The organism is Hoeflea sp. AS60 (assembly GCF_038900115.1).
Classification (GTDB): Bacteria; Pseudomonadota; Alphaproteobacteria; order Rhizobiales; family Rhizobiaceae; genus Hoeflea.
Map to the genome: position 1 here is coordinate 1,815,784 of NZ_JBBMQP010000001.1, position 111,921 is coordinate 1,927,704.

Here is a 111,921-nt window from a genome sequence, read left to right on the forward strand (position 1 = left end):
GGCACTGGCCAAGATGGTGGGCGACACCCTTGTGTCTCTGATTCAGCGCGACGGTCGCGATCGGTTGATGGAGGCTTTGGCTGAATCGCGCTCGTTGGGGCAGCCCAGAACTCTCAACGTATCGTCTTCATCCGATAGTGCGGCCATCGAATTGCGGATCAGCCCGTATCGGGAAAATGGCAGGATCAATTATCTTGTGTCCATTGCAAGTCAGGTTGAGGAAGACCACCCAATGCGCGGACTCACCGCCGATAAGTGGGGCTGGACCGAAGCGGTGCCTGAGGCACAAATCGTCATTGACGCCAAGGGCGCCATATTCTCGGCCAATGGCCGCTTTCTTGATATGATCCACCTGCTCAGCCGCAACCTGGCCGTTGGCCGCAACGTCAACAACTGGCTCGGCGCATCAAGCGTCGATATGCAGGTTTTGTCCAACCGGTTGCGTGACGAGGGCGAGGTGCGTCAGTTTCTCACCGTGGTACGTGATGATCTCGGGTCCAGCCGGCCGGTTCGGTTATCGGCGACACGGATCGATACAGGCGGCGACCCACTCTATTCGGTTATCGTGACGGAGCAGGGCTCGCGGGAAATGCCTTCAAGCCCCAAGGTCAGCGGTATGCATGGACCGACGTCGGATTTTTCCGAATTGATCGGGCGGGTTCCGCTCAAGGAGCTCATTCGCGAATCCGCCGACGTCATCGAGAAGCTCTGCATAGAAGCAGCTCTCACCCAGACCGAGAATAATCGCGCGGCAGCCGCCGATCTTCTTGGCCTTTCCCGGCAAAGCCTCTACCTCAAGCTCAAGCGCTATGGCCTCGAGGATTACACCGGCCGCATCTGAGCCTTTCTTTGAGCTCGGAACAGGCCGTGTAAAAAAACATTTACACTGTCAATTTTAATTGACTGTTTGTTTTGCCGGTCATAAACTTTTGTCATGACCGTAGCAGACACAGCTCCAACTCGCCCGAGGGTGCCGACACCGGCATCCGTTCTGGCTTTGCTTAAACCGGTAACCTGGTTTCCGCCAATGTGGGCCTTTGCCTGCGGCGCGATTTCAGCTGGACAGATCACAACTGACCGCTGGTTTGCAGTGGGGCTGGGCGTTATGCTGGCTGGACCGCTTTTGTGCGGCACCAGCCAGGCGGTCAATGACTGGTTTGACCGCCATGTCGATGCCATCAACGAGCCGGACCGGGTGATCCCGTCGGGCCGGATGCCTGGTCGCTGGGGCCTTGGCGTTGCCATTTTCAATTCCGTCCTTTCGATGATCGTGGCGAGCTTTCTGGGCATGACGGTGTTCATTGCCGCAGCCATTGGCCTGGCGCTCGCCTGGGCCTATTCGGCGCCGCCTTTTCGTCTCAAGCGCAATGGATGGTGGGGCAATTCGGCCTGCGGTTTTTCCTATGAAACGCTGCCATGGATCACCGCAGCCGCCGCCGCACTCGGAACCGTGCCGAGCGGAGAGATCTTTGCAGTCGCGCTCCTTTATGGAGCCGGCGCGCTGGGCATCATGACGCTCAATGATTTCAAATCGATGGAAGGCGACACCCAAATGGGTCTCGCTTCGCTGCCGGTGCAAATGGGCGCTCGCAAAGCGGCCCTGTTTGCTGGCTTGGCAATGATCGTCCCGCAGATGGTGGTGATCGTGCTGCTGACCTTATGGGAACACCCATGGGCTGCCGGTGCGATTGCGGCGCTGACGCTGGCGCAGGGCATTGCGCTGCCGCGGCTGGTTGCCGATCCGAAGGGTAAGGCAATCTGGTATTCGGCGCTCGGCGTCGGACTTTACGTGACAGGGATGATGATCACCGCCTTTGCGATCCGTCCATAGGGCCTGAAGGTGAGGGGAGACAGCGCATGAGAGGATCATGGGAGAATACTGCGCCCGGTCTTGGCTGGCTCGCCATCCTGAGGCTCGGCCTGGTTCAGGCTGCACTTGGCTCCATTGTCGTTCTCACCACCTCGACGCTCAATCGCGTGATGGTGGTTGAACTGGCACTTGCCGCCACGATCCCCGGCTTGCTCGTCGGCCTTCACTACGGCGTTCAGATTTCGCGCCCGCTCTGGGGCCATGGATCGGACCGCGGCGGAAGCCGCACGCGCTGGATTGTTGGTGGCGTTCTGTTGCTGGCCCTTTCGGGAACCGCGGCTTCGGCTACGACCTTGCTGTTTTCCTCAAATTTCTGGCTCGCAATTTCGCTGGCGGTTCTCAGTTTCCTGGGCATCGGCATCGGCATCGGCGCCGCGGGCACATCGCTGCTGGCGCTGCTCGCCAGTCGCACCGCTGTGCATCGCAAACCCACCGCCGCCACCATCGTCTGGATGATGATGATAGCAGGCATCGTGGTCACCGCGATCGTCTCCGGCGCCTGGCTTGATCCGTTCTCATTCTCGCGGCTGATCATGGTCACTGCGATTGCCGGAGCCATCGCTTTCCTGATGACGTGCCTTGCCATCTGGAACGTCGAGAAGTCCACTATTCCGGTGGAAGGTCCGCCCACGCCACAGCGGCTCGGCTTCCGCGAAAGCCTGACGGCCACATGGGCTGACCGCGATGCAAGGCTGTTCACTGTCTTCGTTTTTATCTCGATGCTCGCTTACTCCACCCAGGATCTCATTCTCGAACCGTTTGGCGGGTTGTTGTTCGGGCTGACCCCGGGCGAGACCACGCAGATATCGGGCCTTCAACACAGCGGCATCCTTCTCGGGATGGCACTCGTCGGCGTTCTAGGATCAATGTTTGCCAAGAAGAAGCCTATGATCATCAAGGGTTTCATCTTTTTTGGCTGCATCGGTTCGGCGATTGCACTGTGCGGCCTGTCGCTGTCGGCAATGCTGTCGCCGCTCTGGCCGCTCAAGGCCAACATCTTTCTGCTTGGCTTTGCCAATGGCGTTTTTGCAGTGGCTGCCATTGGCGCGATGATGATGTTGGCCTCAGGCGGTGATGGCGCGTCCGAAGGCATCCGCATGGGCGTCTGGGGGGCAGCACAGGCCGTCTCCTTTGGCCTTGGTGGGTTCCTGGGCACAGTGGCCATCGACATCACCCGTGCGCTCACCGGTGACACGCCTCTCTCGTTTGCAGTGGTTTTTGGCCTGGAAGCAGGATTGTTCCTGTTGGCTGCGGCGATTGCGCTTCTCATCAAGACGCCCGGTCAGTCGCGGGCTGCGGACATGCCGTCCGCCTACGCAATTCCAGCGGAGTAAGGTTCATGCAGAGACAAACCTATGATGTCATCGTGATTGGCGGCGGTCCCGCCGGCGCCCGTGCTGCCGAACGGCTGGCTGCAAGCGGGCGCAAGACCCTGCTGGTCGACAAGGAAGGCCGCACCAAGCCCTGCGGCGGGGCAATCCCGTCCAACGCCATGGCTCAATTCGCAGTCGCGCCCGAGCAGATCAAGGCGCGCGTGCGCGGCGCCCGCATGACCGGGCCGAGCGGATTGCAGGTCGGCATGGAAATCGGCGAGATCGGCTATGTCGGCATGGTCGACCGCGACCAGTTCGACCCGTATCTGCGCGCCCGAGCGCGCGAGGCCGGTGCTGATTACCGCGCCGCAAGTTTTTCCTCGCTTGAACACCGGGCCGACGGCCTGGTCGATGTCAAGCTGGGCAAATCGAAGGATGCTGAAGCCGAAACCCTGTCTGCCCGGGTCGTCATAGGAGCGGACGGCGCCAATTCGGCTGTGCGCCGGGCGATTTTCGGACCCAAAAAGCGACCGCCCTATGTCTTCGCCTACCACGAGATCGTCCGCTCGCCGTCCGCCGGTGAAAACAGTGCCTTCGATCCGGCGCAATGTGAAGTGATTTATGATGGCGAGATTTCGCCAGATTTCTATGGCTGGGTGTTCCCTCACGGTGAGTACACCTCGGTCGGCTGCGGCTCCGCGATCAAGGGCTTTGATCTGAAGGCAGCAACACGCGAATTGCGCGAACGTTTCGGCCTGGGTGACGCAGAAACCATCCGCGAGGAGGGCGCGCCATTGCCGCTCAAGCCGATGCGGCGTTGGGACGACGGCAAGAACGTGGTGCTTATCGGCGATGCCGCGGGCGTTGTCGCACCATCCTCTGGCGAAGGCATCTGGTATGCGATGCACTCCGGCGATCTCGGCGCTGAAGCTGCAATGAAAGTGCTAGATACCGGGAGCGCCAGACACCTGGCAAGCGCACGAAAGCGGTTCCAGCGCGCCCACGGCCGGGTGTTTATGGTGCTCGGCTTCATGCAGTGGTTCTGGTATTCGAGCGACAAGCGGCGCGAGAAATTTGTCACCCTGTGCAAGGACGCGGATGTCCAGCGGCTGACCTGGGAGAGCTATCTCAACAAGAAGCTGGTTAAAAAGGATCCGCTGGGCCATGTCCGCGTGTTCCTCAAGGACATGCGCCAGTTGCTACGTCCGGCAGCACACTGATGTTGCCCGACTGGCTCCTTGAATTTGTCGGCGACGGCCGGATCGCGCTGCTGGCGCTTGGCGTCATTGCGCTTGAAGCGGTCATCATCGCGCTGTTCCTGCGCCGCCGCGCCCGGCTCGGGCAATTGGTGCTGACCATGGCATCAGGGGCCGGGCTTCTGGGTGCGCTCCATGCGGCGTTGAGCGGTGCGCAACCCGGCATGATTGCCCTCTGGCTGGTGGCCGCCCTTGTGGCCCATGCCGCCGATATGCTGACGCGGTTGTTCGGCAGATCCTGATACGTCTTAATCGGGCACCGGTCTTACGGTCTGCGCACCGAGTTGCCACCTGCGATGATGCGATTGATCAGCGCCGCCACGGCTGCGTGCGTGACGAGGTCGGTCTCTGTGCCTTCGGCGTTTTCATGCGAGGTCGCAGCGTCCTTGAGAACGCCCATGATCTCACTTTCCGGCAAGACCTGAGCATCGTTCAGCGCAAGCAGCAAGGCCTCGCAAATCGAGAGCGCGGCGATTCCTGAGTGGGTGTCATGATCTGACATGCCTTAGCGGCCTTCCATGGTAAATACGCCTGCAAATCGGGTTTGGGCGGTGCATTCCGCAGACTTTCAAAATATTTGCTGCATTGTGCTGATCGAAATCAGTCATCGGTCGGGTTTCCATGTTAGGAATTCTGCTGGCTCCGGAGAATGGTACGCATTTGGAAAACACACCACTGGCCCGCAAGCTGGGCGCATTCGTTGCGTTGTCGGGTACGGAACTCGCCGTTCTGGAGACTCTGCACAAGCGACGTCGTACTTTTGTCGCCGGGCGTGATCTCTTCCATCAGGGGCAGTCGGGGCAGGCCGCCTATGTCCTCGCTTCCGGCTGGGCTGTTTCCTACAAGATCCTGCAGGACGGACAACGTCAGATTGTCGACTTCCAGATCCCCGGCGATTTTCTCGGCCTGCGGAGCGTATTGCTTCACATGTCCGATCACAGCATAGAGCCGATCACCGACATCGAAGTTACTGAAGTGCTTGCGACGGACCTTCTGGACGTGTTTGCCCGAACCCCGCGCCTCGCCACGGCGGTTCTGTGGGCCGCATCCCGCGACGAAGCGATGGTGGTCGAACATCTGGTCAATATCGGGCGCCGCAATGCCGCCGAACGCACTGCACATTTCCTTCTGGAGCTCGGCGCCAGACTTTCCCTGGTGGGCATGGGGAGCAAGGCGGGCTTCGCCTGTCCTTTAACGCAGTATCTCCTGGGCGACGCACTTGGACTAAGTTCGGTCCACGTCAATCGGGTACTGCGAAAGTTGCGCGAAAAGGAAATGGTCACGTTCCGCAATGGCTTCGTCGCGTTCGATTCCCATAACCGCTTGACCGAATTTGCCGAGTTCGATCCGACCTATCTCGATCAGGTCGGACCGCTTCTCATGTAGGGCAATCCAAGGATCAATCGCGAGGTCAGATGCGCCCGAGCACCATCAGTATGACGATGATGATCAGCACTGTACCCAGTACGCCAACACCGGCATGACCGAAGCCGTAGCCATAGCCGCCGAAGCGTCCGCTGAATCCGCCCAGCAGAAATATGATGAGCAGTATGACGAGGATTGTACCGAGTGACATGTCGTTTCTCCGGGTGACGGACCCCACCGGTTCTCGGGGCGGTCCAGATGATAAGATCTGCGATAGGTGGCTGGCTCCAGCCACGAAGGTTCATTCATTTTTCGCATATTGGAATGCCGCTGGAGTTGATCTCTCCGGCAACCCCGCTTTAGCGTTCCTGCAACTCTACTGCCTGCTCCAGCCGCGAGAGGTGCTCAGACGGCTATCAACATCTGGCTCACACATTTGTTCCGGAAGGATGCCCGGAATTTTTGAGCTTGCTGCAAATCTGGAACCCGGGAATTCCTTTCTTCTGTGGCTGATCCGTATCGAAGTCAGTTTTCTGCAGAACCGCGCCGTCAGCGGCTTTTGGCTACCCCGGCGAAACACGCGTTCCGGCGCGGCCCTCGAGGATGGCGCGGGCATCTCTTAGCTGGCCGATGCCTGCGAGTTTGCCGCAGCTCCTGACGAAGTCGGACGCGGCACCTACTTTGGGGCCCATGGAACCAGGCGGCAGATCGAGCTTGTCCAATGCATCTGCGGTTGTTGCGCCTATCGCATGCTGCTCGTCGCTGCCAAAATCCTGAAAGACGTTTGCAACATCGGTCAGCAAAAGCAGCGCATCCGCTTCAAGCTCAGACGCCAGCAGGGCGGCTGTTCGATCCTTGTCGATCACAGCCTCCACGCCCTCCATCCCGCCGTCTGAATTTCGCATGACCGGAATGCCACCGCCGCCGGCGCATATCACAGAGTGGCCCGCCTCAAGCAGCACCTTGATCGCATCCAGCCCGATAATCCTGAGCGGCAGGGGGGAGGCAACCACACGGCGCAGGCCACCGGACGCCTCGGTGACAAGCGCCCAGCGATGATCCCGCTTTGCCTGCGCGGCTTCGCTCTCGGAATAGACAGGACCGATCGGCTTGCTCGGCGCCTTGAACGCAGGATCGGCTGGATCGACCTCGACCCGGCTGAGAAGCGTGGCGCAATGCGAGCCCTCCGGCAGTGCATTCATAAGTTCCTGTTCGATCAGGTAGCCGATCATGCCTTCGGTCTCAGCACCCAGCACATCCAGCGGCCAGGGTTTGGACGGATTATAGGACGCGCCTTGTAATGCCAGCAATCCGACCTGCGGGCCGTTGCCATGGGCAATGACGATCTGGTGATCTCGCGCCAGATCAGCCAGTGCCACCGCCGCTATCCGCACATTCGCAATCTGCGAGGAGGCAGTCATGGGTTCGTTACGACGCAGCAGGGCGTTACCGCCCAGGGCGACTACCACGCGCATCTTATGACCCCATCGTGGCCACGAGAACGGCCTTGATCGTATGCATCCGGTTCTCTGCCTGATCGAAGACCACAGAGGCGCCGGATTCGAAGACCTCTTCTGTGACTTCCATGCAGTCGATACCAAATTTCTTGAAAGTGGCTTCGCCGACTTCGGTATCGCGATTGTGGAATGCCGGCAGGCAATGCAGGAACTTGGCATAAGGGTTCCCGGTTTTCTCCATGACTTCTGTTGTGACCTGATAGGGTGACAGAAGCGCGATCCGATCTTTCCAGACATCGTCCGCCTCTCCCATGGAGACCCAGACATCGGTATAGACGAAGTCGGCCCCTTCGAGGCCTTCGGCGTGCTTCTCGGTCAGCGTGATGCGGGCGCCGCTGGTTTCTGCGATGGTCCTGCATTGTGTGACGAGGTCCTGATCGGGCCAGCAGCTTTGCGGACCGCACAGACGAACGTCCATGCCGATCAGCGCAGCGCCGACCATCAGTGATGAGCCCATGTTGTTGCCGGCGTCACCCATGAAGCAGAAGGCGATATTCGACAGATGCTTGTGGGTGAACTCACGCATGGTCATCAGGTCGGCGAGGATCTGCGTGGGATGGAAATCGTCGGTGAGTCCGTTGAAGACCGGCACACCAGAGTACTGAGCCAGCACCTCGGCGTCCTTCTGGCCAAAGCCGCGATACTCAATGCCGTCATAGAACCGGCCAAGGACGCGCGCCGTGTCCTTCATCGATTCCTTGTGGCCGATATGGCTGCCCGATGGCCCGAGATAGGTGACATGCGCGCCCTGATCGTGAGCTGCCACTTCAAACCCGCTGCGGGTCCGGGTGCTGTCCTTCTCGAAGATCAGGGCAATGTTCTTGCCCTTGAGCCGCGGTACCTCGAAGCCGCCTTGCTTGGCCATTTTGAGGGTTGCTGCCAGCTGCAGCAGATGCCGAATTTCATCGGGTGAAAAATCGAGCAGTTTGAGGAAGCTGCGTCCGTGCAGGTTCTGTGGCATGTTGATTTCCTTAGGTTGCGTCGCGGATCAGCGGGCAGGTCATGCAATGGGAGCCGCCGCGTCCGCGACCGAGTTCAGAGCCGGGAATGGTGATGACCTCGACACCCGCCTTGCGCAGCAGGGTGTTGGAATAGACGTTTCGTTCGTAACCGACGACGACGCCGGGTTCGAGACACAGAAGGTTGTTGGCGTCATCCCATTGCTCGCGCGCGCTCTCGTAGGCGCCGCCGCCGGTGGGGACAGTTCGCAGCGCCTTGATGCCAAGCGCCTTTGCCACAACTTCGAGGAACGGCTTCGTCTCTGCCTCTGCGACGACATCCGCGCCGTCACCGGGACGCAGGCTGTAGCAGCGGATGGCATCGGTGACCTCGGCAAAGACCGTGACCAGATCGCGATCGCAGAAGGTGAAGACCGTATCGAGATGCATGGCGCTGCGCGAACGGGGAAACTGGCATGCGATGACCAGAGTGGCCCCGCCGCCGGCAAACAGATTGCGCGCGATCTGGCTGACCGCTTGCGGCGTGGTGCGTTCGCCCATGCCGATCAGGACAACGCCATTGCCGATCGGCATGACGTCGCCACCCTCAACGGTCGCGGGGCCATGGTCCTGCATTGGATCGCCCCACCAGATGGGAAAGCCGGCATCCTTGAAATCGGGGTGAAAGCGATAGATCGCGGCAACGTTGAGGGTCTCGAGCCGTCGTGCGGGCCAGTGCATCGGGTTGACGGTCACGCCGCCATAGATCCAGCAGGTGGTATCGCGGGTGAAGATATGATTGGGCAGGGGGGGCAGGATAAAATCGGCTGGCTCCAGCATCGGGGCCAACACGCCATTGGCCGGGATTGGAAGTTCGGCACGGCTCATGCCACCGATGAGGATGGTGGACAGCAGCGCCGCGTCGATCTCCATCAGATGCGCCAGCAGATCATCCGCCAGACCGACGCCCACGGTGTTGTCGCTGATCCGAGCTTCCAGTAGCCATCGCCGAGCCTCCGGGTCTGCAAGCGCCTCGGTCAGCAAGTCCTGCATGACCACAACCTCGACACCGCGATTGCGCATCACATCGACGAAGGTCATGTGCTCGATGCGTGCCTGCTTGACCCAGATGACATCATCAAACAGCAGCTCAGCGCAGTTGGCCGGCGTCAGGCGTGCCATGGCGGCACCGGGCGTGTGGACCATCACTCGACGCAGTTTGCCTGCTTCGGAATGAACGCCATAGGTCAGGGGAGGGGTAGCAGTCATGTCGGTGATCCTGTCAGAAAGACGCCAATGCTCAGCGCGCCCATGATGATGATTGTGAGACCCAGCAAGACGGGCCAGACGAAGTGCAGCCAGCGCTCATAGGGAACGCGGGCGATGGCGAGACCGCCCATGACGACTGCGGATGTCGGGGTGACGAGGTTGACGACGCCCTCGGCCGACTGGAACGCGGTGACGACGAGGCTTCGTGCGACCCCGGCAAAATCGGCAACGGGGGCCAGGATCGGCATCGACAGCACGGCAAGGCCTGATGTGGAGGGGACGAAGAACGACAGCACGACCTGGATCCAGTACATCACGTTGATGAACACGATCTCGTTCAGGCCGGTGACCATTCCCTCTGCCCAGTGCAGGATGGTGTCCGTGATATGGCCTGCGTCCATGATCACGACGATGCCGCGGGCAAGGCCAATGATCAGCGCCACGCCCAGAAGATCGCGCGCACCACCGACGAAAGCCTCGACCAGGCCCTTCTCGCCCAGCCGACCGATCAGGCCGATGCCGATGCCGGCGAACAGGAACAGCCCGCTCATTTCGGCCATCCACCAGCCGCCGAGCGAGACGCCCCAGATCATCACCGCAAAGGTGGTCCCAAACAGCAGCAGAACGATCTTGTGCAGTCCGGTAAACTCTGTGGCGGAAGCTTCGGCCGCGCTGCGGAAGTGCGCCTCGTTTTCCGCCTTGAGGTCAAAGATCAGCGAGTGTGACGGATCAGCCTTGACCCGCGCGGCATAGCGCATGACGTAGGCCACGGTTGCTGCGAAGGTCAGGGCCAGAATGACCACACGAAGCATCAGCCCGTCCGTAAACGGCACGCCGGCAGCGTTGGATGCGATGACGGTCGAAAAGGCGTTTACGGTCGAGCCGAGCACGCCAACGCCAGCGCCAAGCAGGATCACCGCAACCGCCGTCAGGGCGTCATAGCCCGCTGCAATCATCACCGGTGTCAGCAGGACATAGAAGGCCAGTGTCTCTTCCGCCATGCCCTCGGTCGTCCCGCCCAGGGCGAACAGTCCCATGAGGATAGGGATCATCCACTTTTCCTGCCCCTTCAGTTTCGTCATGGCGCGCTTGATACCCGCGTCGATCGCGCCGGTTGACGTGACCACGCCAATGAAGCCGCCGATCATCAGCACGAACAGTGCGACATCAATTGCGTTGGCGGTGTAGCTGCCGGGATCGTAGAACCCGGCGATGGGGGCGAGGATGACGTCGAAGAAGCCCTGCGGATTGGCAGCCATCGGTGCGTAGGTTCCGGCGATCGGGATATCCTTGCCGAGCACCGCGGACGCCACGCGCTCATACTGGCCGGCGGGAATGATCCAGGTCATCGCCGCCACGATCACGATCAGCGCCAGAAGGATCGTGTAGGCCGAGGGAAAGCTGAACCGGGATACTGGTTGCGGATTTGTGGTGTCGGGAGAGGGCATGCTTGAGTCCTTTGCCAGCCAAGCCATGAAGTGCTCGGGCCGTAGCTTTCACCCTAGGAGCGGATCAGGACTGGTGGGCTGATTGAGGTTAGGGAAACAGCAAATATGCGGACGCAGATGCCGTTGCTGTTCGCGAATGGCGTCCCTGTCACAAAAGCATAATGCGCGCGTCATCTGGCTGTAACCCGTTCAGGGCATTGGGTGTTTCTCACAAAGGAGAACCCGATGAAAACACGATTTCTGCCCCTTGCCATCCTCGCCCTGGCCGCCCCTGCTGCAGCCCAGGAGACCTTTCCCGCCACGCTCGCCGGCCACGCCTATCTGCCGGCGCTGAGCCTGGTCGCGCCACCTGCCGATGCACCCCGCGATGCCTGGATCAGCGGCAAGTTTACCGGCCCAGCCCGCAATGGCGTGCCGATGTCTGTCGAGGGCGACACCGGCGGCATGCACGGCAAGCGCCTGACCGGAATCAGCCTGCCTTTCATCGGCCAGCCACTGCAGGGCTTTTCCGGCTTTGCAATGAACAAGGCCGATGACGGCTCTGTCTATGTGCTGACCGACAACGGTTTTGGCTCCAAGGCCAACAGCCCAGACACCATGCTGTTCTTCAGCCGCATGATGGCGGATTTCGAGACCGGCAAGGTGGACATGAAGGAAACCGTGTTCTTGCATGACCCTGATTTCAAGGTGCCGTTCCGCATCTCATGGGACGGTACCGACAGCCGGTACCTGACGGGCTCTGACTTTGACCTCGAAAGCATCCAGCGTATCGATGATTCTATCTGGATCGGCGACGAGTTCGGGCCATACCTGATTGAAGCCGGGCTCGATGGCCGGGTGAAAAACGTCTATCCCACAATGATGGACGGCAAGCAGCTCAAGGGTGCCGACACGCCTGGCATCTCGGCCACTTCCGTGATCGGCAAGGACTGGAACGTTCCGCGTTCGGGTGGCTATGAAGGCATGGCGCTGCAGCCCGAGACAGGCCTGCTGTGGGCAATGCTGGAAAAGCCTCTTCTGGCTGAAGACGGCAAGAACGAAGGCGATTTCCTGCGCGTTCTGGCCTTCGATCCGGCCAAGCGCGAGTGGACTGGTGACAGCTTCAAGTTCAAGCTGGCCGAAGGCGCAACGGCAATCGGCGATTTCAACTTCATCGATACCACCCGTGCGCTGGTTATCGAGCGTGACAATGGCGAAGGTGAGCCGAGCCTGAAGTGTGCGGGCGATGCGAAGCCGGATTGCTTCCCCAACCCGGCAATGGTCAAGCACATTGTACTGATCGACACTGCAAGCATTGATGCGGACGGTTATGTTCGCCGGATCGGACAGATCGATCTGATGAACATTGCCGATCCCGACGCTGTTGCGCGTATCACCACCGATGGCGGCGAGGCCGGGCGGTTCAGCCTGCCCTTCTTCACAATCGAGGACGTGATGAAAGTCGACGACACGCACATCATGGTTGCAATCGACAACAACCTGCCGTTCTCGTCGGGTCGCAAGCTCGATGCTGCGGCGGACAATGAAGTGGTGTTGCTGAGCGTTCCGGAATTGCTTTCTGCGAAGTGATGCATCGAACTGTCCGGGGGGATAACACCCCCCGGACCCATCCAGCCCTTCAATCAGCTCAGGTCCTTATTATCGCTCGTCACGCGCTGCGGCAGCGCCGGTGCCAAGCTCGATGATCTCGGCCGTGATCGCCTCCTGCCGCACCCGGCGCAGCGTGGCCTGAAACGTTTCAAGTTCGCGCGCGATCTGGCTGCCCGCGGCCGACATGGCTTCAAGCCGGGCGTCATTTTCGGCCGCAAATGCGTGAAGCGCGGTCCTGCAGACAAGCGCATGAAAATAGTCCGCGCCAAGACTGTCGATCAGCGCGCCGACAGGAAGCTGCATCAGCGGATTTTCAAACGCGGGCGCCGGGAGATTGGACATATCGATCGGGAACAGGGTCTGCCGCCTGACCGTCGGTCGTCCAGACTTCTGTTCCGTGAAGATGACGTCGAGACGGTCAATATTGCCTGCACCCACCAAATTGTAGATCGCCGTCGTGATCCTGTCTGCGAGCTTCGGGATTCCAGGTGTGTGCGATGGCATGGCAGCGCTCCACACCGGCACGATCCCGCGGACAGCGGCAAGAGCAAGACCGCGTGTCCCTACGAGAAACAGGGTTTTGGCATCGGGCTCCACGTCAATGCTGTCGAGCACCCGCTCGCTGAAGGCGCCGGCGAACCCCTGTTCCGCACAGAACACCAGAAGCCCTGTCTTGGCTTGTGTTGCCTTCCCCGCGCTTGAACGGGGCGCTCTGGAAGGGGCCGCCTCGGGTCCAAGCGCGCTCGACATCACAGCCGCAATGGTCGCCGCGTAGCTGTCGACGGCCTCGAGCTGGGTTCTGGCGGTATGGGCGCGCGCGGCAGCGATACCTTTCATGGCGTTCACCACCGCCCCCAGCTGACCGACACTCTCGATCCGGGCACTGATGTCGGCCAACCGCTCGGTCATGACGCGGGTGTTTCTGCGGGGGGCTCCGCCACGTCGTCACCAGTCGTGCTCACGTCCGCATTGCTGCTTGAAAGTGATTGTGCAAGCCGGGTGATCGCGGTCATAACCACCTTGCGTGTCTCCGCTTCCATTTCGCCGCTTGCTGTTATCGTGCTAAGCACCTCGGCCGCGTCCCTCTCGAGGGCCGCCGGAAGGCCTGCGCGGAAAGCTGCCACCGCATCCAGCGGCAAGGGGTCGAGCAGTCCCGACTGCACCGCCAGCATCAGCCCGACTTCGTCGGCCAGGCGGAACGGCGCGTGTTGCGGCTGGCGAAGGATGGCCCGGATCCGCTCCCCCCGTTTGAGCTGGTCGCGGACCCGGCCTTCAGGCATGCCGCCGAAGCGGGTGAAAACCTCGAGCTCCAGAAACTGCGCATAGTCGAGCCGCAGCGTGCCCGCCGCCGTGCGCAAGCTTGGCGCCTGGGTCTTGCCGCCCACACGACTGACGCTCAGCCCCACATCCACCGCCGGCTTCTGGCCCTGGTGGAAAAGGGCAGCGTCGAGCACGATCTGTCCATCCGTGATCGAGATCAGGTTGGTCGGGATATAGGCAGACAGGTTGCCGGAATCCGTTTCGGCAATCGGCAGCGCGGTCAGCGAGCCGCCGCCGCGATCCTTCGACAGCTTCGCCGCGCGTTCGAGCAGACGAGCGTGGATGTAGAAGACATCGCCCGGATAGGCTTCACGCCCTGGCGATTGCCGGGTCAGAAGCGCGATTTCGCGGTGGGTGGCTGCATGTTTGGACAGATCATCGATCACGATCAGGGCGTGCTGGCCCTTGTCGCGGAAATACTCCGCCATCGTCATGCCGGCATAGGGCGCGATCCATTGAAGACCGGGCGCCGAGGCAGAGCTTGCCACCAGAACGATGCAGCGCTCGAAGTTTCCCTGCGCCTGCAGCGCGTCGATGGCGCGGCGCACGCTGGAGGTCTTCTGCCCCACAGCGACATAGATGCAGATCATGTCGGTGTCGCGTTGCGCAATCAGGGCGTCGATGGCGAGCGTCGTCTTGCCGGTGGAGTGGTCGCCGACGATCAGTTCGCGCTGACCCCTGCCAAGTGCAAACAGCGTGTCCATGGCTACGATCCCGGTCTGCACCGGCTCTGTGACCAGATCGCGCTCGATGATCGATGGCGCCGGGCGTTCGATCGGCAACCGGCTTGCTGCCTGGATCGGGCCCTTTCCGTCGAGCGGGCGACCGAGCGGATCGACGATCCGCCCCAGCAGCGCTTCGCCAACTGGAACATTGACCACTTCGCCGGTGCCGAAAACCGCGTCTCCGGCTTCGACATCGGTCGCTGCATCCAGAAGCACGCAGCCGATCTGATCGGAATCCAGAACCCTGGCGAAGCCGACCTGGCCACCCTGAAAGTGCATCACTTCGTCCAGCCGCACATCGCGCAATCCCGAAATCATGGCGATTCCGTCGCCGATCTCCTCGACCTGGCCTCTGTGTTCGACCCGCGGGCCAAGCGCCGCGCTGCGCAGGGCTGCTTGCGCGGCGACGAGCCAGTCCGTCTTGTCAGAGGGCCGCATCCGTCATCTCCTTCAGGATCGCGTCAAGGTCTGCCCGCCAGCTGTTGCGCAGCACGAAATGGGCGCTTCTGAGTTCCAGCCCGGCAATCAGGTCGGGATCGGTGACAAATTTCAGCTTCGGGGAACCTCCGAGCCCTGCAATCACAGCCTTCTTGATCTCCGCCTTCTCTGCGACCGTCGGGGATGTGGCGGAGGCAATCTCGATCTGGGCTTTGGCGGCAACCAGCGCTGCGCGCTCCGCGTCCGTCATGCCTGATATTGCCTTCACCAGGAGCTCAAGCTGAGCAGCCTGAACCGTGGGACTGTTCAACTGACCGAGGATCTTGGCGGCGATCTCCACTGAAAGCGTTGAGGCCTGCGCCGCGTTGTCTTTTTTCGCAGCCGCAGCGTCTCGGTCGATCGAGGTTTGCGCCGCCGCCAGCAATTTGTCGGCCTTGACCTGCGCGTCGGCAAGGGCAGCCTTTGCGGCGGCCTCCGCCTTTTTCGTGGCCTCCGCCAGCAATGCTGTGCGCTCAGCCGCTATGCCTTCTCGGGTCTTGCTGACATCGGCCAGAGCCGCATCGGCCTTGATTTGCGCGGCCTTTGCCTCGTCGATCGTGGCCTGTGTCGTTTCCTGACGCCGCGCAATGGCAGCTGCGACCGGACGCCAGAACAGCCTTGAGAGGAGCCAGACAAGGATCAGGACATTGATCGCCTGCAGGCCGAGCGTCCACCAGTTGATGGTCATTCGATCAAGCCAGCAGCGGGTTGGCGAAGAGCAGCAGAAGCGCGATCACCAGACAGTAGATAGCCGTCGTCTCGATCATCGCGAGACCCACGAAAAGCGTCCGCGAGATCGTGTTTGCAGCCTCGGGTTGACGCGCGATCGCGTCCATTGCTGCGGCAACTGCGCGGCCTTCGGCGAGGGCCGGGCCGATCGCGCCGAAAGACACGGCGAAGGCGGCGCAGAAAATGCTGGCCAGGGGAGCGTAATCCATCATGAAACCTTTTGTGTTGGGGAGGCCGCTGGAGCGGCGTCTGTCGGTTTGGGCTGGCCGTCCTCGACAGAAGAAGTGATGAACACCATCGCGAGAACGGCAAAGATGTAGGCCTGCACAAGCCCGGTCAGCAGATCCAGCGCCATCAGCGGGATGGGGACGAGAAGCCCCGCCAGCGAGGCGACGATACCGATGACGAAGACGCCGCTCATCACATTGCCGAACAGGCGGACGAACATGGAGAACACACGAGTGACGCTTTCCAGCATGTTGAGCGGGATCATCACCGCATTGGGCGCTGCGAAGGATTTCAGATATCCCCCCACGCCGCCGCCGCGGATTCCGAACCAGATCACCGAGAGAAAGACGAGCACAGCAAGCGCCGCATCGGTTTCGAGCTGCGCTGTCGGCGGATCAACCCCCGGCACAAGCGACGACCAGTTCGCCACCAGGATGAACAGGAACAGTGTGCCAATGAAACTGCGGTAGGGACTTGGTGCTGCACCGGTGGTTTCGCGGATCTGGGTATCGAGTGTAGCGACGATGAGTTCCATCGCCGCCTGCCTCTTGCTTGGCGTCTTGTCGAGCCGGCGGGTCGAAAGATAGGCTCCAAGAACCAGCACAACCATGATCACCCAGGTCGTAATGATTGCCTGCGTGATCGGAGCCGGTCCGATCTGGAACACCACGACGGAATCGAGCGGGGAGTTCATGAGGCGGCCCTCCGGATATGGCGCAGTATCAGGGCCTTGGCTGCAAGAACGCCCGCAAGCGTCGCCAGCAGCGCGATCCCACCTGCCAGAACGGCAAGGTACAAGCCGCCGCAAAGCAGAGCCAGACGGCCAAGTGTCAGGGCCAGAGCAAGATGAGGATGGCCTTGATTGACCACCAGATTGGTCGTTTCCCGCAATGCGCGGAAATAGAGGTAGCCAAGCACAAGCCCACCCAGAAAGTAGATCGGCAGGATCACAGGCAGCGGAAGCAAAGAGAGATCGATCATGGCGCGTTCATCCAGTTCCATGCGGTCCAGCCGCCAAGGCACAAACCGAGCACCATGAACGGCGCTGTCCAGAAAATGCCGGAGCCAAGATAGCCATCGAGCCAGCGGCCAAAGAACAGGCCCGCAAGGGTCGGCGTCACGAAGATCCAGCCGAGCACACCGATCTGCGCAAGGCGCCGGCCTACCGACATATCCCCCTCGCGCAGCCATTTATCGCGCCGGTCACGGCGCAGGCGCGTTTCGGCGATCAGCGGATCTTCTTCGGGTCCGTTTGAAGTTTCGGGTTTCACTGAAACTCTCCCGCATTCACGCCCGGCCCAAGCCGGCTGATCATGCGCCGGATGGCGTTCAATTGCAGGCGAACTGTTTCGACATGTTCCATTCGCTCTTTATCTGCGTCCGAATGAAACCGGGCGAGCACCTCGGAATCCAGCGTGGCGAGGTCATCGCCCGCCACCGCTTCGCGTGTGGCTATGGCGATCAAAGTGGTGGGGGCAGACTTTCCGCCCACGGTCATCACACCGCCGCGCACTGCGCAGAAGCGTTCCGTTTCATCCTTGCGCCAACTGACGATGGAGATCGCGAGCGCCGTCAGGAACGCAGCATGACCGGACAGGATGCCGAAACTGCCGCTCGCATCCTCGGCGCGCAAGCTATCGATGTCCTCATCGACCACTACCGACAGAGGTGTAACAATCTTCAGTCTCATGCCGCGGGCCCCGCGTCCGAGGTCTCCGATGCTTTTGCGTCGGCTTCTTTCTTGCGCGCATCTTCCAGCGTTCCGACCATGTAGAGCGAACTTTCAGACCAATCGTCGGCCTCGCCATCCAGAATGGCGCGGCACCCGGCCAGCGTATCCGCAAGCACGACGCTGGCACCCGGAGTGCCGGTAAAGGCCTCAGTCACCATGAAAGGCTGGGTCAGGAACCGCTGCAGCCGCCGTGCGCGTTTGACGATCAGCCGGTCCGAAGCGCCCAGCTCTTCGACCCCGAGCAAGGAGATGATGTCGGTCAGCTCCCGGAACCGCGCCAGCGCCTGACGCACAGCCTCGGCGGTCTCGTAATGCGCTTCGCCCACGATCAGCGGATCGAGCAGCATCGAAGACGAAGCCAGAGGGTCGATCGCCGGATAGAAACCTTCCGCTGCCTGGGCGCGCGACAGCACGATGACACAGTCCATGTGGCTGGAAATCGTTGTTACGGCCGGATCGGTGAAATCGTCTGCGGGAACGTAAACAGCCTGAATGGCGGTTACCGCGGAGCCTGCCACCGAGGCGATTCTCTCCTGCAGCCTGGCCACCTCGGTTGCCAGTGTCGGCTGGTATCCAACGCGCGAGGGCAGGCGGCCCAGAAGGCTCGACACCTCCGCGCCGGCCTGGACAAAGCGGAAGACGTTGTCCATCAGCAAGAGCACGTTCTTGTGTTTCTGGTCACGGAAATATTCAGACACCGTCAAGGCTGTCAGCGCGGCACGCCAGCGCGCGCCAGGCGGCTCGTTCATCTGGCCGTAGACGAGCACGGTCCGCTCCAGCACGCCGGAGCTTTGCATCTCGGTCAGGAGTTCGTGGCCCTCGCGCGATCGCTCGCCAATGCCTGCAAAAACGGATATGCCTTCATACTTCTCGACCATGGCGCGGATCAGTTCCATCACCAGAACGGTTTTGCCGACACCTGCGCCCCCGAACATCGCGGCCTTGCCGCCCTGCGCCATCGGCGTCAGCAGGTCGATCACCTTGATTCCGGTCTCATATACCTCGGTTGCGCCAGTCTGGGATTTCAGCAGCGGCGGCAGCGCGTGAATTGACCGGCGTGGCGTATCCTTTGCCAGCTCAGGTCCATTGTCCTGCGGATTGCCCACGACATCGAGAAGTCGACCGAGGACCGCCGTGCCAACAGGCACTTCGACCGGTCCGCCAGTGGCATGAACCGAAACGCCGCGCGCGAGCCCGGCAGTAGACTGAAACGCGACCGCGCGTACTGTGTGCAGATCGAGATGGCTGTGAACTTCGAGAATGAGAGGCGTCGGCCGGTCCCATTCCACGACCAGGGCAGAATTGATCGATGGCAGATCTTCTTCAGCGAAGACGACATCTACGACAGCGCCTCTCACGGCATCGACGATGCCGTCGGTCGGGTTGGCGGTCTTCCGAGAAGCGGTGTGCTCTCCCATGCGTTTTGGATCTTTCCGTCGAGGTGTTGGGCCTTGAACAGCAAGTCTAAAAGCTCGCATGGAGCACTGCATTGATATGTATCAGTGTTGCACCGCAGCGTCGGCGAATTGGTCACATCGCGAAGGCCTGCACGGCAATCGCCCCGGCATAGACGGTCAGTACGCCGGCGCTTTCAAAACCAATTCCTCCCGGTCCGGTTCGTTGACGCACGATAAGCCCGAGCAGCAGGATGGAGGTGAGCACAAGACCTGTGGCCAGCCAGAAGAAATCATTCGGTGTTAGCGCATGATAGAGCGAGCCATCGCGGTAGCTTAGATCGGACAGGGTCAGGAACAACGTGTCAAACGTGTTGCCGCCAATGATCCCGCCGACAGCCAATTGCAATGCACCACGGCGAACCGCGGCAAACGTCGTGACCAATTCCGGCAAGGAGGTCGCCACCGCCGTCATCAGTGCGCCGACCAGCGACGCCGAAAGGCTGTAGCGGTCGGTCAGTTCGCTCGCCACCTGCGCAATCGTCCAGCCTGCGCCCCCCATCACCAGCATCAGCCCGCCAAACCAGGCGAACAGGGGCAGATTGCCGCCTGTGTCCTTCTGGTCTTCGTCGGGCTGGTCATCTTCGGTCGCCGTAGTCCCCACAGGCGTCCACATCGGCTGCTCGCGGACGCGTTTGGAAGCGATGACACCGGTGATGTAGACAATCACCAAAATATAGGAGGCGGGATGGCTGCCGAATATAGTCACGTCCGGACCGGCATAGGCAAGAATCGGAATGGCCAGAAGCAGGATCAACAACGCGCCTTGAAACACGTTGGCGAGTTCTGCAGCTGCATGTTCGAGATTGGCGCGGCGGTGCAACAGATCGGCCAGCGCAAGAAAGGCAGTCTGCGCTGCGATGCCGCCCACACCATTTGAGAATGCAAGCGAAGCCCGACCGTCGAGCGCCGCCGTGACCGACACAACCGTGCCCGACAGAGAAGTTGCTGCGCCCAAAAGCACGCCGCCGATCAGCGCTTCGCCCAGACCAGTGCGATCGGCTATCCGGTCGGCGAGCCCGGTCATACGCACGCCGCAGAGAAGGATAACTCCGCTTGCGGCGGCGAAGATGGCCAAGAGAATGGCAAGAGAAAAGTCGCTGAACATCATGAGGGAACGGGCTCCTGTTCCTTCACCAATGCATCGGGCCGCTATTTGTTCAGATGAAAGCGATCGTTCCAGGAATTCTCTGTCGCCGAATTTATGTTGGAAATCAGTTCAGAGTAAACCCTATCTGTCTGGCTCGATTAATGCGCATTGCTATGGAGCTTTCGGCCTTTGGATTTAGCGTCAGATGGTGCCCCATCTTCATTCTGTTGGGCCGGTATTTCCTCGTGCACCTGGGCCCAGGCCAGGAAGGTGAAGATGAGCGTTCCGCCGACGATGTTGCCGGCCAGAACCGGCAGGAAGAATCCGGTCAAGGCCGCGACGATGCCAAGCTGCCCGGTGATCAGCATCCAGGCCATCTCGACAGAGCCCGCGACGATATGGGTGAAGCCGCAGACGCCGATCAGCCAGGTGAACAGCGTGATCAACCAGAAATTGGGCCCTACGGCCTGCGGCAGCATCCACACCAGAGCGGCAATGAGAATGCCTGCGGGGATGGCGCGGGCGAAACCTTCGGCGGCCGGTATCGCCATGTTGTGGCGCGAAATCTCGTCGAAAGCAGGAAGCAGCGCGTCGGGAAGAACCATGCCATAGGCAATTGTCGCCGCGGCGATGAAACAGCCAACGACATTCGCCACAAGTACAATCGCCCAGAGCCGGCTGGCTTGGCAAACGAACTGCGCGACGGTTTGGCCACCACCGGCAACACCGTCATGATCGTATTTTCGGTGAAAAGCTGCATCCGGCCCAGGATGACTAGCAGAAATCCGAAGCTGTAGCCGAAGTTCTCAAGAAGTGGCCTCCAATCCGTATCCGGAAGGTGGGTGCGCAGCATCGCCTTGCCGACAATTGAAAAGCTGATGAGGATACCTGCTGCGATGCCGGACCAGAACAGCGACCGGAACGGTCTGCCCAGTTTCCTCTTCACCGTCGCGCCTGATCACCTCGTGGATCAGCTTTGGGGAGAGTTTTGAGGCCTTGCCGACAGACTTTTCCTTGGCTTCCTCGACCATCTCGGAAACTTCGCCCGTCTCGTCCTTGTAACCTTTTTTGGTCTTGGGTGCTGATTTACTGTGGGATTTTGTGTCAGCTACGATGACTGGCTCCATCCGGCTTGAACATTGCGTTGGGCGAGATTTTTCACGTCCAGCTGCTCGCGCAGGATCGCCACGTTGCGCAGATTGGCTTTGAAGCCGACGTCGAAAATATCACCGATAATGGGTATGGCGCCGATGACATAGTCGAGGCCGGTATTTCCCGCCATGCGGGCGAGATGCCATTTGCTGACACCCATCTTGTGACCGCGCCAGATCATCCAGGCTGAAGGCGCCGCCATCAGCGTGTCTCCGATACCCGGAATCAGGCCGACAATCGTGTCCAGCCCGAAGCGGATCGAGGTGCCGGGCAGCACGAACCTGCTGTCGAGCGTTCGGGCCAACCGGTCAAGGCGAACAAGTTCCTGCTCGATCACAATAATGTCTTGTTCGAATGTCGGTGTGGTATCGGTCATGGCAGATCAATGGTTTTGCGCGCTTTTGGTTCCCTTCGTCACGAAGTGCCGTGGCTGCAAAAACAACGCTGGAAAAACCAGATACGTTCTTCGTGTGCCAGTCACTTGAAAAGCAAAACGAATTGGTGATCATCCAGAAGCACCAGGCTCTGATTTGAGCTGATGGTTTTTTGCCGGGCGCTTTATCTGGAATGATGCGCTGTGCCGCTGTCGATAGGCTCGTGCTCAGCCTAGGGGCGTTTGCCCGTGCGCCGCGGAAGTCGGCGGTCGTCGCGATTTTCAGCCGCGTCTTTCCCCAGGCCCAGGCCTGATCCTGTGCTCGTCTCGCCAGTCGAACCGCCAAGATCGAAGCCCGGTCGATCAACCGCGACGCGTTTTGCTGAACTGTCCGAATTTTTGTCTGCCGGTGTTTCCTGATCAAGCTTGGTTTCGGGATTGCTCTCCGGGGCATGCGTCTTGGATGATTCCTTGACCATGATTTTTGCTTTCTTGGTTTGCTCACACGCAAATCTGGCGGCGGGCGAATTCCTACTGGCGGCCAGTTCGTATCGTGTCGCCACCTTTGGTGTCATCGAGTTTGCCGAGGGTCGACTCAAGCGCATGATGCAGCTTCTTGGCAGCGCCCGAATAGGCGGCATCAATCGTGGCGGCATGGTCGCTGGCCACTTCCGGTTGACGACGCCTCCAGGCGCGCTTCGATAAGACAACGCTAGTCGAAACTGCCCGATTTGTTGCGTTCTCGTCGCTGAGGTGAACTTCAATGCGGGTAATATGCTGGCTGAAGCGGTCCAGCCGGGTGTGGATTTCAGCCGAAACCCGCGCTGACAGGCCTTCTCCACCATAGATGTTCTCGTCAGTGTTGATCTGAATTTGCATAACTGGCTTCCTTATCCGTACCGCCGCCCGGAACCTGTTTGTCAGGCCTGCCGGTCGAACTGCATCGTCGGGTCATCGTCAATGACGGCCACTCATTTCGTAGGTAACTGAACATAGTCCCACGGGATCCCAGGCGCACTGATGTCGATCAGGAGCTGCTTGCCCGCGGGTGACGCATTTTCCGGATCGGGGAAGCCGCTACAGAGCCGAAAAAACCGGGCTGAATATCACAGGAAATAAATGTAGCTGGCCGGCACGGTGGATCATGATGCCTCTTTAGTGATCGGCATCATGCATGGCGTTGAACCGGTAGGGCGCATACCCCTCGTCAGGCGAATGGGCGCGGTGGAACGCCTCCAGTGCTGGCATCATGGCCGCCGCCATCCGGTCGGCCTTCTGATCGGCCTCGGTCATGGGCGCGGACAGGATGTCGGCAATTTCAGCCAGCACGGCATCGCGGTCGATGGTGGTAACGCGGCCGTTGTCGACGACCCGGCGTCCGCCGACATAGACCTGGCGGATGGCTGATTTGCTGCCGCGATGAAGCACCGCATCGGCAATCGGCGTGCGCGGATCGATCACCGGGCGACCGATTTCTGACTTGCTCATCAGGACGATATCAGCCTGGCGGCCGGGTTCCAGCCTGCCGGTGATCTTGCCGAAGCCGACCGATCTCGCACCGTGCTCGGTTGCCATGGTCAGGATCCGGGATGCCTCGAGCCGGTTGTTCCACATGCCTGTTTCACGGTGCAGCGCCCAGACCAGCTTCATCTCGATCGTCATGTCACGGTCATCGCAGATGTTGGACTGGTCGATGCCAAGCGCCACGGGGATGTTGCGTCGCTGCATTTCGTTGACCGGGGCGATGCCACTGCCCAGTCGCAGGCCGGAGCTTGCGTTGTGGCAGACCATGCAGCCGCAATCGGACAATCGGTCAAGATCATCGCGTGTCATCCAGTTGCCGTGCCCGATGGTGAGTTCCGGCCCAAGGCATCCCAAGCGCTCCAGATGCTCGACAGCGGAGCACTCAAATCGCGATTGGGCGTAGCGCGCCTGGCGCTCGGTCTCCAGCAGATGCATGTGGATGCTGGCGCCGTGGGAGCGTGCCGTTTCGAAAATCATCTGCAGGCTGTCGTCGCTGCACCAGTGAAGATTGGCCGGGGCGAGGTTCATACGCACCATGTCCGGGCTTCGATCGGACCAAGTGCGATGTTGTCGGCTGAAGAAATCCATATAGGCACTGGTCGGCGTTTGTGCTGCCTGTATGGAGGGCGCCAGCCATTCACGGACCTCTTCCGGCAAGGTTTCAAGCACCTTGGCGTCGTCCTCATAGGACAAGATGTTCTGATCGCGGATCATGAAACAGTAGCCGCAACGCATGCCGATCTCGCCATAGGCGGAGATGATTTCGTCAGTGGTGCGATCCCAGTTTTCGACCGTACCTGACAAACCGGAAGTGATGTGCTGGACGGTGGTGGTGCCGCTTTCGAGCATCTCGATTGCCGAATACAGAGTATCCAGCCGGAGGCTCACCTGCCTCATCTTGCGGAACTGCGGTAGCCATAGCTCCAGCGGTGCAAACGGAACCCCCATCATCAAAGGGGTCAGTCCGAAGTGATGGTGTGAATTGGCAAAGCCCGGCATGGCGACCATGTCCCTGCCGCCTCTGACCTCGGCATGCGGATTGTCCCGGACCAGATCCGCAAGCTCGCCAACCGCGCCGATGATCCCGTCCCGGACCAATATAGCACCGTCGTCAATCACTTGCATGGCGCCCGATGCGTCGGGACCGGTCAGTACATGGCCGGCTGCGAGTATGAACGTCGGAGAAGGCGTATCTGCAAAACCCATTTGGACCTCTGCACAGTAAACTGGTTTGCCGCTGCTCGCTAAAACCGCGCCGGTGCCCGCTCCTCCCACGAACTCCGGCGCGACCTCATCAGGGCAAGCTTATGTGATCGATCCGATCACGCCCTCGATGAGATAGTCAGTCCCCCATAGCGAGCCATCATAAAGCCCAAGCGTACCTTCTACGACGAGGTTGCCCTTGTTGTCCTTGAGCGGACCGACAAAGATCGGTGCGCCCTTCTTGAGCTCTTCGATAGCGCCGAGGGCAGCCGACTTGCCGGCTTCGCTGCAGCCTGCGCCAAAAGGCGAGGACGCAACCATGTCGCGGTCATAGCCGCCTTCATTCACATTCGGGATTGCTTCGCCCTTGGTGATCAATCCGGCGTATTCCTTGTAGACCGTGCCCCATTTCAGCTCGGCGCCAGTGATGAAGCCGTTCGGCGCAAGCGGAGACTGATCAGCGTTGTGACCGCAGGTTTTCACGCCGCGGCCTTCGGAGGCCTCGACAATCACCTTCGGGCTGTCGACGTGGCAGGCAATGACATCGCAGCCAACATCAATGAGCGCGTTGGTGGCTTCCGCCTCACGCACAGGAAGTGACCATTCGCCGGTGATGATCAAGCGGACTTCGGCATCCGGATTGACCTTCTTCACCCCGAGAGTGAACGCGTTGATGTTGCGCAGAACAAGGGCGATGGGCTTTGCGGCGATGAAGCCGATCTTGTTCGACGTGGTCGACAGGCCCGCTGCAATTCCGTTTACGTAATGAGCCTGATCGAGGTAGCAGAAATAGCCGCCAAGGTTCATCGGGTGCTTGTCAGCGCTCCACAGTCCGGTGGGGTGACGGAACTGAACATCTGGATACTTGCCTGCCATATCGATCATGAAGGGGTCGAAATAGCCGAACGAGGTCGGGAACAGCAGGTTGACGCCGTCGAGGTTGATCATCGATTCCATCGACTTCTCGACAGCAATCGTTTCTGGCACGTTTTCTTCCTCGACGACTGTGATGCCCGGCAATTCACGAAGTGCCTGTGCGCCCACGGCATGGGCCTGGTTCCATCCGAAATCGTCTTTCGGGCCGACATATATCATGCCGATGGTGGTGTTCTCTGCGCGGGCCGGCATCAGGCCGCCACCCAGAACCATCGCGCCGGCGGCAACAGACGTTCCCAGGAAGCGACGGCGGTCAATCATGTATGAAGTCATCTCTCGTCTCCGTGTTAGGTTATTTGGCTACGCCTTCAGGCGCTTTCCTCCGGTCTGCAATTGCTCAACGGTATGTCTTGTTATGGTTGTTCCCCTGCCGGGTTTTCCGGTTCTGCGGAGTCGTCGAGGTTCTTATTCTGGGTCTCCCAATCTGCCACCGACATGGTCGGAAGCGTGAACTGGTCGCGGATTGTCGAATAGTCGTGGCCACCCAGGCGGCCAACGGCATCCATTCGTTTCTGGTCGACATGCTTGTTGAGTGGGTTGACGCAATCCTGGCGGATGAAAACGCCCATGACTTCGCCAAGAATGATTTCGCGCGACTTGCCGATCTCTAGGGTGATGTATCGTTTGCACTCGAGCGCTGCAGGGGCCTCAAGGATGCGCGGGCAACTCACATGCACGCCTGGAACCGGTGTCAGGCCGGCGATATCGAGTTCGTCCACGTCGGAGGAAAACGGCACCGCGCAGATGTTCATGGCGTCGATCATCGCCTGATCGACAATGTTGACCGTGAACTGCTCGGTCATGCGGATGTTGTGCCCGGTGTCCTTGAACGACATGTCGGCCTTGTTCTCTACGCCGATGGCGACAATGGCCGGATCGCCGGACAGCGCGTTGAAAAAGCTGAAAGGTGCGGCGTTGACGACCCCGTTTTCATCGACCGTCGTGACGAGCGCGATCGGGCGGGGGATCACCGTGCCGATGATCAGCTTGTACTTGTCGCGCCCGCTGAGACCAGAGAAATCGAAATGGGTATGGGTGACCGGCGGTTCGATGCTCATCGGCTTTCCTTGACCACTTGCAGCTTTGGCCGACCGCGGCCCTTTGCCGGTTTAGGCTCTGGTCTGTTGCCGCCTTCGACATAGGGCGAGAGCATGTCGGCAAGCGTTCTGGGGGAAGTTTCAGATGAGGTGATCAAGGCGCGTGCTTCAACTTCACTCAAATGGTGATGCATCAGCTCCCACGCCTTGGCCGCGTCTCCTTCGGCAATGGCGTCAATGATTTCACGATGCTCATGGACGCCGCAGTCGGCTGAATGGGGCCGGCCAAAGACGGCCAGGATCACCGAACAGCGCGAGACGACATCGGAGACGAAGCGCGACAGCAAAGGGTTGCCGGTCATGTCGGCCAAAAGCGTGTGGAACTCTCCCGCAAGGCGAATGGATGCTGGCGCGCTGCCCGCCTTCGCGGCTTCGATCTCCTTGGCAAGGTGCGCCTCAAGCGTGGCTTCATGCTCCGGGCTCCACCGCTTGATGACCAGGCTCACGACCTCCCGCTCAAGCGCCTGACGGACTTCGAAGGCAGCCACGGCGTCATCGAGACTGGGAATGGAAACGGTCGCAGGCCGCTTGCCGCCGATTTCAATCAGGCCTTCCGCATTCAGCCGGCTGAACACCTGCCGCACCAGAGTTCTGCTCATCGAGAACAGCTGTCCGACCTCGTCCTCTGGTAGCTTGTCGCCCGGACGCAGCGCCTGTTCGATTATGGCGCTTTTCAGCGCCATGTAGGCATGGTCAATTCTGCTCGGCTTGTTGGTCATGCGGCACTCACGATCATCGTTCTATTGTATACCATGCGTCACAATTCTTGTATCGATCAAATGTCCAAATATTAAGCAAGTGATGCCTAATTTTGAGGCGGATCGAACAACAAAAATGCTCTCTTGCTTTATGATGCCTCGTTAATTGGGGCTGCAGTATGCATTTCGGCTTGAAAAGAGTGGTAGCAAGAAAACAAAATCGTGTATACATGATTTTCTTATGGTGCATACGAAGGGGTGACTTGATGACCGGAAAAACACTCAAGCTTTGGCTCAATCACCAGCAGCGAGCGCTCCTCGAACGGGCGGTGGAGGATGGCGCTGCCCCGTCGCTTGAAGCTCTGGTCAGGCGCGCCATTGCCGAGAGCAAGCCTTTGCCCGCCGGTCAGCCGGAGGTGAAATGATGTCAGAGCGTCAGCCAAAATTTGAATGGATCATGCAGCCCGGAACCGGCAAGGCGCTTGAAGTTCGAAAGGGCCAGATCCTCAGGATCGAACAGGTGCTCGGCGCTCAGTGTGTCGATTTCAACTGCTTCAACCTGCACGACTACAGGGAATTCATGCATTGCGGACGCACCCGCACGGTTCACGGTTTCAACCCAAGCAAGGGGACATACCTTTGGTCGGCGCCGCCGCGTGAACGGGCGATGATGTATATCGCCGAGGACACCTATGGCCGCAATGACGTGCTGTTTCCCCGCTGCAGCGCCTATCTCTATGAAAGCGCCTACGGCTATCACACGCACACAAATTGCCACGATATCCAGTCCGAAGCACAGCGCGAATACGGGCTGACCCCTGATGATGTGCACGACAGTTTCAATATGTTCATGTGCACGGAAGTGACCCTTGAAGGCAGCGCCACCATCACACGGCAGCAGTCACAGAAGGGGGATCATATCGATCTGATTGCGCTGATGGATGTGCTGGCCGTCCCCAATGTCTGCGGTGCGGATGTGATGCGAACCAGCAATTTCGGGCTGAAGCCGATCAAGCTGCAGATCTTTGATGCAACCGACGAGGAGATGGCTGCGGTCCCGGAAACCCCGACGCTCAGGAGTCAGCGGACGCCGAAGGATTTTGTGAATTCGCAGATCAAGGCGACGCGCGAACTCGTGCCCGATGCAGCCTATGTGCCGCAATTCGTCAACACGCCATTGGCCGAAACAGCAATCGAGATCGCCCTCGATGCGGATGAGGTCGCCAAGTTCGAGGCGCTTGCGCGCCGGACCATCTATGGTGATGACGACGATTCCGCGCTGCGCGATATCGTCTTTTCCTGGTGGGAAAACCGCTATCTCAACTCCGCAAGCGGTGCACCACGGATTTCAAAGACGGAAAAGCAATAGGATCGTCGATACCCGTCAGCTATCCGACTGACGATGCAACAGCGGCGCAGGCCGGGAGAAACTCTTGCGGCCATTTTTCCAGCCGCACAGCGCCGGCGCGATTTCCCTGACTGCCGATACCGGGTCGGTCGCGTCCAGCACCACGATATCAGCCGGTCCGCCGAGCTTGAGACCATAGGGCGTTTGCAAAATGCGCGCGGGTGCGTCGCTGACCATCGAAAAGACCGTGCTCAATTCATCGTCGCGGGAGAGCTGCAGCACATTGGCATAGAGATTGGCCATGCGGGACAGCGAGGCGTCGCCATAGGGCGTGAACGGGTTGAGCACATTGTTGGTGGCGATAGCCGTGGTCACGCCGGCCTGGGCAAACAGATGAGCAGGCGCCACGCCACGGGGCACAGTGTGATCATGCTCGCGCCCCATCAGGAACAGGTCGGTTGAGGGCAGCGTCACAAGCGCAATTCCGGCCCCGTGCAGATCGCTGATGAGGTGTTGAAGCTGGTCGCGCGGCATGGCCGAAAGCTTGGTCATATGGCCGACCGCAACCCGGCCCTGATAACCGCGCGCCAAAGTCTCTGAGATCACTGCGGGTAGATTGGAAGCTGTCGGATCGAGATCGAAGTCGAGATGGAAATCGACATCGACGCCGTGCTTTTCGGCCATGTCGAAAATCAGACTGACATGCTGAACCGGATCAGGATCGGTATAAGGGCAGCCGCCGACCAGATCGGCGCCATCCGATAGCGCACGGTCCAGAAGATCGAGCGTTTCAGGTTCCTGCGTCAGCCCGTCCTGAGCGAAAGCGCAGATCTGGATATCGACTGCGAAGGCATACTCGGCCTTGATCCGGCGGATGGCCTCAAAAGACCGCATGCCCGCACGCGGATCGACCTCGACAAACGTCCGCATGCGTGTAGTTCCGTGAAGGATCGCCTTCTCTATCACGGAGGCTGCGCGGGCATAGACGTCATCCTCGGTAAAGCCCGACTTCGCGGCAGCGGTTTCGCGCACGGCCTCCTTCAGCGTGCCTTCGCAAATGCTGCAGCGGTCAAGAATGCAGGCCTTGTCGAGATGCACATGGCTATCGACAAAGCCTGCGAACGCTACCTTGCCGCCGAGATCCTCTTCCGAGACAGCCTCACAGACAATCTTCGGCCCAAGTGCCGTCACGATCCCGCCGGTAACCGCGATATCGATGAGATCGTCAAAGCCATGCACCCTTGCATTGCGCAGAACAAGATCGACTTTCATGGCAGGCCTTTCAAATCCGGTCCCGGGGCATTCGTCCCTGCCTATCTGGCATGGTGGTTGCTTGGTTTCAATCTGGTGCGCGTGAGTGCGCAAGAAACAGGCAGCATGGATAGGCAACGGATGAAAATCTGGATCAAGAACCCGCTGGCGATCCTGGCGGAGAATGCAGGTGGCGGCATTGTCATATCCGGTAGCCGGATCGTTGAGTTGGTGCCGGCGGGCAGGGCGCCTGTCACCGATGTTGATGAGATCTTCGACGCCTCCCGGCATGCTATCATCCCCGGCTTGATCAACACGCATCACCATTTCTTCCAGACCCTGTGCCGCGCCCATCCGGCAGCGCGCGACAAGGAGCTGTTTCCCTGGCTGCAGGCCCTCTATCCGATTTGGAGCAGGCTTGACCGCGACATGTTCCGTGTCGGCGCCCGGCTCTCGTTCGCCGAACTGCTGCTTTCGGGCTGCACCACGGCGATGGACCACAATTACATGGCGTACGAGGGGTTGGAGGATGCCACCGACATCGAGGTGCAGGAAGCGCAGGCGCTCGGTATCCGCGCCACAGTGACGCGCGGATCGCTCTCACTTTCGAAAAAGGATGGCGCCATCCCGGATGATCATATCGTGCAGGATGACGATACAATTCTGGCCGACAGCGAGCGGGTGCTCAAGCGCTATCACGACACCTCGGATGGCGCGATGATCCAGATAGCACTTGCCCCATGCGCGCCCTTCAACGTCTCAAGAAATGTCATGCGCGAAAGCGCTGTGCTCGCTGAGACCTATGATTGCCGGCTGCACACCCATCTGGCCGAGACCGAAGATGAAGAGGCATTCTGCATCGAGACATTTGGCTACAGGCCGATCGACTGGCTCGAGGACTGCAACTGGCTGCAGCCCCGGGTGTGGTTGGCGCACGGCATCCATTTCACCTGCGAGGATTGCGAAAAGCTCGGCAAGCACGGTGTCGGCGTCTGCCATTGCCCGACATCGAACGCGGTGCTGGCCTCAGGCTTTTGCAAGACACTTGATCTTGAAGCCGCTGGCAGCCCGGTAGGGCTCGGCGTTGATGGCTCGGCATCCAATGACAGCTCCAACCTGATGGAGGAAGTGCGGCACGCGCTGATGGTCAACCGGCTGGGTTACAAGTCGGCAGACCGGATTACCCACCGCGACGCCTTGCGCTGGGCGACAACGGGCTCGGCGCGCTGCCTGGGGCGCAGTGATATCGGCGAAATCGCTGTTGGCAAACAGGCCGATTTGGCCATGTTCACGCTCGACGAGATGCGATTTTCGGGCAACCATGATCCAATCGCAGCCCTGGTCCATTGCGGCGCCAATCGCGCCGATCGGGTGATGGTCGCGGGCGAATGGCGAGTCATGGACGGGCACATTATGGGGCTTGATGTCGCCAAGCTGATTACAGACCATTCCGCCGCCGCCAAGCGGTTCAGTTGAGGAAAACCCATGCCAGAGCAAGACATTCCGGTAATAGACATCAAAAGCCTCTACGGCTCCGATAAGGCTGCAATTGAAAACACCGCCGCGCTGATCGGCGAGGCCTGCCGCGGGATCGGCTTCTTCTACATCAAGGGCCACGCGCTTTCGCTTGTGGATATCGACGCATTATTCTCGACCTCGCACGATTTCTTTGCATTGCCCGAGATGGTCAAGAAGCAGGTGGAGATTTCGCCCAAAACCGGCAATCGCGGTTATGTGCCGATGCGCGGCGAAGCGCTCGATCCGTCCAAGCCCGCTGATCTGAAAGAGGCCTATAATATCGGTCTCGAGCTTGCCGTTGATGATCCGGAGCTGATGGCCGGCGCGAGGTTTCGCGCCCTTAACCTGTGGCCGGAGCATCCGGGTTTCCGCCAGGCGATGCTCACCTATTTCGACACGGCGCTCGACATCGGCCGCAGGCTGCACGTCGCATTCGCCACTGATCTCGGTTTGAAAGCGGATCACTTTGAAGACAAGCTCGACCGGCCGCTCGCCACGCTTCGGTTGCTGCACTATCCGCCGCAGCCTGATGCGGTGGAAGACGGGCAGATGGGGGCGGGCGCGCATACCGACTATGGCTGCGTCACCTTGCTGCTGACTGATGAAGTCGGCGGGCTGGAAGTGCGCACACGATCGGGCGACTGGGTCAAGGCGCCCTATATCCCGGGCGCCTTTGTCTGCAACATCGGCGATTGCCTGATGCGATGGACCAACGACACCTATATGTCCACCCCGCACCGGGTGGTCAGTCCGGCAGGGCGCGAGCGCTATTCGATCGCCTTTTTCCTCGACCCCAATCCGGAAGCGATCATCGAATGCCTGCCAACCTGCAGCGGGCCGGAAAACCCGGCACGTTATGCGCCCATTCGCGGCGATGATTACCTCGAGAGCCGATTGAACCCGACCTACAAGGCCAGCGGGCTGTCTTGATCTGGCAGTTTAGAGGGTGCCCGGGGCAACACGGAAAAATGTCCGCGGCTCGATTGTATGCAATAGGCTCAAGAATGCCTAATAAATGTGCTATATTAAGAAATTGTACATTATTTCGTCTGCGCTTGCTCTGATTCAGGCATCGGCGACCTTCTCTGATTTATGTGTGTTGGATTATCTTATTGAAATAAAAACATAAATTGAGGTCACTCAAACTGGCACACGTTTTGCAAAACTGTTTTCAGCCGGTTGCCTTCCAAAATCCGGCGACAACAGGGATTCGCAAGCCAGCAAAGGATCTGGACATGGCTCACAAAGAAATTTCACGGCGTTCGATTTTGAAGACAGGTGCCGCCGGTATCGCGGCGATGGCGCTGCCGATGCCATTCATCAACAGTGCGTCAGCGGCTGAGAGCGTCGTTCTAGGTGCGGTTTACGTCGGCCCGCGCGACGATTTCGGCTGGAACCAGGCCCATGCTGTCGCCATGGAAATCCTCAAGAAGGTCGAGAACGTCACCGTCATAGAGGAAGAAAACGTTCCCGAGACCGACGCTGTGTCGAAGTCAATGGAATCGATGATCAACCTGGATGGCGCGAACCTCATACTCGGAACGTCATTTGGCTATTTCGACCCGTTCATGATCGATCTCGCGGCCAAGTATCCCGACGTTCAGTTTCGTCACGCCGCACCGCTGTGGAACAAGGACAAGCACCCGGCCAACCTGGGCAGCTATTTCTGCTACCTCAACCAGGCGCATTATGTGAACGGCGTCGCAGCCGGCCTGAGCACCACATCCAACAAGATCGGATTTGTCGCAGCAAAGCCGATCCCGACCGTGCTGTCCAACATCAACTCGGTTCTGCTCGGCGCGCGTTCGGTCAATCCGAAAGCAGAAGTTCAGGTGATTTTCACCGGCGACTGGTCGTTGCCGGTGCGCGAGGCTGAAGCCGCAAATGCGCTGGTTGATGCAGGTTGCGACGTGCTGACCTGCCATGTCGACGGCCCGAAAGTGGTGATCGAAACCGCTGAAGGCCGCGGCGTCAAAAGCTGTGGTCACAATGCCTCGCAGGCACCGCTTGCGCCCAAGGGCTTTATCACCGGCGCGGAATACAAATGGGAAACCATCTACAACATGTATGCCGACATGCTGGGCAAGGGCGAAGCCCTGCCGAACGTGGTGGTCGGCGGCTACCACAACGATATGGTCAAGAACACCGCTTATGGCGCTGGCGCGACGCCGGAAGCCATCGCGGCCGCAGATGCGGCTATCGCCGGTCTCAAGGAAGGCAAGCCAATCTATGTCGGTCCGCTCAAGGACAACCAGGGCAACGTTGTTCTCGACAAGACCTTCGACAATTACGATCCGGTGCTTGATGGCATGAGCTTCCTGCTCGAAGGCGTTATCGGTTCGACCACCTGATCCTCCCACCGGGCTGCGCGGCATTGTTCGCGCAGCCCGATTTGTTTGCCTCTTGAGAGTGATCGTGATCAGGCATGGCACAAGCAGAAACGACTTTCGTCAAACCGTCGACCTTTGATACGGCGCGGCTCCGTGCCTCTCTCGAGGCTGTTGCAATACCGCTGGGGGCTCTGATTGCCTCCGCAATCATCTTTTCGCTGTTTCTGCTGGTTCTGGGCAAAAGTCCGGCCCAGTTTTTTGAACTTGTCTGGCGCGGCGGCTTCGGAACCTCGTTTTCGTTCCAGAATTCCTTGCAGCGCGCGGCGCCACTTATCCTGACCGGGCTTGCATTTGCGATTCCCGCGCGCATCGGGCTGGTGATGATTGGTGCAGAAGGTGCGCTGGTGATGGGCGGCTTTGCCTCTGCGGCATTGGCAATACCGCTGGTCTCGGCCCAGGCACCGGTTTACCTGACGATGGCGCTGATGATGCTGATTGCCATGCTTGCGGGCGGCGCCTGGAACGCGATCGCGGGCTGGCTCAAGCACAGCCGTGGTGTCAATGAAACCATCTCGACGCTGCTGCTTACCTATATCGCCATTGCGATCATGAACTTCTTCGTCGAGGGCGCCTTGCGCGACCCTGCGTCGCAGAACAAGCCCTCCACCATGCCGATCGGCAAGGATTACATGGTCGGCAATATTCCCGGCACCGATGTCCACTGGGGCCTGGTCTTTGGCCTGGTGCTGGCCGTGGCATTGCAAGTCCTCATGTCCCGGACAACGTTCGGGTTTGCCGCCCGCGTTACCGGCGGCAATCCACGCGCAGCGCTCGCCCAAGGGCTACCGGTTGGTGGTCTCATTCTCGCATGCTCGGCAATTGCCGGCGCCTGCGCAGGTCTGGCCGGCTATTTCGAAGTTGCCGCCATTCACGGTCAGGCGAATGCATCGCTGGTCGCGGGCTACGGCTTCACCGGAATTCTGGTGGCTTTTCTGGCGCGGCACAATCCTCTGATGATTGTACCGGTGGCGGTCATGTTTGGAGCCATCGAGGCCTCCGGCGGCCTCATTCAGCGCCGGATGGATATGCCAGATGCGACAGCACTGGTGCTGCAAGGCATCATCTTTGTGGTGCTGCTTGCCAGCGACAGCCTTTACGGAAGGTTTGCGATCTTCCAGCCCAAACTCAGCACGGAGCGGACATGACGGCCGAAGCGCTTACCACGATCCTGATTGCCATGTTGGGTGGAGCCATCCGGGTCTCGACGCCGTTCATTTTCGTAGCCCTCGGCGAAACGCTCACCGAGAAATCGGGGCGCATCAATCTTGGGCTGGAGGGCAATCTGGTGCTGGGCGCCATGGTTGCCTATGCCATCTCGTTCCACACCGGCTCGCCGTGGCTCGGTGTTCTTGCTGCCGGGTTTTCTGGTGTGTTCCTCGGACTGATGCATGGCATCATCTGCAGCCTCAAGAAGGTCAATGACATCGCTGTCGGCATTGCCATGATGTCGTTCGGCATCGGTGTCGCGTTCTTCTTCGGCAAGCCCTACATCCAGCCCTCCGCACCTCGGCTCGAGAGCCTGCCGCTTGGCGGCTGGGCGTCCAATTCCGCACTTCAGCAGGCGCTTGAAATCAACCCTCTGTTCATTGTCGGTATCATCATCGCCTTCGTCATGTGGTGGGGACTTGCCAACACGCGTGTGGGCCTGGTCGTTCGCATGACCGGCGATTCCGAACCTGCGGCCCGCGCCATGGGCATCAATCCAATCAAGGTGCGGATCCTGGCGACCGCTGCAGGCGGCTTTCTTGCAGGCATTGGCGGCGCATTCCTCTCGCTGTCCTATCCGGGAAGCTGGAACGAGGGGCTGTCCTCGGGGCAGGGCCTGATGGCCGTGGCCCTCGTTATCTTCGCCCGCTGGAACCCGCTGCGCTGCATAATTGCAGCCCTTCTATTTGGCGCGGCCGGCGCACTTGGTCCGGCGCTTCAATCGGTAGGTATCAGTCAGGGCTACTACTTCTTCAATGCCGCGCCTTATATCCTGACGCTTTTCATCATGGTTGCTGCCAGCGGACGCAACTCTGCCCGGGCTGCTCCGGGCGAACTTTCAATCGCGAAATAGGAGACGAAATCATGAGCGCACTCGGTGGTTTGAACAAGACTCCAAACGGCGTTGTCATCGGCGTCGTGCAACTGCAACTGCCTTTGGTGAAAACCCGGCACGACCTGGCCCGCCAGACCGAGAAGATTGTCGCGATGGTCGGCAAGGCGCGGCGCAACATGGCGACCATGGATCTCGTGGTGTTTCCCGAATACGCGATGCACGGCCTGTCGATGGACACCAATCCAGAGATCATGGTGTCTATGGATGGCCCCGAAGTCGCCGCCTTCAAGAAGGCCTGCGTCGACAATTCGATCTGGGGCTGCTTTTCGATCATGGAATACAATTCCGGCGGCAACCCCTACAACACCGGGATCGTGATCGATGATCAGGGCGAGGTGAAGCTCTATTATCGCAAGCTGCACCCATGGGTGCCGGTCGAGCCGTGGGAGCCGGGAGATCTGGGCATCCCGGTGATTGATGGTCCCAAGGGCTGCAAGCTGGCGCTGATCATCTGTCATGACGGCATGTTCCCGGAGATGGCGCGCGAGTGCGCCTACAAGGGCGCGGAAATCATGCTCAGGACCGCTGGCTACACTGCGCCGATTCGTGACAGCTGGCGCTTTACCAACCTCTCCAACTCGTTCAGCAACCTTATGGTGACGGCCAATGTCTGCATGTGCGGCTCGGACGGCACGTTTGATTCCATGGGCGAAGGCATGATCGTCAATTTCGACGGCGCAGTGCTGGCGCACGGCACATCCGGCCGGGTCGACGAGATCATCACCGCCGAGGTGCGCCCCGATCTGGTGCGTGAGGCGCGCAAGCACTGGTCGGTCGAAAACAACATCTATCAGCTCGGCCATCGCGGCTACACCGCGGTGCTCGGCGGCGCGCAGGACTGCCCCTACACGTTCATGAAAGACATGGTGGCGGGCACTTACCGTCTGCCATGGGAAGATGAAGTCGTTCACACTGACGGCACCTCGTGCGGATTTGAACGCCCGACCCGGCGCTACGGCGAAACCAAGCTCGGTGAGGCGGCCGAATGAACTCCATGTCGCCTTCAGTCGCAGTTGAAGGTCCTGTGAAGGCCGATCCCTATGCCTGGCCCTACGACGGTAACCTGAGTGCAGCCAATACCGCGCTGATCATCATCGACATGCAAACCGATTTCTGTGGTCCTGGCGGCTATGTCGACAAGATGGGTTATGACCTTTCGCTCACCCGCGCGCCGATCGACCCGATCAAGTCGCTGCTCGACATGGCGCGTTCCAAGGGCATGCTGGTCATTCACACACGCGAAGGCCACAGACCCGATCTGTCGGACCTGCCGGCCAACAAACGCTGGCGCTCGCAGCGCATCGGCGCGGGCATTGGCGATCCGGGGCCGTGCGGGCGCATTCTGGTGCGCGGCGAACCGGGCTGGGACATCATCGAGGAACTGGCGCCGCTTGCCGGCGAACCGATCATCGACAAGCCCGGCAAGGGCTCGTTCTGTGCAACGGATCTTGAAATGCTGCTGCATGTCAAAGGCATCCGCAACATCATTCTGACCGGCATCACCACCGATGTCTGCGTTCACACCACCATGCGCGAAGCAAACGATCGGGGCTTTGAATGCCTGATGGTCGAGGATGGCTGTGGTGCGACGAAACTGGAAAATCACTTGGCCGCCATCGACATGATCAAGATGCAGGGTGGTGTGTTTGGCGCCGTTGCCAAAAGCAGTACGGTGCTTGAAGCCCTGGAGCAGATACCATGACCGCGCTCGCTCATCCGGACGATCTTTCGGCCCACCCGGTCGCCGCCAGCAAAGCCGGCGCTTTTTCGCTCGAAACCGTCTCTATGACCAAGGTCTTTGGCTCTCTGGTTGCGCTGGATGATGTGTCTATCAAGGTGGGCGCGGGCGAATTCCACGCGCTGCTGGGTGAAAACGGCGCGGGCAAGTCGACGCTGGTCAAATGCATCATGGGTTTCTACCAGCCCACCAGCGGTCAATTGCTGGTCGATAATCGAGAAGTGCAGATCAAGGCGCCGGCCGACGCGCAAACTGCCGGCATTGGCATGGTCTACCAGCATTTCACGCTTGTTCCCTGCCTGACAGCTGCGGAGAACATGGTGATCTCGCGCGCTGACGCGCCTGCCGTGATAAACTGGGCCAGGGAAAAGGAAGAGCTGGAAGCCTTCATGGAGCGGATGCCGTTCCGGGTTGCGCTCAACACGGTTGCGGCTGACCTGTCTGCAGGAGAGAAACAGAAACTCGAGATCCTCAAGCAGCTTTACCTCAATCAGCGCTTCCTGATCCTCGATGAGCCAACATCGGTTCTCACTCCGGGCGAAGCTGACGAGATATTGGGCCTGTTGCACGACATGGCGCGGGCGGGGGACATCACCGTTCTGATGATCACCCACAAGTTTCGTGAAGTGAACGCGTTTGCCGACCGGGTGACCGTGCTCAGGCGCGGCAAGCTGGCAGGAAGTGGCTCGGTTCAGGACCTGACCACTGACGAGATGTCGAAGATGATGATTGGCGAAGCGCAGATGCGCGAAAAGGCGCCGCGGCTTGCCAAGGTCGAACCCAAGAGCACGCTGGAGATTGCGGGTCTGATCGTCGATAACAATGAGGGCATGCGGGCGGTCGATACCGTAAATCTCAAAATCAAGGGCGGCGAGATTGTCGGCATCGCCGGTGTTTCCGGAAACGGGCAGTCTGAGCTGGTCGAGGCTCTTGCTGGTCAGCGTAAATTGACCGATGGCGCCATTATCATCAATGGCCAGCGGTTTGATGCGACTCGCAAGAATTTTGCCGATTTGAAGGTGTTCGGCCTGCCGGAAGAGCCTTTGAAAAACGCTGCCGTCAAACGCATGAGCGTGTCGGAAAACATCGCCTTCCGCAGCTTTGACAAGCCGCCTATGGCGAGCGTTGGCTGGTGGCTGAAGCCCGCCGCGATGCGCGAAACTGCCGTGAAGCTGATTGAACAATACCACGTCAAGACGCCGTCAGCGGAGACGCCAATTGAAAATCTGTCGGGTGGCAATGTGCAGAGAACCATACTTGCACGCGAGTTGTCGGGTGACGTCAATGTGCTGATTGTCGCCAATCCCTGTTTTGGGCTGGATTTCGCCTCCGTCGCCGAGATCCGGGCGCAGCTGATCGATCAGCGCAACAAGGGTGCGGCGATCCTGCTGGTGTCGGAAGACCTGGACGAGATCCTCGAACTTGCCGACCGGGTGGCGGTGATGTCGGGCGGACAGATCACCTATCAGGCGCCCATCGATGAGACCGACCGCAACACGATCGGCAAATACATGGCGGGGCACTGAGGCGATGCTGAGCGTAAAGGCGGAGCCATATGACTACCAGCTGCCGGAAGCTGCAACGGCTGTTGTGGTCATCGACATGCAGCGCGATTTCATCGAGCCCGGCGGCTTTGGCGATGCGCTTGGCAATGACGTCTCCCGGCTTGAGGCAATCATCCCGATAGTGGCCAGTCTGATTGCGCTGTTTCGCGATCGCGGCCTGACGGTGATCCATACACGCGAGGCGCATCTTCCTGACATGTCGGATTGTCCGCCGAGCAAGGTAGCGCGCGGCAACGCTTCAGTGCGGATCGGCGAAGAAGGTCCGATGGGTCGGCTCCTGGTGCGTGGCGAGCCGGGCAACCAGATTGTCGAAGCACTGGCACCGACCGAAGGTGAGTGGGTGATCGACAAGCCGGGCAAGGGGATGTTCTGGAACACCGGTGTGCACGAACGGCTGCAGGAGGCAGGCATCACGCACCTGGTCTTTGCCGGGGTGACCACGGAAGTCTGCGTGCAGACCTCGATGCGCGAAGCCAATGATCGCGGCTATGAATGCCTGTTGATCACAGACGCAACGGAAAGCTATTTCGAACACTTCAAGACCGGCGCCATAGATATGATCACCGCGCAAGGTGGCATTGTCGGCTGGGCGACGCCGCTCAGCGCGCTCGCTGCGGCATTCGAGGCAAAGGAGGTTCCTGCATGAGCGAGAACGAATTCGACGCGGAAGCGATTGCGGAAAGCATGCTCCCCTATCTCGGACTGCCTGATGAGCCGTCCTACCGGTCCGGCATCGTCTTCCACCTTTCGTCTGCTCGCGGCATAGCAGCCGGGCTTCTGGCCTTTCGGATGGAAGACGAGGCGGAACCCGCTCCGGTGTTCAAGCCATGACCGACTGGACAATCGCAACAGCAGCCCAGATCGCCCAGGCGGTGCGCGGCGGATCGGTTTCAGCAAGCACAGTGGTCGACGGCTGCCTCGGCAAGATCGACGCGCACGACAAGGCGATAGGCGCGTTCACCTTCGTTGCCCATGAGCGGGCACGGGCGAGGGCAGCCGAGATTGATGCGCAGATCAAGCGCGGCGAAGATGTGGGGCCGCTTGCGGGCGTGCCGTTTGCGGTCAAGAACCTCTTCGATGTCAAAGGCATTGCCACCCTGGCGGGCTCGAAAATCAACCGCGATATGTCGCCGGCATCCAGGGATGCGGTCCTGATCGAGCGGCTCGAGGCAAACGGCGCCATTCTGGTGGGCGCGCTTAATATGGGCGAATACGCCTATGATTTCACCGGCGAAAACTACCACGATGGCCCATCGCGCAATCCTCATGCGCGCGAGCACATGACCGGCGGGTCCTCGGGCGGATCGGGTGCCGCAGCTGCAGCCGGATTTGTGCCGTTGACGCTTGGGTCGGACACCAACGGCTCGATCCGGGTGCCCTCGTCGCTGTGCGGGTTGTTTGGCTTGAAGCCGACCTATGGCCGGCTTTCGCGCAGCCGCACGTTTCCGTTTGTCGCAAGCCTTGATCACCTCGGGCCATTGGCCCGTTCGGTCAGCGATCTCGCTCTGTCCTACAATGCGATGACCGGCGCTGATCCATCCGACCCGGTTTGCATCGACCGCATCGATCCTCCGGTGGACCTGAACACCGGGATCGATGGCTTGCGGATCGCCAAGGCCGGCGGCTATTTCGAAGAAGGCGGCCACGCAGAGGCCTTTAATGCCGTTGCCAGGATCTGTTCGGCATTGCAGGTCAGCGAAACCCGGGTGATCGAGAATGCCGGACTGGCGCGCGCCAGCGCCTATCTGATCACCATGGCCGAGGGGTCCTCGCTGCATCTTGACCGGCTGAAGACCCGGCACGCCGACTTTGACCCGGATGTGCGCGATCGGCTGCTGGCCGGAGCGATGATCCCTGGCGCCTGGGTCACCAAGGCGCAGAAATTCCGCAGCCTGTTTCGCGCGCAAATGCTGGCACTGTTCGAAGAGATCGATGTGCTGATCGCGCCAGCGACCCCGTGCGTGGCGCCGCTGATCGGCCAGAAGACCTTCGTTCTGGACGGCAAGGAACTCCCGGTCAGGCCCAATCTCGGGGTCTTCACCCAGCCTATATCGTTCATCGGTCTGCCGGTGGTGTCGGTGCCGGTGTGGCTTGAGGGGAGTAAACTGCCAATCGGTGTTCAGATCATCACAGCACCCTGGCGCGAAGACATTGCTCTGCGGGTTGCCGCATGGCTCGAAGAAAATGGCCATGCCAAGGCCCCCGCAGCCAATCTGGAAGAGAAAGCAGCATGAACAAGCAAGGCAAATGGTCAGGTCGCGACGAGAACAAGGACGCCGTGCGTGGCGAGGTCTGGGATCTTCTCGACAACGGCGGCCATGCAATGGGTCCGACCTGGAGCCACATCCCGAACTTTATCGGTGCCGATCAGGCCGCATGGCATCTGGCGCAGACCGATGAATGGAAGCGCGCCAAAACCGTCAAGTGCAATCCGGATCCACCGCAAATTCCGCTGCGGCTGCGCGCGCTTTACGAGGGCAAGATGCTCTATGCGCCCGTACCGTATCTCACACGGGAATTTCCCTACCTCAGGATTGATCCGAAAAAGCTGATCGAAGAGGGCGTCTCGTTCGAACTCGCCGCCACCTCCGAAGGCTACATGATGCATGGTGAGCGGATCGGCTTTGAAGAGGTTGAACCGCTCGATTTCTGCATCGTCGGCTCGGTGGCCGTGAGCCGCGAAGGCGGACGCACCGGCAAGGGTGCGGGCTTTGCCGATCTTGAAACCGGGATCTTCCGCGAACTCGGCACTATTGGCCCGACAACACCAATGGCGACCACGATCCATTCCTCACAGCTGGTGCCTGGCAGCAAGGTGTTCATGATGGCCCATGACTCTCCGCTTGATTTTGTCGCCACCGAGCAGGAGCTGATCGTGACCGGCAACACCACGCCGCGGCCCAAGGGCGTGGCCTGGGATTTCGTGCAGGAAGACCAGTTCGAGACCATCCCCTTCCTGCGCGATCTGCGCGACCGGATGACAGCCCGATGATCATCAATGACGTAGCTGTGCATGAAGAGCTGACTGCGGCCTTTGCCCGCTATGAGCAGGCGTTGGTTAGCAATGACGTGGCGGTGCTGGATGAGCTGTTCTGGCAAAGCGAGCACACGATCCGCTATGGCGGCGGCGAAAACCTCTACGGCGCTGCCGAGATCCTGGCGTTCAGAAATGCACGGCCATCGGCCGGTCTTGAACGCAGCTTGTCACGCACCGTCATCACCACCTATGGATCCGATTATGGAACGGCCTCGACGCTGTTTTCGCGCGACTCCGCCCCGGGCAAGACCGGTCGCCAGATGCAGACCTGGGTGAGGATGGAGGATGGCTGGCGGGTTGTGGCGGCGCATGTGAGTGTTGTAGACACCACCGCCTGACAAGATCTGCGTCCACGGGGAATTCCGCGCAATGTCGACCAGTGCCGAGACGATACGACATGAGCTTGCGCGGCAGATCGTGAGCGGCGATCTTGAGCCTGGCACCGCGCTCGACGAAACGAGGCTTGCCGCCGAATTCAACGTCTCCCGGACCCCGGTGCGGGAGGCCTTGCGCAAGCTCGGTGTCACCGGGCTTGTGGTGCAATCTTCGCACAGGCGCACCATCGTGGCGAAGCCGGACGACCGCGAACTCGCCAACATCTTCTTCGTCATGGCGCAGCTTGAGACCATGTGCGCCGGGCAGAGCGCACTCAACATGAGTGTGCGGCAGCGCCACGACCTGCAATGCATGCATGAAGAGATGGCGAAGCTTGTCAGGCTTGGCAGCGGCGAGGACTACAAGCTTGCCAATGAAGCGTTCCATTCGGCGATCTATGAGGGAACCGACAATTCCTATTTGGCCGACCTGACCACCAACACCAGGCTCAGGCTGCAGCCGTTCAGGCGGGCGCAATTTGAAACCCCGGGCCGGTTGGCCGCCTCGCATGCGGAGCATTCGGCTGTGGTGGAAGCTATCCTGCGGGCCGACCGAAGCGCTGCGGAACAGTCCATGCAGGCTCATATCGGCTATGTCGAAGGCGCCTGGAAGCGCTTCTCAAGCCGGGTTCACGAGCGGCTGGCGATATAGCTCCGCCAGGATCCGAAGCTCGAGATATCGGTTGCCTGTTCAATGGCGATGCCTTCGGCGATGAAACCGTTGACCTGAAGTCCGTCCTCAAGCCGAACCGTGCCGATGCCAAGCGGCGCTGGCACGCCATCGACGAAGCTGCCGAAACCTGCCGCATCCAGGGCCCAGATCTCCACTTCGATCGACACGCCGTCTCCGGGAGCACCACGCACTAGGCCCGGTTTGGGCGGGATGGTGCCGGACAGCGCGTAAAGTGAATAATCGGGCGCGGTGCGGGTCGCGGCGACAAGCCTTGCCCTGCGGCTGGTCAGTTCATGGTTCAGCGGCATGCCGCTCAAATGCGCGCCGACGACACAGATCAGCATTTCACCGGGACGGGCTGCAACGTTGGCTGGCTCGCTTTCTCCGTTTTCCAGCCTCTGGGCTATGCCTGCAAGGAAGGCGTCACATCCGGCGGGCCCGATCAGCGTGAGCGACGAGGGCAGGCCATCGGCTCGCTCGCTCACGGGAACCGAGATCGCCGCCATGTCGAGCAGATTGACGAAATTGGTGTAGGTGCCGAGATTGGAGTTGAGCTGCACAGGATCGGCCACCACTTGGGCAACGCTATAAAACGCCGGGATCGTCGGCACGGCAAAACAGTCAAACCGTTCGATCACCGGGGTTATCTGCCGCTTCATCTGCGCAAGCTTGTAGATCGCATCGAAGGTATCAACTGCCGAGAATTTCGATGCGCCGCTGATGATCTTGTAGGTCACCGGATGGAGAGCTTTCGGATTGCTCTCGATCAGCGCGCGCACAGCATGGTAGCGTTCGGCCACCCAGGGTCCTTCGTAAAGCAGCCGCGCAACGGCATGGAACGGTTCGAAATCAATCTCTTCGATCTGGCCGCCAAGCGAAGCCAGCGTCTCAAGATCGGCTTCATAGGCGCTCTCGGCAGCCTTATCCCCGAAGAACATCCTCTGGCTCGGCAACGGAACGCCGACCGTGAACGATGCGCCTGCGGGGGCGATACCGGCCATCGGAAGCGTGCGCGAAATGAAATCCGCGGGGTCGTAGGCCTGCGCGACGGACGTTGCCAGCGCGGCATCGGCAGTGCGGGCGGCGAAAATCGAGATGGTGTCCAGAGTGCGGCAGGCGGGCATCATGCCGGTTGCCGACAACATGCCGAGGCTGGGTTTGAGGCCAACGATTCCGTTCAGTCCGGCGGGAATGCGACCGGAGCCTGCGGTGTCGGTGCCAAGCGAAAAGGCGGCAATGCCTGCGCCGACTGCAACCGCTGAACCCGAACTCGATCCGCCAGGAATGAGATCCGCCCTGATGCTGTTGCGCGGAACGCCAAATGGCGAGCGCACGCCGACCAGGCCGGTGGCGAACTGATCAAGATTGGTCTTGCCAATGCAGATGGCGCCTGCCTCTTGCAATCGCGCCACCGCGAAGGCCGAAACCTCCGGCTCATAGGCCGCCTCTTCGCAGGCCGAAGTAGTTGGAAGGCCGGCCACATCGATATTGTCCTTGACTGCGAAAGGCAGGCCATACAGCGGTTTGCCCTCTGGGCCTTCGGCTTCAAGCCTCTTCGCGTCAGCCAGGCAGTCGGCTTCGCTTCTGAGGAAAATGAACATGGCCGGGTCATCGTATTCCCGGTGCATGCGGAAGGCATGGCCTATTGCCTCGGAGGGCGACATTGAGCGCCAGAAATCAAAGTCTTTCGCGGTTTTCTGACTGTACATGCTCTGTCTGCCCTTTGCGATAAATTCCCCAACGCATCATGACGACAAAAGCCGAAATGCGCCATTGCGAACAAGCAAGACACGCGCCAGATGGCCGGGTTCCGACGCGAATTTGTTGCGTGTTGCGCCGGCCGAGCCAGAGAGTGGCGAAACGCCAGTTTGGTGCGCCAGAACAACTTCAGCGATTGATGAAATGCTGTCCGGGACGGGACCTATGACGAACGGGTTTTACCGGAAAATTGGTCATTCGGAGGCTTGCACGTGAGCCGGGAATTCTAGCTGCAAGCGTGATTGCACTATAATTAGGCGAATTCCTGTGCCTTCACCGAAGTGGCACCAGCCTAAGGTCTCAAGGCGTCCGCAAGTGAAAGCGGTGCGTTGTTCGGGCTGCTCAGGTTGAGCCCGGAATGCAGATCCACGATATGGCTGCGCATGATTTCCTCTGCGGCTGCCGCATCCCGCCTTTCAAAGGCTTTCATCAAGGCATGGTGAGAATGGCTTTCGCAGGTCGTGTCTGCCCTATGCCAGTAAAGCGCGATGATCAGGGAGGATCTCGAAATCAGCGAGTGGATGAAGCCGGTAAAGACATCATGGCCGGCAATATCGGCAATCTTCAGGTGAAACCCGCCTGAAAGCGAAAGCGCCTTGCCCTTGTCACCAACATGCATGGCGGCATGTTCCTCTTCAGTGTGCATGCGCAAGGTTTCCAGCGCCTCATCGGTCATCCTCTTGGCGGCCATGGTCGCAACCCTTGGCTCAATAAGGCCGCGCGCCTCGAAAACCTCATGCGCTTCTCTCGGGCTGGGGCTGGCAATGAACGCGCCGCGGTTCTTCTCGATCGTTACAAGCTGCGAATGGGCGAGCGCCTGCAGTGCCGAGCGCACGATGGTGCGGCTGACGCCAAAGATCTCGCCAACTTCATCTTCTGACAGTTTTGTGCCCGGCGCGATCTTGTGTTCGAAAATAGCACGCTGAAGTCCGGCAACGACCAGATCCGATCGGCTTGCCAACCCTGTTGTGTTGGGCGGCGCATCCTGCGAAGGGCGGAGCACTTTGTTCACTGTTGCATGCCTGAGAACCGATAGTTTCTGTTACGCTGTCTTAGAATTTGCCGCCCAATATTGCAATGACGGATTGTATACGATTTTTGTGCAGATCGTATAAAATACTGACTGCAATTTAGGCAGGGTTCGAAACCAAAATCTAGCTCCAAAAAATACGCCTTAAGAATCAATATTTTAAGAAAGGCGTGATTCTGGCACGGCTCTTGCTGACCTTATGCGGTAGGCAAGGAGCCAGACCATGATGGACAAATCCGCAGCAGAGCTGATCTCAGTCACCAAGTCTTACGGGCAATCAATTGCCGTTGACAGCATCTCGCTCAAAATTCCCGGCAATTCCTACACCTGCCTTCTGGGGCCGTCAGGGTGTGGAAAGTCCTCAACGCTGCGGATGATCGCCGGACATGAAAGTGTATCCAAGGGCGATATTCTCCTGGGTGACAAGAACATCACCGATTTGCCTCCGGCCGAGCGCGGCACCGCGATGATGTTTCAGAACTACGCGCTCTTCCCGCATCTCAGCGTTGCCGACAATGTGGCCTTCAGCCTTAAAATGAAGGGCGTCGAGAAACAGGCGCGCCTGTCCGAGGCGATGAAACTGCTCGAACTCGTGGACATGGCGAATTTTGCCTCGCGACTGCCGGCACAACTCTCGGGCGGCCAGCAGCAGCGTGTCGCACTTGCCCGCGCCCTGATTACCAATCCCTCGATCCTGTTGCTCGATGAGCCATTGTCGGCACTTGATCCATTCCTGCGTCTGCGCATGCGCTCGGAGCTCAAGCGGTTGCAGCGGGAGCTGGGGATTTCGTTCATTCACGTCACTCATTCTCAGGATGAGGCGTTGTCGCTGGCCGATCAGATCATCGTCATGAACAAGGGCCGGATCGAACAGATCGGTAGCGCCCAAGATGTCTTCAATCAGCCGCAGACACAATTTGTCGCCAAGTTCATGGGCGGACACAATGTCATGCACGACGGCCAGGCAAATGTCGCCATTCGTTCCGACAAGATCAAGATTGCCAGATCAATGCCGGAAGGCAGCGCCGGCGTTCAGGCTGTTGTACGCGAAATTGAATATCTCGGAACCAGCTTCTCCGTTGCACTGAATTCCGCCGGAGAAGCGGCAGATCCAAACCCGATCAGCGTCACTGTTCCCGACGCGCTCTTTTCTCAAGAACCTTTGGAGATTGGCCAGACGGTCTTTCTCGACTGGAAGCCGGGCGACGCGCACCGTCTGGCGAGCTGACCCAAACCCAAAATCACGAGCATGCCAACCATCACGAAGGAGAATGCACATGACTGAAACACCGAAAACCAGCTCCGTCAGCCGCCGGTCGCTGCTCAAGGGTTCCGCCGCAGTTGCGGGCGTTGCCATCGGCTCTGGCGTCGTCACCGGGTTCCCGACCATCTGGGCGCAGAACATCAAGGACGTGACCCTTCGTCAGTTCGGCACCGGCGTGTCCAACCTCAACGATGTTGCTATCAAGGTGAAGGAAGACCTGGGCTTCACGCTTGAAATGACTGCTCTCGATTCCGACAGCGTTACCCAGCGTGCCGCCACCCAGCCAAAGAGCTTCGACATTGCCGATATCGAATACTGGATCTGCAAAAAGATCTGGCCCACAGGCAATTTGCAGGCGATGGACACATCCAAGATCAAGAACTTCGACAAGATTTCGCCGATCTTCACCACCGGCAAGCTCACCCCTGAGAGCACAGTCGCACAGGGAACAGCGCCAAGCACGGTTGGCTTTGTTGATGGCCAGGGCTCAACGAGCTTCGCCAATGACGTCACCGGTTGGATGACACTGATCCCGACCATCTACAATGCCGACACGCTGGGCATTCGCCCCGATCTCATCGGCCGCCCGATCGACACCTGGGCAGAGCTCTTGAACCCTGAATTCAAGGGCAAGGCCTCCATCCTCGACATCTCGTCGATCGGCATCATGGATATGGCGATGGTGTGTGAGGCGATGGGCGAGATCAAGTATGCCGACAAGGGCAACATGACCAGGGAAGAGATCGACAAGACAATTGGCATCTTCACCGAGGCAAAGAAGAACGGCCAGTTCCGCGCTTTCTGGAAATCGTTTGACGAGAGCGTCAATCTGATGGCCTCCGGAGAGGTTGTCATCCAGTCGATGTGGTCGCCGGCGATCACGGCTGTGAAGTCCAAGGGCATCGAGTGCATCTACCAGCCGCTCAAGGAAGGCTACCGCTCATGGGGCGGTGGCATCGGTCTCTCGGCCAACCTCTCGGGTCTCGAACTCGAAGCTGCCTATGAATACATCAACTGGTATCTCTCGGGCTGGGTCGGCGGTTACCTCATGCGTCAAGGCTACTACTCTGCGGTTCCGGAAACCTCCAAGGAGTTCATGTCCGACAACGAGTGGGGTTACTGGTACGAAGGCAAGCCTGCCACCGGCGACATCACCAGCCCGACCGGCGACAAGCTGGCCGCTGCTGGCGACGTTCGCGACGGCGGTTCCTACGAAGCCCGTATGGGCGCCGTTGCCTGCTGGAACGCCGTCATGGACGAGAACCAGTACATGGTCGGCAAGTGGAACGAGTTCATCGCCGCCTGAGCCCAGTCGTTATCGCAATTCCCCGCGCCTCTTTCCGGCGCGGGGTTTCACCCCCGATTGTCAGGTGATCGATGTCCTCCAAACGATCCATTTCCAATGATCTGACCGGCTGGCTGATGGCTTCGCCGCTGGTCATCGTGCTCGCGCTTTTCTTGGTCCTGCCGATCGCCATGATTGTCGTGGTCAGCTTCTGGGGAGCGACCGAATTTTCGATCTACCCCGCGTTCAAATTCGACAACTACGAATTTCTGTTCCGCTCGCCGGTCACCTATTCCGTCTATCTCAAGACCTTCATGTTCACCGTCATCTCTTGGGCGCTGTGTCTGGCAATAGGTTTCACCGTTGCCTATTTTCTGGCGTTCCATGTCCGCACCCAGACTTGGCAGATCGTGCTTTTCCTGTTGTGTACCGTGCCATTCTGGACCTCCAACATCATCCGGATGATTTCCTGGGTGCCGTTTCTGGGCCGAAACGGCATAGCCAACCAGGCGCTCATCTCTGCGGGCATGATCGACGAACCGCTTGAATGGCTGCTGTTTTCAGATTTTGCCGTGATGCTGGCCTTTGTCCATCTCTACACGCTGTTCATGGTGGTTCCGATCTTCAACACCATGATGCGGATCGACAAATCGCTGCTGGAAGCCGCCCGCGACGGTGGCGCGACCGGGTTTCAGATCCTCACCAATGTCATCCTGCCGCTGACCAAGCCTGGCATCATGATCGGCTCTATCTTCGTGGTTACACTGGTGATGGGCGATTTCATCACCGTGCGCTTCATGAGCGGATCGCAATCAGCCAATGTCGGAAGGCTGATTTCCAACGATGTTGCTCTTCTCAGGTATCCGTCCGCGGCGGCCACTTCTGTGGTGCTGCTCATCACCGTGCTGATCACCATCGGCATCATGTTGCGGTTCGTTAATATTCGGAAGGAGCTCTGAGATGTCGGAACCGCGCGGTCGCTCATTCTATCTGCTGGCGGGTTTCTTCGCCCTTTTCATCCTGTTTCTCTACGGTCCGACGATCACCATCGCCATTCTCTCCTTTCAGGGGCCGAGGGGCGGACTGACCTTCCCGATGAACGGTGTCTCGCTGCACTGGTTTTACGATCTGTTCGAGCAGCAGGCCGTGGGCGACATCTGGGGCTCGTTTCGGCGGTCACTGGGCCTCGGTCTGATGGTGATGTTCACCACGGTTGTCGTCTCGGTGATGGGCGGGCTCGCCTTCCGCAAACGGTTCCTGGGTTCAGGCGTGTTGTTCTATCTGGTCATCACCAGCCTGATCATACCCTCGATCCTGGTTTCGCTGGGCGTAGGACTGATCTTCAACCAGCTGGACCTTGATGTGCATTGGACGACATCGGGCTTTGGCTCGCAGCTGACCTGGACCCTGCCATTCGGTCTCCTGATCATGTTTGCGGTGTTCAACCGCTTCGACAAGACCTACGAGGAAGCCGCGCGCGATCTGGGCGCAACGTCCTGGCAGACAATCCGCCATGTGGTGTTGCCGATCATCGCACCGAGCCTGATAGGTGTCGCCCTCTTCGGCTTTACGCTGTCCTATGACGAGTTTGCCCGCACTCTTCTAACTGCAGGATCCTATAACACCCTGCCGCTCGAGATCTTTGGTATGACCACAAATGTTACCTCGCCGGTGCTCTATGCCCTTGGCACGCTGACCACGGTTTTCTCGCTGGTCATCATCGCCATCTTCATCCTGAGCGCCTGGTGGCTGAACCGGAAGCAGGCAATTGCCGGCAATGATTCCGGGAATGGTCTTGTGTAGCCGGCCATGCGGATCCTGATCATCAATCCCAATACGACGGCTTCCATGACCGAGACCATCGGCGTGGCGGCCAAGAATGCAGCATCGGTCGGAACCACGGTCCTTGCCGTCAATCCGGACAGTGGACCGGCATCGATCCAGGGTCCTGACGACGGAGAAGCGGCGCTGCCCGGCCTATACAAGATCTTTGATCGGCACATGTTGGGCGGCGATCCCTTCGACGCGGTTGTCATCGCTTGCTTTGATGACACCGGACTGGAGGAGTTGCGCGACAGGTCCAAGGTGCCGATCACCGGTATCGGTGAAGCGGCCTACAGGCTGGCGGCGGAGACGGCTGCACCTTTTTCGGTTGTCACAACCCTTGCAGTTTCAATTCCCGTGCTTGAGTACAACATCAAGTCCTATGGCCTCGCCGCCCAGTGCGCGCGCGTGCGTGCCAGCGAAATTCCGGTTCTCGACCTTGAACTGAATCCAGAACAGTCCCTGTCTCGCATCGGCTCCGAGGTTGCGGTTGCAATGAAGTATGACCAATGTCGCTCTATCGTACTGGGATGTGCCGGCATGGCAGATATGGCGCGAATCCTCGAGAAGGACTACTCTATTCCTGTTATTGAAGGCGTCAGCGCTGCGGTTGCGTGGTGTGAGCGTCAGGTCGCAGCCGGATGGGAAAACACGGACAAGACATGAGCCTGAAAGCGCAAAGTCGGTTTGAATTACGCACGGCAACACGCGATGAATACGAAACTGCGGTCAAATGGGCAGAGGAAGAGGGCTGGAATCCGGGCCTTGCGGATCTCGAAGCGTTCTTTGCGGCGGATCCCTCCGGCTTTCTGATGGGCTTCGCCGATGGTAAGCCCGTTTCCTCCATATCGGTTGTGCGATACGGCGATTATTACGGGTTTCTCGGGTTTTACATCGTCCACCCGGATGGCAGGGGAAAAGGCTATGGCATGGCCACATGGATGGCCGGTATGGACTATCTCGCAAACCGTACGGTGGGGCTTGATGGCGTTGTAGCCCAGCAGAACAACTACAAGAAAAGCGGCTTTCAACTGGTTGGCCGCAATATCCGCTTCAGCGGCGTTCCCCGTCTGTCAGCCACCGCTGCACCATCGGTGAATATCGTTGAAGCACAATTGGAGCATGCCAGCCAGATCGAAAATCTTGACCGGGCCTGCTTTGGGGCGCCAAGGCCGGGCTTCCTGCGGGCATGGGTGTTTGCTACGCCTGACGCCGGGCGCAAGACGTTCTCGGCATTCGAAGGCGATGGACTTTCCGGATACGCCACAATCCGCAAATGCATAGAGGGCTATAAGATCGGGCCGTTGTTTGCGCGAAACAAGCAATCGGCAGAGGCGCTGTTTCAGGCGTGCTGCGCGGATGCGGAGCCCGGGGCGATCATCACGCTGGATGTGCCTGAAGCAAATCGGCAGGCGATGATAATGGCTGAGCGTGCGGGCTTGGCGCCGGTTTTTGAAACTGCCCGCATGTACCGCGGATCAGCCCCCGACCTCCCATGGTCGAATATCTTTGGCGTGACCACTTTCGAACTGGGCTGATTTCAACGCAGATCATGTCCCGGTTGCACAGTGGGCATGGAAGGGAGAACCGCTCCGGACCTTCAAACCTCTTGGTCGTCTCAATCGAAAAACTCGGTGAGATCCCGGATCTGGTTTTCGATTTGCGCTTTGGCCTCGCGCAATCCTCGCAGACCCAGTTGCAGCAATTCCGGATCGGTAGGCGAACTGCTGTAGACGACGCTCCCCATCCGGTGAAACACAGGCGCGCCCCTGACCTTGTTCAACTGGCCGCTACGAACCAAGGGGTGTGCCATGCGAAGCGGAAGATAGGCGCTGCCGCCGAATTTCATGATGTAACCCAGCGCAATGCTGCCCAATCCCACCTTGATATCGGCAACCAGATCGGGGAACGCCTCTTCATGCTTGTGCTTGAAGTCGTCACTCCAGTCGACATAGGCGTAGCAGTCACGCCATGCAGTGTCGTCGACCGTGCAGTCCTTGATCGTGCTCAAAAGGAAGAACTCGTCGACCAGCAGATCCTCGATCACAAGTCCGGACATTTGCCGTGGCTCGTACATCACGCCAATATCCATGGCGCCGTCTGCCAACTGACGCATGAGCGATGGTGAGTAATCGGCCACCACGTGCAGGGCCACGTCCGGTGCTTCCCGCCGCATCCAGCCACTCCATTCAAGCTCGAGTTGATCCCAGAGGCTCACAGCTGAGCCGAGACTGATGGATGCCCTATGCCGTTTGGGCAGGGCGACATCGCTTTCTGCCCTGCGCCACAAACGAAGCAGACGGGTCGCGTAGCGCTGAAGCCGTTCGCCTGCAGGGGTCAGCCGGGCGCCTGAATGATCGCGGATAAACAGATCCCGGCCCAGGCTGACCTCAAGCGTCTTGATGCGGGCGCTGACCGTCGATTGCGTGACGTTCAGCGTCTCGGCAGCCTTGTTGAAGTTGCCGGTGGCCGCAACCTCGAGAAAAGTTCTGATCTGATCAATGTGCATGCGAGTTCCCTGACGCCTTCCACGATCGCGTTCGATCCTGACCAAATCCAGTCTGTATCAAGGTTTAGCTTATGGATACGTGAAATCTAGCCGTCTTGCCGAATGTCTTACGAGGTGTTGGGAGCAGGGACGTGCAGGCCTAATTACAGCAAACTGCCTTCAAGATTTGGTCGAAGCACCTGGTCTGTTCAATAAAGCCCGCACTGCTCAAAAACAAACCGCGCCGATCTTCATCGGCACGGCTCGGTTTGTGAAAACAGGTTTGACGCAGCGATTAGTTCGATGTGGCCTTGATGCGATCGAGCACTTTGCCTTCCATGTCCTCAAGACCGGCGGGAACGCTTGGCATGAACTTCAGACCGGCAAGTGCCGCGTCGTCGAACGCGGCGGAAACCGCCGCTCTCGAACCTTCCGGCATGAGTGCGATCGACCCCTTTACTGCAGCGATCGAGCCGCTCGATTCCGAAATCAGGGTGACGATCTCCGGCTGCATGACGAAATTGATCCATTTATAGGCTGCGTCATCGGCTTCACCCTTGGCCGGAAGCGTAAACGTGTCGATCCAGGCCAGCGCTCCGGTGCGCGTTGGAACAAATCTGATGTCGGGGTTCTGGTTATAGAGTTTGAATGCGGTCGAATCCCAGGCGTCCGAGACAACGATCTCGCCCGACAAAAGCATGGCTGACAAGTCATCGCCGCCGGTCCAGTAGGTCTTCACATTGCCCTTGCAGGCGATCAGTTTGGCTTCTACCTCGTCAAGGATCGCCTGATAGGCCGCCGGGTCGGCATAGGCGGCAAACGGATCTTTGCCCATGTCGAAGGCCATGCCCAGAAGAAGCGCTCGCTTCAGACGCATGGACATGCGTCCCTTGTACTGCGGGTCGCACAGATCACTCCAGCCCTTGATATCCGGCGCCTTGGTGATGTCGACGATCAGACCCTGCGTGCCCCACACATGCGGCACCGAATAGATCGCGCCGTCAATCCTGGCGTTTTCCTCCATGGCTTTCATCATGTTGGGCTGGATCACAGACGTGTCGATCTTAGTGAGGTCCATCGGCTTGTAGATGCCATATTCGGTCTGTGCCGCGATAACGCGCGAGACGCTCGGCTGCGCAAGGTCAAACCCGGCGCCGCCTGTCGCACGAAGCTTGGCCACCATCTCTTCGTTGTTGGAGACTGTGACTTCGACCTTGATATCCGGGTATTTTTCCTCGAAAGCCGAAATGACCGCGTCCGGGGCATAGCCTCCCCATGTCAGCAATCTGAGCGTTTCCGCCTGGCTCTGCATAGAGCATGCAAGTATCGCCGCACTGGCAATTAGTCCCTTGAACAAGTAATTCATCATGACTTCTCCTTCTGTGGTGCGCTCAGTTGACTTGATTTCAGTAATTTTACTTTTCCGTGCTGATGACAAAATATGGCGTGTTGGATAAATCGTCGATAATTCCTGGAAAATAATAGGAAATACGGTTCTCTGTAATCTCGAAGTAATACATTATGCTGTAATGTGAATCTGTGTATTCCTTTGGAATTTCTCCAAGGTACTCTCCATTCCGCCATGTCATTTCGGCGACCTGCCATTCTTCGGACTGGTTGACGTGGCGGTAATGCAGATTGATTGCACGACGGGACGCGCCGAGCGGAATGCATGCGAGCACTATTGCTTCGCCACGGACGAAACTGTCTGGTGGACTGTGCCGGCAGGGATGCAACTGGGTTGCCGACCATGACAGGATCAATTCGACTGACAGTTCCCCAACGGAGGTGCTGTCCGAAGGGATGCGCGGCGCCTCTTTCACGAGCGCTTCCATGTCGGCAACATCCTGTTCGATTGCGGGCAGGCGATCATCCCATCGGCCACGCAGCCAGGAATGCGGCCCATAGGTCAGGTCGGGTAGATAGACGTCCTGACAGATCTCGGCTGCTTCCGCCCATGCGTCACGCGCCAGGCGGTAGTGGCGGACAGCCTCCCGCGCGGAACGGGTCTCTCCCGAGAGCAGGAAATACTCCCAAAGAACGGCTGCCCGCATCTTGTCGGCGAAGAACCGGCCGATTGCAGCAAGGATCGTTACATCCACCGAAATCAGATGCAGTTCCGGCCCCGGATTGTCACTTAGCGATCTGGCATGGGCCATTTCGACTGCCGCACTCGCGGCAAACTGCTCAAGCCAGTTTGCCCATGTCAGGGGGGAGTATTTTCGGATCTCCCCATGGTCGTGCAGGCAGCCGGCAAACTCGCTTGGCGACATGAACATTTGCGGATCGCATGAACCAACCGTTCCAAACCGCGCGGGCTTTGCCAGTTCATAGCCATAGGGCAGGTAGGGCGCCTCGTGCACGATCGACATGTTCTCGTACATTTCCGGCCAATAGGAATTGTTCGATGCCGTCGGCGTGTGCGCCAAAGTGATCAGCGGCAGAATACGGCTGGCGCTGGAAATGGCCCTGCCGCAATGTGCTGCGGCCTCACCAAACTTTGCCTCCAGAAAGCGGCTGAAAGCCTCACGCTCGGCGTCCGGATTATAGAGCGATCGCCCCCAGACCCGGTAGGTGTATTCGAATTTCTTCCAGTCCCGGTCATGGACGCGCCACTTGTCTTGATAACCAGTCCGCCCACCACTGGTTCCGGTGCCCATGCGGCCCTTAAACGACAGCGGTTCACACAACTCAACGCCAAGCGAACCACAGAAAACGGAATTGCGTCCATAACCACCCGCTATCGCGGGGTCGCCCCACAACAGGACGCGTGTCGTTCCTGGCCAGATCCGGAAGATGATGTCGTAGGAGCGGTCCTGGTGCAGCAAGTCGCCATAGCTGTAGCGCATGAATTTGCGCGACCCCTCGCTGAACTTCCATTTGCCGATATGGCTCTCCGCGTCAGGTCCAGAGTAGAGAGTGGTCAGATCCCGACCCTGCACCGTGCCGTCACTCGGGGTATCGTTCGCAGGAATTTCGAGATCGCGTATGGAGGCCTGATGGTAGGGCAAACCCATGTGCTCGGAGGTGTATTTCGGCGAGACCGCGACCGGCATGCCCGTCGAAAACGCAATCTCGATCAGCTTCTCGTCCAGCCCCTTGGCGTGCAGATCAAGCCGCAAAGGCCGGCCGGCGCCTTTGACAGCTTCGAAATAGTCCTGCCAGAAAGCATAGTCGCCTTCCGGGATCCCGCACTCCACGTGAATCCGCAGGGTCAGCCCGCTGATCTCGGGCACTTCGGCAAGAATGATTGCCAGCGCATCACGACAATAGCCGGACCTGTTGGCCTCGGTGATCCCGCCTATCTGGTGTTTGGCTTTCGGACAATCGTCGAAATCATAGCTCTGAGTCCACAGCGCAAGCTGAAACTCAAGCCCGCGCCGGACGGCCTCGCGGGCAATGAACTTGAGCGAGTCCAGGTTCCTGCGGCGTTCCTCATCCGTGAGGTTCGAGATTGTGACATCAAAGCCCGGGACCGTAACCAGGAACGGGTAGGCAAGATGAAAATAGACGTCTGACACGAACTCGTTGCCGTAAGGATAGTTGTACTGCATCCCCAAGGTCAGCGAAATTCGATTGAACCGGTGGGTCACAAGATGCGTCAGGTATTCTTCCCAGCCATCCCGATCATGAAACCACGGAAGGTCCTCGATCTCACTCTGAAAGCATTTGGAAATGCTGCGCACTTTCGCAGTCGGCGATTCCACCATCGGGGTGTCAAACCGGAATGCCTGCGAAACTGAAGGCATAAACCGCACCCGATCTGCCAGCTCGGTGATCGCGTAAATGACACCACGAATGTCTGCGCCATAGGCAAACAGGATTTTCTGAGGCCCCCGGATTTCCCGGAAAATCGCGAAAGATTCAGGCGTCAGCGGCAGATCCACGCCGCAATTCTTGCTGATCTCCGCGATCTCCGCACCAGGACCCAAAGCAAATACAAATATCGTCCCGTCCAGATCGCCGGCCGCCACCGCGCCAATCTGATCAAACCTTGTATTGCGCTCGCCGAGCCGCTTTTGAAGTTCACTTAACGCCCATTGGATCTGTGGTTGGGTTGCCAGATCAGGGCTGCCGATAAAGCTGAAATGCATCGGGGCAACAGGGTTTCTGGAGACGTCTTCTTCTACGTTCATGCACGCAAGCCTGTTCTTCGGATGATCCCAACCACTTTGTTTATGGTTGTTGAACAGATGCTAGGTCAGGGGAACGGCGTGCAGAAACGAATATTTTCGTTGCTATCAATCGTATTTTTCGATTGCCGGGATTGTCAGGCAAGATGGGATTGAAGCGCAGGGCAATGGTCAGTGATCAACGCAGGCTCGCGGTAAACGCCGGGCCCCGCGTTGTTGTCACTGCATCCCTCAAATTGAGGGATGCTTGGCTCGGATCGGAATGACGTTCCGATGAGGTCTCAGAACGAGACGTTTTGGCCCCGGCCTTCGGCCTGGGCGCGTGTCAACACGTGGTGGGCTGCGGCCAGATCCTGAGCGGCGATGCCCAACGAGCGGTAGATCGTGATCTGGTCCGGGCTGGTGCGACCCGGGATCTCGCCTGAGAGATGGGCCCCGATCTCGCCCTTGAGCTGATCAGCGCTGAACGTGCCTGCCTTGATCATGTCTACGATCTCGCCGGCCTGTGCCAGCGTTGAGGGCAGGTAATCCACCCAGATATCGCCGCGCTTGACCATCTCGTCATCGACTTCGCGCATTGTCGGGATCGACGAGCCGACAATATTGACGTGCGCGCCGCTGGCGACCCAGGCGCCTTTGACGATCGGCGTGGGCGAGGCGGTGACGGTGCAAACAATGTCGGCACTGGCGATTGCGGCTTCGATATCTGTCCCGTGGCTGATGTCCAGATCCGGATAGAGCCTGGTGGCGCGAGCTGCAAAGGCAGCGGCCTTTTCGGCGGACCGGCCGGCGATGCTGAGCCGAGTGATTTTTCGCACGCAGATCATGGCATCAAGATGATGCTCGGCCTGTTCGCCGGTGCCGACGATGGCGAGGTGGCTGGCCGCATCTCGCGCGAGCGCCCGGGTGGCGACAGCGCTTGCCGCCGCGGTGCGGATTGCGGTGAGCAGGCTCGCATCCATCATGGCGACAGCGCCGCCGGTCTCGGATTCGAACAGCACCATGGCACCGCGATGCGAGGACAGACCGCGCGCCGGGTTGCCTGGAAACAGGCTGATCATCTTGACGCCGAAACAGGCAGGCTCGGCGATGGCGCCGGGCATCAGTCCCATCCTGTTGTCTCCGCCGACTGGCGTGACCGAGCGCAGAGGCAGGGCAGCCGTTCCCAGCGATACCTGCTTCATCGTCGTCTCGACAGCCTCTATGGCCTCGTGCATCGGCAGCAGGTCAGCGACGTCGTCATGGGTAAGGATGATCATAGTGCGCGCTCTTCTCCAGTGCCCCAATCCGTGCCGGTCAGGGGCAAGCCCATGACCTGCTCCAGAAGCCCGGTATAGGTATCCGGGCGAGCAACATAGGGAAAATGTCCGCCAGCCAGGAACCGGTAGGCACAGCCGGGCTTGAGCGTGTCACGCACTGCAGCGCGCATTTGAGGCGGGATCAGTGGATCATCGTCAGCCTCGATGATGACGATATCCGCGCGAGACAGCGGTACCGGCGTCAGCTCCGGCGCGCTCTTCAATCCCATCAGCCGGTTGCGCAGCTCGGGTTCCGGAATGCGGCCGTTGACTTCCGCGAGCAGCAGCGCGACCAGATTTGCCTGTTCGGGATGGGCCACGGCCCAGGCGCCCAAGCCCTGACCGAAACCGGCGCGCAGATCGGCGATCGGCGCATTCATCAGGTCCAGCGAGTAAGGCAAGCGTTGGTCGATTCCATGTACAGCACACAGAGTGTTGGCCGCGATCAGCTTGGTTACACGTGCCGGGGCATTGGCGGCCATGTATTGCGCCAGATATCCGCCCAGCGAAGACCCCAGCACCGCAGCGCTCTCGACGCCGAGGCGGTCCATCAGCGTGATCAGATCGCCGCTCCAGTCGACGATGCCACCGGAGCTTGGGTAGGTCACTGCCAGGATGCGCAACCGGTCCTTGAGCGCCGTGATCTGCTGCCAGAAAACGTCGCCGCGGCCAAGGGTGCCCGGGATCAGGATCAGAACCGGGCCGGAACCGACATCGCAAAGGCCCCACTCGCGGCCATTGAGATCGATGCGCTGTTCCGGGTGCTGGGCCGCAAAAGCGTCGCGGCTTTCGATCAGGGGATTGGTCATGCGAAAGGCTCCTGTACCGCTGGCCAGTAAGTGCGGGCACGTTTGGTGTAGGGGATATTGGCGAAGTCAGGCGTGATGGCTCCAGGGCCAGCGATCGGGATGACCTGGGCAGCAATCGGGTTGAACCCGGCCTGATAGTGGTTGGAGGATTTGACGCAGACATATTGGCGCTGCGACAGATCGATCCCTATTTTCTCGAATGCATCCGGATGGAAGGTCTGGCTGCGGTTGTCGTTGATGACGATGTCTATCCCGTCGGCTTCCACCCAGACCGTCTGGCCCATGGGGGAGGGAAGTTCGCCAAAGCGTTGCGTCAGATCGTCAGCGATATTGCGCACGGTCACTGTCAGATCCAGCGGATCGCCAGACATCGGCCCGCATTTGCCGCCCAGACGCAATTGCAAGGTGGCGCCGATGCCGGCCTCCTTGCAGATGCGGACCGCAATCGGATCCCAGAAGATGCCGGTCGCAATGTTGCGCATGCCGCGCCCGATCATGGCGCGGAGCAGGAATGTTGCATCCGCGGGCGCGCCGCCACCGGCATTGTCCGACATGTCGGCCAGAACCACCGGGCCTTTCGGCGCGGCTTCGGCCAGATCAAGCGCCGCCTCGATACCAGGAATGTCGCGGTGCAGTTCAAAGCGAAGATCATAGAGTGCCTGGCCCAGCCGTTCGGCCTCGGCTGCAGCCTGATCAGCATTTCCGTCACAGATGGCAAGTGCTCGGGCGCCGGTGCGGGGATGATCGCCCCAGGGAAATCCATGCGCCAGCGAGAGAGACAGGATGCCGTCCTCGGCTTCGCGCGCGGACATGGCGTCGACATAGCCGCGCATCGGTTGATGCGGGGTCGGCATGGCGATGATCATGCGGCAATCCCAGTCGCGCATCACCGGTGCAATCTCGCTTTTGGCGGTGCGTTCGGCGAGGGAAAACAGTTCGCGCGCACGTGCTGGCACATCCACATGCGGATATTCCTTGAACGCAATCAGCAGCGTGGCCTTTGTCAGCATCTGCTCAGTCAGGTGGCAATGCGGGTCCAGCAGTCCACCGATCACGGCATTTGGTGCGATCGCGCGGGCACCGGCGATCAGCTCACCTTCGCAATCATCATAGCCATCGGCAATCATGGCCCCATGCAGGCCGAACAGGATGACATCCACCGGACCGGCGGCCTTGAGATCAGCGAGGATCTCGTCGCGGAACGCTTCAAACTCCGGCTTGACGGTGGGGCCACTTGGCTGGGCGGCTGCACAGAGCGATTCAACCACCTCCCAGCCCAGAGCCTCGGCCATTTCCCGCCAGATATGCAGGGCCGCTGTCCAGTATTGCACAGTATGCGCGGTGGCATCGCCGTGAAAGATCCCGCCTTCTTCGAAACTGGCGTGGCCGGTGGGCATGGGTGAAAATGAATTGGTTTCGGTCGTCAGACCGGCAATGAATATCTTCATGACAAAATCCTAGGAGTCAGGGGTCTGCACATCGGGCAACTGCCCGGCAAAGCGGAGTGCCAAGCGCGCACTCAGATGCACGAGCACGAGCACAAAGGCCAAAGGAACGGCCGCTGTGAACCAGATCATGGAAACATCCAGCATCTCGGCCTGCCGGGCGAGCGAACGGCCCAGAAAGCCGCGCGCTGTATCCATGCTGGCGTTGAAGAGCGAGTACCAGAGGATCGGGATGGCAAAGGCCAGAACGCCCACGGCTCTGATCAGGGCCAGTGCCGTTCCCTGAAACCCGCGCCGGTGGCGCACCATCGGAAACAGGGTAGGGTCGGTGCCCGCATAGAAGGCACAGGATGCGCCCAGCATGCCGGTCCAGACCATGGCGCGGCGGGCCAGTTCTTCGGTCCAGACAGGCGGGGCTTCAAAGATGTACCGGGCGACGACCTGCCAACTGGCGGCAAAGACCATGACCAGTACGGCCAGTACCGCCCCCCAGAGGGCGATACTGTTGAGAACGGCAGACAGCCGGTTCAGCCGCTGAGCGATGCTCTGCATGGGACTACTTGCCCTTTGCGGTTTCCCATTCCGCGATTTGATCCTGGGTCAACAGGTCGGAATTGTAGGCCGGAGCCGATGCTTCGCGGAACCCGTCGCGTGCCGCCTGGTCCAGACGTTCGATAGCGACGCCGGCTGCTTCGAGCTTGCCCAGAACCGAATCCTGGCCCTTCAGCCACTCGCGGTTCGCTGCGGTCGCAGCGGCTGCGGCGGCATCGACAGTGGCGCGATCAGCCTCGCTCAATCCCTGGTACCAGTCTTCCGATACAATGGTGATGCGCAGGGAAGGAGACACAGCGGCATCGGTGTAGAACTTGAGGAAGTCGGTGTGGCCGAACAACAGCGGTACGAAGGCCGGGTTCATGTAACCATCGGCAACACCGGTCTGCAGCGCGTTGGGCACTTCCGCCCAGCTGACGATTGTACCGGATGCGCCCCAAGCCTTGTAAAGTTCGATCTGGCTTTCATCGAGCGCGCGCATCCGCAGCCCGGCCATGTCTGCCACAGATTTTACAGGCTTCTTGGTGTTGAAGATTCCGGTGGCTTGGCCGACGTGGTTGAGCGCGATGACGCGCACGCCGCCCTTGGTCGTGGCTTCGTTGATCTTGGCCAGCATACCGCCTTCGTTCAGCGCATGATCGACTTCTTCCGCATTGGCGAAGAAGTAGGGAAGGCGCAGCCCGTAGATCAGCTTGTCGAGCGAACCAACAATGTTGAGCGGGGACAGTGAGACTTCCAGCAGGCCCTGGCTGACCTGGTCGAACAGTTCGTCATCGCCGCCGATGGCGCCACGCGCGAACTCTTCGGCAGGCATGCCGTGATCATTCATGTAAGTGCTGAACGTGTGCGCCCAGACGTAGCTTCCGGAGCCTTCCATGTCGGGCGGACTGTCGAGCGCAATCTTGACTTGTGCGCTGGCCGCACCGGACAATGCGAGTGCTGCGGCAAACAATGCACCGCTCAGGATTTTCGAATAGTTCATTTCAATACCTCCTTGTTGGTTCCGTTTTTTTTATGCGTCATGGTTCAGCCACCGCCCAGGCCAAAGGCATGGGGCAAGGCGAGACTGAGGGCAGGTATCCGGATCAGCAGTGCGAGCACTGCGATCTGGACAAGGACAAAAGGAATAACGGCGCGGGCGAGTTTCCAGTAGTTCACCCCGGTCACGGTCGAGACCACCAGCAGACAGCCCCCCATCGGCGGCGAGACCAGTCCGATGCAAAGGTTGAAGCAAAGCACGATCCCCAGATGCACCGGGTCTACGCCCTGAGCCAGGGCAACCGGCGCCAGCAATGGCACCAGCAGCGCCAGCGCAACCGGGATATCGAGGACCATTCCCGCAAGCAGGAAGATCACGTTCATGGCCAGCATGTATTCCGTGGGACCAAGGCCCCATTGCATGACCATGTCGGAAATCATGTCCGGTATGCGCTGAAGCGAACCAAGATGGCCCAATGCCGAGGCGGCACAGATGATGATAAAGATTGAGCCAGAGAGCATGGCCGTGCGGCGCAAACTTTCGAGCACATCAGTCGTGCTGAGCCCTGCATAGAACCATCCGGCTGCAAGTGCTGCGAACACCGCCACGGCGGCAGCTTCCGTTGGCGTCATCCAGCCGAACACGATACCGCCAAGAATGATCATCGGCAGACAGAGCGCGGGCAGGGAATGCAACAGTGTCGGCAGAAAAGGCGGCATGTCGGCTTTTTCCACCCTGGGGTGGTTTTCGCGCGCTGCATAGATGGCGTTGACCACCAGCAATGCGCCAGCCAGAACCAGGCCCGGCACGATCCCGGCAAGGAACAGCGCAGTCACGGATGTCCCCATCAGAGCGCCGTAGAAGATCAGGATGATCGACGGTGGCACGATGGGGCCGATGATGGAGGAGGCTGCGGTAATCGCGCTGGCATAGGTCAGCGTGTAGCCGCGCTTGGTCATCTCTGGCACCAGCGTATTGGAAAGTGCCGCGGCATCGGCCACGGCAGAGCCGGAGATGCCGGCGAAGAACACCGATGTCAGAATGTTGACGTGGCCCAGTCCGCCGCGGATCCTGCCGACCAGAGCCATCGAAAGGTTGATCAGCGCGCCGGTTATCCCGCCGCGGTTCATCAACTCGCCCGCCAGAATGAACAGTGGCATAGCCATCAGGGCAAACACGTCTATCTTGGAGAAGATCTGTTGCGGCAGAATAGCCAGATAGCGGGCATTGTCGGTGGCGATAAACGCCAGAACGGCGGCGCCGCCGATCACATAGGCAATCGCGAGGCCTGAAAACAAGAATGCCGCAGCGGCGATGGCGACCAGCATCATCATGCCGCCACCTGCAACCGCAAGGGCGAAAGGGCCTCGGCGGTCACGCCCAGATCTGCCACATCGCCTGGAAGGGCGTGGCTCTGGACCAGTGCCGCGGCACTGCGTGCCAGGGCCGGGGCGCTCTGGATTCCATATCCGCCCTGACCCGCCAGCCAGAAAAAGCCTGATGCATCCGGGTCATAGCCCGCCACCGGGTTGCGATCCGGCATGAAGCTGCGCAGCCCTGCCCATTTGTGGTCGATGCGGCGGATCTCAAGATCAAACGCTGTTTGAATGCGGTCCACGCAAATGGCGATGTCGAGTTCTTCGGGCTGGGCGTCGCATGGGACCGACAGGGTCTCGTCCGCAGGAGATATCAAAAGTTTGCCGGCGTCGGGCTTGAGATAGAATTGTTCCTCGACATCGACGACCATCGGCCAGCTATCCGGCACCATTGCGTGAGGAGGATCGACCAGAAGCGCCGTACGTCGCAACGGGCGCAACCCTTTGGCCGCCACGCCGGCCATCTCTGCTATGATATCGGCCCAAGCTCCCGCCGCATTGATGACAACCGGTGCGCGGAGGACCTGGTCGGTGGTGTCGACCTGCCAGTCTGCGCCGGTACGGCTCAGACCTGTCACTTCGGCGCGGGTGATCAGTGTGCCGCCATTTGCGCGGAAACTGTTGAGGTAGTGCTGGTGAAGCCCATGCACCTCAATATCAGCTGCAGATCTGTCGAGCAGCCCGGCAGCGGCATAGCCTTCTCGCAGCAGCGGCGCACGGGTGCGCACGTTTGCAGCATCCAGCGGTTCGGCAACTGCGCCCAGAGAGAGCCGCATAGCCTCAAGCTTGTCTGCCTGATCAGGGCGCGCCACGAACATCGCGCCACGCGGACGCAAAAGACCGGCGGGCGGATTACCCGGCCCTTCACCCAGAAAGAAGGCGTGCGATGCGCAGGAGAGTGCCCTGATGACCGGCGGTCCGTAGGCCTGTGTGTACAACGCGGCCGACCGACCGGTGGTGTGATATCCGGGCTGGCTTTCCCGCTCGAGCAGCGCCACGCGTCCGGCGCCGGCAAGTTCTGCGGCAACCGATGCGCCCGCCATTCCTGCGCCGATGACAATGATGTCATAGTATGTATGACCGGTCATGCCTTCCCCTTGTATGTTCTTATGGAAAGAGGTTAACACTAATTTTCCTTTTGGAAAGCGGAATATTTCCTATTGGAAAATTGGAGATCTGATGGCGGTTTACTGCGTATGGTAGAGGCATGAGCAAACAGATCGAACTTGCCAATCCGCGACTGGAATTCGGCAGGCGCCTGCGCCAACAGCGTCTCAACAAGGGCTGGACTCTTGCCGAGCTGGCGGAGCGGTCAGGCCTGGTCATTTCCACGATTTCAAAGGCCGAGCGCGGCATCATTGCATTGACCTATGACCGTCTTGCGATGCTGGCGCAGGCGCTGGAGGTTGATTTGGCGGCGTTTTTCAATGCCGAGGGGGAAACCTTTGTCCCGGGCAGTTTCGCGGTCGCCCGCAAGGGCGATTTCAAGAGGCAGGAAACCAGGAACTACGTATACGAAATGCTGTTTCCGGATGTCTGGCACAAGGCGATGACCCCGATGATGGGATCGCTCAAGGCGCGCGAACTGGTCGATTTCGAGGAATTCGTGCGTCATCCCGGACAGGAATTCCTGATCGTAATGGCTGGGCAAGTCACGGTGTTTGTCGAGGATCGTGATCCGGTTGTCCTGAACACGGGTGACAGCATCTATTTCGACAGCGCCGTCGGCCACCTCTATGCCTCAGGCGGCGACCAAGACGCCCGCATTCTGGTCATCTGCGCGCAGGCCTGAAACCGCTGCGAGCTCCGCAGGAGGCGTTCAGCCCTGGCCACCCAAGGTCGTGGCTTGACCAAAGCCAGTCCATTCTTTCACACTGACCACGAAGTTGCATCGGAGCCAATCGATTGGAACGTCCGCCGACTGGACTCCAGACTTCAATTCTAATCACGCAATACGCGATTTGTACATTTGCCACTGACATTGACATTTGTATATTTTCGCGACATTGTGGCTCCGAATTAAGGAGGCAGATGTGCGCAACAAACGTTCTACCGAAGACGTGGCCATGGGAATTCGCAGGCGGGTGTTTGAACACTCGATGCGCAACAATGGCGGTTATCTCAGTCAGGCCTGCTCAGCGGCGGAACAATTGGCGTTCCTTTATAATGAGGCGCTCAACCTGGGTGAGCCGACGCTGCCAGCCGTTCCTGCTCCCTTCGCTGGCGTTCCCTCTGCCGACAATCCGGATTACGTGACCGGCGCCGGTTACAACGGCCCATTCGAGCCGCAATTTGATCGCTTGTTCATTGCCCCGGCGCATTACGCGCTGGTTGCCTATGCGACGCTGATCGAGACCGGTCGCATGGATGCAGAAGGTCTCGAGATGTTCAACAAGGATGGCTCCTCAGTCGAGATGATCGGCGCCGAGCATTCGCCTGGCATGGAAGTCCACAACGGCACGCTCGGCATTGGCTTGTCGACCGGCGCCGGCCTTGCTTATGGCCGCCGACGTCGTGGCGAAAGCGGCCAGGTCTGCGTTTTCATGTCCGATGGAGAAGTCCAGGAAGGTCAGACCTGGGAGGCTGTTCAGGCAGCAAGCCACCACGGCATCGACAATCTCTGGGCGCTTATGGACGTCAACGACCAGCAGTGCGATGGCGCCATGAGCTCTGTGATGGAAGTCCGCGATATCGCCACCAAGTTCCGCGCCTTCGGCGCAGTCTGTGTCGAGATTGACGCCCACGACCTTGAGGCCATGCGTCAGGCCAAGAACGAGCCACACGAAGGCCAGCCGCTGATCATTCTGGCCCGGTCCTCACCGACCCAAGGCATGAGCTTCCTGCAGAAGCGGTTTCCCCGGCTGCATTATGTACGGTTCAAATCCGAAGATGAGCGCGCCGAGATGAACCTCTCGATCGCCGCCGAGCTTGGTATCGACCCGATCGAACTGGAGACGCACTGATGGTTGAGATGGTCAATCGCCCCTACGCCTCGGCTTTTGAGGCCTTTGCGGTCAAGAACCCGGATGTTCTTTGCCTTTCCGCGGACCTGACCTCGTCCTGCGAGATCGACGGCTTCCGTGACCGTCATCCGGATCAGTTCATGTCTCTTGGCATGGCTGAGCAGAACATGATGAGCTTCGCCGGCGGCCTCGGTCTTGCCGGCTACCGTCCGTTCCTGCATTCGTTCGGCGTGTTTCTCTATCGCCGACCTTATGACCAGCTGATGGCCTCGGTCGCCTATCCGCGCCGCAAGGTGCGTCTGATGGGCTTTTTGCCTGGCATCACTACGCCCGGCGGCATGACACACCAGGCGATTGAAGATATCGCCGTGATGCGATCGATCCCCAACATGTCGATCCTTGAAACAGGCGACGCCACTGAAGTCGAAAGCATCTGCGAAGCTGCCGATTCCATCGACGGACCGGTGTATTGCCGCGTGTTGCGCGGCTCGGTGCCGCGCCTTTTCGACAGCCCGATCAAGGTCGGAGAAATGCGCGAACTCTCCTTGGGAGCCGATGTCCTGGTGGTCACCTCAGGCATTGCCACCGAAGAAGCCCTTCGCGCTCGCGACGCGCTGTCCAATGCCGGTGTGTCTATCCGGCATCTTCACATCCACACCATCAAGCCTTTCAACGAGCAGGCGTTGCTTGATCATATCGGCTCTGTTTCCAAGGGCGTTGTGGTGCTCGAAAACCATTTGATCACCGGTGGTGTCGGATCGCTGGTTGCCGAGATCATGGCAGATAACGGCGTCGGCAAACCGCTGGTCCGCCTTGGTCTCAACGACACCTACGCCCATGGCGGGTCAAAGCCTTACCTGATGAAGCATTACGGGCTTGATGCCGGCGCGCTTGTGCGTGGCATCGAGCGCATCATCGGCGCATCGACCGGCATTGATGAGGAAGCGCTTTCCACGGCACGCGTGGATGCCGTTCACTCCGCCGTCAAGGCCGAGGCTCTGTAGAGATGGTTGACGACACCCGTTTTCGTGTCCGCTACATGCTTCTGGCGGACAATCCGCAGGACGCCGATCAGCGGGCCATCGGCATTGCGCTTGAGCAGACCGTAGAAATCCCCGGTGACATCGTGCCTGCGGGCTATATCAGCGATGAAATCGTCGGCCAGATCGAGGGCGTTCGCCCTCTTGGCGGCAACGCCTATGAGGCGGAGATCTCCTATAGTCCCGACAGCGCCGGTGACGAGGTCATCCAGCTGATCAATGTGATCTTCGGCAACTCCTCGATCCAGCAGAACATCCGTGTGGTGGGATTTGAGCCTGGCGCCGTGATCCGGGAACGTTTCACTGGCGCGCGCTTCGGGATCGAGGGGGTGCGTGCACGCACCGGCCGCGCCCGGGGTGGATTGATTTCGCCGGTGATCAAGCCGCAAGGGTCGAGCGTCAAGCAGCTCGCCGACATCGCCTACCGCTGCACTCTGGGCGGCGCCGACATCATCAAGGACGACCACGGGCTGGCCAATCAGCGCTTCGCGCGATTCGCCGATCGTGTGAAAGCTGTCAGTGAAGCCGTCGCCGAAGCCAATGCGAAATCCGGCGGTTCGGCGCTCTATTTTGTCAATGTGACCGGCCATTCGGGTTCACCCGTGGATGAGGCGTTTCAGGCCAAGGAAGCGGGTGCCGGTGGCGTCTTGCTGATGCCGGGACTGATGGGCTTTGGTGTGGTTCAGGCGCTGGCGCGGGACCCGTCTTTCGATCTGCCGATCATGACACATCCAAGCTTCACCGGTCCCTTTGTGCTCACGCCCGAAACCGGTGTGTCGCATGCTCTAATGTATGGCGTGTTTCAGCGGCTGGCCGGTTCAGACATTTCTGTGTTCCCCAATGTCGGCGGCCGCTTCGGCTTCAGCGTTGATGAATGCCTGTCGATTGCCGGCGCCTGCCGCGACCCTGACGGGATCGGCCGGGCGATGATGCCGAGCCCTGGCGGTGGAATGAGCGTCGAGCGCGCCGGCGACATGGTCTCGATGTACGGCGAAGACGTGGTCTTCCTGCTCGGTGGCAGCCTGCTGCGTGCCGGCGACGGGATCGGTGATGCGGTGTGCGCGATGCGCGATGCCGTCGACCGGCTGACCTCTGACTGATCAGTGAAGCTCTGTCCTGCAGACTATGGGGTTCGGTTGAAAGACCGGCCCTTTTTTTGCTCAGATGCCCAAGCACACAAAAAAGGCCGCATCCGGAGATGCGGCCTTTCTTCATCCTGGGAGGGATGTTGGATCAGCGTGCCGGCAGCGGCATCCAGTCGGTCATGGCGACATCCGCATGGGCGAATTGCGGCATGTTGGCCGACAGCTCTTCCATGTTCTTGACGTCTTTTTCCAACAGGAAGCTCTGGGTGATCAGCGTCGGCGGTACAACGACCTGCGCATCCACGTTGCCACCGGTGAGCATAATGGCGAGAGCCCGCACCGACACTTCGCCGACGACGGCCGGGTTTGTTGCCACGGTGGCTGCCCAGGCGCTGTCAGGCTCGCGCATTGCCGAAATGTCGGCGGTCGAGACGTCGGCCGAATAGATCTTCACGTCCTGCGACATGCCGGCTTCGTCGACTGCGATCTTCACACCCTTGGCGAATTCGTCAAAGGGAGCGAAGAACACCGAGATGTCCGGATTTGCCTGAAGAACCGAGCGGGCCTGGTTGGCGTTCGAGTTGGCAATCGGGTTGTCGAGAGTGCCGAACTGGGCAGCCTCGATGATGCCCGGATTGGCGGCCTTGAATTCTTCCCAGGCAACATGGCGACGGTCGAGCGGCGCGATGCCCGGCACATAGACGTAACCGGCCTTCCAGTCAGCTCCGTTGTCCTTCATTGCCTGTTCCAGCGCCAGCTTGCCGAGCAAGTAGTCCGACTGCTCGATCTGCGGGATCGCGGGGTTTTCGACGTTGACGTCGAAGGCGACAACCTTGATGCCGGCATCCACTGCACGCTGCGCGGCTTCCTTCATCGATTCCGTCAGGCCGTGCTGGATGATGATGCCGTCAACGCCGAGAGCGATGGCCTGGTCGACCATGTCCGCCTGAAGGGCTGCGTCCTGGCGGCTGTCGAGAACCCGGAGATCCACTCCGAGTGCTGCGGCCTGCTTTTCCACGCCTGAAAGGTAGGCCTGGAAGAAGTCACCGGTGGAGAGATAGCGCACCAGCGCGATCTTCACGTCACCCGGATTGTCGAGCGGTGCGGGCATATCCGCAGCCTGCGCGAAGCCGCCCATCGGAAGTGTGATGGCAGCGGCCGCAAGGCCTGCAAACAATGCAATTGCTTTTCTACGTATGATTTTCATTCTGTTTTCCTCCGTTAAACCAGTCGTCTTGCTTAGTGGCCGCCGGCCTTCCGGGCCGACAGCGAGAACGTGAAGACAAGGGCTATGACGAGCACCAGGCCCTTGATGAAATCCTGCGTGTAATAGGGGGCGTTCATCATCGTCAGGCCCTGCAGCAGGATGCCGACGAAAAGCGCGCCCATGGACGTGCCGAATGCGTTCGGCTTGGCAGCACCCAGAACCGCAAAGCCAATCAGCGAAGCCGCGACAGCGTCGAGCAGCAGATTGGTGCCCGAGGCGATGTCGCCGCGCCCCAGGCGGGCGGCGAGCAGCATGCCGCCGATCGAGGCCAGCACGCCCGAGATCATGTAGGCCAGGATCTTGTACGTGTTGACGTTGGTCCCGGTCAGGCTTGCGGCCCGCTCGTTCGAACCGATCGCATACATCAGACGCCCATGACGGGTGAGCTCAAGGAACACCCAGACCAGAATGCCGATGACCACCAGAAAGATAACCGGTGCGGGCAGCAGGTTCTCAAGCATGAAGTCAAACCGGTGACGGCCGAGCTGCAGGAACAGCGGCGAGAAGGTGCCTTCAGCTGTCGAGCCGTCGGGCAGCGTCATGCCCATGGCAATCGAGCGGCCTTCGGTCGGAATCCGCTGCAGACCGACGAGCAGAAACATCATGCCGAGCGTCGCCAGCAGGTCGGGAATCTTGGTCTTGACGATCAGCAGGCCGTTGATCAGCCCGATTATGGCGCCCATCGCCAGGCAGGCGAGGATGGCGACAATGGCAGGCTGTTCCAGCACCACCATCATGTAGGCGGCCAGCATCATCGATGAGGTAGCAACCGAGCCGATCGAAAGGTCAAAGCCGCCGACGACCAGCGTGCAGGTGACGCCGAGCGCCAGAATGCCGGTGATCGCCACCGACTGGAAGATAAAGACGGCGCTGCGAGGTCCGGCAAAGCCATTGGCGGAGACCGAGAAGAATATCACCAGTCCGACGAGAAGCGCCAGGAAGCCGTAGCGGATCGCGATGTCGATCAGGCCGCCGGATTTCTGTTGCGGTTTGTGCGCGCCAGACGTGGTGCTGGCGGAATTTTCGGTCTGGTTCATGCTCATGCGTGTGCTGTCCTTGCGGCGCTGCCAGTATCTGTTGGCACGGCCCCGGTTACTGCTGTCAGGATCTCGTTGAGGTCCACGTTCTCGTTTCTGAATTCGGCTGCGACCGAATGCTCGGTCATGACGATGATCCGGTCAGCGACTTCCAGCGCTTCGTCGAGTTCCGAGACAAACACCAGGGTGGCTCGGTTCTTCGCGGTTTCGCGGATCTTGCGGCCGATATCCCGGCGGGCGCGGATATCAACGCCCTGGAAAGGCTCGTCCAGCAAAAGCAGCCGGCATTCCTCGGCAAGCCAGCGCGCCAGCATCACTTTCTGCTGGTTACCGCCTGACAGGGTGCCGATCGAATCGGTCTCGCTCTGGCAGACGATCGACAGTGCCTCGATCATCTCGTTGGCAGTCTTGCGCTCGTCAGATCGTTTGATGAATGACAGGTTCGAATAGCGGCTGAGGAAGGGCAGGGTGATGTTGCGGGTGATGTCGAAGTCGGCCACCACCGCATTGTTGGCCCGGTCCTTGGAAGACATGAACACGCCACTTCCGATGGCTGCCTGCGGACTTGTCGGGGCAAAATCCTTGCCGTCGATCCGGATCCGTCCCGCTGCAGGCTGACCGAGGCCGAAGAGGCTTTGCGCGAAGGCGCTCTTGCCGCTGCCGAGCAGGCCGGTGATCGCTACTACCTCGTTTTCACACAAATTGAAATCGAAAGGCCTGCTGCCTGGCTTGAGTTGCAGAGCGCTGATCTCGAGAACTCGTTTGCCGGGGGCGCCGATTGTGATGTCGGCATCGGTCATGCGGTGGCCGAGCATGGCGTTGACCGCGCCTTCGTAATCGAGCTCGTCGCCTTCGAATACGCCGGAAATTTCACCATCCCGCATCGAGACGATCCGGTCGGCAATGCGGCGGATGTCGGACATGCGGTGCGAGATATAGAGGACGGCTACACCCTTGGTGGACAGCCGCTCGATCAGCAGGAACAGCCGTTCGGCTTCCGACGCTGACAGCGAAGATGTCGGCTCATCGAGAATAAGCAATTGCGGATCATGCGCCATGGCGCGGGCGATTGCGATCAGCTGCCGGTCGGCGACGCCGAGGTCGGCCACCGACTGGCGCACGTTCAGCGACAGGCCCATCTGGCTGGCGATCCGTTCGGCATCGGCGTAGTTCTGCTTGCGCTTGAGAAAGAAGCCGTAGCCTGGTTCGGCAAGCCGGTCGATCAGCAGGTTCGAGGCGACATCGAGATCGGGGATCACCCCGTCATTGATGTTCTGATGCACAGTGACCACGCCGGCGCGGATGGCTTCTGAAGGTGTGGAAGGGCGGAAATCCTTGCCAAGCAGGCTGATGGATCCGGCATCAAGCGAATGCACGCCACTCAGGATCTTGACCAGAGTGGACTTGCCCGCGCCATTGGCCCCCATCAGGACAGTGACCGACCCGGCAGGCAAAGACAGGTTCAGCTGCTTGAGAACGCGATTGTCCCCAAACGACTTGTCCACGCCCCGCAGATCGCAAAGAGTTTCGTTCATCTCATCCTCCGGCTATGATGAAAACAGCAGCCATGACAAAAGTCAATAGGTGTTGACAAATGATTGAAAGAGACACTAGGCTTTGTCAACGAGCAGCCTGGACTGTCATTTGGGAGGATGGTTTTGAGCAACAACTACAAACCTTTATCGCCGGAAACCCTGGGTCAGCGCCTGGGCGGACTCGATGTCATGAAGCAGTCCGTTGGCAGCAATGCTGATGCCTGGACGGTTCGCGAAGTCGGCGACGGTAACCTCAATCTCGTCTTTATTGTGGAAGGCGAGGCGGGAAGCGTCATTGTCAAACAGGCGCTTCCCTATGTGCGCCTTGTCGGTGACAGCTGGCCGCTGCCGCTCAAGCGTGCGTTCTTCGAATATCATGCGTTGATCCGCCAGGAGGCGCGTGATCCAGGCAGCGTGCCGCAGATCCTGCACTTTGATGAAAGCCAGGCGCTCATCATCATGGAGCGCCTGCATCCGCATATTATTCTGCGCCAGCAGACCATGGAAGGGCGCAAGGTTGCGGGTCTGGGCAAGTCCTTGGGATTGTTTGCTGCGCGCACGGCGTTCCGTGGGTCGGATTTGTCAATGACAGCGGCTGACAAGAAAGCTGATGCCGCGCTGTTTGCCGGCAATGTCGAGCTTTGCGATATCACCGAATCGCTGGTCTTTACCGATCCGTACTACGATGCGGAAATGAACCGGCACACGACGCCGCAACTTGACAGCATCGTTGCTGAGCTGCGCCGGGACGAGGCGCTCAAGATTGAAGTCCAGCACATGAAGCGGGCGTTCACGTCGCGCGGCGAAACCATGTGTCATGGCGATCTGCATGCGGGATCGATCATGGTGACCGGTGATCAATCGCGCATCATCGATCCGGAATTTGCATTCTACGGACCGTTCGGGTTCGATATCGGCATGCTGATCGGCAATTACCTGATGGCCTATCATGCCATGCCGGCCCACATTTCCGATGCTGATACCTGCCGCGATTTTCAGGACTGGATCCTCTCCGTCATTGATGAGACCTGGTCGGTCTACCGCGCGGAATTCCTGCGGCTCTGGCGCACCGAGCGGACCGGCATCCTCTATCCGAAAGCACTCTTCGAGGATCAGGGTCACAACTTTGCATCTGAAGGCGCCGCTGAGCAGCTTCTGGGCGAGATTTTCCATGATTTGGTCGGCTTCGCCGGCGTTGAAATGCATCGCCGCATCCTTGGGTTGGCGCATGTGGCGGAACTCGACACCATCGAAGACGAGGACATCAAGGCACGGTGCGAGGCCAAGTGCCTCAAGCTGGGGCAATTCCTGGTCATGAACAGAAATCGCCTGACGGGCATGGATGCCGTACTGGCTGCGGCGCGGCGCGCTGAAACAGGAGCATAAGAATGAAGGTTGGCGACAAGCATTACCGGTCGATCTGGTTCGATGGTGAAAAAGGCAAGGTCATGATCATTGACCAGCGCTGGCTCCCGCACGAGTTCCGGGTGGTCGAACTTGGCACGCTCGATGAATTCGCCACCGCGATCCGGGACATGTGGGTAAGAGGCGCGCCGCTGATCGGCGCCACCGCCGCCTATGGCGTCGCCATCGAAATGCAGCGTGATGCTTCTGATGCGGCGCTCGACAGTGCCTGGCACCAGTTGCACGAGACGCGGCCGACTGCGGTCAATCTGCGCTGGGCGCTCGATGAAATGCGTGGGACACTTGGCTCTCTTCCCGAAAGCGAGCGCGCTGCTGCGGCCTTCCGCAAGGCCGAAGAGATCTGCGATTCAGACGTTGAGACCAACCGGATGATCGGCGTGCATGGTCTCGAGATCGTCAGGAAGATCGCCGCAACCAAGAAGCCCGGCGAAGCCGTCAACATTCTCACCCATTGCAATGCCGGATGGCTGGCGACTGTGGATTGGGGCACCGCCACCTCTCCGATGTATCACGCGGTCAACGCAGGCATTCCCATTCATGTCTGGGTCGACGAGACGCGTCCGCGCAACCAGGGCGCCCAGCTGACCAGCTGGGAAATGAACAGTCATGGCATCCCGCATCACCTCATCGTCGACAATGCCGGTGGGCATTTGATGCAACACGGCCAGGTCGACATGGTCATCGTCGGTACCGACCGGACGACCGCAACAGGCGATGTCTGCAACAAGATCGGCACCTACCTGAAGGCCCTGGCTGCATTCGACAACAATGTGCCGTTCTATGTCGCGCTTCCATCAAGCACGATTGACTGGACGGTGAACGACGGCGTTCGCGAAATTCCCATTGAGGAACGCGATGACCGCGAGGTCACCCACGTCTTCGGCCGTCTTGAAGATGGCAGTGTCACCTCGGTGCAGATTTCGCCTGATGGCACGCCTGGCGGCAATCCCGCCTTCGACGTGACGCCGGCACGCCTCGTCACCGGCCTGATCACCGAGCGGGGAGTGGCAGAGGCGACACGCGAGGGTCTTTTGGGTCTGTTTCCGGAACGCCGCAGCGCCGCCTGAGCATTTCTCGCCTGAGAGGCAATTGTCTCAGGCGAGTTCCAGCATGGCGGCGGCACAGCTCTGGTTCGTCACCACATGGGTGGCGTATCCGCCCCTGATGGCGGCAACGGCTGCGGGCACGCGTTCCTCGCCCACCGAGACCAGAATGCCCATGTCACGGTGGCGCAGTTCTTCGAGTTCGATGCCCATCATGCGGTGATCCAGCGGACCGCTAACCGGATCGCCCTTGGCGTTGATGAAGCGACCGCACAAGACCCCGACCGCGCCATTGGCGATATAGTCCTCGAGTTCGAGCTGGGTTGCCACGCCGCTGGAGGCGACATGACTATCGGGATTGCACGAGCCCACGGCGAACAGCGTCTTGTTGCAATGGCTGATGGCGTGGAGCTGCTTTTCGATCAACGATTCCGCGCGCAAGGTGGCCGCAATCTCCGCCGTGCTCAGGATTGCGGGCACGTGCAGGTTGATGCACTTGGCTGAAAATTTTCGCGCCACATTGGATGAACACACATCGGCGGAAAAGCCGTAAGGGGTCGCCATGGAGCCAACCAGTTGCAGCACTGTGAGATCCGGAATGGTGGTCTGTTCAAGCCGCTCGGCGACATCGTAGATGGTCTTGCCCCAGGCAACACCCAGCCGGTCGCCGGGTTCGAGAAGACTTGGCAGCCAGTCCGCCGCACCCCGGATGATCCGGCTCGCATGATCGTCCTGACCTTCAGTGCCGTCGGGAAGGATATAGGCTGCCTTGAGGCCGAAGCGGTCACGCAGTTCGAGCGCGGCGCGATGGGTGTTGAAGGCTTCGGGTGATAATTTGGTGTGGATGTAGCCGCGTTCCCGGGCTTCCTGCAGATAGTTTACGACCGTGGCGCGCGACACCAGCAGCCTGTTGGCTATTTCGCTCTGGTTCAGCCCGTCATGGTAATAAAGCCAAGCTGTTTCGACGACGATGTCTTCGCCGCTGATCTGTTTGGTAGAGCGCCTTGTCGGGTTCTGCGGCATTTCAATCCATCCCCAATATATACATTTGACAATAGCTTGTGACTTTTGTCAAATGGGGCAAGTTCACACGGGCAGGAGATGGTAATGCGGCAAAACAGATGGAATGACAAGGAAGCCCAGGCACGGATCGATGCTGCGGGTGCTGATCCGGCAGACCGGACGCTGGCGCTCAGGGTCTATTCCTCACGGATTATCGGCTCGGACCCGGATCTTGTCATGCATGGCGGCGGTAACACTTCGGTCAAGACCGAGCGCCGGGATCTGTTCGGCGTCATGCAGCCCGTGCTGCACGTCAAGGGCAGCGGCTGGGATCTTGACACGCTCGAGGCCCCGGGTCTGCCGGGCGTCCTGCTCAATCCGCTCCTGGAGATGCGCAAGCTCGAGGCTCTGTCCGATGAGGACATGGTCAACATGCAGCGCTCCAACCTGCTTGATTCCTCCGCCCCCAATCCGTCGGTTGAAACCCTGCTGCATGCCTTCCTGCCGCACACCTTTGTCGACCACACCCACGCGACGGCATTTCTGGCATTGGCAAACCTGCCGAATGCTGAAGCAGCGATCCGCGAGATCTTCGGTGACCGGTTGGCAGTGGTGCCCTACATCATGCCCGGCTTCGCGCTGGCCAAGAAGGCAGCGGAAGTGTTTGACGCTCATCCCGAGTGCGAAGGGCTGATCCTGCTCAAGCATGGCCACTTCACCTTCGGTGCGACGGCCAAGGAGAGCTATGACAAGGTCATCGAACACACCAACATGGTCGAGGAGTGGCTCGCGGCGCAAAACGACGGCCGCAAGTTCGATTGCACCGTGAGCCGCAAGCGTATGGTCGCCGATCCGGTTTCCGCAGCATCCGTCCTGCCAGCTCTGCGCGGCGCCATCGCGCGCCTGCGTGGTGAGCATAACAAGGCTGGACCCAGGCCTGTGGTGATGGACATCAGGGGCGGCGAGGTGATCGACACCTTTTTGAGCCGAAGTGATCTAATGGATCTCGCGCAACGCGGTGTGGCCTCGCCCGATCACGTCATCCGTACCAAGGGCCGCATGCTGGTTCTGGGCAAGGATGACCTTGCCAAAGGTCTCGCCAGCATTGACGCCAAGGTCGAAGAATTCGCCGAAGCTTACCGGGTGATGTTTGACGCGCAGTTCAAACGGGTTGGTGGCGGCAAGGTCATGCTTGAGCCGCATCCTTGCGTGGCCTGGATCGAAGGTGTCGGCATTGTCGGCATTGGCAAGGACGCGTCTGCCGCGTCAGCTGCGGCCGATATCGCTGAGCAGACCGTCGAAGTAATGAGCCAGGGCGAGGCCGCGGGCGGTTTCCGTCCCATCGGGCCTGATGATCTGTTCGACCTGGAATACTGGTCGCTGGAGCAGGCCAAGCTGTCAAAGGCCGCAGCCAAGCCCTTCGCCGGGCAGATTGTTGCCGTCACTGGCGGTGCTGGCGCCATAGGACTCGCAACCGCAAGGGCCTTTGCCCGCGAGGGTGCGGCAGTGGCGCTGATCGATTTCAATCCGGAAGCCTGCAAGGCTGCAGCCGCCTCAATCGGATCGAACTGCCTTGCTGTTGTCGCGGATCTCACGGCAAAGGGCGCCGCCGACAAGGCCGTGGCCGAAATCGTCGAACGCTTCGGTGGTCTTGATATTCTTGTTTCCAATGCAGGTGCCGCCATTCAGGGCATGCTTCTCGACCTTGATGACGAAACACTTCGCTCGAGTTTCGAGCTCAACTTCTTCTCCCATCTGGCCATGGCAAAAGCCGCAGCGAAGGTGTTTGCGGCGCAGGACCATGGCGGGCAGATGCTGTTCAACGTGTCCAAGCAGGCCGTCAATCCGGGCAAGGGCTTTGGTGCCTACGGGCTCCCGAAAGCCGCCACCTTCTTCCTCGTCAGGCAATTGGCGCTGGAGCTTGGCGGCTCGGGCATCAGGGTTAATGGCGTCAACGCGGACAGGATCCGCTCCGGCCTCTTGACCGATGATTTCATCAAGTCGCGTGCCGAGGCGAGGGGAATTTCCGCATCCGACTATATGGCAGGCAACCTGCTGAAGGCCGAGGTCGAGGCGCATCATGTGGCAGACGCCTTTGTTGCGCTGGCCAGATCAGAGCGGACCACGGCCCATGTCATCACCGTGGACGGCGGCAACATCGAGGCCGCCTTGCGCTGAGCATGGATTAAGCCACCAAGGTAAGGCGAACGGCCGCAATAGCCCGACACTGACAGGGCAGGTGAGGCGGCAGATATGGCTTTGCGAAAGGCCAAACGCCAGTCTCGTTGGCCAGGTCAGACCATCTGACTTTGCGGTCAGTTGCTGCCGGTCTCAGTGATCTGCTCTGAGCATATTCAGGTCAAACTGGCCGGATACCACCAGAAGCTGGGCTGCCAGAATGCTTGCCTGAGCCGCAAGTTGGAGCGCTGTGCGCTCTGACGTCGAAAGTGCAGTTTCCGCCCGTATCGCCTCATCCAGGCTTCCAAAGCCTTTTACAAAACGGTTTCGCGCGGCATCGGCACTTTTCTTGCGCGCGGTCACTTCCCTGTCGGCTTCACCTCGCATTGCAAGTATTGACGTAGTCAAAGATCAGGACGTCCTGGCGACCGGAAAGCGCGCCGAGGCCCGGGGTGCCGTTGTTGTCGCCCCCCATGATGATGACATTGCCTGTTGTCGGATCAATCGACATGTTGGAGCAGAAGATATTTGTCGCAGTTGTGTTGGGCAGCGTGCGGTGAACATTGGTCACTGGGTCCCAGAGATCGTAGACGAATTGACCGCCTTGCATGCCTTGCTCGGTGCTGCCGAATGACAGCACATTGCCGTCTGGCAAGACGATGGAATGCAATGGAATAATTGGCCAGCTGAGCAGATCGCCCCATTCGCCATTGCCCTCGTTATCTCTATCACCAAGCGTAATCATGAAAAATACCCCTAAAAACTGTCAACCCGTATCAAAATGATGCACGCATAGGTGATCAAAAAGTAGCGACATATACAAATTGAAAACAGTTTTTTGGTTAAGTGTTGATTCTAGTGAAAATTGTAACGAATATTGTAAAAAAGCGTTTATACAAAATGGAGATACTGCAATAATTCTCCGCTTAGGATTAAGTTTGTCCAAGAAAGTTTAGATATATTGAAATAATATTTTCTATCGGATTCAGACGAAAGTAAAAGTTCGTATTGCAGGAAAACTATTTTACGTCTTGTTCATGGTTGAAAGGCGGCGCGGACATAATGGGCGCAGTCAGGCTCATTGATGGTCTTGAGTCCGATGTTGTTCGGCGAATTATCACATACCGATAGCTGGTCCCGACGGTTTCGACGCGGCTGGGCTTCAGTTCCCGCTTGCTCTTGGGGTTGAAGAGGCCTGTGCCAAAGTCAGGCTTCTACAATGGCTCTTTTGACGAGCGGGCGACCGCAATGCGATGCCTAAAGGCTGAATTGGCTCGTAACACGGCGCAACACCACATCCCTCAGTAAGTAACGACGCACTTCGTTTGAGGCGCCGCTATGTTACAGGCTTCCCATGGAGGATGCGTTTGCGGGCTGACCCATTCAGTGCAGGTCATTCAGTCCGGGGCAGGTGATAAAGCTACTACTTGCCGTCCTGTTGTTTTTCCGCATTGCGCGAAAGCCATTCCCAATCGATCGAGCCTTCTTGCGCCTTGTGAAAATACTGGCTCGCAACCAGCCAACCTTTGACGGGCCGCAGTGGCGGAACGCAGGTGAGAAGCATCAGGGGGACTGTCGTCACAAAGTGGACCCACCACGCCGGTTCGTAATTGATCTGAAGCCAAAGCGCGAAAATCGTGCTTGGTATACAGGCGAACATCATGATGAAGAATGCCGGGCCGTCCGCCGGATCGGCAAAGGAATAATCGAGCCCGCAGACTTCGCATTCCTTGCGCAGCTTGAGAAACCCCTGAAAGATATGCCCCTGCCCACAGCGCGGGCAGTGCCCCAGCATGCCGGTCTTGACTGGCGGGAGTGGTGGCCATTCTTGTTCTGTAGACATTGCACATCCTTTCATGTCCGGCGCTCAGGCAAGGTGACTGTTGCGGATTTGAGCAATCGGGCGGGCATGGCTTTCTGGTTGATCGCAGCTGAGTCGCTGCCTCGTTCATTCAATTTGGTATTGTATGTATATTATATGCACTTAATGTCAATGACATGTATGGATTTCTGGCAGTCGTCTGTGCTGACGTCAAACAACCAGAGAGGAAAACGCAGGAGACTGATTGAGAAGATCGGCAATGATCCGCAGGCTCTGCGACAGCTCGTCCCGGGTCTCCGGCGCACCAAGGCCCAGCCGAACCGCCTCCGGGGGTGAAGCAAGCGCAAAGGCGTCGCTGGCAACCACGCCAATACCGGCCGACCGCAGGCGCGAAGCGAATTCGCCGCGCGTCCATGCTGGCGTCATGGTCAGCCAGATATGGAAGCCCTCCGGATCAGCGCGGATGAATTCCTGTGGCAGGATCCCGGTTGCAATAAGCTGGCGGGCGGCCGTCTCCTGCCTGATTGCCGCAACAACGGCTTCGGCGGTTCCGTCATCGATCCAGCGGGAAGCAATGGCGGCGGTCAAGGGCGAGGCCATTGATGCCGTAGCCCGAACTGCGCCATTCAATCGTGCCGCTGCGCGCCCGTCGGGAACCACCAGGTAGGCTATGCGCAACGCTGGCGCGATGCATTTTGCGAGGCCTGCGATATGATAGACAAGTTCAGGCGCAAGGGCTGCCAGCGGCGGTATCGGATCGACCGGAAGCGCCCCATAGGCGTCGTCTTCGATGATCGGCACCTGATATCGCCGTGCTATTTCAACAAGCGCATGACGCCTTGAAAGCGACAGGCTTGCCGTCGTCGGGTTCTGGAGTGTCGGGTTGCAGTAAAGGGCCTTGGGCTTTGATTCTGCGCAAATTTTCTCGAAAGCTTCAGGAATGATGCCGTCATCGTCAATCGGGACGGTGGCAAGTTCAATTCTGAGATGAGAGGCAACTGAACGGAAGCCGGGATAGGTGAGGGCCTCCACGCATATTGTGTCTCCCGGGGCTGCGAGAACTCCCAAAACCGCAACCAGTGCGCCCTGTGCGCCAGGGCAAATGACAACGCGCTCTGGCGTCACGTCCTCAAGGCGAGAGGAGAGCCATCGCGCCCCGGATTCGCGGTCTCTGCCCGCACCTCCTGCCTCCTGGTAGCGCATCAGCAAATCGATGCCGCCGGTCGATTCCAGCTTGCCGATGCCATCCCACATACGCGCCACAAGGCCAGGGTTATCAAATCGTGGCGGCAGGTTCATACTCATGTCCACGAGACCGCTTGGGACGGAATTGTTCACATCAAGACGCTTGCTTTTGACATAAGTGCCTTGGCCAACCCGTCCCTCCACGAGCCCGCGTCTGCCTGCTTCGGCATAGGCACGGCTAACGGTGGTAAAATCGATCTTGAGGGCCTCTGCCAAGGCGCGTTGGGGCGGAAGACGAGCGCCAGCGACCAGTCTTCCCGACAGGATATCGGCTGAAAGGGCATCGGCAATCGCCAGGTAGACCGGCCCGTCAGCCTTGCGGATCCCAGGGCTCCAGATTGTCGGAATGTAATCATTCTCCATAGCCGCACCTTTGGTTTGAAATTATATGGATATTGTATGCATTTTTGTCAGTTTGCAAGTTCGGCGGTTACCCCATAACGGAAATGATTCCGAAAAAGGAGCCAGTCAATTGAGGCTGCCAGTGTGCAGCGCCGCATTGCGTGAAGCTTCGTGACGGGACGGCTATGGAAGGGCCATCTGCGTATGTTGTTACGTGTCAAACATAAGAAGACTTCGGAGGTGACCTGATCATGACATGTAGCGACACGAAATGACGGCTGTGACAACAATTATCGTGCAGAAACTGCGCCAAAGGCTGGAGCGACGGGGAAGACTCGCAGCTGCCGGTACGCCCGATGCCTTGTCTGCCCGCGTGATCGCATCGGCGGGTTTCGAAGCAATTTAGATGACCGGCCTGCGTGCCACGGCCAGTCGACTGAGGGCAATCCGGTGCCAATGGCCTTTGGCGAGGTCTATACCGCGCTCTCCTGCGGCGCCTCCGTCCAGTCCAGCGAGGCAATTGGCGATATCGTTTATACGACTGTCCGCGAGTTCGGTGGAACGATCTCGGCCGAGCATGGTATTGGGCTGCTCAAGAGGCCTTATCTGCACTACAGTCGCAACCCGCAGGAACTGGCGCTGATGCGGCGGCTCAAACCGGCCTTGGATCCCGGTAAACTGCTTAACCCTGTAAAGGTACTGGACTTGATGGAAGGCGATACGAAATGAACCCGTTCAAGGCGCGAATGGCAAGAGACGGCATGGTGACGGCCGCATGGGCCGAACTCGGCAATGCCGATGTGGCTGAAATCATGGTGCGTCACGGTTGGCCTACCATTGTTATTGATGGCGAACACGGAATCGGCGAGCTGGAGGTTTGGGTTGGTATGGCCCGTGCCATCGAAGCGGCGGGTGGCGAAGTGGTGCTGCGCTTGCCGGACGGCTCGGACACAACGGTCAAGCGTGCCATCGACAGGGGCTTCCGCAATTTCATTGTGCCAATGGTCAATTCGGCAAAGCAGGCTCAGTCAATCGTCGACTCGTTCCGCTATCCGTCGCGCGGCAAGCGCGGCTATGCGGCACCGATCATACGTGCGTCGGACTGGGGAGTTCGGACTGGCTATGCATTGGATGAGGCACATGATGACGTGGTCATCATGCTCCAATGTGAACATGTTGATGCGGTTGCGAACCTCGCCGAGATAGTCGCGGTTCCAGGCATCGACGCGATCTTCATCGGACCCAACGATCTTGCCGCATCCGCGGGCCACCTTGAACGAATGGACCACGCCGAAGTGCAGGCACTGCTCAAACAGATCGAGGCGGTGACCGCCAAGGCTGGGATGCCATTGGCGACAATTGTCGGCGCCGGTCGCAGTTGGGCCGATCTTGAGCGATTGGGTTATCGCTTTGCCGTCGGGGTCAATGACGTGTCGATGTTGATCGACAGCGCGCGGCGTCTGGCAGCCGAGCGCGATGGAATGACAGGTCCGACGTCGGATGCCGGGTACTGAAGAAGCAAAGAGGTGCTAACTCTGGAGCGTGTGCCGGGGAGAGCGGGGCAAGGTCAGTCCCGCCGAAGAGCGGAAGCTTTGTTTTCGAGACCTCGCTCGCTGATATCAGTAAGGTCTGCGATTACCGCCAGTTGCTGGAGGCCTAGGCAGCAAGAGCAGCGCTCGCACCCTACCTCGCCCTTTGGGCATTCTAGCAGTGGTCTCGGCAACCGCTGTGCCCTAAGGCTTTGGTCTGAAAAAGGTGGCCCTTTCCGACCGGGGCAGAAAATAATAGACCGGTTCGCAGTGCACGAGCAGTGAGAAAGCCAGGAGATTGACTTCATGAAGACATCGATCGCGACCGTTTCCATCAGTGGCGACTTCGAAGGCAAGCTTGCCGCCATCGCTGGTGCGGGGTTTGATGCCATCGAGATATTCGAAAACGATTTCCTCGCGTTTGATGGAAGTCCGGCCGAAGTTGGTCGCATGGTGCGCGATCGGGGTCTTGTCGTGAGCCTCTTTCAGCCCTTCCGGGATTTTGAGGGCATGCCTGAGCCATTTCGCACCCGCAATTTCGACAGGGCGGAACGCAAGTTCGACCTGATGGGCGAACTCGGCACTGACCTGATGCTGATCTGCTCCAATGTTTCGCAAGTCTCACTGGGCGGCATAGACCGAGCAGCGGCGGATCTGCGCGAACTTGGCGAACGCGCGGCGCGGCGTGGTCTGCGCATCGGCTTCGAGGCTCTGGCATGGGGGCGGCATATCAATGATCATCGTGATGCCTGGGAAATCGTCCGGCGCGCCGATCATGCCAATGTCGGCATCATTCTCGACAGCTTCCACACCCTCGCGCGCAAGATCGACGTCAATTCCATCCGCGCAATTCCCAGTGAGAAGATTTTCATCGTTCAGCTGGCGGATGCACCGATGATCGACATGGATCTCCTCTACTGGAGCCGCCATTTCCGCAACATGCCGGGGGAAGGCGATCTGCCGGTCACCGATTTCATGCGCGCCGTCGCCGCCACGGGCTATGATGGCTATCTGTCGCTTGAAATATTCAACGACCAGTTCCGTGGAGGATCGGCGCCCGCGATATCGGTCGACGGCCATCGCTCCCTTGTCTATCTGATGGATCAGGTGAAACGGGTCGAACCTGATATTGCCATTGAGTTGCCCGAAATGCCGCCCCGTGCGGCTGTCGAAACTGTCGCCTTCGTGGAATTTGCAACATCGGCGTCGGAACTTCCGGAATTGGAGCAGCTTCTGACCTCGCTGGGGTTTGACAAGACGGCGCGCCACAAAACCAAGGATGTAGCGCTTTATCGCCAGGGCGATATCGTTCTCGTGATCAATACCGACGATAGGGGCTTTTCCAGCTCCTCCCATCTGGTGCACGGCACCAATGCCTATGCGATCGGCTTGAGAGTGGACAACGCCGCCGCCGCTCTCAAAAGGGCAATAGCGCTGGGTGCCGAACCGTTCGAGGAACCGGTCGGTCCTGGCGAGACAGCGTTGCCCGGTATCCGCGGCATCGGCGGCAGTGTGATCTACTTCCTTGATGACGGCGAGGCGCTGGGACAGATATGGGAGACCGAATTCGAGGCATTGCCGGTCCAGGCAGCGAGCGTGACAGCGGGTCTGACCCGGATCGACCACGTTGCCCAAACCGTAAGTTTCGATGAATTGCTGACCTGGCTTTTGTTCTACACGTCGATCCTGGACGCCCACAAAACCCCGATGGTCGACATCATCGACCCTGCAGGCGTCGTGCGCAGTCAGGTGGTGGAGAATGATACCGGGACTTTGCGCATCACTCTGAACGGTGCGGAAAACCGCAACACGCTTGCGGGGCATTTCATCGCCGAGAACTTCGGCTCAGGGACCCAACACCTGGCCTTCGCGACCCAAGATATTTTCGCCACCGCTGATGCCCTGAAGGATCGCGGCTTCGTTTCGCTTTCCATTTCGCCGAACTACTATGATGACGTCGAGGCCCGCTTCGGCCTGGACCCGGACCTCACTGAAGCCCTGAAATCACGCAACATCCTCTATGACTGCGATGATCATGGCGAGTATTTCCAGCTCTATTCGCCGAGCTACGGGGAGGGGTTCTTCATCGAGATCGTGGAACGTCGCGGCGGATATCGCGGCTATGGCGCGGCCAATGCCATTTTCCGCATCGCCGCGCTGCGCAAGCACCTTCGGCCCGTCGGCATGCCGAGCAAATGAGAAAGGCCTCTCGAGGTCATTAACCCGGGAAGTAACGAGTCGTTTCTTGCTGAGGCTGCGCTGCTAGATCAATCGACCGAGAATATCTGTCAGCTTTGCCACTTCGCTTTCGCCAAGCATGCTGCAGATTGCATCGTCCTGGCTCTGCACGACATCCCGGATCTGCGCCATTCGCTTCCGCCCCAGATCCGTAAGCATCAGATTGACCTGCCGCTGGTCGCTCTTGCCGATCTGACGATGCACAAGCCCGTCCATCACCATACGGTCAACCATTTTGGTCAGCGTCGGCGGGTTCATCAGCACGACCTTGGCCAGTTCACCCATGGTCAGGCCGGATTGGGAATCGAGTGTCTCTAGCACACGCCAGACCTCAACCTGCACGCCGTGGTCCTTGAGGGCGGAGGTCAGGGACTGATGGACAGCTCTGTGCGCCGCAGCCAGAGTGTAGGAGATATAGGACTCGATCGGGTTCTTCATGTCACTTCCATAAATCACGGTGCACAGAAAATAGTTGACTTGGAAATTAATTTCAATTGCAATGACGAAAATCCCGCGCACGATGCTGAAAAAGGGAAATTCAAATGGAGTTTTCCCGGGCCACGGTTGCTTTCCCGGCAGAGCTGAACGACCTGCGAGACTGGGCCATGGTGAGCTCGGCCGGCTTCTACCGCGTAGCTCTGCTGATCCCCATGTGCGGATCTGCCGGCCTTTGGGCACCGTCGTGCATTTCTTCCGCTCAACTGGCTGTTGAAGAGATCAATCGCGAGAACGGGATCGGCGGCAGGCAGGTGCAACTGATCATGATCGACTCCGCGCTGGAGGCGAAGGTCCCGGTCGAGGAAGTCGTCAATGACCTGATCGAGGCCGGCGCAATCGATGCGATCGTCGGCATGCATATCAGCGCGATCCGACAGCGGCTGAGCAAGGTGGTGCGCCAGCGGGTGCCCTATATCTACACGCCGCTTTACGAAGGCGGCGAAAACACGCCCGGGATATTCGCAATCGGCGAGACACCGCAGGAGCAGCTGGGCCCAGCCATGGAAACGCTGCAGAAGCAGTTCCGGCCCAAGCGATGGGCGCTGATCGGCAATGATTATGTCTGGCCGCACACGTCGCATTCCTATGCGAAACTCAAACTGAAGGAATTGTCCGTCGGATTGAGCTACGAACGCTATCTGCCGTTCGGCGTCCGCAACATGGCGCATTTTGTCGACGAGATAGCTCATTCCGGAGCTGAAGCAGTGCTCATCTCCCTGGTGGGCCAGGACGCAGTCACGTTCAATCGCGCATTCGGGGCGGCTGGACTTGATGAGAAGATGATCCGGTTGTCTTGCTGCATTGAGGAGAATGGTTTGCTGGCCTGTGGCAGCCGCAACCTCAAGCGGTTCTTCTCCTCTGCAAGCTATTTCGGCACTTTGAAAACGGAAACCAACTGCGCCTTCAAGGAAAGTTACTACGGATTGCACGGCGACAAGGCTCCGGTGCTCAATGCTATCGGACAGTCGACCTATGAGGGTGTGCATTTTCTCTCGGCGCTGATGGAGAACAAATCAGGCGATTGGCGCGAGCGGAGCGCGGTGCCCTCAATCGACTTCAGGTACAAGAGCGTCAAGCGAAATTCTGGCCCGAAACGGCCGGTCGAGCGTGCACCGATTTACTTGGCGCGGGCCGATGGGATCATGTTTGAAGTGATAAGGCAGATATAAAACAATAGGTTACCAGATTAATTGAATTGGAAAACATTTTACTTGAAAAGGAAAATGAATTTCTCCATGGTGGATTGAAGCCTATACCTCCGGTCAAGAAGGAGGACGGCGCCCGTCACGCCACTGGGAGATCTGGCCTTGGTCTGGTTTTTTTCGCTGCTCGCTCTTCTGCTTCTGCTGATCATCGCGATCTGGTTCCTGCAGCGCTATTACGCCAAGGCGACGCTCGAGACGGCGCTTGTCCGTACCGGTCTGGGCGGCAGGCGTGTCGTGATCGACGGTGGCTGTTTCGCTCTGCCAATCCTGCATCAAGTCCAGCGGGTCTCTATGGGTTCGGTGACTTTCCCGGCCCACCGCAAGGGACGCGAATCCCTTCTGACAAAAGACCAGTTGCGCGCCGACATCGAAATGGAATTCGAGCTCCGGGTTGAGCCAACACCTGAAGGTATCGCAACCGCAGCCCAGGTTCTGGGGTCCCGGATCGCTCGGGGCGGTGATGCGATCCGCGACGTGGTGGGTGGTGCCCTGATCAACGCGATGCAGGACGCTGCCGCCAAGCGCAATCTGGCTGAAATCCACCTCGACCGCTCTGGCTACACATCGGAAGTGACAGCCTCGGTCGCCGAACATGCTGCGCGTCTGGGTCTGGCAATGGTGTCGACCTCTCTGGTCAGTGTTGATCAGAGTGATCTCAGTCAATTGAACGAAGGCAACGCCTTCAACGCTCAGGGCATGCGGCGGCTGGCCGAAATGGTCGCCGAGCAGCGCAAGGCGCGGGTTCAGGTCGAGACCGAGACCGAGATCGCCATCCGCGAAAGCCGCCTGGCCCAGCACCAGAGACAATTGGAGCTGCAGCGCGCCGAACAGGAAGCTGACATCGCCCAGCAGGAACATCTCAGCCGCATGCAGTCGGAAGCTCGCGCCCGTTCCGATCAGGCTGAGGCTCAGTCTGAATTCGCATCGGAGCAGGCACGGATCGAAAAGACCCAACGGGTAAAAGCAGCCCAAGTTGCCAATGATGAAGCGCTGCGGCGGGCGGAAATGGCAGCCGTCCTGGCTCTCGAGGAGACCCGGATCGACAATGAGGTTCAGCTTGCCAAGCGCCGGATCGACGAATCCTCGACCAAGGCTGCGGAAGAAGATGCGCGTGCGCAGGTGCTGCTCGCCGCAGAACGTGTGCAGGTGCAAAAGGAGCGCGCCGTCGCCGAACGCGAACAGGAGATTTCCGGCCTCAGGCAGAAGAAGGACATTGCTCTCGAAGATCAGCGTGTGCAGAGCGACGTGGCAACCATGCTGGCCAAGGCAAAGGCCGAGGCTGCCGTCGCCAAGACAGTTGCCGAGACACAGCAATTGCGAATGGAAGCCGAGGCTGCAGGTCGCAATGCGCTCAACCAGGCAGAAAATACCCTCAGCGATGCAGTCATCAGGATGCGCCTTGAGGAGCGCAAGCTCGACCGCATGCCAGAAATCATGACCCAGATGATGAAGCCCGTCGAAAAGATCGACTCGATCCGCATCAACCAGATCAGCGGCATGGGTGGCGGAACGGGCAGTGGCGGCACCGGGGTAGATAACGCCTTTGGTGCGGCGATGGACCAGATCCTCGGAATGGCCGTGCGTCTGCCCGCAATGAAGCAGATGGGTGAGGAAATCGGGCTGGATTTTGACGCCAACCTGGCTGGCCGTACTGCGGACTATGCCCAGAGAACCAAGCAAAAAGACAAAGAATGATGCCCCCAAACAAGGCTGCCTAACCGCAACCAACTCCATGGAAGGAACACGACATGTCGATGAACAGACGCCATTTTCTTGCCACCGCCGCCGCTGCAACCGGCGCAGTCATGCTGCCACGAGCCGTCATGGCCGCCGATACCATCAAGCTCGGCTCGATCCTTGACGCTTCGGGCATATTTGATGCCTATGGCAAGTCGATGGACATGGCGATGCGCCTGGCTTTGAGCCAGATCAACGATGCTGGCGGCTTGCTGGGCAAGAAGGTCGAGATTGTTTCCTATGACACCCAGTCCGACATGGCGCTCTATTCTCAATACGGCCAGCAATTGGTCCGGGAGGACAAGGTCGACGTGGTTCACGGCGGCATCCTGTCCGCTTCCCGCGAGGCTATCCGCCAGATCATGCACAAGAACAAGACGCTGTATTTCTACAACGTCCTTTACGAAGGCGGCGTGTGCGACCGCAACATCTTCATCAACGGCGTCACGCCTGCCCAGCAGGCCGAAGCGCTTGTGCCGTACGCGATGGGGAAATCCGGCAAGAAGGTCTACATCGTTGCTGCTGACTACAATTACGGACAGATCACCGCGCGCTGGCTGCAGAAGTTTGTTGCCGACAATGGCGGCGAGACGGTCGGCGTTGATTTCTTCCCGCTAGATGTGTCTGATTTCGGTTCGACAATCGCAAAGATCCAGACCGCAGGTCCTGATCTGGTGATCGCACCGCTGGTCGGCGGCGCGCACCTCTCGTTCTTCCGGCAATGGGCTGCGGCCGGCATGAAGGATCGCATCGCGCTGGCGTCAACCACTCTGGGCGTTGGCAATGAACACAAGGTTCTGACTGCCGAAGAAGGCAACGGGATCATGGTTGCCTACAATTACAGCCAGGAACTCGACACTCCCGAAAACACAGCGTTCAAGGCTGCATGGGCGGCTGCCTATGGTGACTCCAACTCCATGCACGAGCTGGCCGTTTCCAACTATCACGGCGCACTCACCTGGGCCGAAGGCGTGCGTCTTGCGGGTTCGATCGAACATGATGCGGTCGTGGAAGCTCTCGAAACCGGCATTTCGATTACCGGCCCCGGCGGCAAGGTTACGGTCGACCCGAAGACCCATCACGCCATCCTCGATGTCCACCTGATGGAATTCGAAAATCAGGGCATGCGCGTCGTCGAAACGCTGCCGCAGCGTCAGCCGATCGACACCCAGGCTGTCTGCGATCTCAGCGCCAATCCGGATGACAACACCCAGTACGAAATCCAGATCTGACGCAGCCGCGATAAACCGGTGGGGCACCCGCAGGGCGGCCCCACCTTTCAATCCCGTTCCCCCGCTTCCTTCCAAGGCCTCCGACCCATGGATCTGGTATTCGTCATCATCGTCGAAATGCTCTACGCGGTCGCCTCGCTGGTGTTGATCAGCGCCGGGCTCGCCGTGGTGTTCGGCATGATGAAGATCATCAATCTTGCCCATGGCGAGTTCATGATGATGGGCGGCTATGTGACGATTACGGCAGTCACTCTGGGCGCCAATGTCTTTGTCGCCATGCTCATCATCGCGCCCCTTGTTGTCGGCCTGATCGGGCTGGTGGTCGAACGACTTGTGATCCGCCATCTCTACGGTCGGCTGGTCGATACCATGCTGGCGACCTGGGGGCTGAGCCTGTTCTTTATCGGCCTCGCCACGATGATCTTCGGCAACACGACCACGGGAATCTCCACGCCGATTTCTGGGTTCACGGTCGGAAACTACCAGGTCAACGGCTATAATTTTTTCATCATCCTGGTCGCGATCCTTTTGCTTTGCCTCATGTATGCGGTACTCAAGGGAACCCGGCTCGGGCTGATTGCGCGCGGCGCGATGCAACTGCCTGAGATGGCTGCAGCTTTGGGCTACAGTCCAGAGCGGATCTACATGGCAACGTTCTTTTGCGGCTCGGCCCTGTCTGGACTGGCCGGGGCAATCCTCGCGCCCCTGGTTGGCCTCGTGCCTACCTCCGGCGGGGCCTATATTGCAAAGGCCTTCATCACGGTCATCGCGGGCGGCCCGTCGCTGATCACCGGCTTGATGGTCAGCTCGGGCCTCTTCGGCTTCGTCAGCCAGATCTTCACCTTTGCGGTCTCGCCGGTCATCGGAGAGGTGGCGCTGTTGGTGGCTGCGGTGGTCTTGCTCAGGCTCTTGCCGCAAGGCGTGACCGGTAAATTTTTCCGGGGCAGGATGTGATGGCTTCGTTCTGGGCAAAAGAGGTGCCGGCCACTGTCCTTGTCGCAGCGCTGCTTATCTGGATCATGCCAATGATGATCGGTACCTTCACGCTGACCGTGCTGATCATCTACGGAATGCTTGGCTTCAGCCTTGGTTTGATCTGGGGCTTTGGCGGCATCCTGTGCTTCGGGCAGGCGGCATTTTTCGGATTGGGAGCTTACACTTACGCCATCGCCGCCATCAATATCGGGGACAGCACCATTCCGATGTTGCTTGCGGTTCTGGTGCCGGCCGTCTTTGCTGCCCTGCTCGGCGCAATGATGTTTTATGGGCGGTTGACGGATGTATATCTTGGCGTGATCACGCTGGTCGTCACGCTGATCCTGTTCAAGTTCATCAACTCGACCGCTGGTCCCGAATACGTGATCGGCAAGGCCCGGCTCGGCGGCTTCAACGGCATCCCGGGGTTTCAGACCCTGAATGTGCCCGGACGGCCCAACGACTATATCTTTGGTGATCCGTTCTATTACGTCTGCGCGGTCCTCCTTCTCATCGTTTACCTGCTGGTCAGTTGGCTGCTGAAGTCATCTTTCGGGCGGGTCGCTGTCGGCATTCGCGAAAACGAGACCCGGGTTGCGTTGATGGGCTATGATGTGAGCGCGAGGAAGACGGTGCTTTTTGCCATCGGCGCGGCAATTGCCGGACTGGCAGGCGCCCTGTTTGCCAATTGGGGCGAGATCGTCACACCCAATCTTTTCAGTCTCAGTCAGACGGCGGAGATCATCATCTGGTGCATCGTCGGCGGGCTGGGGACCCGTTTTGGCCCGATCGTTGGCGCGGCCGGGCTCGCCTATCTCAAGTTCCTGCTTGGTCAGCAAAGCATGATTGACAACACGCTGCTGACCGGAATCATTCTCGTTCTTTTCGTGCTCTTCCTGCCCAAGGGACTTGTCCCTGCCGTCGTATCCCTGTGGCGCATCAGCTTTGGCCAGCGCCGCAAGATCCGCAAGCATGGCGCGCGCCGCATCCGCAGAGGAGGCGTTGGCAATGGCTGAAATCGTGCTCGAAACGGTCGGTCTCACCATGCGCTTTGGTGGCGTTGTCGCTGCCGACAATGTCGACTTCAAATTGAAGGCCGGAGAACTGCGCTGCCTGATCGGTCCGAACGGGGCAGGCAAGTCGACATTCTTCAAATGCGTGACAGGACTTCTGGCGCCGACCGGCGGGCAGGTGTTCATGCGCGGGCATGAAACCACCGGCTGGAACCCGCATCAGGTCGCAGCCCTCGGGGTTGGGATCAAGACGCAAGTGCCCAACCTGATGGATGGTCTGGATGTCTATGAGAACATCTGGATGGCGGCGCGACGGTTTCTGCCGATGCAGGACGCGATGCGCAAGGCGTCCGAAGTCATCGAGCGCTTGGCCCTCGGCCCGATTGCGCGGACCGAGCTTGGGCGGCTGGCCCATGGTGAGAGGCAACGGGTTGAGCTGGGGCTGGTGGTTGCCGCAGATCCCTGGCTGGTACTCCTTGATGAACCCGCCGCAGGCATGAGTGCCGACGATGTCGAGCGGATGAGCGCCATTATTCGCGAAATGACCCGCACCGCAGCCGTGGTCATCGTCGAACATGACATGCAGTTCATTCGCTCGATTGCCAGCACCGTGACCGTTTTCCATCAGGGCACGGTGCTGATGGAGGATAATGTCGACCGTGTCATGGCCGATCCCACGGTACGCAACGTCTACTTGGGAAAGAAAGCTTGACCATGCCCGAGGACCAGAAGATCTCCCTGGATATCAAGAGCCTTTCAGGCGGGTACGGCAAGGTTCCGATCCTGCACGGGATAGAGTTCTCCGTGGCCGAGAACGAGGTTGTGGGCATCCTCGGTCACAACGGCATGGGCAAGTCCACCCTGCTCAAGACCATCATGGGGTTCCTGCCGGCAAGTTCGGGCGCCGTCAGGTTTCACGGCGTTGAAATCACCCGCCTGTCGCCCAATGAACGTGCCGGGCTTGGCATCGGTTACGTGCCGCAGGGACGCGGGATCTTTCCGCAGCTGAGCGTTCGCGACAATCTTCGTTTTGCCTGGCATGATTATTCCGGCGGCAGCGAGGAAGAGGTGATCGAGACGGTCCTCGCGGATTTCCCGCGTCTGTCTCGCCTGCTGGACCGCATGGGCGGTGCGCTCTCGGGTGGTGAGCAGCAGCTTCTGGCGTTGGCGCGCAGCCTGATGGGTGATCCGGAATTCCTTCTTCTTGATGAACCCACCGAGGGCATACAGCCCTCGATCATCGAGGAAATGTCGGAAACCCTTTTGCGGTTGCGCGAGCGGCGCGGCCTGTCGATCTTGCTGGTCGAGCAGAATTTCGATTTTATCGCCGATCTGTCGGACCGGGTGCTGGTGCTGGAACGCGGCCGGATCGCGGGCGAACTCGGCAAGGCCGATCTGGCCGACCAGGCCAAGGTCGATCAGTTCCTGGGATTCGGCGCCGCGCGCTCGACACGCGGCAATGCAAGTGCTGCGGCGAATGCCAGCCCCACCCCCGCGCCGCCGCCTCACCGGGCACAGCAAAGCCCTGTATCCGCTTCTCTTACTCCCCAGCATTCGGTGACAAGCATGACAATCAAACGTCCCGGCCTTGCGCAGATGCGCGCCATGGCAACCCGTTTCGGCATGAACCTCACGGACGCGGAGCTGGCCGAATACAGCGAGATCATGGAGCCCTACATCCAGGCCTATGACCGCCTCGACGCCATGCCTGACAATCTGCCGGAAGTACGCTATCCGCGCTCGCCCGGCCGCTTTCCCGACCCGTCCGAAAACCAGCTCAACGCCTGGTATGTCAAGACCGAGGTCCGCGGCGCGCCCGACGGTCCATTGCGCGGCAAACGCATCGTGCTCAAGGACACGGTGTGTCTTGCCGGCGTGCCGATGATGAACGGATCGTCGATCATGGAGGGCTATACGCCCGAGATCGACGCCACCATCGTCACCCGGATGCTCGATGCCGGCGCCGTGATTGCCGGCAAGGCCCATTGCGAGAATTTCTGTCTTTCCGGCGGGTCCCATACAAATGCCAAGGGGCCGGTGCACAACCCGTGGAAGCGCGGCTACATGGCCTATGGCTCCTCCAGCGGCTCGGCAGCCCTTGTCGCGGCGGGCGAGGTCGATATGGCCATCGCCGGTGATCAGGGGGGCTCGATCCGCTTGCCGTCCTCTGCCTGCGGTGTCTACGGCATGAAGGCGACCCACGGGCTTGTGCCCTATACCGGTGTCATGCCAGTGGAAATGACCATCGACCACGTTGGCCCGGTCACCTCGAATGTTGCCGACAACGCGCTTTTGCTCGAGGTTCTGGCGGGTGAAGACGGGCTCGACCCGCGCCAATACAAGCCCAGAACCTACCGCTATACCGAAGCGCTGGGCCGGGGCGCGCAGGGGCTGCGCGTCGGCATCCTGAAAGAGGGGTTTCACCGCCCCGAGAGCGAGGCCGATGTCGACGAGAAGGTGTTGGCTGCTGCAAACCGGTTCCGTCAGCTCGGCGCCATGGTTGAGGAAGTCTCGGTGCCCGAGCACCATCTGGCTGTCGATTGCTGGACGGCTATCACGGTTGAAGGCCTGCAGGACCAGATGATGCATGGCAATACGGGCGGCACCAATTATCGCGGCCTGTTCCTGCCATCGATGATCGACCAGATGTCTCAGTGGCGAAACCGTGCAGACGAGCTTAGCCATTCGCTCAAGGTCTGCATGTTTCTCGGAGAGCATTTCCAGACCCAGTATCGGGGCAGGTTCTATGGCAAGGCCCAGAATCTCATGCGCCGGGTGAACGAGAGATATACCGAAGCGCTCAAGCGCTACGACGTGCTGCTGATGCCAACGATGCCGATGAAGCCGCAGCCGATCCCGCCCGCTGATTGTTCGATCAGCCTCTATGTCCAGCGCGCCTTCGAGATGATCGGAAATACCGCGCCCTTCAACGGTGGTCTGCCGGCGATGAGTGTGCCGTGTGGGTTGAGTGAGGGCTTACCTATCGGCATGATGCTTGTAGGCCAAAGTTATGGTGAAATGAAAATTTACCAGGCAGCGCACGCTTTTGAACAAAGTGAAGACTGGCGCAGCATGTAAGGGGGAGAGCGATGTCCATTCTGAACGAAAGCCTGGCAGGACGACTTTCTGATTTCGGCCGGTCCGAAACTCGGCAGGCAACGGAATCGACGGAGCCCGAAAACAACCTGTCCTATGTCCGCGGCGGCACAGAGCTTCCATTGCGTTACAAGACCATTCCGCAACTGTTGCGAGACGCCGTGTCGCTCTTCGGACCGCGCCCGGCGATCATCTGTCCGCAGCAGGACGTTCGCCTCAGTTACTACGAATTTGACCGTGCGGTGGATGAACTGGCATCTGGCCTTCTTGCCATGGGGCTTGAGAAGGGCGACCGCATCGGCATCTGGTCACCCAATCGCTATGAGTGGGTGCTGACCCAGTTCGCCACGGCGCGGATCGGCCTGGTCCTGGTCAATATCAATCCGGCCTACCGGCTATCGGAACTGGAATACGCGCTCAACAAGGTCTCCTGCAAGGCTCTGGTGACCGCACGCACTTTCAAGACCTCCAACTATCTCGAGATGATCACAACGCTTGCGCCGGAGATCCCGGATTGCGAGCCGGGGCGTCTGCAGGCTGCCAAACTGCCGCATCTTCGCGCCGTGATCGTGCTGGGAGAAGTCAGTGAACCGGGGCTCTTCGCTTTTGACCGGGTCCGGACCCTGGGTGGCCCGGCACAGCAGTTGCGGCTGCCGGCGATTGATGCCGAGCTCGGCCCGGACGATGCCATCAACATCCAGTTCACCTCGGGCACGACCGGCCGCCCCAAAGGGGCCACGCTGTCGCACTACAACATCGTCAACAATGCTCGTTTCGTTACTGACCGGATCTCCCTGACCGAAAATGACAGGCTCTGCATTCCGGTTCCGCTCTACCATTGCTTCGGCATGGTCATGGGTGTGCTGGGCGCTGTGAGCAAGGGCGCTGCAATGGTGTTTCCGGGCGAAGCTTTCGATCCTGCGGCAACTTTGGCTGCGCTTGAGGCGGAACGCTGTACCGCAGTTTACGGCGTGCCGACGATGTTTGTGGCGATGCTCGAGGAACTCGAACGTTCGCCGCGCAACCTGACCCAGCTGCGGACCGGTATCATGGCCGGCGCGCCATGTCCGGTGGATGTGATGCACCGCGTGATGGAGCGCATGCACATGCGCGAAGTGACCATCTGCTACGGCATGACCGAAACATCGCCGGTGTCGTTCCAGAGTTTCAGCGATGATCCCGTCGACAAGCGCTGTGAAACCGTCGGTCGCGTCCATCCGCATCTCGAAGTCAAGATCGTCAATGATGACGGGCGGATTGTGCCGATCGGCGTTCGCGGCGAACTGTGCACCCGCGGCTATTCGGTGATGAAGGGCTATTGGGGCGATCCGGACAAGACGGCCGAGGCGATCCGGGATGGATGGATGCACACCGGCGATCTGGCGGTGTTCGACGAACAGGGGTTCTGCTCAATCGTCGGTCGCGTCAAGGACATGATCATTCGCGGTGGCGAGAATGTCTACCCGCGCGAGATCGAGGAATTTCTCTTCAGCCATCCCAAGGTTTCCGAGGTGCAGGTTTTTGGCGTTCCTGACGAAAAATACGGCGAGGAGGTCTGCGCCTGGGTTGTTGCCAAGCCGTCAGTAACTCTTGACGGCGAAGAACTCCGCGCCTTCTGCAATGGCCAGATTGCCCACTACAAGATCCCCCGTCATGTCAGGGTCGTAGAGGCGCTGCCGATGACCATTACCGGCAAGCCGCAGAAATTCGTCATGCGTGACCAGATGGTGGAGATCCTGAAGTCAGCCGGCAGTCCGGCCTGACGCCGCGCTGCCGGCCCCGGATTACCGTCAGCCGACTGCGCATCTCAGAGGTGCTTTCGCTGCAGGTGTCGATCATCATGACATCGTGCGCGCCGCCGGACAGTTTCTCGACCATCAGGGCTGTTTTTAAAGCTTCCTGGGATTGATCTGCCCCCATTGAATTGGTTCACAGCTGTCGTTAGAAAACGTGCGACCACAAATGGCGATCAATCGACCAACACCGTAAGTGATAGTCACTGATGTCAGGCTGACACGAGCGCTGATGCGGATTTGCTGCTTCAAATCACGGGAAGGTAAACCATGACGATTCTCATCCTGGCAGGCGGCTTGCTCGGAGCTGCAGGTGTTGCCTTGTCAGCCTATGCTGCCCATGCGGGTGGCGGCAGCGTCAGCACTGCTGCGCAATTCCTGTTGTTTCACGCGCCCCTTTTTGTTGCGCTGGGCCTTGCTGGAAACCCGGGCCGGATACGCGGCGGCGGTGCTGGTGTTCTGGGGCTTGGGCTCGTGCTGTTTTGTGGCGATCTGCTATTGCGCCATCTTGCCGACACGCGGTTGTTTCCCATGGCCGCTCCTGCGGGGGGAGTAGCGATGATCATCGGTTGGCTGTTGATCGCCGTCTCCGGACTGACACGCAAATCCCGATAAGCAGATTTGCCAGTTCCCCAGCGCATGAAGAGCCTGTTTCCGGGCAGGTCAGAACAAGATAATTGAGCTGGGCAGGACGGTTGCCTGGCCGCGGGGAATGGCCGAGCGATCGTCGTCCCGGCACTTTATGACCTCGCCCGATATCATCCGCCTGGCTGTGATGGTATAGGTGGTATCCCCTGCCGCTCATGAGCCGAGGCCCGTTACAACCCCTTGGGATGAGCCATGAATTCCTCGATGATCTCGAGCGGTGGCTTCACGTAGTCGGAGGTTCGGCTGATGCCGAGCCCGGTCAACTCGCGCAGGCGCACCGCCATCTCGGCCATCTTGACGACAATGGGGATGCCATTGATCACCGGTGCGCCATCAACCCGGTGGTCCTTGAGCTGCGAAAACAGCAGCATGGGAATGCCACCGCCGGGGATGAGCACGTCCACACCCTGATCGACCAGGGGTTTCGACTGCGCCTCGAACAATGCACGGACCTCTTCAAGTCGCTCATCGGAGCCGAAGGCGGACAGGATCTGGCCCGGCTCGAAATCCATGGCGTGGACGCCTGTGACCCGTTCCTTCAAGCCATATTTGCCGATCTGGTGATGGAACCACGGGATGAAACGGCGATTGATGGTGACGATGCCTGAACGCTGTCCGAGCTGGCACGAATGAAGCATTGACGCCTCACCCATGCCGAGCACCGGAATGTCGACGACGGAGCGCGCCTCATAAAGCCCGGCATCCTGGAAATGGCCTATGATGAAGGCGTCATAGCCCTCGCGCTCGGCCTTGACTGCGTTGCAGATCACCTCGCGGGCGCAGCGGAACTCGACAATGGCATGGGCATAATTGTCGTGCGGGGTGATGCCCTTGATGTCGACCTGTGTGCCTGGGTCGACAATGGCATCGAGATGCTTGCGCAACTCATCCCAGTATTCTGCGCCATGCTCATAATCGACATAACTTTGATACCAGATTTTCATGGCTCTAACTCCTCATCAGGCCGGGCAGCCAAAGCGCCAGCTCGGGGAACACTGCAAGAATAAGCACCAGCAGCAGCGTGCAGGCAATGTAGGGCATGGCGGCCAACGCCACCTGGCCGATGGTCGTGCCGGGCGGGCTGACGCCGACCATCACAAACAGCAACAGACCAAAAGGCGGTGTCGCAAGGCTCAGTTCCAGCGCCAGCAGCATGATGACGCCGAACCAGATCGGATCGAAGCCGTAGCTGGAGGCCAGCGGCATGAAGATCGGCAGCGTCAGCATCATGATGGAGAGCTGATCCATGAACATGCCGAGAATGATGAGCACGAGGAACATCAGCGCCAATATGGCGTAGAAGCCGAAATCGAAACTCATCGCGTAGGAAATCAGCCCCGTCGACGCTCCGGAGAAGGCAAGGATCTGGGAGAACGTGGTCGAGCCGACAATGATCATCAGCATCATGGCCGAGACCATGAGCGTGCCTTTCATGGTGGCGATGACAGCCGTCCAGGTCAGCTTGCGGTAGATCACTGCCAGAATGGCAACCGCGAGCGTGCCGAAGGCAGCCGATTCCGTTGGTGTCGCCCAGCCGAGCAGGATGAGCCCGACCACCGCGAAGATGACGAGGCCCATCGGCAGAATATCGGTGGTGATCGCGTAGATGATCTGGCCGAATGTGGCCCGCTCGGCGGCATAACCTGGTGCAGCATCGGGATCGAGCGCGATCTGCAGCCGGATCGTCGCCACAAACATAAGCGCCAGCACAAGTCCGGGCACCAGCCCGGCGATCAGCAGCGCGCCGACGTCAATCCGCGCCAACGAACCGAGCAGCACCGCCAGCGAAGATGGCGGGATGATCATCGCCAGGCCCCCGGTTGCCAGGATCGGCCCCATGATCATTTTCGGCTTGTAGCCGCGCTTGATCATGTCCGGCATCAGCGTGGTGCCGAGCATCGCCGTGTTGGCCATCGAAGATCCCGACAAGGTGGCGAAAATGGTACCTCCGCCGACGGTCAGGTAGGACAGCCGCCCCTTGACGCCACCAAAGCACTTGTCGAGTGCATCGAACACCCGCACGGCAAGGCCGGTGTGAAACAAGAGCTCCCCCATGATCAGGAACAGCGGAACCGGCACCAGCGCGAAGCTGGTCACAGAGGTGGTGGCGTTTGCAACCAACTGGTCGATGCCGATCATGCCGCCCATGAAAAGATAGACGCCGACGACATTGATTGTCAGGAACGCGATGGCCACCGGAGTCCCGAAAAACATCAGGAACAGCAGGCCCCCGACCATCAGGCCGGCCGCTTCATACCACGGCATCATGGTCGTCTCGATTCAAGGTAATGGAGCCGGGTCAATGGCTTGCCTCGTTGCCGGTGTAAATCTCCCCACGCAGGAGCATGCGCAGGAATTCGAGCGTCATCAGCCCGAACCCGCCCGCGAGCATGGCGTAGAGTACCCAGGAGGGAATGTTGATGGAGCGCATATCGACCGAGCCCGCCGCCAGCATCTCAAGTCCTACAGCACCCGAGCGCCAGGACAGCAGTCCCAGAATGACGATGCACAGGATGAGCACGGCGCGGCCGGCCACAAACCGCAAGGCGCCAGGAAGGCGCTCGATGAAGGAGGTTATGGCCACATGTCCGTTTTTCCGCACCAGCCAGGGCGCAGCGGCCATTGTCGAGTAGAGCATGACATATTCGACCAGCGCGCTGGTCGACTGGGACGGACGAAAGCCTGTATTGCGCAGAATCACGTCAATGATGATGGCGATGGTGATGACAACCAGACTGATCCCGCCGGTGACCGCCAGACCGATTATTGTTCTGTCGTATAAACGCGCAAGCATGGGAGCTCCCGTGGCCAAGGTGTCGGCGGGCGCCGGAACGACGCCCGCCATCGCGATTAATCAGCGATTGTAGTAGGCTTTGCGGAGCGCGTCATAATGTTCCGACCCTGCATCCTTCATTCGCTTCCAGGCGCTGTCATAGGCACCGTCGAGGAACTTTTCAGCGGCAGCGCCTTCCAGGGAAATGACTTTCATGCCTTCATCGCGGACCTTCTTGTCCGTTTCGGCAATTACCGCCTGGAAGTTGTCATAGGACGTCTTCTCATATTCGGCAGACGCCTCATTGATGATCTTCTTGGCATCATCGCTGAGCGCATCCCACTTGGCCGGGTTGATGACGACAGCAAGGTCGGTCTGGAAGAAGCCGGGGTCAATCCGGTACTTCAGGAACTTGTCCCAGGAGAGATCCTTGATCGCAACGATCGGCCAGCCCGAGCCGTCAAAGGTATGACGCTCGAGTCCGGTATACACATCCGGCACAGGGACGGAGACAGGGATCGCGCCCAGCGATTCAAAGAAGGAGTTGTAGATCGGCTGGGAACGGATACGAAGGCCATCGAGATCCACGCCGCCATCGTCTGTGCGCTTGGGTTCGTCAATTGTATAGATGTGGAACTGAATGCCGGTATCGAGATGGGCCAGCAGATTGACGCCGAGTTTTTCGGAGAAGGCTGTCTGCATGGTTTCGAAACCGCCATTGGCGCGCGCGTCCATAGCTGACACATTGGAACCGACCCAAGCGTCTGCTTCGGGCATGGTGCCGAGATAATAGGATGCCGGACCATACTGCATGTCGATCACGCCGCGGCGCACCGCATCAACCTGCTGGTTGGGCGGGAACATTTCGGGCCCGCCGATATAGTCGATCTTGATGACGCCCTTGCCCTTCTCATTGACGAGATCAACAAAGCCCTGGAAGCTCTGCGAGAACGCCAGCGGCTTTGGAAATGCCGAGATTGCGCGCAGGGTTTCTTCGGCGTTGGCCGAACCAGCCATGAAAACAAGCGCAAGCGCCGTGCTCGAAATGGCCATGCCGGCAATGCGCCGACCAAGATGATTTGAATTTTTCATAGTTTCATTCTCCTCTGGTTGCACGGATTTATTGTTTCCGTTTGAACTTCATTCACTGCTTGTCGATGACCGGGCCTCTAGTCATACCGGCTGCATTCAATGCCCTGAGAAAATCCGCCATGCGACGTTGGCGGTAAGCGTCGACATCCATGTCTGAATAGTCGAAGAATCCTGATCCGGTCTTCAGGCCGATGCGGCCTTCCTTCATGTTCTGCGAGATGACATCCGGCGCCTTGAACCGGTCATCATCAAACGCATCCCGAAGATAGTTGCTGGCGTAGTAGAGAATATCACCACCACCCCAGTCGATGAATTCCAGCAAGCCCAGAACACCGAAACGAAGGCCGAAACCATAGGTCACAGCCTTGTCGACATCCTCGGCGCTCGCGACACCCTCTTCGACCAGACGCGCCGCCTCGTTCATGGCCAGAGCCTGAATGCGTGGCACGATGTAGCCGGGTGACGCCTTGCAGACGATCGGCACCTTGCCCATCCCTTCAAGCAGGCTGCGCAGCCGGTCCAGTGTCCGCTTGTCAGTCTCGTCGGCGGGGCTCAGTTCAACCAGCGGCATCAGAAACGCCGGGTTGAGCCAGTGGGCGTTGAGAAAATTCTCAGGATGCTTTGTCAGTCCGGCGAGTTCGGTCGACAAAATGGTCGAGGTCGTTGAGGCCAGGATCGCGTCGTCATCGGCATGGGCGTCAAATAGCGCGAAGGCGTCACGCTTGGCGTCGAGCACCTCCGGCACGGCTTCGAAAACAATCTCGCAGCCCGCCAGCCCTTCGGCCAAGTCCGCCAGGCGCCAGATGGTTATGCGGTCCATGATTGCGGGAATGACGGCTGCATCAAAACCGCCAAGGGCTGCCACCGATGCAAGCCCGCCCTTGATTTCGGCGAGTGCCTCGTGGCTCAGCCGCGCAAAGTCTTCCTCGCTGCGGCTCTTGGCATCAATCAGAACCGCACGGTGCCCGGCATAGGCCACACTGTGGGCAATGCCGCGTCCCATGCGTCCGGCACCGATGCAGGCGATGGCAGGCCGGGCGTTCATCACAGGCCCTCACGCAGCATGGTCTGGACCATGGCAGGATCCTGATCCGCCAGACCGACCGTTACCATTGTCCGGCCATCCTTGCGGAAATCGCACTCTGACACGGCCTCCGCCACTGCCAGCAAGCCTTGCGCTACCGGGCAGGGAACCCCGACCCACTCTCCGACAGACACCAGAAAGGCCAGGCCAAGCCCGATGTCTTCCTGCATGTAGCGGTGGGTCTTGAGTTCGAGATGCTCGTGCCAGTCACCCGATCCGACAAGCTTGTCATGCGCCAGATTGCCGTACATCCAGTTGCTGGTCTCGTAATGATCAGCGAGCGGAAAATGCGGCGCGCCGTATCCCAGCGCCTCGCGGATCGCGATGCGCTCGTTGTCGAGTGCTGTGTGCACCCGGCGGATGGCCGGCTGGGTGCCTTCATTGTGAATGTCCCAGCGCTCGAAATGCTCGATTGGACCGGCATTCATCAGGATCAGTGGTGGATGTATGATCGGGCCCGCGTTCATCAGTGCACCCGACAGCGCATCCTCGATTTTCTCGATCGCATCCGGGAAGGCCTGCGATATGATCGCAATGGCAGCTTCCGTCTTGCGTGCAGGCAGGACGCCTGTCGGCAGTCGCGAGGCGCGGGTCGAGATCCGCACTTCGGTCTGGCTCTGCTTGCGGGTGAGCCAGGGCAGGGTGCCGGTTTCGGCAATTGCGAAATCTGCGGTGCAGCCTGCGGCACGCATCCGCTTCATCATGATGTAGGAACCGAACGTGCCCGGCGGCAGGAAGATCACCTGGCCGTCAGCCATGTGGGGGGCAAGTTTGTCTGCGATATCCGCCTGGGCGTTGGCTGGCGTGGGCGCGACAATCAGCTCGGCACCGGACATGGCCGCTGCCAGATCATCCGTTGGCACCAGCTTGACAGGCCTGCTGCCCTTGAAGTCGGTCACGACGATGCCGCCGGCCTTCGTCACCTCGGCAAAATCGCTGGCGTTGCGCCGCCACCAGCGCACGTCATGACCTGCCTCTGCAAAGTCCGCTGCTGCTGCGTAAGATCCATTGCCACCACCGATTACAACAATTTTCATTCCATACATCCTGAACAATAGGGTTGATCACTTGCCGGGCGTGCGGCCGTCGGCTCGATTTCCACCACCGCTTGACGTTCGACCCGACGCACCACCTCGATGGTGGCCATTGCCGGAAAGCAGCGCGCGAATACATCGCGGCAGCCTGCCCCCAGACCTTTCGGGTTGGCCAGATAATCGTCAATGCTGGTGACGTACCAGGTTCGCCGGTTTAGGTGTTTGGCGCCGGCGCTGGCCAGTACGTCATGAATGTTGCGGAAGGTCTGGAGCGCCTGGGTCACGAAGCCTATCTGCGCCGGCCAGCCTTCGGGCTTCAGCACTGTGTTCACCAGTGTCACGGCTTTCAAGGAATGCGACGCAGACACGGCGGCGGTCATGGCTTCCCCCGCAAAGGTCCGATTTTTGCCATGGCCTGCTCGCTGCTGGCGGAGCCGTGGTCGCAGACAGCATGCCCGTCAGTCGCTGGGAAATTGCATGCATATGCAAGCAGTTTTAGACCCATATTCATCCGCTGGCACCTCTCCGATCGCCACCTTTCAACGTGAGGCTCACACAGCTTCGGATTCTCTTCAAGCTTAAAATATGAAAACGCACTCTTTTAGTTTGAAGCTTGACAGCCAGAGACATGAAATTTCATATATTTTTCGGCCTGCACGGAGAGGAAATTTTTCTCGCCGGCAAACTGCAGTTTTGTGTCAGGCTGGATTGCAATGGAACGCTCCGGACACGACGTTGTAGGGTCCGTGATTTTACGATCCATGAAGCCGCTTCGACATGCGGATATGAGGCAAACGGAAGGCCCGGCCATGAAAGCAGTTCGCATACATGCCCACGGAGGACCCAGCGTCCTTGTACTTGAGGATGTGCCGGATCCGGTGCCTGCAACCGGCGAGGTTCTTGTCGCTGTCAAGGCGGCAAGCGTCAACGCAGCCGACTGGAAGGTGCGCAGCGGCGATCTGCCTGTCACCCTCGTGTTTCCACACATACTCGGGCGTGATTTCTCCGGTGTGGTCGAAACCGCTGGTCCCGATACGGATATCGAACCCGGAACCGAGGTCTACGCCGTCTGCCCGCCCGGCATGGAAGGCGGCTATGCCGAAAAGATCTCCATCGGCGCACAGTATGTCGCCCGCAAGCCGAAAAATCTGTCACATGTGGAGGCGGCGGCAATCGGGCTTGCCGCGCTCACGGCGCTCGTGACCATCGAGGATACGCTGAAGCTGAAGCGCGGCGAGAAGATTTTGATCCAGGGTGGAGCTGGGGGCGTTGCCGGGATGGCGATCCAGCTGGCGCATCATCTTGGCGCTGAGGTTGTGACGACAGCTCGTGCCGAAAATCATGCCTATGTACGTAGTTTGGGCGCGGATCAGGTCATCGACTACACCAAGGAAGATCCGGCCGTCCTTCTTGGCGGTTGCGATGCCGCTTTCGATACCGTGGGTGGTTCATGTATCGCGCAATGCTTCGCGGTGCTCAAACCCGGCGGACGTGCAGCCTTCATTGCAGGTGGAGCGGGCGCACCGGAAGCGCCACGCGAGGACGTTACTGCCTTGCGACCAGCCGTCAACCGGAGCCGCGCTCTGATGGATCGTGTCACGGCATATGTTGAGGCAGGTATCCTCAAGCTACCGGAGATAACAGCCATGTCACTTTCCGAAGCCGTTCGCGCTCACCAACTCAGCGAAGCCAAGCATGTGCGCGGCAAGTTGGTCTTCGAAATTGGCGATTGAGCAAGCCGCTCGTAGGGTTCTCGAAATTCTCTGTTTGGTTTGACCTGCCGCTGCATCTCCCCCAGCAATTGGTTGAATCAGTGGAAAAAGGCGGCCATTATTTATGTGGCAATGCTGTGCCGGATAGGCGTAGACGGCCTTGTGCGCGCCGCCTTGAAACCGAAGATCTGCCTGACCATCGCATTCGAGACCTGCAAAAGAAACGAAGATGGGTCCCTCGAACGGAGCCTTGAAGATACCGGCCTTACTTCTTCACCACGGTAGCTGACCCTTTTCGGTTCTGACAGACAGAGACTGAGGATCCATCCCTCGAAAACCTAGCTCGCCTCGTTCAGAAATGCGGTGATCAACTGGTGAAAACGGACTGCGCCGAAACTGGGAAAATGGCCGCCATGCACGATCCTTGGCTCAAGTTCGGACAGCATCTGTATGGAACGGCGGTAATCAGCCATGTCCGCGCCCTCGCAATCGGTCACCAGTGCGCCATCATAGATCACGTCCTGGGCGATGAGTGTTCCTGTCTCCTCTTCCCAAAGGGATATGTGCCCCGGCGAATGGCCAGGCGTGTGCAGGACCTTGAAAGAGCGCCCGCCCAGATCAATCCGCTCGCCATGCTCGATCAGGCCGGTCGCCGGAGCCGGCTTGATGCGATAGCTCTGCGCATCCCATCCTTGGGGCGGCGTCATGAACAGTTCGGCATCCCGCCCGCCATGTGCGTAATATTCAAACAGGGTGGCGTCGTTCCTGGGGTCTGCCTGAATATCAGCCTCAAGCGGATGAATCAGTCGTTCCTCGAATTCTGCTGTCATGCCGATATGGTCGAAATGAGTGTGGCTTGAGATGCAAAGGATCGGACGCTCGTTGAGGATCGGGACGTTGCGCCGTAGCGGGAATGCGCCAAGCCCGGTGTCGACGATCAGGTCGCGGTCGCGACCACGGATGTGCCACATGTTGCAGCGGAAAAAGAAGGGCATCCACGGCTCATGAATCAGGGTAATGCCATCCGCAAAAGGGATGGTCTCGTACCAGTCCGCTTCGCTGATCATGGCATTCTCCTAGGATTGTAGAGCGGCTGCACCGCCACGCTTGAGGAAGACTTCAACCTGTTGGCCGGAACCGGAGATATCCGCGGGTGGAACCCGAAGCCTGATCTCTACATTTCCGATCCTGGCAGACAGTCTGACAAAACTGCCCTGAAATACAACTTCTTCCAGAGCCGCCATTCCCAGAGAGACTGCTCCTTCTCCCGGGGTTACCGTGAAATTTTCAGGACGGATCGCCACAGCTGCGGTTCCCTTGCCCACCACAGGAAAGCGGCCAAGAGCGGTTTCGGCCATTCCCTCCGAAATGTCAGCATCGAGAATATTGCTTTCACCCATGAATTGCGCCGAAAACCGGCTGCGGGGATGGGAATAGACGTCCTGCGGAGGACCAGCATCCTCGATGACGCCATCCTTCATGATGACGATCGTGTCGGCGATCGCCATGGCTTCTTCCTGATCGTGGGTGACATGAACGAAGGTCCGGCGCTCGCGCTTCTGAAGCGCGCGAAGCTCATCCTGCATCTGGCGGCGAAGATTGAGATCGAGCGCACCCAGCGGTTCATCAAGCAGCAGGATCGCCGGATCGATCACCAGCGCACGGGCAAGCGCGATTCGCTGGCGCTGGCCGCCGGAGGCTTCCGAGATCTTGCGTTTTTCAAAGCCCTTGAGCCCAACCATGTCCAGCGCTTCGGCCACGCGGCGGGCGGCCTCGGCCTTTGCGACCTTGCGCACGCTCAGGCCGAAAGCGACATTGTCGCCGACGCTGAGATGCGGAAACAGGGCATAGTCCTGAAACACCGTCGCTGTCGGCCGCTGCGCCGGCTGCATCAGGGTGATGTCGTCATCATCGAGAAAAATCTGGCCGGAAGTGGGCGCGGTGAAGCCACCGAGCATCGACAGAAGCGTTGTCTTGCCCGAACCGGACGGGCCCAGAAGCACCACATAGCTCGACGCCGGAATGTCCAGCGAGAGATCGCGTACCGCCATGGTTTCCCCGAACCGCTTTGAGAGCGCCTTGAGCGACAGGTTTGCGGTCTTGGTCATTCGGGTTTCTTTCTCAACAGGAACAGCTCGACGACCAGCGCGAAGCAGATCGAAACGAGGAAGACGAGCGTTCCGGCGGCATTGGTTTGCGGATCAAGCCCGGTGCGCAACAGCCCCCAGATCACCACCGGCAGGGTAGGGTCGAAGCCTGACAGGAGGAAGGCGACGATGAACTCGTCCCAGGAAAAGGTGAAACACAGCGCGAAGGCTGCAATGATCGGGATCCTCAGTGATGGCAGTGTTACCCGGAAAAACACCTGGGCTTCGGATGCGCCGAGATCACGTGCGGCGGCCTCGAGGCGCGCCTGGGCTGTGTCGAACTGCACGTAGAGAATGGCGAAGGCCAGTGGCAGGTTGAGCACCACATGGCCGATCAGCACGAACCCGACCGACTTCGGGATGTAGTCGGAAAAACTCACCATCAGACCGACACCGACGATCAGGTAGGAGACCGCAAGCGGCATCATCAGAAGTGCTTCGACCAGTTTTCGCCCTGGTACCCGGTGACGGGCAAGGCCCCAGCCGGCGAGCAAGGCCAACGCCACCGAGACGAGCGATGAAACCAGACCAACGATCACCGAACTGACGGTCGCCGACATGATCCGCGGATTGTCGAGAATGCGGCCATACCATTCGAGCGTCGGGCCCTGGAATGGCGGCACCGGCACCCGCCCGTCATGCAGCGAGAACAGCACCAGCGTGCCCACCGGTAGATAGATGAACACCAAGGCCACAAGGATAATGGCGACAGTGATTGCAGTCGATGCCAGTTTGCCGGTCATGCTCGTTCCGCCGTCAGCTTGCGCGCCATGGCGAGATAGGCGAGACCGACCACGACCATCATGATGACCGAAAGCGCTGCCGCCATCGGAATATCGGCGCGGCGCTGGATCTGCATGATGATGGTTTGCGGCAGCACAAGCTGGTTGTTGCCACCCAGGATCTGCGGCGTCACGTAATCGCCGATGGTGATCACCACCACGAGGAATACACCGGCTGCGACGCCGGGAATCGAGAGCGGAAAGATCACCCGCCAGAAGGTCTGCCACTGGCTGGCGCCCAGATCACGTGCGGCCAGAATGAGTTTGGGATTGATCCGAGCAAGGCTGGCGTAAATCGTCAGCGTGCCGAGCATGGTGAAAAAATGCACGAAGCCGAGTACCGTTGCGCCTTGCGTGAAGGAAAGCGTCAGCGGCTCGGACAACAGTCCTGTCGCAAGCAGCGTCCTGTTGACCACGCCATTGGGCGCCAGCACCAGAAGCCAGGCGTAGGATCGCACCACGTAAGACGTCCAGAACGGCAGCACGGCCAGCATCAGGCACAGCCGCTTGTAGCGGGGGGCGACGCGGAAGGCGATTGTCGCGGCCAACGGATAGGCGAGCAGGATCGACAGCACCGCGACGATTGCCGTCAGCTCAAGCGAATTGAACAGCGATTCCCGGAAATATCCCTGAGAGAGAAAGCGCTCGTAATTGGCAAGCGTCATCTCGTCGCCGACCCGGCCGCCGGTCTTCTTGAACAGTGACAGCCAGAAGATCGAAAGGGTCGGGATGAGGAAGAACGCCAGGGTCCAGATTGCCGCCGGCGCGACGAGAAACAGGCCTTGCCTGCGCTCCCGCCGCGCCGCCATTGTCTCCGGAGATACGGTGACCGTGTTTGCCATCAAGGACTACTGAATCTTCTCGGCCCAGAGGTCCTGCATCGCCTGGTCCATTTCCTCGGTCGGCGAATAATAGGGATAGGAATTGGCAAGGAAGGCAGGTTGTTCGTCCCAGCGCAGGCGGGTCTTCTGCTCGTCGGTCAGGCTTGCCTTCGAGTTGGCAGGCATGCCCCAATAGCAAGACGAGGTGGCAAGCCGCGCCTGACCTTCGGGCGAGAGAATGTACTGGACGAACTTCTTGGCGTCGTCCTTCTTCTCGGAGCCTGCCATGACGCCAACGGCCTGCTGCCAGCGGATACCGCCGATATCGGGCAGCACCCAGTCGAGATTGGGCTGCTCGGCCTGAAGCCCTGCCACCGCATATTCACCGCCGCCGACAAGAATGCCGGCCTGGCCGGTGGCGAGCGCTGTCTGCGAAGTCACGACATCGCCGATCAAAGCTGCGTTGGCGCGGATCGCCTCAAGCTTTTCGCCGATAGCCGGGAGGTCTTCTATCGTCAACTCTGATGGCTTCTTGCCAATGGTCAGCGCCAGCTGCGAAATCACCGGAAGATAGTAATCATAGATGATCAGATTGCCCTTCTGATCAGTGCTGAACAGCGTTTCGATGTCGCGCGCCTTCTCGAGACTGACCTTGCTGGAATCAAAGGCAATGGCGTTGTAGCCGAACTTTTCCGGCACCGCGTAGGTCACGCCATCGATCTGGTGGTAGTCGCTGAGCTGGACTTCGGGAAACACATCGCCAAGCGGGAAGTCAGCCGGATCGAGCGGCGCCAGAATGCCGCGTTCGGCGACGCGCTTTACGTCGGTGGTGTCCACCACGAAGACGTCCCAATCGCCTGGGTTTGACTGTTCGAGTAGCGCAAGCGCCGTACCGGTGCCCTCGTATTCGCGGATGTTGACCTTGATGCCGGTGGATTCTGTGAATGGCTCAAGGAACGCCGGGTCGGTGTGGTCACACCACACCAGTGCATTGATTTCCTGGGCATTGGCGCCAACGATGCCGAGCAGCGTCATAGCCACGATTGATACGGACGACTTCAGTGTCTTCATGTCAGAATATCCTTTCATGCAAGGGATCGTTCGGGGCGTTTTCCCTGCGATGGCTGTCCACTTTCGGCAGCACGCAGAGCATTTCATAGAGAAGGTTTGATGCGAGCAACGCTGTTGTTCCGCTCGGATCATAGGGCGGTGACACCTCGACCAGGTCGCAGCCGATCAGGTTGAGCCCGGCGCAACCGCGCACGATCTCCAGCGCCTGGATGGAGGTGAGCCCGCCCATCTCCTGGGTGCCTGTTCCGGGAGCTATGCCCGGATCGAGGCTGTCGATGTCGAAGGTGAGATAGACCGGCGCGTCGCCGATGCGTTCGCGCACCACATCCATCAGTGGTGTGAGCGAGCGTTGCCAGCAATGCTCTGCGGGCACCACGGTGAATCCCTGATCGCGCGACCAGTTGAAATCATCGGCTGAATAGCCCGAACCGCGCAGGCCGATCTGGAACACCTTGTCATTAATCAAGGCGCCGGCCTCATGTGCCCGGCGGAACGGCGTGCCATGGGCGATCTTTTCGCCGAACATATCGTCATTGATGTCGGCATGGGCGTCGACATGGATAAGCGCCACCGGGCCATGATGTCCACTCGCCGCTTTCAGGATCGGCCAGGCAATGGTGTGGTCACCGCCGAGCGTCAGCGGAATGCATCCGGTGGCGAAGATCTCTGCATAACGGGCCGTGATGATGTCTACCGAGGCTTTGAGATTGAACGTGTTGATCGCCACATCGCCGATATCGGCCACCTGGATGCAATCGAAAGGTGCAGCACCCGTGGCCATGTTGTAGGGGCGGATCATCGCACTTTCGGCGCGGATCTGCCGTGGTCCAAATCGTGTGCCGGGCCGGTTGGAGGCGCCGATATCCATCGGTATGCCGATGAAACAGGCGTCAAGGCCATCGCAACTGTCCGCCGTCGGCAGCCGCATCATGGTCGACGGTCCGCCAAACCGTGGCATTTCATTTCCGCCAAGCGGTTGATTGAAGGTTTTGCTCACGTCCGTCCGGTCCCCTGCATTCACATGCCGATATCAAATCAGGCAACGGCAGACTCTGGGAGCCTTAAGTTCTCAAGTTCAGTTTTGAAAACCCAAACGTATCCTAGCCGGCATCATGAGCCGCCAGAACCTCAGCTGCAAAGCGCGCAACCACCCGGGATCTGGGGGCTGACTGCCGCTGGATCAGGTCAAACTCGCAGGCGTAATGAAGCTCGTCAGGGCAGATCTGACGCAATCGTCCGGTTTTTGTCCATTGTTCTGCATAGTGATTGGGCAGGAAGCCCAGATAACGGCCGGAGAGGATCAGGATCAGCTGCGGCTCGATCTGGTAACTCGTCGCCGTGACATTACTGAAGCCGAGCTGCACCAGGATGTCGTCGCGCCAGTAACCGCGGCTGACCACCGGCCAGTTGCGCACCTCATCGGGCGAAATATCCGCCGCGGCGCGGCCATAGAGCGGATGCAGGTCCGAGCAAAAGACGCCATGAGTTTCGCTGTAAAGCGGCGAGTAACGGACGCCACCGGTTTTGAAGGCGAAGCTGCCGATGCCCAGATGCAGATCGCCGGTCCGTACCCGCTCCTGCAATACATTCGGTGTGTCCTCGAAAATTTCGATGGTGACGGCGGCGGCGCTCGATTTGAACCGCGCCAGTGCATCGGGCAGGCGCATCACCGGATCGGTGGAGATCGCATCGACAATGCCGATCCTCAAGTTACCAACCAGCTGATCGCGCAGATTGTCCATGGCGCCTGTGAACTCGTCCATCGAGGTGAACAGGGTGTGCGCCGCATCCAGAACATATTGCCCCTTCTGGGTGAGCATGAACCCTGACCGGCCGCGATCGCAAAGCCTTACTCCGAGCCGTTCTTCCAGCGCTGCGACATGATTGGATATCGAGGACAGGCTAAGCCCGGTCTCC

Annotated in this window: 109 protein-coding genes (2 of these 109 cut by a window edge); 50 read left to right on the forward strand and 59 right to left on the reverse strand. The window is 59.4% G+C overall.

Features of this window, described 5'->3' with window-relative positions:
- The 5 genes from ppsR to WNZ14_RS08385 all read left to right on the forward strand — a co-directional run.
- Positions 1-841: the 3' portion of a transcriptional regulator PpsR gene (gene ppsR, locus WNZ14_RS08365; RefSeq protein WP_342868109.1), read on the forward strand. The gene continues 503 nt to the left of window position 1, outside the view; the window shows 841 of its 1,344 coding nt (coding positions 504-1,344); the start codon falls outside the window, past its left edge; it ends in the stop codon at positions 839-841.
- Positions 842-934: 93 nt separating this feature from the next.
- Positions 935-1,831 (forward strand): chlorophyll synthase ChlG, encoded by an 897-nt coding sequence (gene chlG, locus WNZ14_RS08370; RefSeq protein WP_342868110.1) that lies wholly within the window; start codon positions 935-937, stop codon positions 1,829-1,831.
- A 26-nt stretch (positions 1,832-1,857) separates the two neighbouring features.
- Entirely contained in the window at positions 1,858-3,204 is a 1,347-nt protein-coding gene (locus WNZ14_RS08375; RefSeq protein ID WP_342868111.1) for a BCD family MFS transporter, read from the forward strand.
- A gap of 5 nt (positions 3,205-3,209) precedes the next feature.
- On the forward strand, positions 3,210-4,403 hold the full coding sequence (locus WNZ14_RS08380) for a geranylgeranyl diphosphate reductase (RefSeq protein WP_342868112.1): 1,194 nt from the start codon (positions 3,210-3,212) through the stop codon (positions 4,401-4,403).
- Positions 4,403-4,681 carry a hypothetical protein gene (locus WNZ14_RS08385; RefSeq protein ID WP_342868113.1) on the forward strand — a complete coding sequence of 93 codons (279 nt, stop codon included), beginning with the start codon at positions 4,403-4,405 and terminating at the stop codon, positions 4,679-4,681. The genes WNZ14_RS08380 and WNZ14_RS08385 overlap by 1 nt, the downstream gene beginning before the upstream one ends.
- Before the next feature lie 23 nt (positions 4,682-4,704).
- On the opposite strand, the gene WNZ14_RS08390 is transcribed toward WNZ14_RS08385, so the two are convergent.
- Entirely contained in the window at positions 4,705-4,941 is a 237-nt protein-coding gene (locus tag WNZ14_RS08390) for a hypothetical protein (RefSeq protein WP_342868114.1), read from the reverse strand.
- A 158-nt stretch (positions 4,942-5,099) separates the two neighbouring features.
- Between WNZ14_RS08390 and WNZ14_RS08395 the strand changes: the two genes are divergently transcribed.
- On the forward strand, positions 5,100-5,825 hold the full coding sequence (locus tag WNZ14_RS08395; protein WP_342868115.1) for a Crp/Fnr family transcriptional regulator: 726 nt from the start codon (positions 5,100-5,102) through the stop codon (positions 5,823-5,825).
- 25 nt (positions 5,826-5,850) lie between these two features.
- Here the strand turns inward: WNZ14_RS08395 and WNZ14_RS08400 are convergent, their stop codons facing one another.
- The 5 genes from WNZ14_RS08400 to WNZ14_RS08420 form a co-directional block, all read right to left on the reverse strand.
- Positions 5,851-6,015 carry a DUF3309 family protein gene (locus WNZ14_RS08400; protein WP_342868116.1) on the reverse strand — a complete coding sequence of 55 codons (165 nt, stop codon included), beginning with the start codon at positions 6,013-6,015 and terminating at the stop codon, positions 5,851-5,853.
- 352 nt (positions 6,016-6,367) lie between these two features.
- A complete protein-coding gene (locus WNZ14_RS08405; RefSeq protein ID WP_342868117.1) occupies positions 6,368-7,279 on the reverse strand; it encodes a carbamate kinase in 912 nt (303 codons plus the stop codon).
- Between the two features lies 1 nt (position 7,280).
- Complete coding sequence (gene argF / locus WNZ14_RS08410; RefSeq protein WP_342868118.1) at positions 7,281-8,282, reverse strand: ornithine carbamoyltransferase; 1,002 nt, start codon at positions 8,280-8,282, stop codon at positions 7,281-7,283.
- Positions 8,283-8,292: 10 nt separating this feature from the next.
- Positions 8,293-9,528: an arginine deiminase gene (locus WNZ14_RS08415; RefSeq protein WP_342868119.1), complete on the reverse strand. Its 1,236-nt coding sequence runs from the start codon at positions 9,526-9,528 to the stop codon at positions 8,293-8,295.
- A complete protein-coding gene (locus WNZ14_RS08420) occupies positions 9,525-10,976 on the reverse strand; it encodes a YfcC family protein (protein WP_342868120.1) in 1,452 nt (483 codons plus the stop codon). Before WNZ14_RS08420 ends, WNZ14_RS08415 begins: the two co-directional genes overlap by 4 nt.
- Before the next feature lie 225 nt (positions 10,977-11,201).
- Here WNZ14_RS08420 and WNZ14_RS08425 point away from each other — a divergent pair, with 225 nt between their 5' ends.
- Positions 11,202-12,545 carry an esterase-like activity of phytase family protein gene (locus WNZ14_RS08425; protein ID WP_342868121.1) on the forward strand — a complete coding sequence of 448 codons (1,344 nt, stop codon included), beginning with the start codon at positions 11,202-11,204 and terminating at the stop codon, positions 12,543-12,545.
- Between the two features lie 69 nt (positions 12,546-12,614).
- Here WNZ14_RS08425 and WNZ14_RS08430 read toward each other — a convergent pair whose 3' ends face one another.
- The 11 genes from WNZ14_RS08430 to WNZ14_RS08480 all read right to left on the reverse strand — a co-directional run bounded on the left by WNZ14_RS08430 (position 12,615) and on the right by WNZ14_RS08480 (position 21,106).
- On the reverse strand, positions 12,615-13,475 hold the full coding sequence (locus WNZ14_RS08430; RefSeq protein WP_342868122.1) for a FoF1 ATP synthase subunit gamma: 861 nt from the start codon (positions 13,473-13,475) through the stop codon (positions 12,615-12,617).
- Complete coding sequence (locus WNZ14_RS08435) at positions 13,472-15,049, reverse strand: F0F1 ATP synthase subunit alpha (RefSeq protein WP_342868123.1); 1,578 nt, start codon at positions 15,047-15,049, stop codon at positions 13,472-13,474. The genes WNZ14_RS08430 and WNZ14_RS08435 overlap by 4 nt, the downstream gene beginning before the upstream one ends.
- Complete coding sequence (locus WNZ14_RS08440; protein ID WP_342868124.1) at positions 15,036-15,776, reverse strand: F0F1 ATP synthase subunit delta; 741 nt, start codon at positions 15,774-15,776, stop codon at positions 15,036-15,038. The genes WNZ14_RS08435 and WNZ14_RS08440 overlap by 14 nt, the downstream gene beginning before the upstream one ends.
- A 4-nt stretch (positions 15,777-15,780) precedes the next feature.
- Complete coding sequence (locus WNZ14_RS08445) at positions 15,781-16,026, reverse strand: F0F1 ATP synthase subunit C (RefSeq protein ID WP_342868548.1); 246 nt, start codon at positions 16,024-16,026, stop codon at positions 15,781-15,783.
- Positions 16,026-16,739: a F0F1 ATP synthase subunit A gene (locus WNZ14_RS08450; RefSeq protein ID WP_342868125.1), complete on the reverse strand. Its 714-nt coding sequence runs from the start codon at positions 16,737-16,739 to the stop codon at positions 16,026-16,028. The genes WNZ14_RS08445 and WNZ14_RS08450 overlap by 1 nt, the downstream gene beginning before the upstream one ends.
- On the reverse strand, positions 16,736-17,047 hold the full coding sequence (locus tag WNZ14_RS08455) for an ATP synthase subunit I (protein WP_342868126.1): 312 nt from the start codon (positions 17,045-17,047) through the stop codon (positions 16,736-16,738). The genes WNZ14_RS08450 and WNZ14_RS08455 overlap by 4 nt, the downstream gene beginning before the upstream one ends.
- Complete coding sequence (locus tag WNZ14_RS08460) at positions 17,023-17,316, reverse strand: AtpZ/AtpI family protein (RefSeq protein WP_342868127.1); 294 nt, start codon at positions 17,314-17,316, stop codon at positions 17,023-17,025. The genes WNZ14_RS08455 and WNZ14_RS08460 overlap by 25 nt, the downstream gene beginning before the upstream one ends.
- Positions 17,313-17,735 carry a F0F1 ATP synthase subunit epsilon gene (locus WNZ14_RS08465; RefSeq protein ID WP_342868128.1) on the reverse strand — a complete coding sequence of 141 codons (423 nt, stop codon included), beginning with the start codon at positions 17,733-17,735 and terminating at the stop codon, positions 17,313-17,315. Before WNZ14_RS08465 ends, WNZ14_RS08460 begins: the two co-directional genes overlap by 4 nt.
- A complete protein-coding gene (gene atpD / locus WNZ14_RS08470; RefSeq protein WP_342868129.1) occupies positions 17,732-19,195 on the reverse strand; it encodes a F0F1 ATP synthase subunit beta in 1,464 nt (487 codons plus the stop codon). Before atpD ends, WNZ14_RS08465 begins: the two co-directional genes overlap by 4 nt.
- Positions 19,196-19,307: 112 nt before the next feature.
- Positions 19,308-20,342 (reverse strand): sodium:calcium antiporter, encoded by a 1,035-nt coding sequence (locus WNZ14_RS08475; protein WP_342868130.1) that lies wholly within the window; start codon positions 20,340-20,342, stop codon positions 19,308-19,310.
- A gap of 137 nt (positions 20,343-20,479) precedes the next feature.
- A complete protein-coding gene (locus tag WNZ14_RS08480) occupies positions 20,480-21,106 on the reverse strand; it encodes a formate/nitrite transporter family protein (protein ID WP_342868549.1) in 627 nt (208 codons plus the stop codon).
- A gap of 57 nt (positions 21,107-21,163) precedes the next feature.
- Between WNZ14_RS08480 and WNZ14_RS08485 the strand changes: the two genes are divergently transcribed.
- Positions 21,164-21,313, forward strand: coding sequence for a hypothetical protein (locus tag WNZ14_RS08485; RefSeq protein ID WP_342868131.1), 150 nt, complete (start codon positions 21,164-21,166; stop codon positions 21,311-21,313).
- Between the two features lie 116 nt (positions 21,314-21,429).
- On the opposite strand, the gene WNZ14_RS08490 is transcribed toward WNZ14_RS08485, so the two are convergent.
- The 7 genes from WNZ14_RS08490 to WNZ14_RS08520 form a co-directional block, all read right to left on the reverse strand.
- The gene (locus tag WNZ14_RS08490; RefSeq protein WP_342868132.1) at positions 21,430-21,849 is read right to left on the reverse strand and encodes a DUF4112 domain-containing protein; all 420 of its coding nucleotides are present in this window, start codon (positions 21,847-21,849) and stop codon (positions 21,430-21,432) included.
- A 230-nt stretch (positions 21,850-22,079) separates the two neighbouring features.
- On the reverse strand, positions 22,080-22,325 hold the full coding sequence (locus tag WNZ14_RS08495) for a hypothetical protein (RefSeq protein ID WP_342868133.1): 246 nt from the start codon (positions 22,323-22,325) through the stop codon (positions 22,080-22,082).
- Between the two features lie 52 nt (positions 22,326-22,377).
- Positions 22,378-22,725, reverse strand: coding sequence for a hypothetical protein (locus WNZ14_RS08500; protein WP_342868134.1), 348 nt, complete (start codon positions 22,723-22,725; stop codon positions 22,378-22,380).
- Positions 22,726-23,001: 276 nt separating this feature from the next.
- A complete protein-coding gene (locus WNZ14_RS08505) occupies positions 23,002-24,576 on the reverse strand; it encodes an amidohydrolase family protein (protein ID WP_342868135.1) in 1,575 nt (524 codons plus the stop codon).
- Positions 24,577-24,675: 99 nt separating this feature from the next.
- Complete coding sequence (locus tag WNZ14_RS08510) at positions 24,676-25,782, reverse strand: BMP family ABC transporter substrate-binding protein (protein WP_342868136.1); 1,107 nt, start codon at positions 25,780-25,782, stop codon at positions 24,676-24,678.
- A gap of 80 nt (positions 25,783-25,862) precedes the next feature.
- The gene (locus WNZ14_RS08515) at positions 25,863-26,567 is read right to left on the reverse strand and encodes a flavin reductase family protein (RefSeq protein WP_342868137.1); all 705 of its coding nucleotides are present in this window, start codon (positions 26,565-26,567) and stop codon (positions 25,863-25,865) included.
- Positions 26,564-27,325, reverse strand: a complete 762-nt coding sequence (locus WNZ14_RS08520; protein WP_342868138.1) for a GntR family transcriptional regulator — start codon at positions 27,323-27,325, stop codon at positions 26,564-26,566. The genes WNZ14_RS08515 and WNZ14_RS08520 overlap by 4 nt, the downstream gene beginning before the upstream one ends.
- Positions 27,326-27,570: 245 nt before the next feature.
- On the opposite strand from WNZ14_RS08520, the gene WNZ14_RS08525 reads away from it, so the two are divergent.
- Entirely contained in the window at positions 27,571-27,729 is a 159-nt protein-coding gene (locus WNZ14_RS08525) for a hypothetical protein (protein WP_342868139.1), read from the forward strand.
- Positions 27,726-28,673: an urea carboxylase-associated family protein gene (locus WNZ14_RS08530; RefSeq protein ID WP_342868140.1), complete on the forward strand. Its 948-nt coding sequence runs from the start codon at positions 27,726-27,728 to the stop codon at positions 28,671-28,673. Before WNZ14_RS08525 ends, WNZ14_RS08530 begins: the two co-directional genes overlap by 4 nt.
- Positions 28,674-28,688: 15 nt before the next feature.
- Here the strand turns inward: WNZ14_RS08530 and WNZ14_RS08535 are convergent, their stop codons facing one another.
- Complete coding sequence (locus WNZ14_RS08535) at positions 28,689-29,924, reverse strand: amidohydrolase family protein (RefSeq protein ID WP_342868141.1); 1,236 nt, start codon at positions 29,922-29,924, stop codon at positions 28,689-28,691.
- Between the two features lie 120 nt (positions 29,925-30,044).
- Here WNZ14_RS08535 and WNZ14_RS08540 point away from each other — a divergent pair, with 120 nt between their 5' ends.
- The 14 genes from WNZ14_RS08540 to WNZ14_RS08605 all read left to right on the forward strand — a co-directional run bounded on the left by WNZ14_RS08540 (position 30,045) and on the right by WNZ14_RS08605 (position 43,278).
- Complete coding sequence (locus WNZ14_RS08540; protein ID WP_342868142.1) at positions 30,045-31,379, forward strand: 8-oxoguanine deaminase; 1,335 nt, start codon at positions 30,045-30,047, stop codon at positions 31,377-31,379.
- Between the two features lie 9 nt (positions 31,380-31,388).
- On the forward strand, positions 31,389-32,351 hold the full coding sequence (locus WNZ14_RS08545; RefSeq protein ID WP_342868143.1) for a 2-oxoglutarate and iron-dependent oxygenase domain-containing protein: 963 nt from the start codon (positions 31,389-31,391) through the stop codon (positions 32,349-32,351).
- A 305-nt stretch (positions 32,352-32,656) separates the two neighbouring features.
- Positions 32,657-33,772, forward strand: coding sequence for a BMP family ABC transporter substrate-binding protein (locus WNZ14_RS08550; RefSeq protein ID WP_342868144.1), 1,116 nt, complete (start codon positions 32,657-32,659; stop codon positions 33,770-33,772).
- Between the two features lie 74 nt (positions 33,773-33,846).
- Positions 33,847-34,956 (forward strand): ABC transporter permease, encoded by a 1,110-nt coding sequence (locus WNZ14_RS08555; protein ID WP_342868145.1) that lies wholly within the window; start codon positions 33,847-33,849, stop codon positions 34,954-34,956.
- The gene (locus WNZ14_RS08560) at positions 34,953-35,870 is read left to right on the forward strand and encodes an ABC transporter permease (RefSeq protein WP_342868146.1); all 918 of its coding nucleotides are present in this window, start codon (positions 34,953-34,955) and stop codon (positions 35,868-35,870) included. Before WNZ14_RS08555 ends, WNZ14_RS08560 begins: the two co-directional genes overlap by 4 nt.
- Before the next feature lie 11 nt (positions 35,871-35,881).
- Positions 35,882-36,901 carry a formamidase gene (locus WNZ14_RS08565; RefSeq protein WP_342868147.1) on the forward strand — a complete coding sequence of 340 codons (1,020 nt, stop codon included), beginning with the start codon at positions 35,882-35,884 and terminating at the stop codon, positions 36,899-36,901.
- Between the two features lie 5 nt (positions 36,902-36,906).
- Positions 36,907-37,614: an isochorismatase family cysteine hydrolase gene (locus WNZ14_RS08570; RefSeq protein WP_342868550.1), complete on the forward strand. Its 708-nt coding sequence runs from the start codon at positions 36,907-36,909 to the stop codon at positions 37,612-37,614.
- A complete protein-coding gene (locus tag WNZ14_RS08575) occupies positions 37,611-39,176 on the forward strand; it encodes an ABC transporter ATP-binding protein (protein WP_342868148.1) in 1,566 nt (521 codons plus the stop codon). Before WNZ14_RS08570 ends, WNZ14_RS08575 begins: the two co-directional genes overlap by 4 nt.
- A 4-nt stretch (positions 39,177-39,180) precedes the next feature.
- Positions 39,181-39,861, forward strand: coding sequence for an isochorismatase family cysteine hydrolase (locus WNZ14_RS08580; protein WP_342868149.1), 681 nt, complete (start codon positions 39,181-39,183; stop codon positions 39,859-39,861).
- Positions 39,858-40,046, forward strand: coding sequence for a DUF4089 domain-containing protein (locus WNZ14_RS08585; RefSeq protein WP_342868150.1), 189 nt, complete (start codon positions 39,858-39,860; stop codon positions 40,044-40,046). Before WNZ14_RS08580 ends, WNZ14_RS08585 begins: the two co-directional genes overlap by 4 nt.
- Positions 40,043-41,449, forward strand: coding sequence for an AtzE family amidohydrolase (locus WNZ14_RS08590; RefSeq protein WP_342868151.1), 1,407 nt, complete (start codon positions 40,043-40,045; stop codon positions 41,447-41,449). The genes WNZ14_RS08585 and WNZ14_RS08590 overlap by 4 nt, the downstream gene beginning before the upstream one ends.
- Entirely contained in the window at positions 41,446-42,207 is a 762-nt protein-coding gene (locus WNZ14_RS08595) for a 5-formyltetrahydrofolate cyclo-ligase (protein ID WP_342868152.1), read from the forward strand. Before WNZ14_RS08590 ends, WNZ14_RS08595 begins: the two co-directional genes overlap by 4 nt.
- On the forward strand, positions 42,204-42,590 hold the full coding sequence (gene hpxZ / locus WNZ14_RS08600) for an oxalurate catabolism protein HpxZ (protein WP_342868153.1): 387 nt from the start codon (positions 42,204-42,206) through the stop codon (positions 42,588-42,590). Before WNZ14_RS08595 ends, hpxZ begins: the two co-directional genes overlap by 4 nt.
- 31 nt (positions 42,591-42,621) lie before the next feature.
- On the forward strand, positions 42,622-43,278 hold the full coding sequence (locus tag WNZ14_RS08605) for a GntR family transcriptional regulator (protein ID WP_342868154.1): 657 nt from the start codon (positions 42,622-42,624) through the stop codon (positions 43,276-43,278).
- Here the strand turns inward: WNZ14_RS08605 and atzF are convergent.
- Together atzF and WNZ14_RS08615 are read right to left on the reverse strand one after the other, a co-directional pair.
- Positions 43,257-45,008 carry an allophanate hydrolase gene (gene atzF, locus WNZ14_RS08610; RefSeq protein ID WP_342868155.1) on the reverse strand — a complete coding sequence of 584 codons (1,752 nt, stop codon included), beginning with the start codon at positions 45,006-45,008 and terminating at the stop codon, positions 43,257-43,259. The two genes, WNZ14_RS08605 and atzF, sit on opposite strands and share 22 nt — an antisense overlap.
- A 341-nt stretch (positions 45,009-45,349) precedes the next feature.
- Positions 45,350-46,069 carry a GntR family transcriptional regulator gene (locus tag WNZ14_RS08615; RefSeq protein ID WP_342868156.1) on the reverse strand — a complete coding sequence of 240 codons (720 nt, stop codon included), beginning with the start codon at positions 46,067-46,069 and terminating at the stop codon, positions 45,350-45,352.
- Between the two features lie 241 nt (positions 46,070-46,310).
- Between WNZ14_RS08615 and WNZ14_RS08620 the strand changes: the two genes are divergently transcribed.
- From WNZ14_RS08620 to WNZ14_RS08645, 6 genes are all read left to right on the forward strand, one after another.
- The gene (locus WNZ14_RS08620) at positions 46,311-47,315 is read left to right on the forward strand and encodes an ABC transporter ATP-binding protein (RefSeq protein ID WP_342868157.1); all 1,005 of its coding nucleotides are present in this window, start codon (positions 46,311-46,313) and stop codon (positions 47,313-47,315) included.
- A 49-nt stretch (positions 47,316-47,364) separates the two neighbouring features.
- Positions 47,365-48,657: a PotD/PotF family extracellular solute-binding protein gene (locus tag WNZ14_RS08625; RefSeq protein ID WP_342868158.1), complete on the forward strand. Its 1,293-nt coding sequence runs from the start codon at positions 47,365-47,367 to the stop codon at positions 48,655-48,657.
- A gap of 71 nt (positions 48,658-48,728) precedes the next feature.
- Positions 48,729-49,595: an ABC transporter permease gene (locus tag WNZ14_RS08630; RefSeq protein WP_342868159.1), complete on the forward strand. Its 867-nt coding sequence runs from the start codon at positions 48,729-48,731 to the stop codon at positions 49,593-49,595.
- Position 49,596: 1 nt separating this feature from the next.
- Entirely contained in the window at positions 49,597-50,439 is an 843-nt protein-coding gene (locus WNZ14_RS08635; RefSeq protein ID WP_342868160.1) for an ABC transporter permease, read from the forward strand.
- Positions 50,440-50,445: 6 nt separating this feature from the next.
- Entirely contained in the window at positions 50,446-51,126 is a 681-nt protein-coding gene (locus WNZ14_RS08640) for an aspartate/glutamate racemase family protein (RefSeq protein WP_342868161.1), read from the forward strand.
- The gene (locus WNZ14_RS08645; protein WP_342868162.1) at positions 51,123-51,998 is read left to right on the forward strand and encodes a GNAT family N-acetyltransferase; all 876 of its coding nucleotides are present in this window, start codon (positions 51,123-51,125) and stop codon (positions 51,996-51,998) included. The genes WNZ14_RS08640 and WNZ14_RS08645 overlap by 4 nt, the downstream gene beginning before the upstream one ends.
- Before the next feature lie 80 nt (positions 51,999-52,078).
- Here WNZ14_RS08645 and WNZ14_RS08650 read toward each other — a convergent pair whose 3' ends face one another.
- The 10 genes from WNZ14_RS08650 to WNZ14_RS08695 all read right to left on the reverse strand — a co-directional run bounded on the left by WNZ14_RS08650 (position 52,079) and on the right by WNZ14_RS08695 (position 64,628).
- Complete coding sequence (locus tag WNZ14_RS08650; RefSeq protein WP_342868163.1) at positions 52,079-52,969, reverse strand: LysR family transcriptional regulator; 891 nt, start codon at positions 52,967-52,969, stop codon at positions 52,079-52,081.
- Positions 52,970-53,243: 274 nt separating this feature from the next.
- The gene (locus WNZ14_RS08655; RefSeq protein ID WP_342868164.1) at positions 53,244-54,317 is read right to left on the reverse strand and encodes an extracellular solute-binding protein; all 1,074 of its coding nucleotides are present in this window, start codon (positions 54,315-54,317) and stop codon (positions 53,244-53,246) included.
- 46 nt (positions 54,318-54,363) lie between these two features.
- Positions 54,364-57,084 carry a hypothetical protein gene (locus WNZ14_RS08660; RefSeq protein ID WP_342868165.1) on the reverse strand — a complete coding sequence of 907 codons (2,721 nt, stop codon included), beginning with the start codon at positions 57,082-57,084 and terminating at the stop codon, positions 54,364-54,366.
- 278 nt (positions 57,085-57,362) lie between these two features.
- Entirely contained in the window at positions 57,363-58,340 is a 978-nt protein-coding gene (locus WNZ14_RS08665) for an ornithine cyclodeaminase family protein (RefSeq protein ID WP_342868166.1), read from the reverse strand.
- Entirely contained in the window at positions 58,337-59,188 is an 852-nt protein-coding gene (locus WNZ14_RS08670; RefSeq protein WP_342868167.1) for an alpha/beta hydrolase, read from the reverse strand. The genes WNZ14_RS08665 and WNZ14_RS08670 overlap by 4 nt, the downstream gene beginning before the upstream one ends.
- Entirely contained in the window at positions 59,185-60,636 is a 1,452-nt protein-coding gene (locus WNZ14_RS08675; RefSeq protein WP_342868168.1) for a M81 family metallopeptidase, read from the reverse strand. Before WNZ14_RS08675 ends, WNZ14_RS08670 begins: the two co-directional genes overlap by 4 nt.
- Before the next feature lie 9 nt (positions 60,637-60,645).
- Positions 60,646-61,185: a TRAP transporter small permease subunit gene (locus tag WNZ14_RS08680; RefSeq protein ID WP_342868169.1), complete on the reverse strand. Its 540-nt coding sequence runs from the start codon at positions 61,183-61,185 to the stop codon at positions 60,646-60,648.
- 4 nt (positions 61,186-61,189) lie between these two features.
- Positions 61,190-62,167, reverse strand: coding sequence for a TRAP transporter substrate-binding protein (locus tag WNZ14_RS08685; protein WP_342868170.1), 978 nt, complete (start codon positions 62,165-62,167; stop codon positions 61,190-61,192).
- 44 nt (positions 62,168-62,211) lie between these two features.
- The gene (locus tag WNZ14_RS08690; protein ID WP_342868171.1) at positions 62,212-63,498 is read right to left on the reverse strand and encodes a TRAP transporter large permease; all 1,287 of its coding nucleotides are present in this window, start codon (positions 63,496-63,498) and stop codon (positions 62,212-62,214) included.
- Positions 63,495-64,628: an FAD-dependent oxidoreductase gene (locus WNZ14_RS08695; RefSeq protein WP_342868172.1), complete on the reverse strand. Its 1,134-nt coding sequence runs from the start codon at positions 64,626-64,628 to the stop codon at positions 63,495-63,497. Before WNZ14_RS08695 ends, WNZ14_RS08690 begins: the two co-directional genes overlap by 4 nt.
- 119 nt (positions 64,629-64,747) lie before the next feature.
- On the opposite strand from WNZ14_RS08695, the gene WNZ14_RS08700 reads away from it, so the two are divergent.
- From WNZ14_RS08700 to WNZ14_RS08715, 4 genes are all read left to right on the forward strand, one after another.
- Positions 64,748-65,332, forward strand: coding sequence for an XRE family transcriptional regulator (locus tag WNZ14_RS08700; protein WP_342868173.1), 585 nt, complete (start codon positions 64,748-64,750; stop codon positions 65,330-65,332).
- A 241-nt stretch (positions 65,333-65,573) separates the two neighbouring features.
- Positions 65,574-66,503, forward strand: coding sequence for a thiamine pyrophosphate-dependent enzyme (locus WNZ14_RS08705; RefSeq protein ID WP_342868174.1), 930 nt, complete (start codon positions 65,574-65,576; stop codon positions 66,501-66,503).
- Complete coding sequence (locus tag WNZ14_RS08710; RefSeq protein WP_342868175.1) at positions 66,503-67,507, forward strand: transketolase C-terminal domain-containing protein; 1,005 nt, start codon at positions 66,503-66,505, stop codon at positions 67,505-67,507. Before WNZ14_RS08705 ends, WNZ14_RS08710 begins: the two co-directional genes overlap by 1 nt.
- Before the next feature lie 2 nt (positions 67,508-67,509).
- The gene (locus WNZ14_RS08715; RefSeq protein WP_342868176.1) at positions 67,510-68,643 is read left to right on the forward strand and encodes a RuBisCO large subunit C-terminal-like domain-containing protein; all 1,134 of its coding nucleotides are present in this window, start codon (positions 67,510-67,512) and stop codon (positions 68,641-68,643) included.
- Between the two features lie 133 nt (positions 68,644-68,776).
- Here WNZ14_RS08715 and WNZ14_RS08720 read toward each other — a convergent pair whose 3' ends face one another.
- The 3 genes from WNZ14_RS08720 to WNZ14_RS08730 are packed head-to-tail and all read right to left on the reverse strand — an operon-like array spanning position 68,777 to position 72,467.
- Positions 68,777-69,835, reverse strand: coding sequence for a substrate-binding domain-containing protein (locus tag WNZ14_RS08720; protein WP_342868177.1), 1,059 nt, complete (start codon positions 69,833-69,835; stop codon positions 68,777-68,779).
- Positions 69,836-69,867: 32 nt separating this feature from the next.
- Entirely contained in the window at positions 69,868-70,932 is a 1,065-nt protein-coding gene (locus tag WNZ14_RS08725) for an ABC transporter permease (RefSeq protein ID WP_342868551.1), read from the reverse strand.
- 2 nt (positions 70,933-70,934) lie between these two features.
- On the reverse strand, positions 70,935-72,467 hold the full coding sequence (locus WNZ14_RS08730; protein WP_342868178.1) for a sugar ABC transporter ATP-binding protein: 1,533 nt from the start codon (positions 72,465-72,467) through the stop codon (positions 70,935-70,937).
- 117 nt (positions 72,468-72,584) lie between these two features.
- Here WNZ14_RS08730 and mtnK point away from each other — a divergent pair, with 117 nt between their 5' ends.
- Together mtnK and mtnA are read left to right on the forward strand one after the other, a co-directional pair.
- Positions 72,585-73,853, forward strand: coding sequence for an S-methyl-5-thioribose kinase (gene mtnK / locus WNZ14_RS08735; RefSeq protein WP_342868179.1), 1,269 nt, complete (start codon positions 72,585-72,587; stop codon positions 73,851-73,853).
- Positions 73,854-73,855: 2 nt separating this feature from the next.
- Positions 73,856-74,959 (forward strand): S-methyl-5-thioribose-1-phosphate isomerase, encoded by a 1,104-nt coding sequence (mtnA, locus tag WNZ14_RS08740; protein WP_342868180.1) that lies wholly within the window; start codon positions 73,856-73,858, stop codon positions 74,957-74,959.
- Between the two features lie 27 nt (positions 74,960-74,986).
- On the opposite strand, the gene WNZ14_RS08745 is transcribed toward mtnA, so the two are convergent.
- On the reverse strand, positions 74,987-75,958 hold the full coding sequence (locus WNZ14_RS08745; RefSeq protein ID WP_342868181.1) for a sugar-binding transcriptional regulator: 972 nt from the start codon (positions 75,956-75,958) through the stop codon (positions 74,987-74,989).
- Between the two features lie 84 nt (positions 75,959-76,042).
- Between WNZ14_RS08745 and WNZ14_RS08750 the strand changes: the two genes are divergently transcribed.
- On the forward strand, positions 76,043-78,115 hold the full coding sequence (locus tag WNZ14_RS08750) for a bifunctional aldolase/short-chain dehydrogenase (RefSeq protein ID WP_342868182.1): 2,073 nt from the start codon (positions 76,043-76,045) through the stop codon (positions 78,113-78,115).
- Positions 78,116-78,491: 376 nt separating this feature from the next.
- Here WNZ14_RS08750 and WNZ14_RS08755 read toward each other — a convergent pair whose 3' ends face one another.
- The 3 genes from WNZ14_RS08755 to WNZ14_RS08765 form a co-directional block, all read right to left on the reverse strand.
- Complete coding sequence (locus tag WNZ14_RS08755; RefSeq protein ID WP_342868183.1) at positions 78,492-78,860, reverse strand: hypothetical protein; 369 nt, start codon at positions 78,858-78,860, stop codon at positions 78,492-78,494.
- A 678-nt stretch (positions 78,861-79,538) separates the two neighbouring features.
- Positions 79,539-79,958 carry a DUF983 domain-containing protein gene (locus WNZ14_RS08760; RefSeq protein ID WP_342868184.1) on the reverse strand — a complete coding sequence of 140 codons (420 nt, stop codon included), beginning with the start codon at positions 79,956-79,958 and terminating at the stop codon, positions 79,539-79,541.
- A gap of 189 nt (positions 79,959-80,147) precedes the next feature.
- Positions 80,148-81,545 carry a PLP-dependent aminotransferase family protein gene (locus WNZ14_RS08765; protein ID WP_342868185.1) on the reverse strand — a complete coding sequence of 466 codons (1,398 nt, stop codon included), beginning with the start codon at positions 81,543-81,545 and terminating at the stop codon, positions 80,148-80,150.
- 435 nt (positions 81,546-81,980) lie between these two features.
- On the opposite strand from WNZ14_RS08765, the gene WNZ14_RS08770 reads away from it, so the two are divergent.
- The 3 genes from WNZ14_RS08770 (at position 81,981) to WNZ14_RS08780 (ending at position 85,252) form a co-directional block, all read left to right on the forward strand.
- The gene (locus WNZ14_RS08770; protein ID WP_342868186.1) at positions 81,981-82,253 is read left to right on the forward strand and encodes an FAD-linked oxidase C-terminal domain-containing protein; all 273 of its coding nucleotides are present in this window, start codon (positions 81,981-81,983) and stop codon (positions 82,251-82,253) included.
- Positions 82,250-83,038, forward strand: coding sequence for an aldolase/citrate lyase family protein (locus WNZ14_RS08775; protein ID WP_342868187.1), 789 nt, complete (start codon positions 82,250-82,252; stop codon positions 83,036-83,038). The genes WNZ14_RS08770 and WNZ14_RS08775 overlap by 4 nt, the downstream gene beginning before the upstream one ends.
- A gap of 321 nt (positions 83,039-83,359) precedes the next feature.
- Positions 83,360-85,252 carry a TIM barrel protein gene (locus WNZ14_RS08780; protein ID WP_342868188.1) on the forward strand — a complete coding sequence of 631 codons (1,893 nt, stop codon included), beginning with the start codon at positions 83,360-83,362 and terminating at the stop codon, positions 85,250-85,252.
- A gap of 63 nt (positions 85,253-85,315) precedes the next feature.
- Here the strand turns inward: WNZ14_RS08780 and WNZ14_RS08785 are convergent, their stop codons facing one another.
- Complete coding sequence (locus WNZ14_RS08785) at positions 85,316-85,729, reverse strand: MarR family transcriptional regulator (protein ID WP_342868189.1); 414 nt, start codon at positions 85,727-85,729, stop codon at positions 85,316-85,318.
- A gap of 104 nt (positions 85,730-85,833) precedes the next feature.
- Between WNZ14_RS08785 and WNZ14_RS08790 the strand changes: the two genes are divergently transcribed.
- The 9 genes from WNZ14_RS08790 to WNZ14_RS08830 all read left to right on the forward strand — a co-directional run bounded on the left by WNZ14_RS08790 (position 85,834) and on the right by WNZ14_RS08830 (position 97,455).
- Positions 85,834-86,958, forward strand: a complete 1,125-nt coding sequence (locus tag WNZ14_RS08790) for a substrate-binding domain-containing protein (protein WP_342868190.1) — start codon at positions 85,834-85,836, stop codon at positions 86,956-86,958.
- Positions 86,959-87,096: 138 nt separating this feature from the next.
- Entirely contained in the window at positions 87,097-88,689 is a 1,593-nt protein-coding gene (locus WNZ14_RS08795; protein WP_342868191.1) for a flotillin domain-containing protein, read from the forward strand.
- 53 nt (positions 88,690-88,742) lie between these two features.
- A complete protein-coding gene (locus tag WNZ14_RS08800; protein WP_342868192.1) occupies positions 88,743-89,963 on the forward strand; it encodes an ABC transporter substrate-binding protein in 1,221 nt (406 codons plus the stop codon).
- 87 nt (positions 89,964-90,050) lie between these two features.
- Positions 90,051-90,917 (forward strand): branched-chain amino acid ABC transporter permease, encoded by an 867-nt coding sequence (locus WNZ14_RS08805; protein ID WP_342868193.1) that lies wholly within the window; start codon positions 90,051-90,053, stop codon positions 90,915-90,917.
- Positions 90,917-91,954 (forward strand): branched-chain amino acid ABC transporter permease, encoded by a 1,038-nt coding sequence (locus WNZ14_RS08810; RefSeq protein ID WP_342868194.1) that lies wholly within the window; start codon positions 90,917-90,919, stop codon positions 91,952-91,954. The genes WNZ14_RS08805 and WNZ14_RS08810 overlap by 1 nt, the downstream gene beginning before the upstream one ends.
- Positions 91,947-92,663: an ATP-binding cassette domain-containing protein gene (locus WNZ14_RS08815; RefSeq protein ID WP_342868195.1), complete on the forward strand. Its 717-nt coding sequence runs from the start codon at positions 91,947-91,949 to the stop codon at positions 92,661-92,663. Before WNZ14_RS08810 ends, WNZ14_RS08815 begins: the two co-directional genes overlap by 8 nt.
- A gap of 2 nt (positions 92,664-92,665) precedes the next feature.
- The gene (locus WNZ14_RS08820) at positions 92,666-95,029 is read left to right on the forward strand and encodes an amidase (RefSeq protein ID WP_342868552.1); all 2,364 of its coding nucleotides are present in this window, start codon (positions 92,666-92,668) and stop codon (positions 95,027-95,029) included.
- A gap of 11 nt (positions 95,030-95,040) precedes the next feature.
- Complete coding sequence (locus tag WNZ14_RS08825) at positions 95,041-96,810, forward strand: AMP-binding protein (RefSeq protein ID WP_342868196.1); 1,770 nt, start codon at positions 95,041-95,043, stop codon at positions 96,808-96,810.
- Positions 96,811-97,110: 300 nt separating this feature from the next.
- Positions 97,111-97,455: a DUF423 domain-containing protein gene (locus WNZ14_RS08830; RefSeq protein ID WP_342868197.1), complete on the forward strand. Its 345-nt coding sequence runs from the start codon at positions 97,111-97,113 to the stop codon at positions 97,453-97,455.
- 203 nt (positions 97,456-97,658) lie between these two features.
- Here WNZ14_RS08830 and WNZ14_RS08835 read toward each other — a convergent pair whose 3' ends face one another.
- Genes WNZ14_RS08835 through WNZ14_RS08865 form a run of 7 tightly spaced genes read right to left on the reverse strand, consistent with a single transcriptional unit; the run spans position 97,659 to position 103,851 of the window.
- Positions 97,659-98,432 (reverse strand): aspartate/glutamate racemase family protein, encoded by a 774-nt coding sequence (locus WNZ14_RS08835; RefSeq protein WP_342868198.1) that lies wholly within the window; start codon positions 98,430-98,432, stop codon positions 97,659-97,661.
- 4 nt (positions 98,433-98,436) lie between these two features.
- Complete coding sequence (locus WNZ14_RS08840; protein WP_342868553.1) at positions 98,437-99,753, reverse strand: TRAP transporter large permease; 1,317 nt, start codon at positions 99,751-99,753, stop codon at positions 98,437-98,439.
- A 34-nt stretch (positions 99,754-99,787) separates the two neighbouring features.
- On the reverse strand, positions 99,788-100,282 hold the full coding sequence (locus WNZ14_RS08845; protein ID WP_342868199.1) for a TRAP transporter small permease: 495 nt from the start codon (positions 100,280-100,282) through the stop codon (positions 99,788-99,790).
- A gap of 60 nt (positions 100,283-100,342) precedes the next feature.
- Positions 100,343-101,353 carry a TRAP transporter substrate-binding protein DctP gene (gene dctP, locus WNZ14_RS08850; protein ID WP_342868200.1) on the reverse strand — a complete coding sequence of 337 codons (1,011 nt, stop codon included), beginning with the start codon at positions 101,351-101,353 and terminating at the stop codon, positions 100,343-100,345.
- A 52-nt stretch (positions 101,354-101,405) separates the two neighbouring features.
- Complete coding sequence (locus WNZ14_RS08855) at positions 101,406-102,398, reverse strand: 3-hydroxybutyryl-CoA dehydrogenase (protein WP_342868201.1); 993 nt, start codon at positions 102,396-102,398, stop codon at positions 101,406-101,408.
- Entirely contained in the window at positions 102,398-103,474 is a 1,077-nt protein-coding gene (locus WNZ14_RS08860; RefSeq protein ID WP_342868202.1) for an NAD/NADP octopine/nopaline dehydrogenase family protein, read from the reverse strand. Before WNZ14_RS08860 ends, WNZ14_RS08855 begins: the two co-directional genes overlap by 1 nt.
- Entirely contained in the window at positions 103,471-103,851 is a 381-nt protein-coding gene (locus WNZ14_RS08865) for a hypothetical protein (RefSeq protein ID WP_342868203.1), read from the reverse strand. Before WNZ14_RS08865 ends, WNZ14_RS08860 begins: the two co-directional genes overlap by 4 nt.
- A 429-nt stretch (positions 103,852-104,280) precedes the next feature.
- On the opposite strand from WNZ14_RS08865, the gene WNZ14_RS08870 reads away from it, so the two are divergent.
- On the forward strand, positions 104,281-105,204 hold the full coding sequence (locus WNZ14_RS08870) for an NADP-dependent oxidoreductase (protein ID WP_342868204.1): 924 nt from the start codon (positions 104,281-104,283) through the stop codon (positions 105,202-105,204).
- A gap of 317 nt (positions 105,205-105,521) precedes the next feature.
- On the opposite strand, the gene WNZ14_RS08875 is transcribed toward WNZ14_RS08870, so the two are convergent.
- The 7 genes from WNZ14_RS08875 to WNZ14_RS08905 form a co-directional block, all read right to left on the reverse strand.
- Positions 105,522-106,250, reverse strand: a complete 729-nt coding sequence (locus tag WNZ14_RS08875; RefSeq protein ID WP_342868205.1) for an MBL fold metallo-hydrolase — start codon at positions 106,248-106,250, stop codon at positions 105,522-105,524.
- A gap of 9 nt (positions 106,251-106,259) precedes the next feature.
- Complete coding sequence (locus tag WNZ14_RS08880) at positions 106,260-107,291, reverse strand: ABC transporter ATP-binding protein (RefSeq protein ID WP_342868206.1); 1,032 nt, start codon at positions 107,289-107,291, stop codon at positions 106,260-106,262.
- The gene (locus WNZ14_RS08885) at positions 107,288-108,073 is read right to left on the reverse strand and encodes an ABC transporter permease (protein WP_342868207.1); all 786 of its coding nucleotides are present in this window, start codon (positions 108,071-108,073) and stop codon (positions 107,288-107,290) included. Before WNZ14_RS08885 ends, WNZ14_RS08880 begins: the two co-directional genes overlap by 4 nt.
- Positions 108,070-108,921 carry an ABC transporter permease gene (locus WNZ14_RS08890; RefSeq protein ID WP_342868554.1) on the reverse strand — a complete coding sequence of 284 codons (852 nt, stop codon included), beginning with the start codon at positions 108,919-108,921 and terminating at the stop codon, positions 108,070-108,072. The genes WNZ14_RS08885 and WNZ14_RS08890 overlap by 4 nt, the downstream gene beginning before the upstream one ends.
- A gap of 39 nt (positions 108,922-108,960) precedes the next feature.
- Positions 108,961-110,004 carry an extracellular solute-binding protein gene (locus WNZ14_RS08895; protein WP_342868208.1) on the reverse strand — a complete coding sequence of 348 codons (1,044 nt, stop codon included), beginning with the start codon at positions 110,002-110,004 and terminating at the stop codon, positions 108,961-108,963.
- Between the two features lies 1 nt (position 110,005).
- Positions 110,006-111,001, reverse strand: coding sequence for an agmatinase (gene speB, locus WNZ14_RS08900; RefSeq protein ID WP_342868209.1), 996 nt, complete (start codon positions 110,999-111,001; stop codon positions 110,006-110,008).
- A gap of 103 nt (positions 111,002-111,104) precedes the next feature.
- Positions 111,105-111,921 carry the 3' portion of a LysR family transcriptional regulator gene (locus WNZ14_RS08905; RefSeq protein ID WP_342868210.1) on the reverse strand. The gene runs 83 nt beyond the window's last position, so 817 of the gene's 900 nt are visible here — the last part of the coding sequence; its start codon lies off the right edge, out of view — the gene reads right to left on this strand; its stop codon occupies positions 111,105-111,107.

What these genes read in the sequence shown, in the direction of transcription:
- chlG (WP_342868110.1), top strand. Translation starts at nt 935, where the DNA reads ATGACCGTAGCAGACACAGCTCCAACTCGCCCGAGGGTGCCGACACCG.
- WNZ14_RS08375 (WP_342868111.1), top strand. Translation starts at nt 1,858, where the DNA reads ATGAGAGGATCATGGGAGAATACTGCGCCCGGTCTTGGCTGGCTCGCC.
- WNZ14_RS08380 (WP_342868112.1), top strand. Translation starts at nt 3,210, where the DNA reads ATGCAGAGACAAACCTATGATGTCATCGTGATTGGCGGCGGTCCCGCC.
- WNZ14_RS08385 (WP_342868113.1), top strand. Translation starts at nt 4,403, where the DNA reads ATGTTGCCCGACTGGCTCCTTGAATTTGTCGGCGACGGCCGGATCGCG.
- WNZ14_RS08390 (WP_342868114.1), bottom strand. Translation starts at nt 4,941, where the DNA reads ATGTCAGATCATGACACCCACTCAGGAATCGCCGCGCTCTCGATTTGC.
- WNZ14_RS08400 (WP_342868116.1), bottom strand. Translation starts at nt 6,015, where the DNA reads ATGTCACTCGGTACAATCCTCGTCATACTGCTCATCATATTTCTGCTG.
- WNZ14_RS08405 (WP_342868117.1), bottom strand. Translation starts at nt 7,279, where the DNA reads ATGCGCGTGGTAGTCGCCCTGGGCGGTAACGCCCTGCTGCGTCGTAAC.
- argF (WP_342868118.1), bottom strand. Translation starts at nt 8,282, where the DNA reads ATGCCACAGAACCTGCACGGACGCAGCTTCCTCAAACTGCTCGATTTT.
- WNZ14_RS08415 (WP_342868119.1), bottom strand. Translation starts at nt 9,528, where the DNA reads ATGACTGCTACCCCTCCCCTGACCTATGGCGTTCATTCCGAAGCAGGC.
- WNZ14_RS08420 (WP_342868120.1), bottom strand. Translation starts at nt 10,976, where the DNA reads ATGCCCTCTCCCGACACCACAAATCCGCAACCAGTATCCCGGTTCAGC.
- WNZ14_RS08425 (WP_342868121.1), top strand. Translation starts at nt 11,202, where the DNA reads ATGAAAACACGATTTCTGCCCCTTGCCATCCTCGCCCTGGCCGCCCCT.
- WNZ14_RS08430 (WP_342868122.1), bottom strand. Translation starts at nt 13,475, where the DNA reads ATGACCGAGCGGTTGGCCGACATCAGTGCCCGGATCGAGAGTGTCGGT.
- WNZ14_RS08435 (WP_342868123.1), bottom strand. Translation starts at nt 15,049, where the DNA reads ATGCGGCCCTCTGACAAGACGGACTGGCTCGTCGCCGCGCAAGCAGCC.
- WNZ14_RS08440 (WP_342868124.1), bottom strand. Translation starts at nt 15,776, where the DNA reads ATGACCATCAACTGGTGGACGCTCGGCCTGCAGGCGATCAATGTCCTG.
- WNZ14_RS08445 (WP_342868548.1), bottom strand. Translation starts at nt 16,026, where the DNA reads ATGGATTACGCTCCCCTGGCCAGCATTTTCTGCGCCGCCTTCGCCGTG.
- WNZ14_RS08450 (WP_342868125.1), bottom strand. Translation starts at nt 16,739, where the DNA reads ATGAACTCCCCGCTCGATTCCGTCGTGGTGTTCCAGATCGGACCGGCT.
- WNZ14_RS08455 (WP_342868126.1), bottom strand. Translation starts at nt 17,047, where the DNA reads ATGGAACTGGATGAACGCGCCATGATCGATCTCTCTTTGCTTCCGCTG.
- WNZ14_RS08465 (WP_342868128.1), bottom strand. Translation starts at nt 17,735, where the DNA reads ATGAGACTGAAGATTGTTACACCTCTGTCGGTAGTGGTCGATGAGGAC.
- atpD (WP_342868129.1), bottom strand. Translation starts at nt 19,195, where the DNA reads ATGGGAGAGCACACCGCTTCTCGGAAGACCGCCAACCCGACCGACGGC.
- WNZ14_RS08475 (WP_342868130.1), bottom strand. Translation starts at nt 20,342, where the DNA reads ATGATGTTCAGCGACTTTTCTCTTGCCATTCTCTTGGCCATCTTCGCC.
- WNZ14_RS08490 (WP_342868132.1), bottom strand. Translation starts at nt 21,849, where the DNA reads ATGACCGATACCACACCGACATTCGAACAAGACATTATTGTGATCGAG.
- WNZ14_RS08495 (WP_342868133.1), bottom strand. Translation starts at nt 22,325, where the DNA reads ATGGTCAAGGAATCATCCAAGACGCATGCCCCGGAGAGCAATCCCGAA.
- WNZ14_RS08500 (WP_342868134.1), bottom strand. Translation starts at nt 22,725, where the DNA reads ATGCAAATTCAGATCAACACTGACGAGAACATCTATGGTGGAGAAGGC.
- WNZ14_RS08505 (WP_342868135.1), bottom strand. Translation starts at nt 24,576, where the DNA reads ATGGGTTTTGCAGATACGCCTTCTCCGACGTTCATACTCGCAGCCGGC.
- WNZ14_RS08510 (WP_342868136.1), bottom strand. Translation starts at nt 25,782, where the DNA reads ATGACTTCATACATGATTGACCGCCGTCGCTTCCTGGGAACGTCTGTT.
- WNZ14_RS08515 (WP_342868137.1), bottom strand. Translation starts at nt 26,567, where the DNA reads ATGAGCATCGAACCGCCGGTCACCCATACCCATTTCGATTTCTCTGGT.
- WNZ14_RS08520 (WP_342868138.1), bottom strand. Translation starts at nt 27,325, where the DNA reads ATGACCAACAAGCCGAGCAGAATTGACCATGCCTACATGGCGCTGAAA.
- WNZ14_RS08525 (WP_342868139.1), top strand. Translation starts at nt 27,571, where the DNA reads ATGACCGGAAAAACACTCAAGCTTTGGCTCAATCACCAGCAGCGAGCG.
- WNZ14_RS08530 (WP_342868140.1), top strand. Translation starts at nt 27,726, where the DNA reads ATGATGTCAGAGCGTCAGCCAAAATTTGAATGGATCATGCAGCCCGGA.
- WNZ14_RS08535 (WP_342868141.1), bottom strand. Translation starts at nt 29,924, where the DNA reads ATGAAAGTCGATCTTGTTCTGCGCAATGCAAGGGTGCATGGCTTTGAC.
- WNZ14_RS08540 (WP_342868142.1), top strand. Translation starts at nt 30,045, where the DNA reads ATGAAAATCTGGATCAAGAACCCGCTGGCGATCCTGGCGGAGAATGCA.
- WNZ14_RS08545 (WP_342868143.1), top strand. Translation starts at nt 31,389, where the DNA reads ATGCCAGAGCAAGACATTCCGGTAATAGACATCAAAAGCCTCTACGGC.
- WNZ14_RS08550 (WP_342868144.1), top strand. Translation starts at nt 32,657, where the DNA reads ATGGCTCACAAAGAAATTTCACGGCGTTCGATTTTGAAGACAGGTGCC.
- WNZ14_RS08555 (WP_342868145.1), top strand. Translation starts at nt 33,847, where the DNA reads ATGGCACAAGCAGAAACGACTTTCGTCAAACCGTCGACCTTTGATACG.
- WNZ14_RS08560 (WP_342868146.1), top strand. Translation starts at nt 34,953, where the DNA reads ATGACGGCCGAAGCGCTTACCACGATCCTGATTGCCATGTTGGGTGGA.
- WNZ14_RS08565 (WP_342868147.1), top strand. Translation starts at nt 35,882, where the DNA reads ATGAGCGCACTCGGTGGTTTGAACAAGACTCCAAACGGCGTTGTCATC.
- WNZ14_RS08570 (WP_342868550.1), top strand. Translation starts at nt 36,907, where the DNA reads ATGTCGCCTTCAGTCGCAGTTGAAGGTCCTGTGAAGGCCGATCCCTAT.
- WNZ14_RS08575 (WP_342868148.1), top strand. Translation starts at nt 37,611, where the DNA reads ATGACCGCGCTCGCTCATCCGGACGATCTTTCGGCCCACCCGGTCGCC.
- WNZ14_RS08580 (WP_342868149.1), top strand. Translation starts at nt 39,181, where the DNA reads ATGCTGAGCGTAAAGGCGGAGCCATATGACTACCAGCTGCCGGAAGCT.
- WNZ14_RS08585 (WP_342868150.1), top strand. Translation starts at nt 39,858, where the DNA reads ATGAGCGAGAACGAATTCGACGCGGAAGCGATTGCGGAAAGCATGCTC.
- WNZ14_RS08590 (WP_342868151.1), top strand. Translation starts at nt 40,043, where the DNA reads ATGACCGACTGGACAATCGCAACAGCAGCCCAGATCGCCCAGGCGGTG.
- WNZ14_RS08595 (WP_342868152.1), top strand. Translation starts at nt 41,446, where the DNA reads ATGAACAAGCAAGGCAAATGGTCAGGTCGCGACGAGAACAAGGACGCC.
- hpxZ (WP_342868153.1), top strand. Translation starts at nt 42,204, where the DNA reads ATGATCATCAATGACGTAGCTGTGCATGAAGAGCTGACTGCGGCCTTT.
- WNZ14_RS08605 (WP_342868154.1), top strand. Translation starts at nt 42,622, where the DNA reads ATGTCGACCAGTGCCGAGACGATACGACATGAGCTTGCGCGGCAGATC.
- atzF (WP_342868155.1), bottom strand. Translation starts at nt 45,008, where the DNA reads ATGTACAGTCAGAAAACCGCGAAAGACTTTGATTTCTGGCGCTCAATG.
- WNZ14_RS08620 (WP_342868157.1), top strand. Translation starts at nt 46,311, where the DNA reads ATGATGGACAAATCCGCAGCAGAGCTGATCTCAGTCACCAAGTCTTAC.
- WNZ14_RS08625 (WP_342868158.1), top strand. Translation starts at nt 47,365, where the DNA reads ATGACTGAAACACCGAAAACCAGCTCCGTCAGCCGCCGGTCGCTGCTC.
- WNZ14_RS08630 (WP_342868159.1), top strand. Translation starts at nt 48,729, where the DNA reads ATGTCCTCCAAACGATCCATTTCCAATGATCTGACCGGCTGGCTGATG.
- WNZ14_RS08635 (WP_342868160.1), top strand. Translation starts at nt 49,597, where the DNA reads ATGTCGGAACCGCGCGGTCGCTCATTCTATCTGCTGGCGGGTTTCTTC.
- WNZ14_RS08640 (WP_342868161.1), top strand. Translation starts at nt 50,446, where the DNA reads ATGCGGATCCTGATCATCAATCCCAATACGACGGCTTCCATGACCGAG.
- WNZ14_RS08645 (WP_342868162.1), top strand. Translation starts at nt 51,123, where the DNA reads ATGAGCCTGAAAGCGCAAAGTCGGTTTGAATTACGCACGGCAACACGC.
- WNZ14_RS08650 (WP_342868163.1), bottom strand. Translation starts at nt 52,969, where the DNA reads ATGCACATTGATCAGATCAGAACTTTTCTCGAGGTTGCGGCCACCGGC.
- WNZ14_RS08655 (WP_342868164.1), bottom strand. Translation starts at nt 54,317, where the DNA reads ATGATGAATTACTTGTTCAAGGGACTAATTGCCAGTGCGGCGATACTT.
- WNZ14_RS08660 (WP_342868165.1), bottom strand. Translation starts at nt 57,084, where the DNA reads ATGAACGTAGAAGAAGACGTCTCCAGAAACCCTGTTGCCCCGATGCAT.
- WNZ14_RS08665 (WP_342868166.1), bottom strand. Translation starts at nt 58,340, where the DNA reads ATGATCATCCTTACCCATGACGACGTCGCTGACCTGCTGCCGATGCAC.
- WNZ14_RS08670 (WP_342868167.1), bottom strand. Translation starts at nt 59,188, where the DNA reads ATGACCAATCCCCTGATCGAAAGCCGCGACGCTTTTGCGGCCCAGCAC.
- WNZ14_RS08675 (WP_342868168.1), bottom strand. Translation starts at nt 60,636, where the DNA reads ATGAAGATATTCATTGCCGGTCTGACGACCGAAACCAATTCATTTTCA.
- WNZ14_RS08680 (WP_342868169.1), bottom strand. Translation starts at nt 61,185, where the DNA reads ATGCAGAGCATCGCTCAGCGGCTGAACCGGCTGTCTGCCGTTCTCAAC.
- WNZ14_RS08685 (WP_342868170.1), bottom strand. Translation starts at nt 62,167, where the DNA reads ATGAACTATTCGAAAATCCTGAGCGGTGCATTGTTTGCCGCAGCACTC.
- WNZ14_RS08690 (WP_342868171.1), bottom strand. Translation starts at nt 63,498, where the DNA reads ATGATGATGCTGGTCGCCATCGCCGCTGCGGCATTCTTGTTTTCAGGC.
- WNZ14_RS08695 (WP_342868172.1), bottom strand. Translation starts at nt 64,628, where the DNA reads ATGACCGGTCATACATACTATGACATCATTGTCATCGGCGCAGGAATG.
- WNZ14_RS08700 (WP_342868173.1), top strand. Translation starts at nt 64,748, where the DNA reads ATGAGCAAACAGATCGAACTTGCCAATCCGCGACTGGAATTCGGCAGG.
- WNZ14_RS08710 (WP_342868175.1), top strand. Translation starts at nt 66,503, where the DNA reads ATGGTTGAGATGGTCAATCGCCCCTACGCCTCGGCTTTTGAGGCCTTT.
- WNZ14_RS08715 (WP_342868176.1), top strand. Translation starts at nt 67,510, where the DNA reads ATGGTTGACGACACCCGTTTTCGTGTCCGCTACATGCTTCTGGCGGAC.
- WNZ14_RS08720 (WP_342868177.1), bottom strand. Translation starts at nt 69,835, where the DNA reads ATGAAAATCATACGTAGAAAAGCAATTGCATTGTTTGCAGGCCTTGCG.
- WNZ14_RS08725 (WP_342868551.1), bottom strand. Translation starts at nt 70,932, where the DNA reads ATGAACCAGACCGAAAATTCCGCCAGCACCACGTCTGGCGCGCACAAA.
- WNZ14_RS08730 (WP_342868178.1), bottom strand. Translation starts at nt 72,467, where the DNA reads ATGAACGAAACTCTTTGCGATCTGCGGGGCGTGGACAAGTCGTTTGGG.
- mtnK (WP_342868179.1), top strand. Translation starts at nt 72,585, where the DNA reads ATGGTTTTGAGCAACAACTACAAACCTTTATCGCCGGAAACCCTGGGT.
- mtnA (WP_342868180.1), top strand. Translation starts at nt 73,856, where the DNA reads ATGAAGGTTGGCGACAAGCATTACCGGTCGATCTGGTTCGATGGTGAA.
- WNZ14_RS08745 (WP_342868181.1), bottom strand. Translation starts at nt 75,958, where the DNA reads ATGCCGCAGAACCCGACAAGGCGCTCTACCAAACAGATCAGCGGCGAA.
- WNZ14_RS08750 (WP_342868182.1), top strand. Translation starts at nt 76,043, where the DNA reads ATGCGGCAAAACAGATGGAATGACAAGGAAGCCCAGGCACGGATCGAT.
- WNZ14_RS08755 (WP_342868183.1), bottom strand. Translation starts at nt 78,860, where the DNA reads ATGATTACGCTTGGTGATAGAGATAACGAGGGCAATGGCGAATGGGGC.
- WNZ14_RS08760 (WP_342868184.1), bottom strand. Translation starts at nt 79,958, where the DNA reads ATGTCTACAGAACAAGAATGGCCACCACTCCCGCCAGTCAAGACCGGC.
- WNZ14_RS08765 (WP_342868185.1), bottom strand. Translation starts at nt 81,545, where the DNA reads ATGGAGAATGATTACATTCCGACAATCTGGAGCCCTGGGATCCGCAAG.
- WNZ14_RS08770 (WP_342868186.1), top strand. Translation starts at nt 81,981, where the DNA reads ATGGCCTTTGGCGAGGTCTATACCGCGCTCTCCTGCGGCGCCTCCGTC.
- WNZ14_RS08775 (WP_342868187.1), top strand. Translation starts at nt 82,250, where the DNA reads ATGAACCCGTTCAAGGCGCGAATGGCAAGAGACGGCATGGTGACGGCC.
- WNZ14_RS08780 (WP_342868188.1), top strand. Translation starts at nt 83,360, where the DNA reads ATGAAGACATCGATCGCGACCGTTTCCATCAGTGGCGACTTCGAAGGC.
- WNZ14_RS08785 (WP_342868189.1), bottom strand. Translation starts at nt 85,729, where the DNA reads ATGAAGAACCCGATCGAGTCCTATATCTCCTACACTCTGGCTGCGGCG.
- WNZ14_RS08790 (WP_342868190.1), top strand. Translation starts at nt 85,834, where the DNA reads ATGGAGTTTTCCCGGGCCACGGTTGCTTTCCCGGCAGAGCTGAACGAC.
- WNZ14_RS08800 (WP_342868192.1), top strand. Translation starts at nt 88,743, where the DNA reads ATGTCGATGAACAGACGCCATTTTCTTGCCACCGCCGCCGCTGCAACC.
- WNZ14_RS08805 (WP_342868193.1), top strand. Translation starts at nt 90,051, where the DNA reads ATGGATCTGGTATTCGTCATCATCGTCGAAATGCTCTACGCGGTCGCC.
- WNZ14_RS08810 (WP_342868194.1), top strand. Translation starts at nt 90,917, where the DNA reads ATGGCTTCGTTCTGGGCAAAAGAGGTGCCGGCCACTGTCCTTGTCGCA.
- WNZ14_RS08815 (WP_342868195.1), top strand. Translation starts at nt 91,947, where the DNA reads ATGGCTGAAATCGTGCTCGAAACGGTCGGTCTCACCATGCGCTTTGGT.
- WNZ14_RS08820 (WP_342868552.1), top strand. Translation starts at nt 92,666, where the DNA reads ATGCCCGAGGACCAGAAGATCTCCCTGGATATCAAGAGCCTTTCAGGC.
- WNZ14_RS08825 (WP_342868196.1), top strand. Translation starts at nt 95,041, where the DNA reads ATGTCCATTCTGAACGAAAGCCTGGCAGGACGACTTTCTGATTTCGGC.
- WNZ14_RS08830 (WP_342868197.1), top strand. Translation starts at nt 97,111, where the DNA reads ATGACGATTCTCATCCTGGCAGGCGGCTTGCTCGGAGCTGCAGGTGTT.
- WNZ14_RS08835 (WP_342868198.1), bottom strand. Translation starts at nt 98,432, where the DNA reads ATGAAAATCTGGTATCAAAGTTATGTCGATTATGAGCATGGCGCAGAA.
- WNZ14_RS08840 (WP_342868553.1), bottom strand. Translation starts at nt 99,753, where the DNA reads ATGCCGTGGTATGAAGCGGCCGGCCTGATGGTCGGGGGCCTGCTGTTC.
- WNZ14_RS08845 (WP_342868199.1), bottom strand. Translation starts at nt 100,282, where the DNA reads ATGCTTGCGCGTTTATACGACAGAACAATAATCGGTCTGGCGGTCACC.
- dctP (WP_342868200.1), bottom strand. Translation starts at nt 101,353, where the DNA reads ATGAAAAATTCAAATCATCTTGGTCGGCGCATTGCCGGCATGGCCATT.
- WNZ14_RS08855 (WP_342868201.1), bottom strand. Translation starts at nt 102,398, where the DNA reads ATGAACGCCCGGCCTGCCATCGCCTGCATCGGTGCCGGACGCATGGGA.
- WNZ14_RS08860 (WP_342868202.1), bottom strand. Translation starts at nt 103,474, where the DNA reads ATGAAAATTGTTGTAATCGGTGGTGGCAATGGATCTTACGCAGCAGCA.
- WNZ14_RS08865 (WP_342868203.1), bottom strand. Translation starts at nt 103,851, where the DNA reads ATGACCGCCGCCGTGTCTGCGTCGCATTCCTTGAAAGCCGTGACACTG.
- WNZ14_RS08870 (WP_342868204.1), top strand. Translation starts at nt 104,281, where the DNA reads ATGAAAGCAGTTCGCATACATGCCCACGGAGGACCCAGCGTCCTTGTA.
- WNZ14_RS08875 (WP_342868205.1), bottom strand. Translation starts at nt 106,250, where the DNA reads ATGATCAGCGAAGCGGACTGGTACGAGACCATCCCTTTTGCGGATGGC.
- WNZ14_RS08880 (WP_342868206.1), bottom strand. Translation starts at nt 107,291, where the DNA reads ATGACCAAGACCGCAAACCTGTCGCTCAAGGCGCTCTCAAAGCGGTTC.
- WNZ14_RS08885 (WP_342868207.1), bottom strand. Translation starts at nt 108,073, where the DNA reads ATGACCGGCAAACTGGCATCGACTGCAATCACTGTCGCCATTATCCTT.
- WNZ14_RS08890 (WP_342868554.1), bottom strand. Translation starts at nt 108,921, where the DNA reads ATGGCGGCGCGGCGGGAGCGCAGGCAAGGCCTGTTTCTCGTCGCGCCG.
- WNZ14_RS08895 (WP_342868208.1), bottom strand. Translation starts at nt 110,004, where the DNA reads ATGAAGACACTGAAGTCGTCCGTATCAATCGTGGCTATGACGCTGCTC.